A 115343-nucleotide genomic window follows, 5' to 3' on the forward strand; every position below is an offset into this window, starting at 1 on the left:
TGATGAACTCCACCAAGGACCAGCGCCCGTCACCCGGTTCAAGGCCGGGGGACGGGCGCTGTCCCGTGTCCGGGGCCAAGGTCGCGGTGGTCACGGACAATGCGGCCGCCCTTCCTCCCGCGTGGCAGGACGAGTTCGAGGCCTCCGGGGCATTCGCCTGTGTGGAGCTGCCGGTGCTGATCGGTGGCCAGCTCTACACCGAGGACGAGGCGGACATGCTCTCGTCCCTGGTCATTGCGCTGGCCGAGGGTCGACCCGTGACCACCTCGCGGCCGGCCCCCGGACAACTGCGCAAGATCTACGCGGCGCTCCAAGCCGCGGGGTTCAAGGCGATCGTCTCGGTCCACCTGTCGGCGGAGCTGTCCGGCACCCTGGGCGCCGCACGCATTGCGCGCCAGGATATCGACATTCCCGTACGTCTCGTAGATACCCACAGCGCCGCGCTCGGGCAGGGCCTGGGGGTACGGGCCGCGGTCCGCGCCGCCTTGGCGTGTCAGGGCATCGACGACGTCGCCGCGGCCGCCTCCGCTGCCTCGGCCGAGGCGCAAGTGCTGATCCAGGTCAATTCCCTGGAGACACTGCGCCGGGGTGGCCGGATCAATCCGACCTCCGCGATGCTCGGGACCATGCTGCAGATCAAACCGCTGCTGTCACTGCACGAGGGAAAGATCGTGACCGTGGAGCGGCCGGTGTCCGCCATCAAGGCCCGTGGGCGGTTTACGACGCTCGTGGGGGACGCGCTGGCCAATTCCGAGCAGGACTCGCCCGTGCTGTGCATCCACCATGTCTCCGACCCCCATGGTGCACGGGAGCTGGGGGAGACGCTGGTGGATCGCTATCGGCCGGATGCCCAGTTGATCCTGAGCGAGTTGCCGGCGGTGTTGAGCGCTCACGTGGGGTTGGGGACCAAAGCGGCAATCGTTGAGGGCCCGACGAATCGACCCATTGCGCACGGCAATCGCGCTGCACCGGCGGAGTCCTGACACACTTTTTGCCACGTGATCCCCTGACCGTGTTCTGACGATTGGCTCGTCCCGTCCCGGGCGGTTGGCTGGTGCCCATGAGCGGGGTCAATTATCGGGGACGAGCACGGCTGCGGGATCAACAAGCCACGGAGCGGTTGTCCGCCCTCCTGGAAGGGGTCGCGGAGCGAGCAGAGGGCTCGGCGGAGCCGGATGGCGCCGACACGGCCACAGCTCCTCTCCCTGAGGAGACGGGACCGCAGCACCGTGAACCGGTAGCGGTGCGAACTTTCTTCACCCGCCCGGCCATCGTGGTACTCATTGCGGTGCTACTGGTGGTGTGTGGAATCTCCGCGCTCTCTCTGCTGCCGGGAGGGACAGAGCCCGATTCATCGGTGGTGGCCGCAGCCGAGACCACCGATTCCGCGGCTGCCTCTCGTGCGCCGGCCGCTGGATCTCCTGTGAGCGAAGCGGCCGGGGCAGAGCCGAGTTCTGGGGCTTCTTCGGGGGCTTCCGGATCTGCTGGTGCGGCTGGAGGTTCAACCTCACCCATGACCGTGCACGTGGTGGGGGAGGTGAAGAAACCCGCCGTGGTGCAGTTGTCCCCGGGAGCCCGTGTCGTTGACGCCGTTGAAGCCGCCGGAGGACTCACGAAAGATGCGGTCACCGAGCGCATCAACTTGGCCCAGCCGGTCACCGACGGACAACAGGTCTTGATCCCCAACGAAAAGACCGCGGCGGAGCTGCACGCCGCGGGTGGACAGGCCGGCCTTGCGCCCGGTGGACAGGCGGGGAACACCTCTGCTGGTGCCCCCACCGATGGAACGGCAGGGAGCGACTCCGAAGGACGCAGCACAACGGATGGCGCGGCCTCGGGCGGGCTGATCAACCTCAACACTGCCACCGCGGCGGATCTCGAAGAACTACCCCGGGTGGGGCCGGTCCTGGCCCAACGGATTGTCGATTTCAGAACCGAGCACGGGCCTTTCACCGCTACCGAGCAACTTGACGATGTGAGCGGCATCGGACCTGCCATGTTGGAAGCGCTGTTGCCTTTGGTTTCGGTATGAACCGTCGGTGGGACCTACGCCTGGTCCCGTCGGCCATGACCGCTTGGCTGTGTTCCATCGTCTTCCTCACGAGCGGACTCCCGCCAGCGGTCTGGACGGGACTTTCGTGCGTGGGTGTCACCGGAGCGGTGCTGCTCCTGCTGCGACGTCATCGACGCAGTCACGGCAGTAGCGTGCGTCACGGGGTGTACGGGCGGCCCACCGAGGTGCTCGGGGCGCTCGCCGTGGTGGCTCTCTGCGCCGCCGCGGCCGTGTTGACCGCGTGGAATACGACCCAACCCGCGCGATCCGCGCTCTCCGAGCATCCACCCGGGGCGACCGTGCGGGTCACGGCCACGGTGGCCGGCAAGCCCACCGCGTATTCGAGCCGGGCGTTCGAGGGGCGAGGCGAGGCGGGAGAAGGCACAGCAGTCACCTTGCACTCTGAGCAGCTCGGCACGAGAAGTGAACACACCGAGGTGACAGTGTTCGCTACTCACCCCGCGTGGCAAGAGCTCGACGACGCAGACACCCTCACCGCCACGCTGACCCTCTCCGATACGGCGAGCCCGGCGAAACTGACGGCGCGAGCGTCGTCGGCGCCCGTGGTGGAAACCACCGAGAAGGAAACGGAACCGGGGCTGCTCGAGCAAGCGCGCTCGGATCTCGCGCGGCTGAGTCTTTCCCACGGAGCCGCTGCAGCGGGCCTGGTGCCCGGCATGACGGTGGGGGACACTTCCCAGATCTCTTCGTCGCTGACCGAGGACATGCGCACCACCGGGCTGACCCACCTCACGGCGGTGTCCGGATCCAACTGCGCGTTGGCGATGACCCTGACCGGTTACGCGGCTCTGACCATGGGAGCTGGGCGAAGAGTCTGTCTGATGGCCGGGATGCTTGCGCTCGGGTGTTTCGTGCTGCTCGTCGGGCCCGACCCGTCCGTGCTGCGAGCCTCAGTGATGGGTGCGCTTGGTGCACTGAGTATGCTCAGCGGCCGTAACGGAGTGAGCCTCAACGCCTTGAGCGCCGCCGTGATCGGCCTGGTGCTGGTCTCACCGGGGCTGTCCATCGACTTCGGGTTCATCCTGTCGGTGCTCGCGACCGCGGGAATCGTGGTGAGCGGCCGCGCCGTCGCCCGCCTATTGGCGTTGAAGCTGCCGGTGCCCGTGGCGCTGTGCATCGCCATCCCGTTCGTCGCGCAGCTGTGGTGCGGTCCCGTGCTCCTGCTGCTCAACCCGGCACTACCCACGTATTCACTGCCGGCCAATATGGCGGCCACGCTCCTGGTGCCCGTCGCGACCGTGGCCGGGCTCATCGCCGTCTGTGTTCTGGTCGTGCCCAACGTGCTGATGCCCGCGCTCCTCCTGATTCCCGGGTTGGAAGCCGATCCCGTCATGGGCGCATGGGAGCGATCCGCGCAGGTTCCGATCACGGTTGCCGCTGTCCCCGCTCGCGGCGTTGCGTGGATCGCGGAATTCTTCGCCGGGCTGCCCGGATCGCTCATTCCCTGGCCGCCGGGGATCTGGGGAATTGTCCTGCTCGCCGTCATCAGCGTGTCGGCCGGGGGAGTGCTGCACTGGTTGGACGCGCGGTGCCAGCGGCCCACCGACACCCACGGGACCCTGGACGCGGCACCCGCGCCTGTTCCCGTCCCCGATCCCGTCTGGCGGCGAGTGGCGCAGAAACGACGCCGCCGACGCCGCGCGCTCGCGGTCCTCGCGGCCGTCACCACGGTGATTCTGATCGTCCAAGGGCTGATCTGGTGGTTACGTCCCGCACCGGCCTGGGATTCGGTGGTGTGCGACGTGGGCCAGGGGGATGCGGTACTGCACCGCACGGGCGCACGCAGTGCGGTGCTGGTGGATGCGGGGCCTGAACCACGGGCCCTGAAGTCATGTTTACGGCAGGCGGAGATCGAGCGGTTGGATGCCGTGATTCTCAGCCACGACCATGCCGATCACACGGCCGGGTTGGAAGCTCTCGCCGGTGACTTTCCGGTGGATCAGGTCTGGTACTCGACCGCGACCGGTGATCTGCCGGACTCGGCCCGAACCTTCGCGGACCGAGCGCACGTGCCCGCCCCCGGGGACACCCTCGATCTGGGCGCGACCACAGTCACCGTTCTGGGACCACAACCGCCATCCGCGGGATCTGGACAACGCCGAACCGCCCCGAGCTCTGAAGACGAAAACAACGCCTCTCTGGCACTGCGCATCACAGTGACGGGAGAAAACGGAACCACCACGTGGCTCTCCGCGGGTGATCTCGAGGAAGACGGCGCCAACCGTCTCATCCGCAGCCAACCGGATGCGGCCCGGTTGGAAGCCGACATCCTCAAGGTGTCCCACCACGGAGCCCGCAATGGCGGTACCCGACTCATAGACACTGTGGACCCCGCGCTCGCGGTCATTTCGGTGGGGGCTGACAACACCTATGGGCACCCGCACCCGAGCATCACCGAGGCTCTCCAGGACAGCGGATCCTCCGTGGCCCGAACGGATCAGCACGGTTCGCTATGGATCAGGAAGGATGGTTCCCGCATCTCCGTCTCCACCCGATGAATCAGCCTCGCGGGCGAATGAACCGAGGGTGGTGATGCGTAAAGAACGAGCTGGGTCCACAGGGTCATCGCTGGGCATCAACGTGTCGGCCCGCACGACTACCATGGGCAGCCAGACCACCACACAGCAATCACCATCGCGCGGGTTCATCCTGCGCTGAGGAGGGCCCATGGCAGCCGCGCGCCGATCCACGCCGTCGAACTCGGGTACCTCCTGGCGGAAAGCCGCACCCCAGCCGCTCGTGTTGGCTACTGGGTCGGACGAGTACCTGATCCAGCGAGTGCGTGAGTCCCTGCGCGACCAGATCCGTGAGGAACGGGGCACGTGCGAGGTCACGCTCATTTCCGCTGCTGACTACGCACCAGGCCAGCTCGCGGTGGTTACCAGCCCGTCCCTGTTCGACGAACCCAAGCTCGTGTGCGTCACCGAACTGTCGAGCATTAACGAGAACCTTCTCACCGACGCTCTCGCGTACGTAAAGTCTCCGGACCCGGAGGTCACGGTGCTCTGGGAACACGGCGGCGGTAACCGCGGGAAAAAGCTCTTGGATGCTCTCAAAGAGGCGGCGCTGGTGGTCAACTGCGCCCCCCTGAAGTCGGACCGGGACAAGTCCGCCTTCATCCTGGCCGAGTTCAAGCAGCACGGAAAACGCATCGAGCCCGACGCCGCTCGTGCGCTGGCTGCCGCGGTGGGTACCAGCACCGCCGAACTAGCAGCGGCGTGCGCCCAGTTGATTTCGGACGGACCCACCACCATCGATCACGACCTGGTGGAGAAGTACTACGGCGGCCGGGTCGAGGTCACCGCGTTCCGCGTGGCGGATGCCGCCGTGGCCGGCAACGCCGATCAAGCGCTCAAGCTCTGGCGGCAGGCAGTGGACGTTGGGGTGGACCCCGTGCCCATGGTGGCCGCACTAGGGGCCAAGCTGCGCCTCATTGCATTAGTTGCTGGCTCGCGTGGTAGCTCCGGAAGCGTGGCGCGCGATGTCGGTGCCGCACCGTGGCAGGTGGAACGGGCACAGAACGAGGCCCGTCGGTTCACACCGGGGCACGTGACCGAGGCTCTCAAGGCCATTGCCCACGCCGATGCACAGGTCAAGGGGGAGTCCCGCACCCCGTACTACGCGGTGGAGCGTGCCATTACCGTGATTGCCACCTCGGGGCGGCACTGAGCCCGGGGGTTGTGTCTCGCGGGTCCCACGCCGGCCCCATCCGAATAGTCCGAGCGCAGAAAACCGCCACCTCCCGTATCCCTTGAAAGCTGGGGATACAGCAAGAGCCCGGTACCTCGTGGGTACCGGGCTCTCACGCTGTCAGCTGAGGCTGAATCAGATCTTGGAGACCTTCTTGGCCAGGCCGGACTTCTTGTTGGCCGCGGTGTTCTTGTGCAGAACACCCTTGGACACGGCCTTGTCCAGCTTGCGGGACGCGATGCGCAGGTTCGACTCGGCGGCAGCCTTGTCGGAGGCGCCAATGGCGTCGTTGACCTTGCGGATCAGGGTCTTCAGCTCGGACTTGTAAGCATTGTTGCGCAGGCGAGCCTTCTCGTTGGTGAGGTTGCGCTTCTTCTGCGACTTGATGTTGGCCACGTATAACTCCTAAAACTGTTCACGGAATTTCGGTCAGTGAGGGCTCACGGATAGTCATCGACTGAGTGTGAGAGTGGGGATGCTCGGTGGCAACCATCCGCTGTGCCCGACGACCAGCGCGGACACACAGCGATAAAGCTTATCAGATCAACGTGTTCAGCGTCGGTTCCCGAGTTCCCGGGCCACGTCGTCAAAACGGTTGCGGTCAAGGACTGCGCCTTCACGGCGGATGTCCGCGGCCAGCACGGGGATCACACGGTTGAGTCGCGCCTCCGAAGGGCGCCCCTGACGATCCCAGCTCCCGGTTCCCACGTCCACGAAGTTCGGATCGTTGTAGGACGCGTTGTCGTGATCCTTGGACGTGAGCATGACGCACAGCAGGTAGTCGCCAGCGCGGTCCACAATCAGAACGGGTCGGTCCTTGCCCTGGTTGTGATCCTCCTGGAAGGGCACCCAGGTCCACACGACCTCGCCCGGATCAGGGCGACCGTCCGGGTGCGGGTCGTAGTGCGGGTTCACGGGGCCGGTCCAGTCACCGAGGTACGGCTTGGACAACCGGCCACCCGCCGAGGGTTGTGAGGTGGGCGCCTGGTACTGCCCGCGCGGCTCGTACTGGCCTTGGGGCTGGTACTGATCCTGCGGCGGCGTCGAACGCTGCTGCATATCGGGGCGGGAGTCTTGACGCCGGTTCTGCTGCATAGAACCGGAGACTCGTTTGTACATGCGGTAGGCGCGGAGGCCCTGGCGCGCGAGGCGCATGAAATCTGCCATACATCCGAGTCTAATGGCGGTGCGCAACCCGCGCGGCAGGTGTTCGGGACGTCCGGTTCGCCCATCCGCACGGAACGTGGGAAACTGGGGAGTCATCCTGAGAACGAAAGGACCGCCTGTGTCACCGTTGGCCGTCAATCCACCGGCACCCGCCTCGACCGACCCCTCGGTGCTCAGAAATTTCTGCATCATCGCCCACATCGACCACGGCAAGTCCACGCTGGCCGACCGCATGCTGCAGGCCACCGGCGTGGTGACCCCGCGACAGATGAAGGCCCAGTATCTGGACCGCATGGACATTGAGCGCGAACGCGGTATCACCATCAAGTCTCAGGCCGTGCGCATGCCGTGGAACGTGGACGGCACCGATTACGCACTGAACATGATCGACACCCCCGGCCACGTGGACTTCACTTACGAAGTGTCCCGTTCCTTGGCCGCGTGTGAAGCAACTCTCTTGCTGGTGGACGCCGCGCAGGGCATTGAAGCCCAGACGCTGGCGAATCTCTACTTGGCGCTCGAGAACGACCTCGCGATCATTCCCGTGCTCAACAAGATTGACCTCCCCGCAGCCCAGCCCGATAAGTACGCGGAAGAACTGGCGAACCTGATCGGTGTGGAGCCGGAAGAGGTACTGCGAGTCTCCGGTAAGACCGGCATGGGTGTGGAAGCGCTGTTGGACAAGATCGTGCAGGATGTTCCGCCCCCGGAGGGCGTTGCGGATGCTCCGTCCCGCGCCATGATTTTCGATTCCGTGTACGACACCTACCGCGGCGTGGTCACCTACGTGCGCGTGGTGGACGGCACCCTCAAGCCCCGTGAACGCATCCGCATGATGTCCACGGGTGCGGCCCACGAAATGCTGGAGATCGGAGTGATCTCGCCCGAGCCCATCCCCTCCAAGGGACTCAGCGTGGGCGAAGTGGGCTACTTGATCACCGGTGTGAAGGACGTCCGTCAGTCCCGCGTGGGCGATACGGTCACCTCGCACACCAAGCCCGCCGAGGAATCACTGGGCGGTTACGAGGATCCCAAGCCCATGGTCTTCTCGGGCCTGTTCCCGGTGGAGGGTTCCGATTACCCCGTCCTGCGCGACGCGCTCGAAAAGCTCCAACTCAACGACGCCGCTCTGGTCTACGAACCCGAGACCTCCACCGCGTTGGGCTTCGGCTTCCGCTGTGGCTTCCTGGGTCTGCTGCACTTGGAAATCTCCCGTGATCGCCTGGAGCGTGAGTTCGACCTCAACCTGATCTCCACCGCGCCGTCGGTTTCCTACAACGTGACGTTGGAGGACAACACGGAGATCGAGGTGACCAACCCGTCCGAGTTCCCTGAAGGCCGGATCAACGAGATCCGCGAACCCATGGTCTCTGCCACGGTGCTCGTGCCCTCGGAATTCATTGGCGCGGTCATGGAACTGTGTCAGTCCAAGCGCGGCGAGATGAAGGGCATGGATTATCTCTCCGAGGACCGCGTGGAACTGCGCTACCGGTTGCCTCTGGCGGAAATCGTGTTCGACTTCTTCGACCTGCTCAAGTCCAAGACCCGCGGTTATGCGTCCCTGGACTGGAAGGCGGACGGCGAACAGGCTGCCGACCTGGTCAAGGTGGACATCTTGCTGCAGGGCGAGCAGGTGGACGCGTTCAGCGCCATCACCCACAAGGACAAGGCCTACTCCTACGGCGTGGTCATGACCGGCAAGCTCAAGAACCTGATTCCGCGTCAGCAGTACGAGGTGCCCATTCAGGCGGCCATTGGCTCGCGCATCATCGCCCGAGAGAACATTCGCGCGATCCGCAAGGATGTGCTCTCCAAGTGCTACGGCGGCGATATCTCCCGTAAGCGCAAGCTGCTGGAGAAACAGAAGGAAGGCAAGAAGCGCATGAAGATGGTGGGCCGCGTGGAGGTTCCCCAGGAAGCCTTCGTGGCTGCGCTGTCCTCCGACGAAGAGTCGGGCAAGGACAAGAAGAAGTAATGCCCGCTCAGCCCGAAGGGGACCCGGCTCCGGCCGACGGTTCCCTGCCTTTGAGTGCCGTGGCCCGGGCGGGCGATCGCACGCTGAGTCTGTACGTGCACGTCCCGTTCTGCGCCGTGCGCTGCGGCTACTGCGACTTCAACACGTACACCATGTCCCAACTGGGGCCCGACGTATCCCGTGAGGATTACCATCACGACGCCGCCGCGGAAGTCCGCTTCGGCCGTTCCGTTCTCGACGCCGCTGGGGCACCGCCGCGCCCGCTGCACAGCGTCTTCTTCGGTGGTGGCACGCCCACTTTGCTTCCCGCGGAAAACCTGGCGGATGTCCTGACCCAGGCCAAGGAGAGTTTTGGGCTGGCTCCGGACGCGGAGATCACCGTTGAGGCGAACCCGGATTCGGTCACGGATCGCACGTTCGAGATCCTCGCGGCCGCCGGGGTGACGCGAGTTTCCTTCGGGATGCAGTCCGCCGTGCCTCACGTGCTCAAGGTTCTGGAGCGCACTCACACTCCGGCCAATGTTCCGCTCGCCGTGGCAGGAGCTCGCAAGGCGGGACTCTCGGCCAGCGTGGACCTGATTTATGGCACCCCGGGGGAGTCGGTGTCCGATTGGCAGCGTTCCGTGGAAACCGCCCTGGAGCTGGAACCCGACCACATTTCGGCGTATTCGCTCATCATCGAGGACGGCACCAAGCTCGCCGCACAGATCCGGCGCGGTGAGGTTCCCGAGGTCGATCCGGATGACCAGGCGGAAAAGTACATCGTGGCTGATCGTTTGCTGCGTGAAGCCGGATTCGAGTGGTACGAGGTCTCCAATTGGTCTCGTGCCAATGATGGCCGCAGTGCCGAGCAGAATCGCAGCGCCCACAATATTGCGTATTGGCGCAATCAGGATTGGTGGGGGATCGGCCCGGGGGCGCACTCTCACATGGACGGTGTGCGCTGGTGGAACATCAAGCATCCGTTGCCGTACACGAACAAGATTCGCGGGGGAGTCTCACCGGCCGTGGGCCGGGAAACCTTGGATCAGGACACGCAGTACCTCGAGCACGTCATGCTGGGTATTCGGATCCGGGAGGGCCTGGACGTCTCGAGCCTGCGCCCCGAGGGACGCAACGCCGTAGCCGGTCTTATCGCCGATGGATGGGTCGACGGAAAGGCCGCGATCGCTGGCCGGGTGATCCTGACCGGCCAGGGCCGTCTCATGGCCGACGCCGTCACGCGTCGGCTCCTCGACTGGTGACGTTCCATTAGCCAGAGCTGACTGGGCGAAAAATAGCCGCACGATAAAACCGCCGCGTCCGGAGTCACCGGACGCGGCGGCGTCGTTAATGCTTGTTCGCTCTGTGGACCGATCAGGCCTTGGCGGAGCGCTTGGTCTGCAATGTGTCGTACAAGTGCGTGTTGCCGCGGTACTGGTAGGGCTCACCCTGGTTGACCTTGATGCCCGCGATGACCGATTGAACGGTGAGCACCACCCAGGTCAGGGCAGCAATCAGGGCGAAAATCCACCCGACTGCCGGCAGCAGCGCCAGGGCAATGCTGCCCACAATGATCAGCGTGGGCAGCAATGAGAAGTTCAGGGCTTCACGGGATTCCTGCTTGGTGAACGGGCCGCGGTCGCCCATGACGCGCAGGACCAGGTAACTGGGCAGGGCACCGGCCACACCGCCCAGGTGTGCCAGCGTGGCCCACTGCTTGTCCTGGGTGATATCCAGGGGTTCTGCCTGCGCCGGAATGCTCTCGAAAGCGGGGCCGTCCATGGTGGCCGGCCGGGATCCGGGACGGGCCTGTACTTGATCAACCACTACTTGTCTCTTTCCGGGGCTATGCGCCCGTTGGGCAATGTGTCACTGCGCTGGAAGTATTCGGTCCAGTCTAGGGCGAATACACTGTGTTCGAGCTGAAACCGCGGTGTAATTCGCGACACCTCACCCTTGTGGTGCCGTGAGGAAATCAATGAGTTCCTCGACTCTTCCCAGCAATGACGGTTCCAGGTCAGCATAGGAATCCACGCGCGCCAGAATCGCTTGCCAAGCCCGGCCGATGTCCGCGGGTGTCTTATGGGGCAAACCCAAGGCCTTGGCCATGCCGGTCTTCCAGTCGGTTCCGCGTGGAATCACCGGCCACTCGCTCAACCCCAGCACAGAAGGTTTCACGGATTGCCAGATGTCCACGTAGGGGTGGCCCAGCACAAGCAGGTTGCCCCGGGCTCCGGGGACGCTGAGGGCATCAGCGGCGATTCGCGATTCCTTGGAGCCGGCCACCAGGTGATCGACGAGTACTCCCAATCGTCGTTCGGGCCCCGGGTTGAAGTCCCGGACCGCTGCGGGGAGATCATCGATGCCGTGAAGCGGTTCCACCACAATGCCCTCGACCGCTAAATCATGGCCCCACACCTTGGCGACCAGTTCGGCGTCGTGGAAACCCTCCACCCAGATGCGGGATTCCTTGGCCACGCTCGCCCGGAGACCTTCCACAGCCACTGACCCGGAACGAGTGCGGGCGGGTTTCTTGGGGCCGGTTTTCCGAACGGGTGGGCCAAGCTTGATGGGTTCACCGTCCAGCAGGAAGCCCGGGCCCAGCGGGAACGTCTTGATCTTTCCGTGGCGATCCTCCAGCCCGACCACACGCATGCCACCAATAGTTTCCAGGCTCACAGCAGCACCCACCCAACCGGTCTGGGCATCCTCGAGAACCATGCCCGGTTCCAGAGCAGTGTCGCGCGCGGCGGGAGCGGTGCGGGAGACCATGGGGCTACTCAGATCCTGGGGCCCCCAGTTCCAACCGGGTGCTGTCACGATGCGCTGTCCTCACGTGCGGGATGGGTGATCAGCGGTGAGCGTACCAAATGGCGTGACACCACTGCGCGGGTACACTGAAGGAAATTAGCACTGTCATCCGCTGAGTGCCAGAATGAGGCAGTAACCTGATCCGTGATCAGAGTCCAGCCCACGCCGGGGAGGTGAATCGAGTGAGCCAACCGCGCAGAGCCGAAATCCTGCGAGCGATTGTCGAGGACTACGTCCATTCACGCGAGCCGGTGGGGTCCAAGGCCTTGGTGGAGCGACACCAACTGGGCGTCTCTTCCGCCACCGTTCGCAACGACATGGCGGCCCTGGAGGAAGACGGCTTGATCGTCGCTCCGCACACCAGTTCGGGTCGTATCCCCACGGACAAGGGCTACCGGACCTTCGTGGATCAGATCGCGTCCGTGCGGCCGTTGTCCAGTCCGCAGAAGCGGGCCATACAGTCCTTCCTGGACGGAGCCGACGACCTGGACGACGCCATGGAGCGCACCGTCCGGTTGCTCGCTCAGCTCACCCACCAGGCGGCCGTGATCCAGTACCCGGCTGCCTCCGGAACCACGCTGCGCCACGTGGAACTCGTGGACGTGGGCGGCACCGCTCTGCTGGTGGTGTTCATTCCCACGTCCGGCAGAGTCCTGCAGCGCATCGTGGAAGTCAGCCGAGCCTTACCCGAGCATGAACTGATGGAACTGCGAGCGCGAGTTCTGGCAGCGGTCGTGGGACGGCCGCTACAGGACGTCCCGGCCGGTGCGACCAACCTGGTCCAACAACTGCCCCAGGAGCTGAGTGAGGCCGGAGCGGTAGTGGCCGAAGCACTTGCCTCGCTCGCGGCGTCGTCGGAGGACCACCGGCTGGTCATGGCAGGCACGGCCAACCTGGCGCGCTTCAGCGGTGACTTTGCTCTCAGTATCAGTCCCGTCCTCGAAGCACTTGAGGAACAAGTGGTCATGCTGCGATTGTTGTCAGAGATGCAACAGCATGCTCGTGGTGTGGCCGTGCGCATCGGATCGGACAGTACGGACGATCCGCTCGCGGAAACTTCCGTGGTGGCAACCGGTTACGGCCCAGAATCCGTGTCCAAACTGGGCGTGGTGGGTCCCACCCGTATGGATTACCCCTCCACCATGGCGGCCGTCCGAGCCGTGGCGCGCTATTTGTCCCACACGCTGGGGGAGTAGCTGCGCCCGTTGAGGCGCCGTTCCCCATCCGCGTTGAGAAAAACACACTGACGAAAGAAGAATCGATTCCATCGTGAGCGATCACTACGAAACCCTGGGCGTGACCCGGGATGCCAGCCCGGAAGAGATCAAGCGCGCCTACCGCAAGAAGGCCCGCAAACTCCACCCGGATGTGAATCCCTCCCCGGAGGCGGCCGAAGAATTCAAGCGTGTCTCCCACGCCAATGATGTTCTGGCCGACCCCGAGAAGCGCCGCGTCTATGACGCCACGGGTAACGAGAACGGAACCGACACCGGCTTCGGCGGGGGTTTCCCCGGCTCGGGCTTCGGCTTCGCGGACATTTTCGAAACGTTCTTCCAGGGCGCGGGTACCGCCGGCCAACGTGGCCCCCAGTCGCGTACCCGGCAGGGTCAGGACGCGCTCATCAACGTGCGGATCTCCCTCAAGGACGCCGTGTTCGGCGTGGAGAAGGACATCACCGTGGATACCGCGGTCGTGTGCCCCACCTGTCAGGGTTCGTGCTGCCAGCCCGGCACCAGCCCCACCACGTGTTCCATGTGCCGCGGCTCCGGTCACATGCAGTACCAGAAGCAGTCGATCCTCGGTGTGGTCACCACGCAAGCACCGTGTGCGTCATGTAATGGCTTTGGCACCGTGATCGAGAACCCGTGTCACGAGTGCTACGGCGAGGGCCGCGTGCGGGATCGTCGCCCCCTGACCATCAAGATCCCCGCTGGCATCCAGTCCGGTAACCGCATCCGCCTGTCGGGTCAGGGCGAGGCCGGCACCGCTGGCGGACCCAACGGTGACCTGTACGTGGAGCTGAAGGTCGATCCCGACCCCACCTTCCACCGCGAAGGCGACGATCTGCACGCGCGCATCCGCATTCCCATGACCTCGGCCGGCCTGGGCACCACGGTCCAGCTCGACACGTTCGACGGCGCTCGCGACGTGGACGTTGCTGCGGGCACCCAATCCGGTGCCACCGTGACGCTTGAGGACCTCGGTGTAACCCACCTGCGCGGCAAGGGCCGCGGTGACCTTCAGGTGCACATCGAGGTGGAAACCCCGCAGGATCTCAAGTCCGAGCAGCGTGAGTTGCTCGAGCAGTTGGCCGAACTGCGCGGTGAACGCCGTTCGGATGCGACCACCGTGAACACGCCGTCCTCCGGTGGCTTCTTCTCCCGACTCAAGGATCGGTTCAACGATCTGTGACGGATCCGGTCTTCTTCGCCGATCCCGGTGAGCTGAGCGCCGCAAGCGCCGGTGAGGAATTTATCCTCACCGGCGCTGAGGCGCGCCACGCCGTGACCGTACGCAGGCTGCGGACGGGGGAGACTCTAGATCTGGTGGACGGGGCCGGGACTCGGGCTTCGTGCGAATTCTTGCATGGTGACAAAGACACCATGACCGTGCGGGTGGCTTCCGTGACGCACGAACCCGCACCCGCTACCGAGTTCATTCTGGTTCAGGCGCTGGCAAAGGGAGACCGCGATTTACAGGCGGCCGAAAGCGCGACCGAGCTGGGCGTGGACCGTGTGGTCCCGTGGCAGGCCGAGCGCAGTATTGTGCGGCTCAAGCCCGATCGTGCCGCCAAGACCCTGGCCAAATGGCAGTCCACGATGACGGCAGCGGCCAAACAGTCCCGCCGTGCCCGCTGGCCGGAACTGGGGGAGCACGTCAACTCCAACGGTCTGGCCTCATTGATCCAACGGTCGTCTTCAAGTCGGTGGTTCGTTCTGCACGAGTCCTCAGACTTCTCCTGGGGCGGACTGCCCTCCGGCGAACTGAGCGATTCCGGGTCGATCGGATTGATCGTTGGCCCCGAGGGCGGGATCAGCGAACAGGAACTCGAACGATTCATCGCGGCGGGGGCGCGTCCCCTCAAGCTCGGCCACGAAGTCATGCGTGCCTCCACAGCCGGGCCGGCCGCATTGGCGGCACTCTGTGCTGTAACGGGGCGTTGGGCCTAGCCCCTCGGTCGATCGTTCGATCCGATCCCGCCGGTTCTCAGGGTGCGGTCCACACGGTTGCGCCCCGGGGCGGACGCTGGGCGGTTCAGTCCTCGACCACCGTGACGGGATGATCGTCCTCGATTTTTTGACCATCCTCGTTCGTTCCGGCAACACGGACGGTGTAATCGCCTGCGGGAACGTCCACGGGAATCCTGAACTCCGTGCCCGCCGTAGAGGTCGGAGACCCTGTTTCTTCGGTGACGTCTCCGGATTCCAGAGGATCGTCCTCGCCCCGGGGGATGACTTCCCATCGTGCGGACGCGAAATCCGGTAGCACCCGGCCGAACACCGTCAGGGGTGTGCCGGACTTCGTTCCCGTCTGCGGATCGATCAACCACACCGGTGACGCCAATGACGCATCACGGGCAATGGGTTCGTTAATGTCCACGGAACCGAAAGCTTTGTACTCGGATTGCCCGTCCACCAGGACGCGCACTTCCTTGGCCGTTGCCGCGTCCAGGAGGCCCGCGGTCACGGCGGCAGCGGAGACCGTGTAGACGAGCTGTTGAAGGGCCAACTCAGCGTTCTCGGCAGAAAGCCTGCTCGCGAATGCGGTGGCGGGCAGGTCCACGGTGATAGTGCCGTCGGGAGACACGGACGTACCGACGGACTCGACGCCCGTCCACAGTGACCGATAGTCCTGGTCGAGTGGTTCGAGCGTGGTCATCATGACCACGGCCTCGGCCACGGGGTCAGCGGTGTCGGTAGCACCAGGAGTGCGGAATTCACGGAACAGGTACTCAGACTGGTCACCGGTTCCGGCCCAGTAGACGGGCGTCTGCTCGGTGGCGACCCCCTCGTAGGCGTTGTCCGTGCCCATGGGGGCGGAAGCGATCCTCGGGGCGGTACTCGAGGCGTTGGTGGCACGGTCCGATGCCGAGCCACACGCCGTGAGACCCATGGCCACGACCAGTCCTACCGAGAGTGCCGTGAGCGGCCTCCGGGCACAGTGATGCCTTGTGTTCATGAGTTCACCACCCCGGTATGAGCTGTCGTTGGTGTCTGCACCGATTGTTGATGGGCATGCAGAACGTGTGTGTTTGGTACCGGTGAAACAAGATACCCACAGTTCAGGTTCACCATGAACCCCGATCTGGGCCACAGGCGAAACCGTTATCAACCTGCAACACAACGAGCGGTAGGCTGGTCCCTAATGACTGATCATGTATCCGGGGTCGAATCACACCCCCAAGACCACGAAGGCCACACCCGAGTTGTGGTGCACCTGCCCGACCGGGACACGGCACTGCGAGCGCTCGGCCAGGCGGACACCACCTTGCGTCTGCTGGAACAGAACTACCCGACCGTGCGGATCACCGTTCGCGACGTTGACGTGGCGTTCGAAGGACCCGTTGACGCTGCCCGTTCCGCCGCGGCGTTGCTTGAAGAACTCGTGGTGCTGGCACAGCGCGGCACCGAGATCACGGAACGAACCGTGATGCGTGTGACCCGCATGCTGCGCGAAGCGGAGGGAATGCGCCCCGCCAGTGCCTTGGCCACGGGCATCCTGTCGACGCGGGGTAAGACCATCCGCCCCAAGACCGTCAACCAGAAGCACTATGTGGATGCCATTGATGAGCACACCGTGGTGTTCGGCGTGGGACCGGCAGGTACCGGTAAGACGTACCTGGCCATGGCCAAGGCGGTTCGGGCCCTGCAGTCCAAAGAGGTCAGCCGCATCATTCTCACGCGACCCGCCGTCGAGGCCGGGGAACGACTGGGGTTCTTGCCGGGTTCGCTCAACGACAAGATCGACCCCTACTTGCGCCCGTTGTACGACGCTTTGCACGACATGATGGACCCGGAGTCCATTCCGCGCCTGATGGAAGCGGGCACCATTGAGGTGGCGCCCCTGGCCTACATGCGTGGCCGCACCCTCAACGACGCGTTCGTCATTTTGGACGAGGCCCAGAACACCACCCCGGAACAGATGAAGATGTTCCTCACGCGCCTGGGCTTCGGGTCACGCATCGTGGTCACGGGCGACGTCACGCAGGTGGATCTCCCGGGCAGTACGTCTTCGGGTCTCCGTCAGGTGCAACACGTGTTGCAGCACATTGACGACATCGCCTTCTGCGAGCTCACCGCCCAGGACGTGGTGCGCCACGAACTGGTGGGGGAGATCGTCGCGGCCTACGACCAGTTCGATACGACCAACCGGCATCGCAACGAACGGCGCCGCCGTAAGGACGAACGCCGGGCCGCGGCCTCTGCCCCGGCCGAACAGCGCGATGAGCAGTCATGAGCGTATCGATCGACACGCCGTGGGGGTCCCCGGAAGAACAAGCCACGTACCCCGAGGCCTACCGCGCGGTGGATCCCGGCCAGCTGACCGCGTTGGCCGACCTCGCCTTCAAGCGTTGGCACATTCACCCGGATACGGAACTTTCCATTTCAGTGGTGGACGAGGATCAAATGGCCGAACTGCACGTGCAGTGGTTGGATCTGCCGGGGCCCACCGATGTGATGTCCTTTCCCATGGATGAACTCCGCGCTGGAACCGAGGAGGAGTTGAGCCTCGGAATCCTGGGCGACATTGTGTTGTGTCCTCCCGTGGCCCAGCGGCAAGCGGACGCGGCCGGTCACAGCACTCAGGACGAGTTGTGTCTGCTCACCGCCCACGGGATGCTCCATCTGCTCGGACACGATCATGTGGAGGAGTCCGAGCGGGAAGCCATGTTCACCCTGCAGCGGGGTCTGCTCGAAGAGTTCTTGGGGCGCGGCGCTCCCGTCGAAACCATGAAGTGACCCCGCCGAAATCTTTCTGAAAGGACATGGACATGTCTGAAAATCATCAGGACACCCCCGGGCAGCAGTTTCGCGCGGGCTTCGCCGTGTTCGTGGGCCGACCCAACGTGGGCAAGTCCACCCTGACCAATGCGCTGGTGGGGCGCAAGGTGGCCATCACCTCCAACCGGCCCCAGACCACACGCCACACCATCCGGGGTATCGTCCACCGCAAGGACGGCCAACTGATCCTGGTGGACACGCCGGGCCTGCACCGGCCCCGCACCCTACTGGGCCAGCGCCTCAATGACGTGGTGGCAGAGACCCTGGGCGAGGTGGACGTGATCGGTTTCTGCGTCCCCGCCGACCAGAAGGTTGGCCCGGGCGACCGCTACATCGCGCAGCAGGTAGCCGCGGCTGCCGGCCGTAATCCCGTGGTCGCCATTGTGACCAAGGCGGATTCTGTGCCGCGCGACAGGCTGGCCGAGCAACTGATTGCCGTCACAGAACTCGGTCGCGAGGTCATGTCCGAGGAACAAGCCCAGCGGGAGCAACGACGCCGCCGTCGCGCGGCGTCGTCGTCGAATGTCGCCTCCGTGAACGAGAACGCGCGTTCCGCGCAATCCGAGGCCGGTTGGAGCGACGTCATTCCTGTGAGCGCCAAAGACGGCTTCCAGGTGGAGGAACTCGCGGCGCTGCTCGTACGTCTCATGCCGGAATCCCCGGCGCTGTATCCGGACGGTGAGCTGACGGACGAACCGGAAATCACCATGATGGCCGAGCTCATCCGCGAGGCCGCGCTCGAGGGCGTCCGGGATGAGCTGCCCCACTCGTTGGCCGTGGTGGTGGATGAGGCCAGCGAACGCGAAGGTCGCTCGGCGAATAACCCCATGTTGGACGTTCACGCGAGCCTGTTCGTTGAACGCCCGTCCCAGAAAGCCATCGTGATCGGTAAGGGCGGCTCGCGCCTGCGGGAGATCGGGACCAAGGCCCGCACCCAGATCGAAGCTCTTCTGGGGACCAAGGTGTACCTGGATCTGCACGTGAAGGTCGCCAAGGAATGGCAACGTGACCCCAAGCAACTGTCCCGGTTGGGATTCTGACATCCCCGCCCATTTTCAGGTGGGATTAGGAAACGCTCCCTACCCTGTCCAGGGCCTCATCAGCATCACGTACCGACTCAGGAGAATCACCCGGTGGAATCACGCAGCGCACACGGACGTGGCAACCGCGCGTCCCGTGAACCTGCGCCCTGGGACACCCCCGCAACCAGACGACAGTCGCTGCACGAGGACCGTGACGACGAGTTCATCAAGCTGAAACAGACGGGCCGGCACCACCGTTCACGGGATCACAGGCCCTCGGCACGCAAAATTGCGGTGATCCTCACGGTCTTCGGGCTGATTGCGGTGCTGGGGATCGGCGGAGTGGCCGCGCTGCGGCTCAGTAGCAACCTGGACAGTAGTCCTCTCAATCTCTCGGACGGTTCCTCGAGCGTGGGGGAAGGCCCCCTGGACATCCTGGTGATGGGTTCGGACACCCGGACGGGCTCCGGTAATTCCGAGTACGGGGACGAGGACGACGCGTCCGGGCGCACGGACGTCATGATGCTCGTCCACGTCACCGAAAACCGGGACGCCGTGACCGTCGTGTCATTCCCGCGTGATCTGGTCGTGGACATCCCCAAGTGCACCGACCCCGAGTCAGGGGAAGTGTTCCCCGCCCACCGGGACATGATCAATTCCGCCGTGGAGAACGGCGGTCCAGGGTGCACCGTGGCCACCGTCAATGAAATGGCCGGTGTGGACATCGACCACTTCATGCTCGCGGACTTCAATGCCGTGAAGGAGCTGTCCTCCACGGTGGGTGGCGTACAGGTGTGCGTGAACCGGCCCGTGGACGATCCCAAGTCCGGGCTGAAACTTCCCGCCGGTATTTCCTCGGTCGAGGGCGATCAGGCCTTGGCCTTCTTGCGTTCCCGCGCCGCCTTCGGGGACGGCGGTGACGAATCCCGCATTCGGTCACAGCAATCGTTCCTGGCGTCACTGACCCGCAAAATCCAGAGTGACGGCACACTGAACAACCTGCCGCAGCTCTACAAGATCGCGGAAGTCATGACCCAGAATCTGCACGTGGACGAGGGCCTGACGTCGCTACCCACACTTGTGGGGATCGCCGGTACCTTTGCCGGAATCGATCTGGGGCGGATTGCGTTCGTCACGGTTCCTAATGTCCAGAATCCGGAGGACCCCAACCGCCTGGTTCTGGACGAAGAACCTGCGGAACGGTTGTTCGACACGCTCCAGCAGGATCGCGCCGTGACCGACGCCGCGCCGTCATCCACCGGCTCTGCGCCGGCCTCCGAGGAGGGTCAGGAAACCGAGGCGGCCCAGGATGACGACGCCGCCGCGGCACCCACTGAGGCCGCTGCCACCGCCGATGCCGCGCCGGTAGAAACCTCGGCGCCGGCCGCGCCGAGCACTGCGCCCGAATCGGCAGCCACCGAGGACGCTTCGCAGGAATGGGCACCCCAGGTGCAGCCGTCTCTAGTGCCGATCACAGTGGCCAACCGCTCGGGGGAACCGGACCGTGGTGAAGAGATTCGCGACCTTCTGGCCGAGTCCGGTTATACCCAGGCCGAGACCGCCCGCACCGGAACCGCTCTGGCGGGTACGCAGATCTTCTACAACCCCACGTGGGCCACAGCAGCTGATGACTTGGCCGCGTTGTTGGGAGTCCCGGACAGTCAGCTCGTGGCCGACTACGAGTTGGAGGGCCTGCGCGTCTCCATCGGCCAGGACTTCACCTCCGGCGAGAAACTGGACCTCTCCGGAGCTCTGCCGGACGAATTGCAAGGGCAAACAGCTGAACAGTTCACCTGTCAGGACTGACGGGGATAGTGGGACCCATCCGGAGGGGAATTCCACGGGACTGCAACTACTGGGTCCTGGCGTCCGCCCGACATGATGGCGCGCATTTTCCGGGCAGCGCCCGTCCAAGTGGTACGTTGGATCACATGCGGCCAGGGAACGTGCGACTCCTGCTTATGTGCCGCAGCGGGGCCTCACCCATCTGACGGACGGCCGACCGACCCGCTGCGGAGTTTCGTGGTGCCGGCCCTATCTCGTATTTATTGAAAGGCCCGCTTTTCGTGAAGAATTTGCAGCGTCCCTCCGGTATGCCCGTGCACAAGTACACGCCGTACCAGCAGAATTTCCCGTTCGACATGTCGGACCGCACCTGGCCCGACAAGGTCATCACCAAGGCGCCTCGGTGGTGTGCGGTGGACCTGCGTGACGGCAATCAGGCTCTGATCGAGCCCATGGATCCCACCCGCAAGCTCAAGATGTTCGAGCTGCTGGTCAGCATGGGATTCAAGGAGATCGAGGTGGGTTTCCCCTCGGCTTCACAGATCGATTTAGATTTCGTCCGCAAGCTGGTCGAAGAGGATCGGATCCCGGAGGATGTCTCCATCCAGGTCCTCACGCAGTCCCGCGAACACCTGATCGAGCGCACCTATCAGGCGATTGAGGGCGCGCCCAACGCCATCGTGCACCTGTACAACTCCACGTCGCGCTTGCAGCGCCGTGTCGTGTTCAAGCAGGATATGGACGGCATCGTGGACATCGCCCTGACCGGCGCCCGGTTGTGCATGAAGTACGAGGAGCAGCTCAAGGACACCAACGTGACCTACGAGTACTCTCCCGAGTCCTACACCGGCACCGAACTGGAGTTCGCGGCCCGCATTTGCAATGAAGTGGCCGAGACCTTCGAAATCGGTGACGGACGGCAGATGATCATCAACCTGCCCGCGACCGTTGAGGAAGCCACCCCCAACGTGTATGCGGATTCCATCGAGTGGATGAGTCGTCACCTGTACCAGCGCGACGACATCATCATCTCGCTGCACCCGCACAACGACCGCGGCACCGGCGTGGCCGCTGCCGAGCTGGGGTACCTGGCCGGAGCGGACCGGATCGAAGGTTGCCTGTTCGGCAACGGTGAGCGCACCGGCAACGTGGACCTGGTCACGCTGGGGCTGAACATGTTGACCCAGGGTGTGGACCCGCAGATCGACTTCTCCGATATCGACGAGATCCGCCGCACCGTGGAGTTCTGCAATCAGCTGCCCGTTCCGGAACGCAGCCCCTACGGCGGCGACCTGGTCTTCACCGCGTTCTCCGGTTCCCACCAGGATGCGATCAAGAAGGGCTTCGAGTCCATGGATAAGGACGCGTCCGACCAGGGCGTCACCGTGGACGAGCTCGAGTGGGCCGTTCCGTACCTGCCCATCGACCCCAAGGACGTGGGCCGCAGCTACGAGGCCGTGATCCGCGTGAACTCGCAGTCCGGCAAGGGTGGCGTGGCCTACCTGCTCAAGAGCGAGTACGGAGTGGACCTGCCCCGTCGTGCTCAGATCGAGTTCTCCGGTGTGGTGCAGAAATACACGGAGACCTCCGGTTCCGAGGTCAGCGGTGCGCAGCTGTGGAACATCTTCACAAATGAATACCTGCCCGCACGTGAGAGCGGCGATCACCGCTGGGGTCGCTACCGCATCTCCAGCATGTCCACTCACGCGGAGGACGAGGGTAATACCGTTCTGGAGATCGGCCTGGACGTGGACGGCCAGCGTCACGACCGCACGTCGCAGGGCAATGGCCCCATTGACGCACTGATCTCGCTGTTCAACGCCGAGGGCGTGGATGTCCGTCTGCTCGATTACTCGGAGCACACGATGTCCGCCTCAGCCAACGCGCAGGCTGCGAGCTTCGTGGAGTTGGCCGTGGGTGACCGCGTGCTGTGGGGCGTGGGTATGGACAACAACACCACTCGTTCCTCCCTCAAGGCCGTGATTTCCGCCATCAACCGCGCCGTTCGTGACGCTCAGTTGGCAGAACAGGCCTAATCCCCGTTGTATCGATTCAACCGCCGACGCCGCTCGGTGACCTTCCGTAGAGAGGGCCACTCAGCGGCGTCGGCGTGTTCGTCTGCGCGCACGGGCGGCCAGGTAGGCGTGGGAGACTAGGGGAGTGGCCGGTTCAACTTTCGCTTCTCGCTCGTACCGCGATGAAGCCGTGGTGCTGCGCACCTATAAATTGGCCGAGGCGGACCGCATCGTGATCCTCCTGACCAGGGAGCACGGGCAAGTGCGAGCGGTGGCCAAGGGCGTGCGCAGGACCACCTCGCGCTTTGGGGCTCGCTTGGAACCGTTCAATGTGGCCACGCTGCAGTTAGTACAGGGCCGCACGCTGGACATCGTCTCGCAAGCGCTGGGTAAGCGCTCCTACGGCGAACAGATAGGTTCCGACTACTCCAAGTACACGGCCGCGGCCGCCATGGTGGAGACCGCCGAGAAACTGACCGCGGACGACTATGACACCGCCCAGCAGCATTACCAGCTCTTGACCGGCGCCCTGTCTGCGGTGGCGCGTGGTCTCCACGAACCCGGACGCACGCTTGATTCCTATTTACTCCGGGCGGTGTCCATTGCCGGGTGGGCCCCGAGCTTCGTGGACTGCGCCCGCTGCGGAGCGCCCGGTCCCCATCGTTCCTTCTCCGCCGCGATCGGTGGTGCCGTGTGTCCGCAGTGCCGGCCACCGGGATCCGCCGCCCCCAGCGAAGCGACGTTCGTCCTGCTCCAGGGACTGCTGCAGGGAGATTGGGAAACCATCGACGCCGCAGACTCCAAGTCGGCACGCGCCGCAGCGGGATTGGTGGCCAGCTACATTCAATGGCACATGGAACGGTCGGTGCGTTCCTTGAGCTTGGTCGAACGCACCGAATGATTCAGTAAAGGACGCAGAGCGTGAGCAGATTCTCCCCGCCACCGGCGCACCCCAGCGGTGCCAAGCCCCCGGCGATTCCGGAACAATTCGTGCCTAAACATGTGGCCCTGGTCATGGATGGTAACGGACGCTGGGCCAATGAGCGCGGCTTGCCCCGTAACGAGGGGCACCGAGCGGGGGAGCGAGCCCTCCTTGACGTGGTGGCCGGCGCCATCGAAATGGGGATACCCAACGTCTCCGCGTACGCGTTCTCCACGGAGAACTGGAAACGATCACCGTCCGAGGTGGCGTTCCTCATGAACTTCACCGGGGACGTGATGAAGCGTCAGCTGCCCACGTTCCAGGAATGGGGTATTCGTGTGCGCTGGGCCGGTCGTAGACCCAAACTGTGGAAGTCCGTGATCAACCGCCTCGAGCACGCCGAGGAAGAAACCAAGGACAACGACGTGGTCACACTGACCATGTGCGTGAACTACGGAGGACGGGCGGAAATTGCGGATGCCGCCGCGGCCATGGGGCGTGACATTCAGGCCGGTGTACTGGATCCCCGATCCATTTCCGAGACAACGGTGCAGCAGTACCTGGACGAACCCGACCTGCCGGACGTGGATCTCTTCCTGCGTTCCTCCGGTGAGCAACGCATTTCGAACTTCATGCTGTGGCAATCGGCCTATGCGGAGCTCGTGTTTCTCGACGTGCTCTGGCCCGACGTCGATCGTACGGTGCTGTGGCGCGCGGTCGAAGAATACGCGAGCCGTGACCGGCGATACGGGGGAGCTGTGGATAAAGTTGCAGGGGGAAGTTGAGGGTTATTCTTAAAGTTTCAATATTGACTTCAATTATTTCTGACACGTTGAACACCGGAGTCCGGGCGCTTGGGCCATATGCAAAACTGAGACCATGCGCTTGTACCCCACATTCTTCAAAGTCGCGTTCTCCTGGATGGATGCGGAACTCGCCCACACCCTTGGTTTCGCCGGTATCAAGGCCATGCATCGTAGTGGTCTCGGATCGGTACTGAGTAAATTCACCCGCCCGGATCCCGGCAGCGCAGTAGAGGTGATGGGGCTTCGCTTCCCATCGGCTTTCGGTCTGGCCGCTGGATTCGACAAAGGGGCCACCGGTACCCACGCACTCACGGACCTCGGTTTCGGCCACGTGGAGATCGGCACCGTGACGGGTCAGGCGCAGCCCGGTAACCCCAAGCCGCGACTCTTCCGCCTCATCAAGGATCGCGCGGTCATCAACCGCATGGGATTCAATAACGACGGCGCTGCTGCCGTCGCTCCCCGCGTTGCCGCTGCACTGCAGTCACTGAGTGAACAGGCCCTCAAAACCGGTCTGGAACGACCCATCGTGGGCGTGAACATCGGCAAGACCAAAGTGGTCGAGCTGGAGGATGCCGTGGGGGATTACGTCACGAGCACCCGGGCCCTGGCCCCGTACGCCGACTACCTCGTGGTCAATGTGTCCTCACCCAACACCCCTGGTCTGCGGCAGCTGCAGGAACTCGATTCGCTGCGACCGTTGCTCACTGCAGTACGCGAAGAATCCTCGGCCGTATCGGGGCGCCACGTACCCCTGCTCGTGAAGATTGCCCCGGACCTGGCGGACGCCGATGTCCAGGCGGTGGCCGAATTGGCTCTGGACCTCGGGTTGGACGGCATCGTGGCCACCAACACGACTATTGCTCGTGATGGCTTGGGCCTGCGTAGCAGCGAGGACGAGGTCACCGCGTGTGGTGCCGGCGGGCTGTCCGGGCGGCCAGTGCGGGGTCGTTCCCTGGAGGTCTTGAAAATGCTGCGCCAGCACGCGGGAGACCGGCTGACTCTGATCTCGGTGGGAGGCGTGACAACCTCCGAGGACGTGATCGAGCGCCTGGACGCGGGTGCTGACCTGGTGCAGGGGTACACGGCATTCTTGTACGAGGGGCCGTTCTGGGCAGCCAGAATCAACCGCGGTCTCAAGAAAGCAGCGCGCCGCGTCCGTGGTTGAGGCCTGAGAGCCGCGACTTCTCGTACCGCGCCCCGGCGCAATGCAACGGGCCCGCACCAATTCGGTGCGGGTCCCGTGTGCTGTCGCAGATGAGAACGTCTGAGCCTAAGCGGGGCGTTCCCCGCGACGAACCTGTGGCTTGGGCAGGCGAAGGCGACGAATGGTGAAGGTGCGCATCGCGGCGTACCAGCGGGTGCCTCGCTGGACCTCGCCGAACTTACGTTGCATGACGGACTTCATGCGCGCCGTAGTGATGAAGGCGTCGATCACGCACAGGGCGATGTAGCCGTACATGATCCAAATGAAGGTCAAGCCGATCGCCTGGTTGGGCAGGAACAGAATGAACAACATGAGGATCAGGAAAATCAGAACGAACTCACCGATGTTGAAGCGGGAGTCGATCCAGTCGCGGGCGAAGCGGCGCTGCGGGCCGCGGTCGCGGGGGCCGAGATAACGCTCATCGCCGGCGGCCATGCCGGCCTGGGCCACAGCGCGACGTTCACGCTCGGCCTGGCGGGATTCGGCCTTGGCGATCTTGCGGTCGGCCGGGACCAGGGGGCGCTTGCGCGCGGCTTCCTGTTCCTTACGGCTGGGAGTAGGGCGGCCCTTACGGCCATCGGCGGGGGCGGTCTCAACCGGCTCGCTCGTGGCGCCTACGGCCGTGGACCCCGTGGATTCATCTGCTTTCTTGCGTCCAAACACCGATCCAGGATAGCCGAGTCAGCGCGAGACGCGGCATCGCGGTGCAATCGGCGCGTAACCGGACCGCGGCGATAGTGTGGGAGCCATGAGTACCGAGTTCACTCCACCGAGCCAGGACACCATCGATACGTTGCGGGAGACCGTCAGCGGATCCCGCGAGCGACTTCTGGGGGAGCTCTCCGAGCTCGTTGCCATCCCGGGTATCGCGTGGGAGTCCTTTGACCCCGCCGACCTCGAACGCAGCGCGGAAGCGGTCAAGGGCCTACTCTCCGAGTTGCCGTTCGACAGTGTGGATATCCTGCGCGTCCAACAGGGCGAGCGTCCCGGGAATCCGGCGGTGGTGGCACGTAAGGCAGCTGCGCCGGGTTATCCCACCATTCTCCTGTACGCCCACCACGACGTGCAGCCCCCGGGGAAACGTGAACTCTGGAACACCGAGCCGTTCCAGGCCGTCGAGAAGGACGGCCGTTTATGGGGCCGCGGTGCCGCCGATGACAAGGCCGGCGTGATGGCGCACGTTGGTGCCCTCCGCGCCTTCTTCGAGCACGCAGGCGACGAACCGTCCCTTGGTGTGGCCGTGTTCATCGAGGGTGAGGAAGAGGCTGGTTCACCGGGATTCGAGGATTTCCTCCGGGAATACCGCGATCGACTCGCTGCAGACGTGATCGTTATTGCCGACTCCTCCAACTGGGAGGTCGGAGTTCCCGCCCTGACCACCAGCCTGCGAGGCGTGGTCGGAGGTGTTGTGGAGCTCTCCGTGCTGGATCACTCCGTACACTCCGGTATTTACGGCGGCCCCGTACTCGACGCACCGACCTTGTTGGCGCGCCTGATCGCCACGCTTCACGACGACGACGGCGCCGTGGCAGTAGCCGGTTTGCTCTCCGAAGACGACGTGGACGTCGATTACGAGGAAGAACGTTTCCGCGCCGACGCCGGCGTGTTGGATGGCGTGCAGTTGGCGGGCACTGGATCAATCGCCTCCCGCCTGTGGACCAAGCCTGCACTGTCCGTGACCGGTATCGACGTCACGGACGTCGATACGGCGTCCAACACCATTGCCTCGACCGTTCGAGCTAAATTGAGCCTGCGTATCGCCCCGGGGCAGAATCCCCAGGATGCGGGGGAGGCATTGCGTAAGCACGTCGAGGAGAACGCACCCTTCGGTGCGCATGTGAGTTTCTCCGTCGAAGAAGCCGGGCCGTCCTTCCGCGCTGACACCCAAGCGGTCAGTTCACAGATCGCGTTGTGGGCCTTCGAGCAGGCCTGGGGTCGGCCCGCCGTGAAATCCGGTATGGGTGGCTCCATCCCGTTTACGGCGACCCTCACCGAGGCGTACCCTGATGCCCAGATCCTGATAACAGGTATCGAGGATCCGGACACCCGAGCACACAGTGCCAATGAATCCCTCCATATCGGGGATTTCTTGCACGCGGTAACAGCTGAGGCTCTGGTCCTGACGGCCCTTGCCGAACAAGGCCGTCGTGACTCGGAATGATTCTCGTACCAGAGGCGTTTGAAGATTAAAGAGCGGTTCGTCTTCGCGAACCGCCCACGGTAGGACAGAAAGCGAGCACCATGAGCGTCACCACCGACAATGAGACCACCCAAGAACTGCCGACCCACGAGGTCCAGTTGACCGACGAGGCCGCCCAGAAGGTTCGTGATCTCCTGAACCAGGAGGGTCGCACCGACCTTCGTCTGCGAGTGGCCGTTCAGCCCGGCGGCTGCTCGGGCCTGATCTACCAGCTGTACTTCGACGAACGCGTCCTGGACGGCGACCACACCCGCGACTTCGACGGCGTGGAAGTCATCGTGGACAAGATGAGCGTCCCGTACCTCAACGGCTCCACCGTGGACTTCGAGGACAGCATCTCCAAGCAGGGCTTCTCCATCGACAACCCCAACGCCGGTGGCTCCTGTGCGTGCGGTGATTCCTTCCACTAAGGACTCCCAAGCCCTCCTGAACGGGGTGAATCCAACGTCTCCACGCGTTGGATTCACCCCGTTCCTGCATGAGATGCGGAGGTCGTCCCGTGAGGGGTGAACCCAGACGGAAAAAGGCGACACGGCACGGTGACACAGTGTCAGCAGAAGCGCTGGTGGAGGGGTAAGCTCTCAAGGGAGAATTATTAACGGGCCACGTATGCCCTGTGCCCAGTGCCAGCGCATACACAGCTCACACAAAGAAGAGGAAGGGCCGTCTGTGAGTTCGCAAACTCGATCCGGCAGCCGCCGAAGCCGGATGCTCAAGGCCTCGGCAGTGGCAGTCCTGGCTGCGACCACGCTCACCGCTTGCTCCGAACAAGCGAAGATGGGCTTCTTGCCCACCGAACGTGGCACCACTGACAACGCGGACCACATCATTGATCTGTGGATCGGTTCGTGGGTAGCAGCGTTGGCAGTGGGTCTGGTGACCTGGGGCCTCATGCTGTGGTGCATGATCGCTTATCGCCGTCGCAAGAACGAGACCGGCTACCCCCGCCAGTTGGCCTACCACGCTCCGCTTGAGGTCTTCTACACGATTGTCCCGATCGCCATGGTTGTATCCCTGTTCTTCTTCTCGGAGCGGGCGCAGACGGCCATTACGGCGCGGCACGACAACCCGGACGTTACCGTCCAGGTGTACGGCAAACAGTGGGCCTGGGACTTCAACTACCTCGACGACGATGTCTACTACCAGGGCGTTCAGGCGCACCTGACCGGTGAGGAGGGCGTGGAAGAAACCCTTCCCACCCTGTACCTCCCCGTGGACAGCAAGGTTGAGCTCGAGATCAAGTCTCGCGACGTGATCCACTCGTTCTGGGTTCCGGCCTTCCTTGAGAAGATCGATATGTTCCCGGAGCGCACCAACTACATGAGCTTCACCACCGGCCGCGAAGGCGTTTTCGCCGGCAAGTGCGCCGAGCTCTGCGGTGAGTACCACTCCGAAATGCTCTTCAACGTTGCCGTTGTGAGCCAGGAAGAGTACGACGCTCAGATGGAACAGTTGCGCGATCAGGGCAACACCGGTTCCGTCGGCGACGAGTACAACCGCAACCCGAACCAGAACGAAACGTCCAACAACTAGGGGATAGGCAATGTCTACGCTCGAATACTCGCGGGACGAAGCGACCACGGTCGCTCCCCGTGTTGTGCCTAGGTCAAAGGGCAAGGTGATTGTCAATTGGCTCACCTCGACTGACCACAAGACCATCGGGTACATGTACCTGATTTCTTCCTTCATCTTCTTCTGCATCGGCGGCGTCATGGCGCTGCTGATCCGCGCGGAGCTCTTCGATCCGGGCATGCAGATCTTGGAGACCAAGGAGCAGTACAACCAGCTGTTCACCATGCACGGCACCATCATGTTGCTGATGTTCGGTACTCCGCTGTTCGTCGGCTTCGCCAACGTGTTGGTCCCGCTTCAGCTGGGTTCCCCTGACGTTGCGTTCCCGCGCTTGAACGCGTTGGCGTTCTGGTTCTTCCTCTTCGGTTCCTTGATCGCCATGGCAGGATTCGTCACCCCGCAGGGTGCCGCTTCCTTCGGCTGGTTTGCGTACGCGCCACTGAACAGCACAACGTTCAGTCCAGGGGTTGGTGGTGACCTATGGGTCTTCGGCCTTGGCCTTCAGGGCTTCGGCACCATCATGGGTGGCGTCAACTTCATCACCACCATCCTGTGCATGCGCGCTCCGGGTATGACCATGTGGCGCATGCCCATCTTCACGTGGACCACGCTGATCACCGCTTTGCTGATCATCATGGTGTTCCCGCCGCTGGCCTCCGCATTATTCGCCTTGGGCATGGACCGCCGACTGGGCGGGCACGTGTTCGACCCGGAGAACGGCGGCGCCATCCTGTGGCAGCATCTGTTCTGGTTCTTCGGCCACCCCGAGGTATACGTGATCGCTCTGCCGTTCTTCGGCATCGTGTCCGAAATCATCCCTGTGTTCTCGCGTAAGCCGATCTTCGGGTACAAGGGCCTGGTCTTCGCAACCATCGCCATTGCCGCCCTGTCCGTCACCGTGTGGGCACACCACATGTACGTGACCGGTGCCGTGGCTCTCGGGTTCTTCTCGTTCATGACCATGATGATCGCGGTGCCAACCGGCGTGAAGTTCTTCAACTGGATCGGCACCATGTGGCAAGGATCATTGACCTTTGAAACGCCCATCCTGTGGGTTCTGGGCTTCCTCTTCACCTTCCTGTTCGGTGGGCTCACCGGCATTATCCTGGCCACCCCGCCGCTGGACTTCCACGTCTCCGACACCTACTTCGTGGTGGCCCACTTCCACTACGTGATCTTCGGTACCGTGGTGTTCTGCATGTTCGCCGGGTTCTACTTCTGGTGGCCCAAATTCACCGGCAAGATGCTCAACGAACGGTTGGGCAAAATCCACTTCTGGATGTTGTTCATCGGGTTCCACATGACGTTCCTCATTCAGCACTGGCTGGGCGTGGACGGCATGCCCCGCCGGTACGCGGACTACATGCCGGAGGACGGCTTCACGTGGATGAATCAGCTGTCCACCGGTGGCGCCATGCTCCTCGGGCTGTCCATGATCCCGTTCTTCTGGAACGTGTACACCACGGCTCGTAACGGCAAAAAGGTGGAAGTTGACGACCCGTGGGGCTTCGGTGGCTCCCTCGAGTGGGCTACGTCCTGCCCGCCCCCGCGCCACAACTTCATCTCTCTGCCCCGCATCCGTTCCGAGCGTCCCGCTCTGGACCTGCACCACCCCGAGCTGGCAGCGTTCTCTAGCCAGCAATTCGAGGCAGAACAGCCGCTCGTCGGCGGATCTGGAAGGACCGGTCGATGAAAACCTCTGTCAAAACTTTCGTCCTCCTGGGCATCTTTTTCCTGCTCGCAGGAGCGGCATACGGGTACCTCACCGGATTCCAGGAACTGGCCGGTTTTCCCGCCCTGCTGGCCGTGGCGGCCATGAGCCTCATGCTCGCGGTATACCTCTGGCTCGTGGACCGCTCCACCGGCGCCATGCTCCCGGAGGACCGCGAGGACGGCGAGATCGTGGAAATGTCCGGTGACTACGGGGCATTCTCCCCGTGGAGCTGGTGGCCGCTGCTGCTCGGCATCGGTTGCGCGATCTTCATCCTGGCACTGGCCATCGACTGGTGGATCATTGGTCTGGCCGCACCGGTCCTCGTGTTGGGTCTGTTCGGACTCATCTTCGAGCACTCTCGCGGAGATCACGCCCACTGATGTAGGCGCTCTATCCGAAAGTAGCCCTCCTCGTTTTTCAACGAGGAGGGCTTCTTTTCGTGCCACACCTTAATTGCCGTAACGGACAAGGAGCGCCCGTGGGACCAAGCCCCATGCTTAGGGGCTATGCGGTCATTGAAGGGCCTCCACGCTTTGGCTCGACCCCCGAGAGCGCCGCCAGGAGCGGGTTCGCGCCACACCCGGCATCCTAGGGGCTGCACGAACGGTCTATTCGCACAGAGCGGCTCGGCGGGGGACTGTCGCAGGGGGATGGCTAACCGTGTCACTCAGAAGCGTTTGAACCGGCAGGAGAGCCGTAGCGCATGGAGTTTGCGGCTCCGGTTCTTGGTGCGGGAGAACTTCACTAACCAAGGAATCAGGATCTTATGGCGCCGCCCTTTGGATGACGAAACGGGAGGTGACTAGCCGGGCCCACCACCGCGTGATGGGCCCAGAACCAGTCCACGCTGCGACCATCGCGTGTTGCGTTGGCCCGGGCTTTAGTCCCGCCACGAGAACCTAATCGGGTGGCTCAAAGCCCGGCATGTCTCCGGGAACCGGTAACCGGCGGGTGAAGTTTGACCAGACAACCTCTCCGTGACAAAGCAGGCCGGACAAGGACATTAAGGAGCTGTTGCGAGACTACTGCGGGGATGGCCGACAAGCACACCCGACAGGCCGTGTGCTGGTTGCTGAGTTCTGAGAAATGATTCAGTGCGTTGGACAACCCCCGCCCGGCCCAACTGGACCAGTTCATGGATCGGCTTCTGGACGTGGGGGCTCAAGTTGGCCAGGGAGGCACTGGCCGCTCGTTCAGAGACGTCCCAGCCTGTTGCTGGCGTATCCCTGTGCCCCTTGGGGAGCCGACCGGGGTGATTCACCACCAGATCATGCTCAATGGCGACTACCAACGGCTGATGCGTGCACATCGTCTACGCCGGCGCCCACGTGGTGGGCTGGCAATGGTGTGACCACGAGAAAAAGCCGCCTGGTTAGCGCCGTTGAAACGAATCGCGGCCCGGTCGTGACCAGCGTCGACGGGGGCACAGGTTTGCACGCTGCCCTGCGCCAGCAATGGTCCCACGCCGCGGTCTGGATGGGTGCCTACGCCTCGAGGGAAGCGAAATAGGAGACGTTGTTGAAACAACGCTCCCGGCCGGGCAAAGGAATAGTGCGATCTACCGGGGTCAAAGACGACCGGGCCTGGTGATCCACCCATCAACGCGTACGCCGATCCCGTCCGTGCTACCGGACCCTGATCCGCCACCACGACCTTTTCACCTGGCTCGAGTCCAGCCTGGCACCGGTAACTAGTAACCAGGGGTGAGGATGGACCGTACAACATCTCGGTGAGCAGGCGGCGAACAGGGCCATCAAAGGGCTGTTACTAGACCGCCGTGGGATGTCCGACAGCCATTGCATGGAGTTGGTCAAGTAAGCGCAGGGGAGTGGGAGCATGAAGATGCCCCCGAGGTTTACCTCGGGGGCATCTTCATGAACAGATCTAGCTGGCCGTCATATTACTTATCGAGCTGGGCCTTGTGGGATCCAGCGCCAACGGCCTCGTGGTCGTCGTGGTGACCGTGTGCTGCCTCGAGCTCCTGGGGAGTCACGGGAGCCACGCGGTCCTCGAAGTACCAGCGGCTCAGGCGTCCACGGAGCTTCTCAGTTCCGGTGACCTTGCCCTTGGCGTTCGCACGTGCCGGCTCTACCTGGTAGTCCTCGAAGCTCACCAAACGGTAGCGCTTGTACTCGTCCAGCGGCTCGTGAACCTCCACGAACTCACCGTGCGGCAGGGACTGAATCCGACCGGACTCACGACCGTGCAGGACGATCTCGCGATCCTTGCGCTGCAGTGCCAAGCACATACGGCGGGTGATGATGAACGCGAGGATCGGGCCGAGGAAGTACGCGGCGCGCAGCCAGTAGGTGACATCGTTCAGACCAACGTGGAAGTGCGTTGCGATGAGGTCGGAGGAAGCCGCCATCATCTGCACTGCGTAGAAGGTTACGGCAGCTGCACCAATGGCCGTGCGGAACGGGGCGTTACGCGGACGATCCAGCACGTTGTGCACGCGGTTGTCCTTGGTGACCCAACGTTCGATCCAGGGGTAGGCGAACATCGCGACGAACAGCAGAGCGATGGGGATTAGCGGGAGAAGAATGGCCATCGGGAGAACCCAGCCGAAAATGGTGAACTCCCAGGAGAAGGGCCAGGAACCCGGCATGAGTCGCAGAGCGCCGTCCGGGAAGCCCATGTAGAAGTCAGGCTGCGAACCTGCCTGAACCGGGGAGGGGTCGTAAGGACCGTAGTTCCAGATGGCGTTGATGGTGGTGGTACCAGCCAAGAGCGCCAAAATACCAAACACGATGAAGAAGAAGCCACCGGCTTTCGCGGCGTAGACAGGACCGACCGGGAAGCCGACCACGTTGTCCTCGGTGCGGCCCGGGCCGGGGTACTGGGTGTGCTTGTGAACGACGACCATGAACAAGTGCACGACGATCATGACCAGGATCAACGCGGGGATGATCAGGACGTGGGCAATGTACAGACGACCGATGATGGCCAGTCCGGGGAACTCGCCGCCGAACATGAACATCGACATGTAGGTACCGACCACGGGGATGGCCTTCAACATGGCGTCAGCAATGCGCAAACCGTTACCGGACAGAACGTCATCCGGGAGGGAGTAGCCGGAGAAACCGGCCACGATCGCCAGCAGGAACAGCAAGCAACCGACCACCCAGTTAAGTTCGCGGGGGCGTCGGAACGCTCCGGTGAAGAACACGCGGAGCATGTGCACGGACAGTGCCATTACGAACATGAGCGCCGACCAGTGGTGGAGCTGACGCAGGAACAAGCCACCGCGGATGTCGAACGAGATGTTCAAGGACGACGCGTACGCACCGGACATTTCCACGCCCTGCATGGGGACGTAGCTGCCGTGATACTCCATGGAGGTCATGGTGGGGTCGAACCAGAAGGCGAGGAACGTGCCCGACAGCAGCAGGATGACGAAGCTGTAGAGCGCGACCTCACCGAACATGAAGGTCCAGTGGTCAGGGAAGATCTTGCGACCGAATTCCTTGACCATGGGGGAGACACCCGCGCGGGTGTCCACGAAGTTAGCGATCCGCCCGGTGCTTGTGCGGGGCTTGTACTCGTAATCAGTAGTAGATGACATCAGTTTGCCTCACCCTGCATTTCTCGGACGTGGAATTCCCGCTGCGAGTAGGTGGGTCCCACGGGCACATGGAAATCGCTACGCGCAACGAGGTAACCCTCGGAATCGACGGTAATGGGCAGCTGGGGCAGCGGGCGAGAGGCCGGGCCGAAGATCACTTCGCACTCGTTGGTGAGGTCGAAGGTCGACTGGTGGCAGGGACACAGCAGATGGTGAGTGTGCTGCTCGTACAGTGCGATGGGGCAGCCGACGTGGGTGCAGACCTTGGAGTAGGCGAAGATACCGTCCACGTTCCAGTCTTCGCGATCAGGCGAGACGTTCACCTTGTCCGGGTCGAGGCGCATGAGCAGCACCACAGCCTTCGCTTTCTCGTCCAGATAGCCGTCGTGGTGACCCAGTTCGGAGAGGTTCTCGGGGACTACGTGGAACGCGGAACCCAGGGTGACGTCCGAGGCCTTGATCGGGGTACCGGAGGGGTCCCGCACCAAACGCACTCCCTCGTCCCAGATTGTGTGTTTGAGCACATCCAAATTCGTGGGGCCCAGGTCGCGGAGCAACCCGACGAAGGGCAGCGGAGCCAAGACAGCCGCGCCGATCAGGGTGTTCCGCAGCAGCGGGCGGCGCTTGATTCCGGACTCGTCGTAAATGGTGGTCAGGATTTCCTGAGCTTCCGCGCGCTGTTCCTCGGTGCGTACGTCGTGACGCTCCTCGACCAGCTCGTGGTCGGGCATGAGGGTACGCGCCCACTGGACGATACCGATGCCGATACCGAACATGCCGAGCGCAATACCGAGGCCCAACAGTAGGTTCTGCAAGCGCAGCTGGTTGGTGGGTTCTGTATTCACCACGTCGTAGATCGGCCCGTCCACTCGGATACCGAAGTACGCGATGAAGAACAGAATCGATCCGAGGATCGAGATGATGAACAGCAGTACTACCTGCCGCTCGGCACGCTTAGCAGCCTTGGGGTCAACGTCTGTCACTCGAGGACGGTGCGGCGGAAGTCCCGGGTCGGGGAACTGATTCTTAGCTGCTCCGTCCGAGGTGACAACCGCCCCGCTGTGCTGGGGAGTGCCGTCACGATGGTCGCCCATGTGGTCCCTCATTCTTCTCTTGATGCTTTGAATAATACTGTGTCGGGTCGCCGGCCGTACCGGCTGTTGCTCTCAGGCGGAGCGCGAAGTGAGCCAAACGGTGAAACCAATGACGACGGCCAGACCGAGGCTCCAAATAAGAAGGCCTTCAGAGACCGGGCCGAGCGATCCGAGACCGAAACCGCCCGGGTTGGTGTTGTTGTCCAATGCCTTGAGGTAGGTGATCACGTCACGCTTTTCCTCGGGGGTGATGTTGGCGTCATTGAACACCGGCATATTCTGGGGGCCGGTCTGCATGGCCTCGTAAATGTGGGCCTCGTCGACGCCCATCAGGGAGGGAGCGTACTTGCCGCGTGTCAATGCGCCACCGGCGCCGGCGGCGTTGTGGCACATGGCGCAGTTGGCCAGGAAGACCTTGGCGCCGTTGGCGGAATCGCCCTTGGTGACGTCCAGGTACTCGTCCTCGGGGATGGCGGGGCCGGCACCCAGCGATGCTACGTAGCCTGCGAGCTGCTTGGTCTGTTCTTCATTGAACTGTTCCGGCTTGACCTGTGCCTGGGGGCCCTGCATCTGCATGGGCATGCGGCCGGTGCCGACCTGGAAGTCAACGGACGCGGCGCCCACACCGATGAGGCTGGGGCCGGCCTCGGTGCCTTCTGCGTTCAGGCCGTGGCAGGTGGAGCAGTTGGCCAGGAACAACTTCTGGCCTTCCTCAATATCCTGTGCCGAGTAGGTCGTGGTCTCGGCCTTGGCTTCGTTGGTGGTTGTGGCAACTGCATAGAGTCCACCGGTGAGAAGCAAAGCCATGACGAGCAGTGCGAGGACTGCCAGAGGATGGCGGCGCTTTTGTGAGAGTGCCTTCACGTCAAACGTTCCTTTTACTCGGTACTTGGAGACTGGGATGGGGTGAATCGTTCCTGCTGGTTACTGAATGAAGTAGACCAGGATGAACAGGACGATCCAGACGACGTCCACGAAGTGCCAATAGTAGGAGACCACGATGGCCGAGGTGGCCTCGAAGTGTCCGAACCGCTTGGCAACGTAGGCGCGGCCCATGATGAATAGGAATGCGATCAGACCGCCGGTCACGTGGATCGCGTGGAAGCCGGTGGTGATGTAGAAGGCAGAACCATATGCGTTGGCCGCAATGGTGACGCCTTCGGAAACCAGCACAGCGTACTCGTACACCTGGACGGAGACGAAGACGGCACCCATCAGGAAGGTGAGCGCGAACCATTCGGTCATGCCCCACTTGGTGAACTGGAAGATGCCGCCGGTACGGCGGGGCTGGAGACGCTCAGCAGCGAACACGCCGAACTGGCAGGTCACAGAGCTGAGCACCAGGATGATGGTGTTGATCAATGCCAACGGAACGTTGAGCATCGAGGTCTGTTCCTCCCACAACTCCGGAGACGTTGCGCGGAGGGTGAAGTACATGGCGAAAAGACCGGCGAAGAACATCACTTCGGAGGAGAGCCACACGATGGTGCCCACGGAAGTGAGGTTGGGGCGATTGATGTTCGCGCCTACCGGTTTGGCTGGGGTATGGGTTGCAGTTGTCACAGAGACATTATGTCGCCAAAACTCTCCGTGAACCAACCACCGGGCCCTTCTGAGGGTTCCGTGTCGCGAACCAACTGCTTCTCTTGCAGGTTATTTCGTGGCGCCCCTTATATAGGGAGCTGAAATCCCTGTGCCCGGGCGGCTTCGTGCAGAGCGGGAATCTGGCGGTACAGTCAGATTGTGACTACCTCAACTGGATCCCGATCGAACATGCACTGGCCGAATCTTCTTGCCACCCTCTCGCGTGGCGAGGATCTCACTTGGGATGAGTCCTATTGGGCCATGGACACCATCATGAACGGGGAGGTGTCTGATGCTGTGATTGCTGGTTTCCTCATGGCCCTGCGTACCAAGGGGGAAACCGTGGACGAGCTCAACGGTTTGGCAGATGCCATGGTGGAGCATGCCCGTCCGGTGGATGTGCCTGCACCTGCGTTGGACATCGTGGGCACCGGGGGAGACCGGTTGTCGAGCGTCAATATTTCCACCATGTCCGCCCTGGTGTGTGCCGGCGCCGGTGTGCGCGTGGTCAAGCACGGAAACCGGGCGTCGTCGTCGAAATCAGGCTCCGCAGATGTGCTCGAAGCTCTGGGCGTCCAGCTGGACATGCCCGTTGACAAGGTGGAGCAAGCGGCGTCGGACGTGGGGATTACGTTCCTGTTCGCTCAGACGTTCCACCCGTCCATGCGTTTCGCGGCCGTCGCCCGCAAGGCGTTGGCCGTGGCCACAGCGTTCAATTTCCTGGGGCCCATCACTAATCCGGCCAAGGTCAAGGCTTCTGCGATCGGCGTTGCAGATGCTGCTTTGGCCCCCTTGATGGCCGGCGTGTTCCAGAATCGAGGTGACCGCGCTCTGGTCTTCCGCGGTGGAGATGGGCTGGACGAGCTCACTGTGACTGCGCCGTCGGACGTGTGGGAAGTTCGTGACGGGCAAATCAAGGAATATTCACTCGAGCCGCTCGATTTCGACATGCCTCGCGCAACCATCGAGGATCTTCGAGGCCAGGACGCCCAGTACAACGCGGGCGTGGTTCGCGATGTTCTCGGCGGCGCCCGCGGTCACATCCGCAATGCGGTGCTCTTGAATTCCGCGGCAGGCCTGATGGCCGTGGACGAAACCGCCGAGGGAGATTTCCACGAGCGCTTCGGGAAGGCCATCGCCCGCGCGGCTGAGTCAATTGATTCCGGCGCGGCCCAAGGCGTGTTGGATCGCTGGGTCCAGTTCGCACGCACCGTCTAGTTACCGACTTTTCTTCACCAACGACGACGCCGCTCGCCCGGGTAAATCCCGAGGGAGCGGCGTCGTTCGTGTCTGGGGCCTGGGGTGACTGCCGGTTAGTCGATACCCAGGGAGAAAGCTGCATCCAGATCGTGCTCACTGTAGGCGCGGAAGGCGATGTTGGTGCTCGTGGACACCACCCCGTTGACCTTGGAGAGCTGATCGGCAATTACGTCCGCAAGTTTCTCGTGCTCACGCACGCGCACGATGGCAATGAGGTCCCAATCGCCGGTCACCGAGTAGACCTCGGTGATCCCCTTGATGTTGGAAATCTCCTGAGCCACCTCAGGGATGCGGTTGGCGGTGGTCTTGATCAACACGATTGCGGTGAGCATGTGAGTCCTTTCTCGACGTTTACCTTCAGCCTAGCGACTGCGTCGCGACCGACCGACCAGGTGCACGACTAACCGGTATCCCAAGAGAAACAGCCCCAGGACACCGAGACTGACCAGGACGAAGGCCAACGCCGTTCCCTGCCCGGTGGCCATGCGCAGCAACATGCCGACGATCTCTGCGGACAGCCACACGACCACGCCGGTGGGGAACAAGGCGGCTGGACGCCGATGCGCACGGATAAGCACCCAACCGACCAGTGCGCCAACAAGGAAAGGCCAAGCGGTCTCCAGCGCGCCCCAGGCACTCTGGTCATGAGCGTTGCGACCCAGCGCCGCGAAGACCGTCACCAGGACCAAATCGGCGATCAGGAACCACGGCCAGTGGCTGGTTGTCGAGGGCGGGGGAGAGGTGTCCTTGGTGCTGGATGAAGATGGGGATACGGATGGCGATGTAGATCGGGACATGCTCCCATTCTAGGGTGGGGATTGACGTCAACATTGAAGTGAAAGTTCTTGTGCATCCTTGAACTATCTGTTGAAAGTGGAGTCTCTAGTCACGGCCTGGCACCATCACAAAGCGATTAAGATGTCCAGATTCGCTTGTGCAAATCGGATGACCGCTCCAGTCTGGAATAACCGGATAAAGACAGAAGTCCGGAGGGCTGACAACCCGGCGAACGTCGCCGGGGCCCACGACCTCAGGAGGTCGTCATGCAACGCATCAGCAAGTTGACCGGAACAGCAGCAATCGTCGGATTGGGGCTATCGCTGTCAGCGGTCGCACCCGCGCAAGCCGCCCCCGCTGTGGGGCCGTGCAAGGATGTCAGTATCGAAGTGGAGTCGGAACCGGGTAGCCCGGGTATGGGCCACTATTCGCAGTGGATCCTCGTCACGAATAAAGGTAGTGATGCGTGTAATTTGAACGGGCACCCCGGTGTTCAACGGTCCGTGCTCACAAGTAGCGGGTTTGAACAGTATGGAGCACCCGCGGCTTGGACGAACGAGGGTGTCGTGCCCGTTCAGCTCAAGCCAGGGGAGACTGGCCGTGCGATCCTCAGGGTGACCCAGCCGCACCTGTACGACGCCGCAGACTGCGGCGGAGTGGTGGACACAGACGCTCTGACGATTTATCTCCCGGGTGGCACGAGTCAGTACAACGTTGCGGCTCACGGTGACGCGTGCTCTTCGGAGTCTCTCGTGACCTCGACCGTGGGTGTGTTCAAGTGACACGTGCGCGATAAACTGCCGTGCGCCGTCGTAACCTGGACGGCATTTCTTCAACCTCTGGAGACACGGTGAGCACAACCGATGCGGCCCGCGAGCACGCGGCCGACACCCACGATGTGATTCGAGTACGGGGCGCCCGTGAAAACAACCTTCGGGACGTGAGTCTGGATATTCCCAAGCGCCGACTCACGGTTTTCACGGGCGTTTCCGGCTCGGGCAAAAGCTCCTTGGTGTTCGGCACGGTGGCCGCGGAATCGCAGCGGTTGATCAACGAAACTTACAGTGCCTTCTTGCAAGGCATGATGCCCACGGTCGGCAGACCCGAGGTCGACATGTTGGAGGGCATCACCACCGCAATCATGGTGGACCAGGAGCCCATGGGATCGAATCCGCGGTCCACGGTGGGCACTGCCACGGACGTCAACGCGATGCTCCGCATTGTGTTCTCGCGTCTAGCCAAGCCACACATTGGAGGGCCCAAGGCATTCGCGTTCAACATTCCTTCGGTCAGCGGTGCTGGCGCGATCACCGTGGAACGTGGCAATAAGAAGAAGGAGAAGAAGACCTTCTCCATTACAGGCGGCATGTGCCCGCGCTGTGAAGGCATGGGGAAAGTCTCGGACCTGGATCTGGCGGAACTCTACGATGAGACTCTGTCCATCAAGGATGGCGCCATCACGGTTCCCGGATACAACAAGGGGGGCTGGAACGTCCGCCTCTATGGCGGGCTCGAGTTCTTCCCCGGAGACAAACCCATTAAGGACTTTACGGAGAAACAGCTCCAAGAATTCCTCTACATGGAGCCGGTCAAGGTCAAGGTCGAGGGCATCAACATGACCTTCGAAGGGCTGATCCCACGGATCCAGAAATCCATGCTGAACAAGGACCGCGAGGCCATGCAGACCCATGTGCGTGAGTTCGTGGATCGCGCCGTGACATTCAAAGCCTGCCCGGAATGCGACGGCACGCGATTGGCCGAGGGCGCGCGCAACGCCAAGATCGACGGCGTCAGCATCGCCGATGCGTGCGCCATGCAGATCACTGATCTCGCTCAGTGGGTTCGGAGCCTGGATCACCCGGCCATGCAGCCCCTGCTGGACGGTCTGACTGCCACGCTGGATTCGTTCGTGCGGATCGGCCTGGGGTATCTCTCCCTGGACCGCCCCACGAGCACGCTGTCCGGAGGTGAGTCCCAACGTGCCAAGATGATTCGTCACCTGGGCTCCCCGTTGACCGACGTCACCTACGTGTTCGATGAGCCCACCATTGGTCTGCACCCGCATGACATTCGCCAGATGAACGAGCTGCTGCTCGAACTGCGCGACAAGGGCAACACGGTGCTCGTGGTGGAGCACAAGCCGGAGACCATTGCGATCGCCGATCACGTGGTCGACCTCGGGCCTGGAGCAGGAACGGATGGTGGCACCATTTGTTTCGAAGGCACCGTGGAAGAACTGCGGGGGAGTGACACCAATACGGGCCGTCACTTGGACGATCAGGTCGCCCTCAAAGAGTCTTTCCGCAAATCCGCTGGCCAGCTGGAGATCCGCGGCGCCACCTCCCACAACCTGGACAACGTTGACGTGGACATTCCTCTCGGTGTTCTGACCGTGATTACGGGCGTGGCCGGTTCGGGCAAGAGTTCCCTGGTTCACGGATCGATGCCGGCCGATCAGGACATCGTCTCGATCGATCAGAGCGCCATCCGCGGCTCCCGACGCAGCAATCCCGCCACATACACAGGCCTGCTCGACTCCATCCGCAAAACGTTCGCCAAGGTCAACGGGGAAAAGCCCGCCCTGTTCAGCCCCAACTCTGAGGGCGCGTGCCCCACCTGCAGGGGCGCCGGCGTGATCTACACGGACCTGGGCATGATGGAGGGTGTCACCTCCACATGTGACGACTGCGAAGGCAAGCGATTCCAGCCCGCCGTCCTCGAATTCGAGGTTGACGGGAAGAACATCAGTGATGTGTTCTCCATGTCCGTGTCCGAAGCGCACGAGTATTTCGCAGACGGCGACGCTCGCACGCCCGCCGCGCGCAAGATCCTCGAGCGACTCGTTGATGTGGGCCTCGGATACGTGAAGGTCGGTCAGCCTCTCACCACGCTGTCCGGTGGCGAACGTCAGCGCCTCAAGTTGGCTACGCGCATGGGGGAGAAGGGCGGAATCTACATTCTTGACGAACCCACTACCGGCCTTCACCTGGCCGACGTCGAACGCCTCCTCGGCATGCTGGACCGCCTGGTCGAGTCCGGCAAGTCCGTGATCGTGGTCGAGCATCACCAGGCCGTCATGGCGCACGCGGACTGGATCATCGATTTGGGCCCAGGTGCCGGTCACGACGGCGGGCGGATCGTTTTCGAGGGCACGCCAGCAGACCTCGTGGCTCAGAAATCCACACTCACGGGCCAGCACCTCGCGGAGTACGTGGGAGCCTGACCTACCCTCCAGGGACGATGACGTTTGCCCTAGTCAGCGCACAAATAGTCGCCTGACTAGGGCAAACGCATTCATTGGGTGATTTAGCGGGGGATTAGCCCGCCTGTAGTGGACGGACTTCTACCTTCTGACCGCAGGCAGCAGAAGCTCGAGTTGCGAGGTCGAGTGCGACGGATTCATCGAGGGCTTCGACAATCCAGAAGCCGCCGATGGACGCAGCAGATACGGAGAACGGTCCTGCATAAACAAAAGGAGTCGCGGCGGTGGCGTCCACGGCGTAACTCGACTCGGGCGGCATCAACCCGCAGGCGTAGACGAATTGTCCCGCTGCCTGAAGTCCGGAGTTGAACTCGGCGACGGCCGCGAAGGCGGCCTGTAGAGCGGCGTCGTCCTGATAGGCAGTGCCGGCATCTTGAACCCCAGGTTCGTGGAAAACGGAAATCATGTACTGGGCCACGGGTGAACCTTTCGCGGGTGCGATGCTCGCGTACTGAGTGCCACAACGAGTGCTGTCACCAGAGATTCAACCACCGTGAGTGACGCACGTATATAGAGGTGGTGGAGGCCGAATCCGCACGGCGCCCTGATTGTCCGATAATGTACATTATGTAAAGTTCTCTTTGAGGAGGGCTCCCCTCAACTGGACCCCGGTCGCATTGCGTACCGATAGCTTGCGATGACCGGGTGAACTCGCGAACGCAGGGTGATGCTCTCCAAAATCGGTGTACCAGTGCACAGGTTTCCTCTGTGTGGCCCGCTGCGGTGGTTCTTTTCCTCCACTGGTACACGAAATTCCGAGAGGTACTGTCCCCCGCATCCTGTGCGCTCATGCACGGCTGGCCTTTCGCCCTACCCAACATCCCTCAGCACGCTTAGAGTAAGGTCACGGCCGATTTAGCGACCCAGGCACCGTGCCCCTCCGGCGACTCGGCCCTGCGGTGCAGAGTAGAGACTGCCCAGGAGGCACCCGGTGAACAAGGCATTTCAGCAGGTCACAACTCGGATCGAGGAAGCCCATTCATTGGACTCCGTGATCGATTTCCTGAAGACGAACGTTGGACCGATCACGGAACAACCGCTCGTCAAGAAGGCACTGAGCGGGGATTTCCTGGGTCATCCGTTGCATCCGATGCTCACCGACATTCCTATCGGCGCGTGGAGCATGTCAGGGCTTCTCGATGTTCTGGGTGGCGAAGAACTGGAGGACGCTTCGACCATCCTGGTGGGTGCCGGGGTGCTCAGCGCGCTTCCCACGGCAGCGACCGGTCTACATGACTGGCAGAGCACCAAGGGCGCCGCGTCTCGCGTCGGATTCATCCACGCGGCGGCCATGGACGTGACCGTGCTGACCTACTCGGGATCCCTCATTGCTCGACTGACCGGACACCACACCGTTGGCAAAGTGCTCGGGTTGGCCGGCTTGGGCGTGATGACGGTGGGCGGGTTCCTGGGAGGGCACCTCACGTACTCCCAGGGGGTCAACGTTGAGGAAGAGACTCCGAACCTGCGGGCCGTGAAATAACCGCATTTCGAACAACATTCGAGGCAATCCATCGCCTCCACTCATTCACTCCATGACCGGTCATATTTCGGGCAATTTGGCGCGCGCGACACTCCCGCGTTAGTTTTGAGCGACCATCCCGAGCGGCCGAGAGACCTGGATCTGTGACGCCGCAGCAACCGGCTTTATGCAAGGTGCTACCGCCAGGACCGATGGAGTGATTACACCATGTCTCTTGATGCCAGCACGTCCGTTCGCGCGGAAGAAGCGGATGAAGCCGCCTCTGATTCGATCACGGAGCCGCGGAACCACCGCACGCAAAACAACACCTCACAAGCGCTGTCCGTGCGCTTCGACAACGTCTGCCGGGCTTTCCCGGGTAAGAACAGCAACGAGCCCCATGTTGTGTTGAAAGACATCACCCTGGACGTCGTTCCCGGTGAAGTTCTGGCCATCCTCGGCCCCAGTGGCTCCGGCAAGTCCACGCTGCTGCGCGCCGCGTCGGGCCTGGACGCGCCCACCCGGGGCACCGTGTTGATCGACGGAACGCCCGTGAACGGAATCGACGACCGGTGCGCCGTCGCCTTCCAAGAACCGCGTCTACTCCCCTGGCAGAACATCCACAAGAACGTGGAGCTCGGCTTGCCGCAGGGCACCCCCAAAGCTGAGGCCCAGGAGCGCGTTCGGAGACTCCTCGAGTTGGTGGAGCTCGATGACTACGCACATCTGCGCCCGCGCGAGGTTTCCGGCGGCATGGCCCAGCGCACTTCTTTGGCTCGGGCGCTAGCCCGCCGCCCAGGTGTACTGCTGCTGGATGAGCCTTTCGGCGCCCTTGATGCCTTGACCCGCTTGAAGATGCAGGACCTTCTGCTGCAGGTCCACGAAGCCCACCCCACCACGGTGTTGCTCGTGACCCACGACGTGGACGAAGCTCTTCAACTGGCCGACCGCATCGTCGTGCTGGGCCGCAAGCCGCGCGAGACCGCGGCGTCGGTCGCGCACGTCTTCACCGTGCCCGGCGACCGCCCGCGTAACCGCAGCGACGAACAACTCGGCCGAATGCGTCTGACACTGCTCTCCGGCCTGGGCGTAGACACCCACCGTCACTAACGCCCCACCACGTCCATTCCGGGCTACCACTCACCCATTTTCGGGCCATGAGTCTCTCACACGGCCCATTCGCACTACCCACGATCCCCTGGAGGTCCCAGCATGAATCCGTCCAAAAACTCCCCGTCACGGCGTTCCGTCCTACGAGCCGGTGCTCTGGGTCTGGGGGCCGTGACACTCTCAGGTTTCCTGAGCGCGTGCGCCGGTGAAGGCTCTGGCGGCGAAAACGTCCCGAGCCAGGGCGGCGGCGACGGTGAGGCATTCACCCTCAACATCGACTTTGCGACGTACAACCCGTTGAGCCTGGTCATCAAGGAGAAGGGCTGGCTCGAGGAGACGTTGAAGGACCAGAACGTCACCGTGAACTGGATCCAGTCGGCCGGTTCCAACAAGGCCAACGAGAACCTGCGTGCGGAAGCGATCCACGTGGGCTCGACCGCCGGTTCCGCGGCCCTGCTGGCGCGCGCCAATAACTCCCCGATCAAGGTGGTCTCGCTCTACAGCCGCCCGGAGTGGGCCGCGCTGGTGGTTCCCGCGGATTCAGATATCACCGAGGTAGCAGACCTCAAGGGCAAGTCCGTGGCCGCAACCAAGGGCACCGACCCGTACTTCTTCCTACTTCAGGCCTTGCAGGACGCGGGCGTGGACCCCAGCGAAGTCACCGTCCAGAACTTGCAGCACGCAGATGGCCGCTCCGCTATGGAGAACGGTTCCGTGGATGCGTGGAGCGGTTTGGATCCGATCATGGCCGGCGCCGAAGAGAAGGGCGCCAAGCTCTTCTTCCGCAACCTCGAGTTCAACACCTACGGCTTCCTCAATGCCACGGAATCGTTCCTTCAAGAGCAGCCGGAGATCGCCCAGACCGTGGTCGATGCCTACGAATACGCGCGCGAATGGGCCCAGGAGAACGTGGATGAAACCGTGAAGATTCTCGCCGAGGTCGCCGGCCTGGACGAGTCGGTGGCCCGCAAGGTCATCGCGGAGCGTTCCAACCTTGACGTCGATCCCGTGCCGGGTGATGCCCAGCTCGAGGTTCTGCGCCGCGTGGGTCCGTACCTGGTTGAATCAGGCGATGTCTCCGACCAGTCCCAGGTGGACGACGCCCTGGACACCATCATCGACGCCTCCTTCATCGAGAAGGCCGATCCCTCGACCATCAAGGCTGACGCATGAGCACCTCAGTAGACACTCCCGCACCCAAGAATTCGGCCGATACAGATTCCACGAACGACGACGCCGCTCTCCAGCCTCGCGTCGCCGGTCCCCTGCGTCGCGGCGTCGGGGCTAAACGCGCCGCACTCGGGGCCGTTGTCCCTCTGGTACTGCTGCTGCTGTGGTGGTTGTCCACCAGCGTGTTGGGAATCTTCTCCCCCGTTCAGCTCCCGTCGCCGGGTTCGGTGGTCGAGGCCGGAATCGATCTCGCCCAACGCGGTGAGCTCTGGACCCACGTGGGTATCTCCGTGCAGCGCGTGCTGTTGGGCTTCGCGATCGGTGCCGTTCTGGGTCTGACTTTCGGCTCGCTCGTGGGCTTGTCCAAGTGGGCCGATGCGCTGCTCACTCCCACCATCGGTGCATTCCGCGCGGTCCCCAGCCTGGCCTGGGTTCCGCTGTTGATCCTCTGGATGAAGATCGGTGAGGACTCCAAGGTCACCCTGATCGCCATCGGAGCGTTCTTCCCCATCTTCACCACCGTGTACATGGCGCTGCGTCACGTGGACAAGAACCTGGTGGAGGCCGGCCGTGCTTTCGGTCTCTCCGGGTTGAAGTTGCTGACGACCATTCAGCTGCCCGCGGTGGTCCCGTCCGTGTTCTCGGGTCTCCGATTGGCGCTCGCGCAGGCATGGCTGTTCCTGGTTGCCGCGGAGCTCATCGCCAGCTCCATGGGCTTGGGCTTCCTGCTGACCGATTCGCAGAACAACGGTCGAACGGACCGGCTGCTTCTGGCCATCATCCTGCTGGCCGTGATCGGCAAGATTACGGACGCCATCCTCGGGGTGGTCGAACGCAAAGCCGTGAACCGCTGGGCCTAGTCTTCCCCGCAAGTTAAACGACGACGCCGGGTGGTCACCTTTGAAAGGTGACCACCCGGCGTCGTTATGTCTACGCGTGGAAATGGAAGCTTAGCGGCCGAGCACGCTCATGGCTTCGTTGGCGCGGGACGCCTGAACCTGAACCAGGTAGGTGTCGGCGGCCATGGTCTTGAGGGACTTGAAGTCGCGCTTACCGCCGGTGGCCAGGTGAGCGACGAAACCGAAGATCGCACCCCAGATGGCGCCGATGACCACGGACCACAGGATGATCGACAGCAGGCCGAAACCGGGTGCGAACAGGCCGAAGAGGATGCCGATGAACAGGCCGAACCATGCGCCGGAGCCCAAGCCGGCCAGGGCTGCACGCCCCTTGGTCATGCGGCCGGTGACGAACTCCTCGGAACGCAGGCCTTCGCCGACGATCTTGACGGTGGAGACGTCGAATTCTTTGTCGGAGAGCTGGTCGACGAGTGCCTGTGCCTCGACGTAGTCGGGGAAGCGGGCAATCGTCTCGTACTTCACGTCGGTGCTGATTTGCGGGGCCTGAACGGGCTCAGACATGCTTCCTCCTGAAATTGTTGGATTGCTCAAATCGCTATAGTTTGACTGTACCAATTACTTTCCGCAGCAACAAGCAGGGTGATCATATGAGGGCTGAGAGAAACGACACAGTCACGGTCATGGCTCAGATGATGTCCGCGCTGGGCAGACTCACCTCGCGCTCGAGAATGAGGCGCGAACTGGCCGGGCAGAACGTGAAGCTCTCCCCCACGGACATGTGGCTCGTGGACCGGGTGAGTGAATTCGGTCCAGCTCGCATGTCGGAGCTGGCCACCTGGCAGTCCGTGGACCGATCGACCATGACCACTCAAGTGAGCCGGCTCGAGAAACTGGGCCTGGTCCAGCGAGCGCCGGCCCCGGAGGATCGGCGGGCCATCGTCGTGTCCGTGACGGAGGCTGGGCGGACGTTGCATGAAGAAAGCCGCGCAGCTGCGTGCACGGCTTTCGACAGTATGTTGGCCGACTGGACGGATCAGGAACGCCAGCAGTTGACCGAGTCACTCTCTCGCTTGGTGGACAGTCTGGAGAAGCACTTGTCCACCAAGTCGGAGGATCACAGCACGGAGCGGTAGACCTCCAGTGTCCGCTCGGCAATGGTTTCCCACGCGAAATGGTCCTGGGCACGCTGGCGCCCGGCGATGCCCATTTGGCGGGCGCGTTCCGGGTCGCTGACAACGTCGATCAAAGCGGCGGCAAAGTCGTCCACGAACTTCTGGGGATCCAGCGGGGTGCCGGTGCCGTCGGTGACTTGTTCGATGGGAACCAATCGACCGGTCTCACCGTCCACGACGACCTCGGGGATGCCGCCGGTCGCGGAGGCCACCACGGCGGAACCGCAGGCCATGGCCTCGAGATTCACAATGCCCAGGGGCTCGTACACGGACGGGCACGCGAACGCGGTGGCGTGGGACAGAATCTGGATGATCTCGCGGCGGGGCAGCATCTTCTCGATCAGCACCACGCCGGTGCGCTTGGCCTTGAGCTCGTCAATGAGACCGTTGACCTCGGCGGCGAGCGCGGGAGTGTCAGCGGCGCCGGCGCACAGGACCACCTGGACCTCGGGCGGCAGCTGCAGGGCGGCGCGCAGCAGGTAAGGCACACCCTTTTGTCGGGTCACACGGCCGACGAACACCACGGAGGGGCGTTCCGGGTCGATCCCGTATTCAGACAGGACGTCGGTGTTGGGGTCGTGATCCCACTGGGACACGTCAATGCCGTTGTGTACGGTGCGCACGCGTGCCGGGTCCACGTTGGGGTAGGAGCGCAGGATGTCTTCGCGCATGCCGTCGGAGACGGCGATGATGGCCGCGGCAGCTTCGTACGCGGTCTTCTCCGCGAAGGAGGACACGCGGTAACCGCCGCCGAGCTGCTCAGCCTTCCACGGGCGCAGTGGCTCCAAGGAGTGGGCTGAGAGCACGTGGGGAATGTCGTACATGAGGGAAGACAAGTGCCCGCCCATGTTGGCGTACCAAGTGTGCGAGTGAACGACGTCCGCTCCCTCGATGTCACCCACCATGGCCAGGTCCACGCCCAGTGTCTGGATCGCGGCGTTTGCGGAGGACAGCTCCCCCGGCACCGGGTAGGCCTTGACGTTGGCTCCGTGGAAGTCGGCATCGCGCGGGTCGCCGAAGCACCGCACGTTCAGGTCCACCAGTGGCGCGAGGACTCGGGAGAGCTCGGCCACGTGCACCCCCGCTCCCCCGTAGATGTTGGGCGGGAACTCTTTGCTCAAAATGTCTACTCGCACACTGCGAGCCTAGACCACATGCACCGGCCCGCCCCAGGGTTACGGCGAGCGCCACGGAAAGGCGACCTGGAGCGGCGCGGCACTCAAGCCGTACTCGTAAGGAAACTTACGCAATGTTTCGTGCGACACGATGGCGGAGGCAAGGAATTGGGACACAATAGCGGTGAAGGCCAGTCGTTGGGGATTGCGTGTTTCTGTCCTCCGGCTATGACTCGAACGGGAAGTGAGAGCTACATATGTCACGCAAGAAGAAGGTTTTGGCCATTGTGCTGGCCGGCGGTGAGGGCAAGCGTTTGATGCCGCTCACGGAGGACCGGGCCAAGCCCGCGGTTCCCTTCGGTGGCGGTTACCGTTTGATCGACTTCGCACTGTCCAACCTGGTCAACTCCGGGTACCTGCAGATTGTGGTGCTCACGCAGTACAAGTCGCATTCCCTGGACCGTCACCTTTCCGAGACGTGGCGCTTGTCCACGCAACTGGGCAACTATGTGGCATCGGTGCCCGCCCAGCAGCGCCGCGGTAAGGACTGGTTCCTGGGTTCGGCCAACGCGATCTACCAGTCCATGAACCTCATTGATGACGCCGATCCGGACATCGTGGTCGTGGTGGGCGCGGACCATGTGTATCGCATGGACTTCTCGGACATGGTGGACTTCCACATCAACTCCGGCGCCAAGGCCACGGTGGCCGGTGTGCGTCAGAACATGGACATGGTGACCTCGTTCGGTGTGATCGAGACCGATCCCAACGATGTCACCAAGATCAGCCGGTTCGTGGAGAAGCCCCAGTCCACTGCTCCCCTGCCCGATGATCCCAATTCGTTCCTGGCGTCCATGGGCAACTACGTGTTCGACCGTGACGCGCTGGTGGAAGCCCTGCGCTTCGACGAGCAGCAGGATGGCACCAAGCACGATATGGGCGGTGACATCATGCCGTACTTCTCCGATCGCGGAGAGGCAGCGGTCTACGACTTCACCAACAACAACGTGCCGGGCTCCACGGACCGCGACCGCCAGTACTGGCGTGACGTGGGTACCTTGGATTCCTACTACGACTCCCACATGGACCTGATCCGGCCGCTGCCGGTGTTCAACCTGTACAACTACTCGTGGCCGCTCTACACCCACCAGATCATGGCCCCGCCGGCCAAGACGGTGCGCGGCCCCAACGGACAGCCGGGTGTGGCCCTGGATTCCATCGTCTCCCCGGGTGTACTCATCACCGGTGGCCGCGTGGAATCCTCGGTGCTCTCCCCCAAGGTGGTTGTCGAACACGACGCCCGTGTGTCCGAGTCCGTGATCATGCAGAACGTGCGCGTGGGTGCCGGCGCTCAGGTGCACCGGGCCATCATTGACAAGAACATGGTGGTCCCCCCGGGAGCCACCATTGGCATCAACAAGGAACAGGACCTGGCCCGCGGCTTCACGGTCACGGATTCCGGCTTGACCGTGGCGCCCAAGAACTTCAAGTTCGAAGCCTGAAACCAGGCAACACATCAGCCAGTGCCCGGGTCGGAAACGGCCCGGGCACGTCGCTTTCCCGTGGTGACCAGCGTAACCAGGGCACCCACGACCACACGGGTCAGTGAAAGAACTGGTCATTGCCCAGGTAGTGCTGCCTAGAATGATGAATATGGTGCAAAGTTCCCTGACCCGAGCCGAAGCAACAACCCGTGCGGAACAGATCAGGGTGGCCTCCTATGACGTCACGGTGGATCTGTCCGGCGCGTTGGATTCGGAGCAGACGACGTTCGGATCCCAGGTGACCGTCCGCTTCACCGCGGAGGACGGCGCGGAGACGTTCATCGACTTCATTCACGATTCCATTTCGATGGTTGAGCTCAACGGCGATGAGCTGGACGTTGATGATGTGGTGGAAGGTTCCCGCATCCGCCTGCCCGAACTTGAGGGCGCCAATGAACTCACCGTGGTCGGCCGGGCCCTCTACTCCCGTTCCGGCGAGGGCCTGCACCGCTACGTGGACCCCCAGGACGGCAGCGTCTATACCTACACCCAGTACGAACCGGCCGATTGCCGGCGTGTTTTCCCGGTGTTCGAACAACCCGATCTGAAGGCATCCTTCATTTTCACGGTCATCACTCCCCCGGAATGGATTGCCGGTTCCAACGGGGAGCTCCTCTCTTCTGAACCCGCCGGCACCAGCGATGTCCCCGGTGCGATCGCTCACGAGTTCGCGCCCACCGAGCACATCTCCACCTACATCACCACCATCCTGGCGGGCCCCTACACCAAGGTCACGGACGAGTGGCAGGGCGCGGACGTCCAGGGCGAAACCCAGACCGTTCCCCTGGCCCTCTACTGCCGACGAGCGCTCGCCGAGCACTTGGACTCGGACGAACTGTTCGCTGTGACCAAGCAGGGGCTGGAGTTCTTCACGGAGCTGTTCGCCTTCGACTACCCGTTCGGCAAGTACGAGCAGGCGTTCGTCCCCGAGTACAACCTGGGGGCCATGGAGAACCCGGGTCTGGTCACACTCACGGAGGACTACCTGTTCCCGTCCGGTGCCACGCGCACGCAATGGGCCGGCCGCGCCAACACCATGTTGCACGAGATGTGCCACATGTGGTTCGGGGACCTGGTCACTATGAAGTGGTGGGACGATCTGTGGCTCAAGGAGTCCTTTGCGGAGTTCATGGGCGCGTACGCGTCCGTCCGGGCCACGCAGTACCGGGACGCCTGGGTGGCCTTCGCGCTCGGTCGCAAGGAATGGGCCTACCGCCAGGACCAGCTGCCCACCACCCACCCGATCGTGGCGGACATCGTGGACCTGGAGGCCGCCCGGCAGAACTTTGACGGCATCACCTACGCCAAGGGTGCCTCGGTGCTCAAACAGCTCGTGGCCTTCGTGGGTGAGGAAGCGTTCATCGACGCATGCCGCGCCTACTTCCGTCGTTTCGCGTACGGCAACACAACCCTCGATGATTTTCTGACCGTCCTGGACGAGGCCTGCGAGGCCGACGTTCGCGAATGGGCCGACGCGTGGTTGCTCACCACCGGGGTTCCCGGCCTAGCCGCCACTATCGAGCGGGACGACGCCGGCGCTATCGCGGCGGCCACGCTGTCCCAGGCTTCGGACTCACCCCGCCCGCACGTGGTGGCGGTGGGAACCTACGCGCCCGATAACGGTGGCCAGCTGCGCCTCCAGCGCAGCACCGAGGTGCGCGTGGACCCCGAAGAACCCTCCACCGACCTGCCAGAACTCTTGGGCGACACCTCCCCGGTGGTCCTGGTCAACGACCGTGACCTCACCTATTGCCTGGCCTCCCCCGGCGCGGAGGGCCTCACGGCGCTCGCCGACGGCGTTCACCGCCTGAGTGACCCCCTCGCCCGGGCGCTGGCCCACTCGCAATTGTGGGCTGCGGTCCGCGACGGCAGCATGGACCCCCGCGACTACGTGCACCTGGTTGCCCGGAAGGGTGTCGCCGAGCAGCACAGCAGTATCCTCACCACGGTTCTGGACCGGGCAATGGAGGCACTCGAGAGTTTCACCCCGCCCCGCTTGCGCACTCCCCTGCGCACCGAGCTTCTGGATGCCCTGCACACCGGCATGTTCAATGCCGAATCCGGAACGGACGCGCAACTGATTCTCACCCGAGCCTTCGCGCGTCTGGCCACCAGGGACGGCGCCCACGCCCAGACCATCAAGGAACTGCTCAGCGGCAACAAGAAACTACCCGGCCGTAACCTCGGCTCCCAGCTCACCTGGGCCCTGTGGACCGCTCAGACCGCCACCGCCCACGCCACGCGCTCGCAGCTCGACAAAGCCCACAAGGCCGACACATCCCGCGAGGGGCGTCTGGGCTACGTGCGCGCCGTGGCCGCGATGCCCGCCGAGGAAGCCAAGGCGCAGGCCTGGAAGTCCATCACCCTGGGTCGTCTCTCCAACGATGAGCTCTCGGCCACGATCTCCGGTTTCCAGCTCGGCGCGCCCGCGCAACTGACCGCCTACGAGGACACCTACTTCGCCAGTATCACCGCGTGGTGGGAGGAACACTCCATGGAGATCGCCACCCGGATGATCCGGGGACTGTACCCGCGCGCGGTGGATGCGCAAGCGGCGTCGTCGGCGGAGGAGAACCCCACGCTCGTGGCAACGCAGAACTGGCTGAACGAGAACAACCAGGCTCCGGGGGCGCTGCGACGTATCATGACGGAACTACTGGATGACGCGCGCCGCGCACTGAAACTGCAGGCCGCAGTGCTGGACCGGCAGAAACGATAGGGATCCACCGGGGCGCAAGTGTTGCCGGTGAATCGAAAGCAATTCGTGAGAAGCTGGGAGCGATAGGCGCTGCCGCTACAGCGAGGGAGACCATGACCGATTACGCGCTCAACGACCGAGGGTCCTTGGACGTTGTCACCGAGAACTTTTACGACACCGAGATCATGCGAGTGTTCGGAGGGTTGTCGGTCGGTCGTTCCCAGACGTGGGCGGGACTGGCCGCGCTGGTGCCGGAGCCAGACCACCCCTTTGACCCGCGCACCATCTCCGTGCGCATCGGTGAGAACAAGGTGGCCCACCTGCCCACGCAGGACGCCCACCGCTACTGGGATCCCATCGCGCGTGTCGTGGCCTCCGGTTACACGTCGGTGGTGCCGCTCAAACTGGACGCGCGGCTGGAACGCAATGACGGTCTGGCGGAAGTGGACGCGACCGCGGTCATCTCCATTGCTCCCCCGGATCTGCTGTTTCCCATCAACCCCGCGCCCATCCAGGCCGCCGTGTTGCCCCAGGGCTCCTCGATCAAGGTGCTGGACGAGCAGGATTTCGCCGAGTACCTGCACTCGATCGTGCCCGCCAGCGGCGAGGGTCGCGTGATCGTCACGTTGGAGGCCAATAAGGTCCGCAACTCCCACGGCGTCACCGTGGACACCGTGGACGTGCTCTACGAACGCAAGCAGGTGGGCCGGCTGTCCACGCAGATGTCGCAGCAGTTCATCCCCATCATCAATCACGCGTTCGATCACAATCTGCTCACGGCCGCGTGGGGCACCATTCGCGGCTCCTCGTTCGAGGTCTCCATGACACTGCAGGCCGCCCGCGCCTCCGAGGTTCCGGATGCCTGGTACGAGGAACTGCCCAACGACGTCCCCGAGCTCGTCGCGGAGGCCGAAAGCTACGACCTGCCCCCGGCCTACATCCCGGTCGAGACCGACCGCGGCCGCAATTCCAAGAAGTGGCGCAAAGGTTACAGCGCGGCCCACCCCAATGGTCCCGCCGACGCCGCTGCTTCGCGTCCTTCCGGTGGCAGCTCGCGTGCCGCTGATGACCCGTTGGCCATCGGCGATCGACCCGCCGGCGAACGCCGCGGTTCGTCCCCCAAGGTCGCCAAGGCAACCGTGTTGATCCTGGCAGTGCTGACCGCACTTCTGATTGTGGCAGCGGTGGTCCTGATCGGCATCGAGCCGCTGGCCACTATGCTGGTCGCGATTGTGGCCGTGGCCACCGGTTTCATGGCCTTTTATCTTCAACGCACGTTGTAAGGCAGACTTAGACCCCTATGATTTCTCGCCGCGATCGCTTCATCCAGATCATCGAGGTCCTCTCCAGACACGGTTTCGGTTTTGCAGTGGGCGGCATCAAGCCCGAATGGCGGGCGCCGTTGGCGCGCGCACGACTGCTCAAGACGCAGACCTTCCACACCCAACCGGAGCACCTGCGCATGGCGCTCGAAGAGCTGGGGCCCACGTTCATCAAGCTGGGTCAGTTGGTCTCCACTCGTCCCGATCTCCTGCCGCCCGGTTACGCGGATGAACTGCATAAGCTCCAGGACAACACGCCGCCCGTACCCGTGGACCAGATCGCCGCGTTGATCGAGGCCGAACCCGATTCGCAGGCCGAGGAGATTCTGGCGCACATCGACCCCACCCCCGTGGCCACCGGATCCATCGGGCAGGCGCACATCGCCACCTACAAGGGGCGCGACGTGATCGTGAAGGTCCGCCGCCCCGGCGTGATGGACGAGGTCAACCGAGACCTGGAGATCATGAGCGACCTGGCCAAATTGGCTTCGCGCTATTGGCCGGCCGCTCGCGACTACGACCTGGAAGGCTTGGTCAACGAGTTCAACGACTCCCTGCGCGGTGAACTGGACTACCTGCAGGAAGCCCGCAACGCCCAACGGATGGCCGAGAACTTCACGGGCCACCCCCGCATCCACATCCCGGAGATCTTCTGGGAGGCCACCTCCTCCCGCGTGTTGACCATGGAGCGGATGTTCGGAGTCAAGATCAACAACTACCCGGCCTTGGAGGACGCGGGAGTCGATCGCCACCTGCTGGCGCGAGAGGCCACGGACGCCATTTGCAAGATGGTCTTCGAGGACGGCTTCTTCCACGCGGATCCGCACCCGGGCAACTTGTTCGTGGAACCGGACGGGCGCATTGCCATCATTGACTTCGGCATGGTGGGCGAACTCAGCGAGGAGTTTCGCGATCACCTGATCACCTTGATGCTGGGCGTGGTGCAGAGCAATGCCCGCCGTGCCACCACCGGCCTATTGGGACTGACCGCCACCGGTGAGCACGATGTTTCCAAGCGGGACCTCGAGCGGGACGTGGCCGTGATGATGCGCCGCTACGCCAACAAGCCCCTCGAAGAGGTGCGCGTGGGTGAGCTCATGGGCGACCTGGTGCACGTGCTGCGCTATCACAAGCTGCAACTGCCCCGGCAGTCCGCGCTGCTGCTGCGCATGCTGGTCACCGCTGAATCCATGGGTACCGGCCTGGACCCGCACTTCGACCTCGTGTCCGTGCTGCAGCCCTATGCGGAGCGCTTCATCCTGCACCGATTGTCACCGGACGCATTGATGGCGCGGTTGCGCAGCTCGGTGGAGGACGCCATGCAGATGAGCGTGGACATCCCCGAGTATGTTCGCCGGCTCATCGTGGTGCTCGAACGCGGTGGCTTTGACGTTCACCTGCGCACCGAAGAACTGGAGCCGGTGATGAAGAGTGGCGCCAAGATCGGTCACCAGGTGGTGGCCGGCGGCATCATTGCCGCATCGATCAACGGCACCGCTCACATTGTCGCGTCGGATCCGGAGCGATGGAAGAAATATCACACACCCATTATCGTGGGAGGAATGTCCACGGTGGGTGTGCTGAGCGGGTACTTGGCGGTCTCCTCCAACGTTGACCGTGCCCGCAAACTGGTGCGCACCTTACGGGGTAAACGCCGCAGGGGTCTCTCGTAGCACCGGGCGACTAGTTGCGGTCCCGGTCCCACTGTTGCTGGGCTGGGCTGGGGATCACCTGGGTGGGTTCAAAGGACTTGGGTTTGAGCTGAGCCCCGTGAACGAACGCCCGTAGGTGTTCATTGCTTTCCATCACCTGATTGGCCAGGCCCTTCACGCCCTGAAGTTCGCCACGGATGGTCACGTAGGAGAATTCCGGGTCCAGCAGCGGGACCAGTGTCATTCGCAGGGCCTCTTGGATCGACGAGGCCCGCACGGTCTCGAGCATCGGCGCCGGAAGAATCAAGCGCGGTAGCTGGTTCACCAGGATCTCGACATTCGCTCCGTGCGAGGTCTCCACAAACCGCAGTTCGCACCCGGGGTGAGCGGCCAGCAACATGCCAGCTTCCCCCACGGCCCCGAACAACGTGGTAGCGCGGTCCAACACCGCGCGTGTGGCACTCTTTGTACGTGGCGGCACCAGCACGCTGAGAAATCCTGAGTTGGCTACCTTGATGTTGGTCTGTAGGTCGAAGGCTGACGGCCCTACCCTCATCAGGGTGACTTCCATGGCATCCGGGTCCAGGCGCTCGGAGTTGAGCCTCACGATTTCATGGGTCAGTTTTTGTAATCCCGTGAACGCTTCACCAAGGGCGGCGTTGGGAATGCTCAACTGTTGTGCCTGAGAGTTGTAACACGTGATCAGCGTTGACGATCTGGTGATGGTTCGGGTGGCGACACCGGCATTCCGGCGGGTCGCGTGTGGTGCTGCGTTGTCTTCATCCGATGAGCTGCGCGCAGCTGCCATGGACACTCCCCTGCTCAATTCTCTCGCTGATGTCGGCGACTCCTACTGGGGACGAACCCGGCCGAGGGGGCGGTTCATCGTGCTCCTTAATCGCACCGACGTACACATCCTAGGCCACAAAATGGATTTCTAGGCACGGTTACCTTCCAGTATCGTCCCAGGTTATGGGGGATAAAGCCGTTTAGCTACGGGTATCCGTGGGCAATGTGTCCTAGACTGACAGCGAATGTCGCGTCCCTTACAGCGGTGCAGCTGTGGCCCACCCCCTAGGGCCATTCCCCCAGCGCATCGCCGTGATCGCGTTTGCACCTGGAAGAGGTATATTCATGCACACGATCATGCCGATCTACGGCACTCGTCCGGAGGCCATCAAGATGGCTCCCATTGTGAAAGCACTGCAGGAAAGCCCCCTGTTCGACTGCGTGGTCACCGTGACCGGTCAACACCGCGAAATGCTTGACCAAGTGAACGAGATTTTCGAGATCACCCCCGATCACGATCTCAACATCATCCAGCCCCGTCAGACCCTCAATGGCGTGCTGACCCGCACCGTGGACGGCCTGGACAAGATCTTTGCCGAGAACGCCCCGGATGCCGTGGTGGTCCAGGGTGACACCACTACCTCCACCGCCGGTGCCATTGCCGCCTTCTACCGCGGCATTCCCGTGATCCACGCGGAGGCCGGCCTGCGTTCCTTCGATCTGTTCTCTCCTTTCCCGGAGGAAGCCAACCGCAAGCTCACCTCCCAGATCGCGTCCCTGCACCTGGCACCCACCTCCACGTCTCGGGACAACCTGCTGCGCGAGGCCATCACTCCCGAAGACATCGTGGTTTCCGGTAACACGGTGATCGATGCCCTGCTGCACACCGTGGAGAAGCAGTTGCCCTTCTCCGATCCGCAGCTCGAGGAGATCGCTCAGTCCGGCAAGCGTGTGCTGTTGGTGACCACCCACCGCCGTGAGAATCAGGGTGAGGCCATGCGCGGCGTCGGACGCGCCCTAGCTCGTATTGCGGCTGCTGAGCCGGACCTGACCATCGTGTTGCCCGTCCACCGCAATCCGGCCGTGCGTGAAGCCGTGCTGCCCGCCATCGAGAACTTGCCCAACGTGGTGGTCACCGAGCCGCTGGCCTACGGCGAGTTCACCCGCATGCTGTCCGTGGCACACCTGGTGCTCACCGATTCCGGTGGAGTCCAGGAGGAAGCCCCCTCTTTGGGCAAGCCCGTGCTGGTGATGCGCGAGAACACCGAGCGCCCGGAAGCTGTGACGGCCGGCACCGTCAAGCTGATCGGTACCGACGAAGAGCGCATCGTGGAGGAAGTGGACAGCCTGCTCAACAACCAGGCCATCTACGACGCCATGGCCAACGCCGTGAACCCCTACGGTGACGGCAAGGCCGGCGCCCGTACGGTCGCAGCCATCTCTCAGATGTTCGGTGTTGGCGAGCGTATTCCGGATTTCGATTCGCAGGTCTAATTAGTCCATCCGTAACCCTGGGGGAAGAGGACACACATGAAACTGACGGTCATTGGTACGGGCTACCTGGGTGCAACCCACGCTGTCTCCATGGCGGAGCTGGGCCACGAGGTAATCGGCCTGGACGTGGATCAGGCCAAGATCGATGCCCTGGCATCCGGTGAAGTTCCGTTTCATGAGCCCGGCCTCCCGGAGTTGCTGACCAAGCACATTGGCACGGGCAAACTGCGGTTCACCACGTCCTATGAGGAGGCCGTCCCGTTCGGTGACGTTCACTTCATTGGCGTGGGCACCCCGCAGAAGGCCGAGAGCCACGCGGCGGATATGCGTTATGTGGACGCTGCGGTCAAGGCGATCGCCAGCGCGGCAGATCGCGACTGCATCATCGTGGGCAAGTCCACCGTTCCGGTCGGTTCGGCCGCTCGCCTGCAGGAGCTCGCACGAGAAAAAGCCGCCGACGGCGTTCGGGTCACCCTGGTCTGGAACCCCGAGTTCCTGCGCGAGGGCCACGCCGTGGATGACACGCTGACCCCGGACCGCATGGTGCTCGGTCTGGAAACCGATGCCAACGGGCAGTACACGGAGGAAGCGCTCGCGGCGGAGAAGATCCTGCGTGAGGTCTACGCGTCGCAGCTGGCCGCCGATATTCCGCTGATCATCACCGACTACCAGACCGCTGAGCTGGTCAAGGTGGCTGCGAACAGCTTCTTGGCGACCAAGATCTCGTTCATCAATGCGCTGTCCGAGATCACCGAGACCGTGGGCGGTGACATTCGCACACTGGCGGACGCGATCGGCCTGGACGAGCGCATCGGGCGTAAGTTCCTCAACGCCGGCGTTGGTTTCGGCGGAGGTTGCCTCCCCAAGGACATCCGCGCACTCCGTGCCCGCGCGGCCGAGTTGGGTGTGGACCAGTCGGTCCGGTTCCTGGCCGAGGTGGACGACATCAACCTACGACGCCGCGAGCACACCGTTCAGTTGGCCGTTCAGCAGCTGGGTGGTTCCGTTCACGGCCGCGACATTGCCGTGCTCGGTACCGCGTTCAAGCCCGAATCCGACGACGTCCGTGACTCCCCCGCCCTGGACATCGCCGCTCGCCTGCATTCCATGGGCGCCGAGGTGCACGTCTACGACCCCAAGGCCAACGACAACGCGGCCAAGCGCTACCCTCGCTTGGACTACGTGGACCGGATCGAACAGGCCGTGGCCCGCGCTGAGATCGTGCTGTTGCTGACCGAGTGGAAGGAGTTCCGCGAGCTGACCCCCGAACAGCTGGAGCCTTTCGTCCGGGAACGCACCATTGTGGACGGCCGTAACGTGCTGGATCCGGAACAGTGGATCAACGCCGGCTGGAAGTACATGGCGTCTGGACGATCGATCAAGAAGTAACTAGCTAACAGCCAGGTTCCCTCATCCCCCGACTGGGGGAACCTGGACCCTCCGAACGGAAGGCATTCCGTGGTCGCACTACACCCCTACCCCCGGGGGTTTGTGATCTTCCGCAGGGATTCATCCCCCACTCTGCCGGAAGGTTGGTCCACCGTGTCTCTTGGAGACTCCGAGTGGCTCTTCGCGCATGACCATCTGGAGACCCCTGAAGTAGTTGCCGTTGGTGATGGTGATCGGTGGGTTCTGGTCCATGGACTGTGCCTTTATGCGGGCGACGATGAACGGGACATGACTCCGGCCCAACGGCTTGCGGAAGCTGCTGCCAGTGATGAATCCTCATTCCTGGAGCTGTTAGACGAACTGGGCGGTCGGCATATCGTTTTGTTGGGGCATTCTCATAGTTTCTCGCTGTACCAGGACGCATCGGGTATGCGATCTGTGTACTTTTCGTCAGAAACTGATCTGGTTACGTCCCACGTACACCTTCTGAACGGACTCCAGCCCCATAGGGAGCGCACGCCGGACCAAGGACTCCACGGTTTCATGAGGGCCTGGGCCCGCACACCATTTCTCGGAATCGACGCAATGCTCCCCAATCACTCGTTGACTATTCCGGGATACCACATAACACGCTTTTTCCCCCGGAGAATCAATAGATTTTCAAGCTGGACGGTCCAGGACAGGATCGTCGAATTCCGAAACTTATGGGAACGGCATAACACCAATTTTTACAACCACTCAGATGTAGAGCGGTTGTCACTGACACTAAAGTTGTCGGTAGATGCGGGGTGTACTCCGTATACATGGACTGACTGGCAAGAATTTATGGCAGTAAAAGAATTACTTGCCGGGTATCATTCATTTCCAATCTAACTTTCTCCACTAAATACCTGGAGCATACTTATGTTGACACCGGACCAATCTAAGCAATTCGAACTGATCCCATACAGATTTCGTAAGTCGAACGAATACATCGCTGCTGAAGCTGACGCCATTGGCTTCTTACGAAATGTCTTACCCAAAATTCGTTACTTTCCTCCAGCTGGAGGCTGGGGCCTCGACTACCAGGCGATCGCTGTTTTGGTGGATTTTGTACGAAACTCATTGGAACCACCAACTATATTGGAGCTGGGCAGCGGTATTTCCACGTTATGGATTCGTGCTGCGCTCAAGGAGTACAACCCCCATGGACGAATTATTAGCATGGAGGAAGATGAGAAGTTTTTGTCAGAAATGGAGGCTAAAATTGAATACTACTCGCTAACAAATTTTGGTTCTCTTTTGCATTCCCCATTAGCAGACATGACCATATCGAATACAAATTACAATTGGTACGATTCATCGGTACTTCCGCATGAACTCTCGATAAATGCACTATTGATTGACGGACCGATTACGGGGGGAACTTCTAGGGATAGGTACCCGGCAGTCCCTCGGCTATTTTCGCGCCTTGAACCAGAATCTATCGTGATTTTCGATGACACGAATAGGGCTATCGAGAAAGAAATCTCCAATGAATGGCTCCGGGATTTTGAAGGCTTGTCACTCTTATTTTCCCTGCATGGATCAACTGTTTACATAAAGCGTGGATAGAGCCCACGTTGTCGAGCGCGTTCCCAACTGGTAAAATCGTCGAGTTGAGGATCCCCCCTTCCCGCCCTCATTTGAAAGGCTTCAAGTTTAGTGACTGCCCAACTATTATCAGTCCAATCGAAACCGAGCCTCGTTGACGTCAGCGTCATCGTACCGTTTCGGAATCGCGGCCTTCTTCGGCTTAAGCGCGCAATCGAATGTCTTCATGCTGCGGCTGGCAAATTGAGTCTCGAAGTCATCGTCTCGGACTATGGAAGTGATGATGAGGGGCCAGTCCGCAGAGTCTGTCAAGAAATGGATGCAGTGTGGTTGCGTACCGAAGCCAAAAATTGGAACAAGTCTGTGTGCTTGAACAGGGCTATCGGTATGGCCAGGGGTCGTTACGTGCAGACTGATGATGTCGATATGCTATGGGTGCCAGGAAGCCTCGAGAAACATGTTGCACGACTAGAGACCTCTCCTGGGGGCTTCATCAACTCCCAGGTCTGGGACCTGCCGGAGGAAGTGAGCGAGTACGCTCTCAATACCCAAGAGATGGACTGGGACTTTCTACGCGCCAATGCGAGGTCGCACTCAAGATGGGGCCATGGATTGGTATTGGCACCGAAGTTTGCATACCTGGAGGTTGGAGGTCTCGATGAGCGAATGCATACTTATGGGCTTGAGGACGTGGATCTGACAAAGAGACTTAGGCACGCTGGTTGGCGTCAGGAATGGGCGGGGAATGACGCTGATGAGCTTTTTCATGTTTGGCATCCTCGTATCCCGGATAGTCTGCGTTCTGATCCAAAGGGACAGGCGGCTGTTGATTATAATCGAACCATTTTTCGTAACGACGATTCAATTGTACGTAATGCGACTTTGAACGCGCCTTCAGAATCCCCCCTCATCTCCATCGTCATCGCTACGAGAAATAGGAAACAACAATTGCTAGACGCAATTTATTCTTGCCTCTATCAAAGCGTTCAAAACATAGAAGTAGTAATTGTAGACGACGGTTCTAATGATGGTACCGATGTTGCGGTAAAGAGCGTGCAGGACAGTCGGATTCGTTACATTCGTCAGTCACCGCTTGGAATCTCTGCTGCACGCAATCACGGTACGAACGCTGCAATCGGTTACTATATTGCGGTCCTTGATGACGATGATCTAATGCTACCCGATCGTTTAGAAGTGCAGCTTCAGTGTATGACCGCGGGCGTTCGTGGTTGTGTGGGTAATCTTCTCAATTTCGAGGATGAGACCGGCGAATTGATATTCCATTCCGACGCCGAACCGACTTTACTGGGTGCTCTCCCCACTGGGGGGTTTGCAGGACACCCAAGTTGGCTAGTTGAAAAAAGTCTTCTCCGTGAGATCCCCTATGATGAAACACTCACATCCGCGATTGATAACAATTTGGCATTGCGGGCTCTTAGATCGGGAATACGTTTTGTACATTGTGAACGATTCGTGACCCTACGTAGGCGGCACACAGAGCAGGTCACTAAGAAGGACACTGGGAATCAGAAAACCGGAGCTAGGCTAACTCACATGTGGTATAGAAGCACCGTAGATCCTCTGGTGAGAGATGACTCCGAATCTGTCTATTGGAAGACAGCGAAACGGGCTAAAAATTCTAGCTCTGAAACAAGTCAGCTTATGATCTGGCTACCAGATCACCTTACAGATCGACAGGTAGAAATCAATCCAGCATTCTCGTCTGAGGTATTGGAGATGGGACTTGATATCGAGAATGCCGAGTCTCCGGCTGTTTCCGTGATTGATGAAGACGGGAATGAAATTGGATCCCCTCTGCTAATCCGTAACGTTTCTTGGCCTCAGTTGGTCGACTTGCGCTGTCGAGCAATTCCTCACCGTGTTTCTACACCCAAATTGAAAGCGAACGTGCTTGGGACAGATCTAAGGCCTCACATCCATGAAAGGTTATCGGAACCGTCGGCTAGTCCAGGACAAGTATTCCAATCCAAGATTGCAGAGTTGATTCATGAAGTACGCGTAAATCTGGACAATCGTCAGTATTTGGTTACCTGGCTAGAGTCAGTTGATGAGGAAAAGCTCCAGCTCACGGATTTCTTGTCGGTAACGCCGGAGAGTTTCTCATGGTTTGATGTGCGGGCTCAAGATAATTGCGCGAGACTATATCTCGTAGTTGTTGACTCTCTTGAAGATGCTGTGAGCGTGCTGTCTTCCCGTCGTGATCTCACCAGGATTTATACTAAGTCTGCTCTTCTTTCACTGTCTTTCCTTCAGCGAAAGTTGACGAATGCGCGGAAGTCAGAAGGGAATAAACCGTGAATTTAACCCACTCTAAAGATGTTTTCGGCAGGTTCTGTATAGATGCGGAACCAACGGATTATGATGGCACCCCGGCTGGATCCCCTCTGATTATTGAGTTTCCTATTTACGAAGTACCTGAATCGAGATTGGCACTTGCAGAGGCACTAACGTTCTGGACGTCTGCCAGTGGTGGTCTCCATACTGATGTGCCTTTGCATCCCGCCACGCTAGAGATCTTATTGAGTTTGAACGATCAACCTGTAGTTTTTCCCGACAACGTGAGATGGAAACATTCGGATGTGCCACTCGGCGGTCTTGAGATGTGGGTTGATTCTCGGTCTCCAGGTGAAGTGCCTCAGTCGGAGCTTTCTTCGCCATCATCGTTGTACCGGCTTCATCTGCTACGCACCGCCAGTGCTGCGGGTAATTTGGCCACCTTGCGGGAACGTTGGATCCCAGTAAATGTGGAGCAGGTTGGCAGCTCTTTAACCGCTTCCATTGATCTTTGGCACAGGCGATTGGCGGTTTTAGCAGTGCTAGGCACTGAGCTAGAGGTTGGGACTTACGTGGTCCCGGCGTCCTGGTTAAACACCATCTCAGATTTTGCCAAGTATCAGAAACTCTTTAAATCTGTTGGCCTGACCTTGAGGACCTCAGATTTTGCGAAAGGACTAGTCGCATCATGACTCTTACTCCTGCTGAAGCGAGTTTTACTCGTCGCAATGGCGAATTGCGTATTTCAATTCATCCTGTTGAACCAACTAACAAAATAGTTCTGCAGTTTATTGCGAATGGTTCCTCCCCGTTCAAGGTGTTCTTGGAGCAACCTGTTCTGGAACACAAACAATGCAATTGGGATATCGATGGAGAGACAGGTAGTCCCAGTCAGAGCCTCGGTCCCGTCAACGAGTTAGGTATCCGTTCAGTCTCGGTACTTGCAACGCTAGCGCCAGTTTCGTCATATACGTTGAAGGTTGTGCCCGGAGATACAAGTGCCACGTTCGATGATCTTCATTTTCTCAGTGCAGAAGTTCGGTCCGTTAACGGTAATCGTAGATCCATAGGTATCATGCCGCTTCATAATTCTTAGGGCGTTTTCACGGGTTTTGTCATGTATGAGCATGGAACACCATGATAGGAATACTCGGGTATTATTGCGGCGGATTCGAGGGGTAAGTGCGACATCTTTAGTCGCAGGAGATAATATGCCGTATGTGATGGGTCTTGCCTCGCGTGATCAGATATTAGAAACTATTTTGGTTGGTATTTCGCCCGATGGTGTAGCCCGCAGTTTAGGTGTTCATCCACATTCGGTGTGGCGATCGTTGGCGCGGATGGGAGTAAGAGTGAAAACCATGCAGAGTCGCACTCGGGGGTTCTCTGTTGCGTTTCCGCGCCGGCTGGGAGTCGTTCCACGGGGCCGAAACCGGTCACGGGAGGCGGTTGAGCCTCGCCGATCGTCTGTTGATCCGGCTGAGTCGTGAGCAAGGACTAACCAGTCCCAGATCGCGGAAACCATCGTTTGTTACCGCTCGGACTGCGGTCCGGGAGCTGCGTGCTCACGAGGTCAGGCATCAGGGGCGTCCTCACCCGCGCCCTCGCCAATACACGGCCAGAATCTCTCAATACCGGGCTAACTAGGTGTAAGAGGTCATGACGTTGTTGACTCGTGCCGGGACCAACGAGGCCGGCGGGGCGTCCCCGCAGGAGGTATGAGGCCGATGGTAGTTGTAGTGGTTCACCCACACCGCCAGGGCCTCACGTCGGGCCTGTTCTGAGCCGTAAGGGCGGGCGTAGAGGACCTCATCGATCATCAGCCGGTTGTACCTCTCCACCTTCCCGTTATGGGGCCCTTCCCAAATGAGTGTGGGTAAGGGCCCAAGCGGGGTGCGTGTCACGGGGGTCGGGTAGGGGTCGAGGCCTCCAGGATGGGGGTGCTGAATCCAACCGTCCTCGAAGGCCTCGACGTGTCCCATGCTATGTGCGCGCCGGCGTGCGCGCTCTTCGACCTGCCCGATGTCCACGTGCTCACGATCGAGCGGCGCCGCTCCTCGTTCACCCTGGTGGTCGAGACCGTGCCGTCACTGATGGGCTGTCCGGCTTGCGGGGTGCTCGCCGTCGGCCATGGCCGGGTGGCGGTGCTGCTGCACGACCTGCCTTGCGCCGGGGTGCCCGTGCGGGTGGTCTGGCGCAAACGCCGCTACCGCTGCCATGAGACGGCGTGCGAGGTGACGACCTTCAGCGAGGTCCACGAGCTGGCGGCACCGCGGGCCAAGCTCACCACCCGCGCGATTGCTTGGGCGGTGACGCAGCTGCGCTGCCACGACATCGCGGTCTCGGCCCTGGCCGAGATGCTCGGGGTCGCCTGGAACACCGTCTGGGACGCCATCACTCCGGTCATCGAGGCCCAGCTGGCCGCCGAGGACCGGCTGGCCGGGGTGAACGCCCTGGGCGTGGACGAGCACGTCTGGCGCCACGTGGGTCCGCCGGGGACCGGGCTGGTCACCGGGATCGTGGACCACTCCCGCGGCGAGGACGGCCGGCCCCGGGCACGACTGCTGGATCTGGTGCCCGGGCGCACGGGGGCGGCCTACGGCGACTGGCTCATCGAGCAGGGGCCGGCGTTCACGAGCGGGATCCGCACGGCGACGCTGGATCCGTTCCACGGCTACGCCAATGCCATCCGCGACGAGCTCCCGGAGGCGATCACCGTTCTCGACGCTTTCCATGTGGTCAAGCTCGGCGGGCAGGTCGTCGATGAGGTCCGCCGCCGCGTGCAGCAGGACACTCTGGGCCACCGCGGGAGAGCCGGGGACCCGTTGTACGGGATCCGCCGCACCCTGCAGATCGGCGCCGAGCACCTGACCGAGAGGCAGGTCCGCCGACTCAACGCGAAGCTCGAGGCCGGGGACCCGCATCACGAGGTCACCCTTGCCTGGCATTGCTACCAGAAGCTGCGCGCGGTCTACCACGCCCGCCCCGAGCAGGGGCGCCGGCTCGTCGCCGAGATTCTCGGTGCCTTCCCGTCCTGTCCCATTCCGGAGATCGCCCGGCTCGGACGGACCTTACGCCGGTGGAAGGCCGCGATCCTGGCCTACTTCGATACCGCAGGAGCCTCGAACGGGCCCACGGAAGCGGTCAATGGCGTCATCGAGACCATGCGTCGCGTCGCCCGCGGCTTCCGCAACTTCGACAACTACCGGTTACGGGCTCTGCTCGCCGCAGGCGGTCATCGCCCCTGGCGGAGAACCGCTACCCACACTCAGCTGTGAAGGCCCCGTTATGGCGCGGGGTGTAGGGCCGGATCCTGTGATGCCGGCCCCCAAGCGAGACGACCTTCATGGTGAACTCCGCGGCCCGATAATTGGCCCCGTTGTCCGTGACCACCCGGTCCACGGTGATGCCGTGCGCGGCGAAGAACGCCCTCGCCCGGCAGAAGAAGCTCACGGTCGTAGCTGCCCGCTCATCGGGCAAGGCTTCGGTGTACGCCAGGCGGGTGAACCCGTCCACCGCCGAATGCAGGTAGGTGTAGCCGACCCGTCGGCCAGACCCGCGCTTGGCCGCTCGCGTGTTCTCGCAGTCCCTTCCGTGAGCACGCCAGCCTCCCCCGTCAGGGATGCGCCCGATCTTCTTCACGTCCAGGTGCACCATGTGCCCCGGGCCGCGGGCGGTGATCTTCTGCGGTCGTTGGCGCAGGTCCTCACCCGTGGGCGCGAGGTCTGGCAACCGGGAGATGCCCAGCCGGTGCAGCCACCTCCCCACCGTTCGGAGGCACACCTGATGGCCTTCAGAGACCAGGTGGTGATGGATGCGGCGGGCTGACCACTTGCACTCCCGGCGCAGGGTGAGGATCTGGGTGACCAGGGCCGGGTCGAGCTGGGCGGGAGAGCGTCGTGGCCGGCAGGAGCGGTCTTGCAGTCCTGCCTCGCCTTCGGCACGGTAGCGGGCCACCCAGGTGGCCACCGTGGGGCGGCTGACGCGGAACTCGGCGGCGACATGGGCTTGCGGGATGCCCTCGTTCAGGTGGCGGTGGACCATGCGCAGACGGCCGGTGGGGGTCAGGGGTGCGTTAGCGTGGGTCATGAGCGGGCTCTTTCCAGCGGATGGGTTGTTGAGGAACTTCCATCCTGCCGGGCGGGGCCCGCTCGTCTCATCTCAGCCCGGGCCTCGTGCCAAGAACCTCATGACCCACAACAACTAGGCCCGTGGCCGGCCTAAGCCCAGGACCCTGGATCTAACCTCGGTTGAAAGCCGCGATGATCGAGCGGTTGAACAAGGGCCACTCCCCGCCCCAGATCGCGGTGCGGCTACCCCTGGATTTCCCGGATGACGAGAGCACGCGTATCGCCGGTGAAAGCATCTATCAAGCCCTCTTCGTTCAAGGCCGAGGGGCACTGAGGCAGGAGCTGAGTGTGGACAAAGCCCTGCAGTCGGAGCGTATCAGCCGCAAGCCGACCTCGAAACTACCGGTTCGTTCGAACCGGCCGTGGTTGGAGGGCTGTCGGTTAGCCGACCGGTCTCAGAAGCTTGTCGATGAACACTCCGGGCGGGCGCTGGCCGGTCAATGGGAAGGAGACATGCTGGCCGGCCCGCACGACTCCGGGTTGATCACCCTGGTCGAACGAACCAGCCGATACATGTTCATCGGCCGGTTACCCGGGCTTAGGGACTCCGCCGCTGTCACTGACCGGCTCACCGAGATGATCAGCGGATTACCGCAGGCCTTACAACAGTCGCTGGCCTGGGATCAAGGCCAAGAAATGGCTCAACACCCACGCTTTAGCGTGGCCACCGACTGCCCGGTGTATTTCTGCAATCCGCACTCGCCCTGGCAATGGCCCAACAACGAAAGCCAGAACGGGCACCTACGCTGGGACTTCCCCAAAGGCACGAACTTCAACCCGATCACCGATCAGTAGCTAGACCAGGTCCAGGACAAACTCAACACCCGGCCCAAGTGATCCTCAAGGGCCATACCCCGGCCGAAATTTTTGAGACAGTAATCAAGGACCAACAAACCGCTGTCGCACTCACCACCTGAACTTGCCTACTGCTCGGAAGCATGCATCTCTCTCTCCGTACAGTATTTTTTCGATTGTGTGTTACGGGTTAGCAGTCAGTTCAACACTCAACGGCCGGGTCTTTGGTACATTCTATGCTGCGGAAATTTAGTTCGAAGACCCCGGCATGTCGTGAAATCGCATCCCGTTTCTATGGTTCACTATATCAACCCAAGTTCAATTGTTTACAATCTCTAGAAGTGCAGCTGTTTGTCCGTCCTCCGACCTGGAAAGCGGCAATTGATACATTTCGCAGATAGTATTTAGTAGGCGGAAACACTCATCTTTGTCCTCAGGACGAACCGCGTTGTTGAACTTTGGCAGGAACCAAACCGAAACGTAGCGCTGCATCCGTCTCGATACATAGTCATCGAATAGACCATCGCGTTTCAACCATTCACTTCGTGCGTCCTCCAGCGGCAAATACTTTTGGAAGAAAATCGGTGAGACGGTATTCACCACTGATCCGGCCACTTCCCCGTAATATGTATGAATGGGCTTGTCCAGGAGAGCAATTCTCTTGGCTCCTTGAAGCATTTGCTGAAAGAACAATGAGTCCTGGCCCAGCGCGCCTAATGGCTGTACTAGGTTCAAAGACTTAAGCCATTCTGTTTTCGCTACCAGCGCCTGAATACTCATGGGTTGGAACGAGATTCTTTTCAGTGCATCTTCCGGGACTTCCCCCACTCCCGATTCGTCAGTGTGGATGACTGATTTCAGAATGCCCACGTTTCGAGTCAGTGTACGTGTCTTTGCGTAACGAAGCATGTCGCCGATTGCAAAATCCAACTCAGTTTTCCGACACAAGTCTAGAAGTTCGGCATACCCGTCACCTACAGCCTCATTATCTGGATCAAGATACGTGACCCATGGAGTTCGCACCATTGTAAGTCCATGATTTCTCGGACGTGATGCACTACCGGAACCCCCAGGTGGGAAGAGGTGTGTGCGGACGTTTGGCCACAAGTAACCGGTTTCCTGCACGATACGACGAGTCTCTTCTCTGGTCGATCCATCGTCGACCAAGATGATCTCCATACATTCAAACGCAGACGAACGACGCAGGGACTCGAGGCATTTACGAAGCAGGTAGGGTCCGTTGTTGTAGACAGGGACGATGACTGACAGGTCTGCTTGACTTGATCTCAGGTCTGCGGAACCACTCCCAATTGTCGAAAGAGCGGAACCGTCCATAAGAAAGGCACTGTCATGCTCTGCTACTCCCCCACCGACCCATCGGGCAACTACGGTTTCCTCATCGGCATCGGACGTCTCCGTTAGTTCAAATACTGATGAGCTCGGCGCGTTGCGAGTCAACAAGACCCTGTCTACGGAAGCCATCCTGAACCCATTAACAGCATCCTGGATGAGATGGTGCCTGACTCGCATATTGACCGGAGCGTCGATGATTATCTCCGTATCTTCAGGAACAGACTCCGATGATTTGATCCGTTGTGCCTCGACTCCTTCAGGCACAGTCTGACTCCGCCACGCCCCCAAATCACTGTCATCATCGTGACCGAGCCATACAACGTGAATCTTGGACTCTTGCCCCTCTAATCCGACCAATCTCAAGACCTGTCGCATGAGTCGATCGGATGTTCTCGTATTGAAAGACCGGCGGATCCCCTCCAACTGTAGACCTCGTAGATGGTCGTCATCGGATCTCAGTAGGCGAATCTGCAGTTGGGTATCATCAGGTCCATCCGGCAGCAGCACATGTGGGTATTCATTGTTCAGTCCCACAGAGTACGTGGACATGGCCGCAGCTCCCGAGGCGAGAACCTCAAGTGTCTCCTGTGGGTGCGCAAATGACGATGCCGGATGAAGATGGGCTATGACGTGTAGATCCATCAAACGTAGAACCCTGGACCTGAGTTCTGGCTTGGGATCCCTTGTAAGAACGTTTGCAAACTCTGAGGGAAAAAGGCCGGTCCTCTTTTCATCAAGACCGGCCACGACCCCGCCCTGCGAGGCTACAAGCATCTCATCCTCGCGCCGCAAGCCAGTCAATAAACCACGAAGAGCCTGGAAACGCTGACGCTGTCCAGTTCCCGGCAGTTTGCCGCCGAGCATAGCGCCCTGGACACGGTGACGACCACGTCCAACAGGTGAGACGTATAGTGGGTTGAAACAAGCTTGAAAATGTTCGATCCGAACGTCCATTGCAAGCTTCTGACCGTACATTTCGGCCCCGTCTGGGTTCGTGGTCAGTAGAACATCCGCGTCTTCCGCCAAAGTGATCGTTGCATTCGTACGCATGGGATCTGACATAGTTACAACGACAATGGGCAGACCAAGTTCTCTGATCTTGGGAAACAGCTTAAACTTGATCTGTTCTAATTCAGCCTTGGACCAGGCTTCCTCTCGATCGACTACCGGCATTCCAACAAGTAGCAGATCGATTTCACTGAGAGACTCATCAGGAGACCAAGGAGAGACTTGGTGAAAATTGGCAGTCCCCTCAAGTAGCCCCGCAATAGTGGCGCCGGAGATGATTCCGACATGCGTGTCGGATCGTTTGAGAAGCCTACTTCCGAAAGTCAACGGTAAATCTGAGGCCTGAGCTTCCAGCTGATCCATTACGTCCAGCTCAGCAACAGCCGCGAGGCGATCGAGGTAATCAGGACGATTTGGATCAACGTAGGGAATCACCTTGCCCTGTTTAACGCCTAAAACGAAACCCTCAGTAGCATAATGCTCGTCTTTGCGTTTGGTCTGCTCAAGCCGCATGCTTGCGTCTATTTGATCAGACCGAACCCTAGGTTGCTCTCGGGCTACAGAGATCTTGTTGATCGCCTTCATACCGTCTCCCCTGAATTCGCCCGAATCCTTTGAATAGTCTCTATGTATTCTTGTATCAGTCGGTCTCTATCCGCGAGAGCTTCCAAGTACTTTTGGTTAGTCTCTCTGGCCACTTGCAGATCTTGGGCAAGAGTTTTAGAGTTATGTGCTTCTTTGCGCAAAAGTCGAATGAGTTCAACTGTGGTGGGGGGCAGTGCCACATCCAATGCGGGGTTTGGTGCGTACGAGCTCATCATTACGTCCCTCGTTCTAGACCGTCACATGTGCAAATGGTTCTCCGAAAGTTTCCACGCGCCCCGTTGCCAGGAAAGCTTGGTCATGAACGGCCCAGGTGTGATCATCCCGTCCACGCATCTGACAGAAATTGAACCGGTCGGCCGCATATACCTTGCCACCTGATGCACAGACATCTTTAACGAATTGTGAGTCTTCTCCCCGAGTCCTGTCCCCGAAAGGATGTGCTAGGAATGTCTCTCTCCGTGCCGTCAAAGTTGGACCAACGACACCATCAACAAACTTATGCTCGAGGTCTGGCTGACGTAGCAGAACTGTGTCTGGACCAGCAAGGTGCATGTAGTGGGCTGCTTTCCCAACAACCTCCGCGCGGCTATGGAATAGCGCGCGAAGAAGATCGCGAAGATACTGCGGGGCATAGAAGTCGTCGTCATCCATCTTGCTCAATACAGTCCCATCGGAGAGTTCCACACCTCGATTCAACATGGTTCCAAGTGACCAATGGCGGCTAATGGATTCGTGGACAATGTTTAGACCCGATGTTTCTCTCAGATGCTGCAGCTCGAACTGTTCGGGGTCGAATCCATGGGTTAGGAGCACCAGTTGAGCGTCGACGTCTTCTTGCCTGGCCACATTGCTGACAATGTGTTTCAGTTGTTGGGGACGAATGGTTGGGGCCAGCACACTTACCGACGGGACCTCTACCTTGCGATGTTTCAGTGGCGCCACTCTCGCCAGAATAGATTCTGCCCGATGGGTGTACGTGTGTTCGTCCCAGATTCTTCGCTGAGCTCTATGGACCATACGGTCACGCAACTGGGGTGATTGCAAGAGCGATCGAAGGTGGTTCTCGGCCCGCTTCTGCGAATCCGCCACCAAAATCTCGTCCTCTGCGAAGTACCTTCGAACGGAAGCTGAAGGCGTAGTTACGACTGATGTTCCGCACGCAGTAATTTCAAACAACCGTCTCGCGCACATAGTGGGAGAATCTGTCACGGTATTAACATTAAGGAACACTTTGTAGGCCCGATAGGCACGGAGCATGCTGTCGTAAGACAGAGAACCCACGACCCGTTCTCCGAGCTCTCCCGGGAATTGGTACCTCTCCATTTGCCCTAGGTAGCGGGAGAAGATTTCCAACCTGGTACCCGTGCGCTTCTCAGCGTCGATGGCGCCGCCCAGCAGGAGATCCATTTGCTCGCGCCGGCTCTTGAACTTATGGGCGAAGTACATTCCTCCGAACGCGACATCACGCACATCCCGTTCCAAGCCATTCCGAGCCGGCGTGTGAATCTCCGTCTGCGCAGCGAACGGCATGACCATGACGGAATCGTGCCCGAGATCTTTCTTATACGCCGGAATACGTTCAGAGTCCGTCGTCAGTACCAGATCGAATAGACCTGCGGAACCGATGAAGTCTAGATAATGGGGTGGATCTTCTTTGTTCCAGAAAACAGTGGGAATCCCTGCGGCTCGACACCACACGACAACGTCCCGCAATTGGTCAGAGACATTCTTCCGTTTGCCGATCAACGTGGCCCAGTCGTCACCGTTACCGTGCCATGCTGACTCGACAAAAAGCAGATCAATCTTTTTTCCTTTAATCTGTGAAACCCAGTCCTTTTTCCTCAGTCGGATAATGTTCCACTCGTGAGAGAAGGCCCCGGCAGAAAAGTCATCCAGAATTACTGCAGCGGTGATATCAGGGCGACGAGGACCTAAATCCCTCGGTTTGTAAGGATCGAAATCTATTGTGTGCAACAACGGTTGCTTCTTGGGCTCTTGATGTTCCACGGTTTTTCCAACCGTAGGGGTGTCACTCGAATTCTTGGAAGGGGGCTCAATAGCAGCTTGGACGGTTCGCGTCGGTTCTGGAACAGGTTGGGATCGGCGTTGCTGCCATTTCACCAAAGCTTGAAGGCCGCCATGACGGAAATGCCAGATTCCCGTTCGAGCTGTAGTCAGATGTCCTTCACGCCGTTCCCACTCAATCAGCGCCGAAAGACCACCTTTTCGGAGATGCCATAGCCCGGTACGTGCAGTTCTAACGAGTGAGGGATTGGTCATGAGGACTGGCCGTCCTTTCCTAGTTCTACTTCGAGTGCCTCGCCTGTCGGTTCCGTTCCCATGATCAGCACATCTGTCAAAAAGACGTGTGCGTCAGTACCTTTAACCCATTGGCAGAAACGAACGCCGACAATGGATACATCCGGCGGGGGCGTAAAAGTCTTCATGAAACGACTATGGCCGTCCCATAAGGGAAGATAAACAAAGTGCCCAATAAGCGGATGGCTAGACCAAACTGTGTCTTGCATTGGCCCTCGGTACTCTTCACCGTTTTTCCGGAGCTCCATTGATAGGAGATGAGTATGAAAAATAGGCCGACCCTTCGCACGAAGACCCGCGCTGACTGTTACTGCTTTACCTGGCTTTGGGTCACGAACGGAGAATCGAACTCCATCATTCCGAATGTCGATCTCTGCATTAAGAGATTCCGACTCGAGCTTGTAAGGCAGGAACGTAGACCTAACTTCTCCTAGACTTGCGTTAGGAATCATTTGTCCGAGAGATCCCCCATGGGTAACCGGGCCTTGTCCGTCCGCAGAATCAATCACCCTCTTCAAGAACGACTCCAGTAGTTGCCGAGGTGCGGGGGCGTGGTTCGGCCCCCACGTACTACCAGCGACTACCGATATGGCACGACCGCCCGCGTTTTCTTCCATCCAGGGAAGAGCGTGACTGCCCACATGTAGCTTGTCATTAATGTTGAGCAACAAATAGGTATGTCTTGGCCTATACGGCCCCGGGTTCTTACGAAGATCCGTCCGAACAGTTATCCTCGAAGGTGATGGGAAAGGATCTCCGCTCGGAATCCAGCCACCAATTTCCAGCCACGCTCGATACAAATTCGGCTCATATCGCTCAAGCACAGTTTGCGGATTGGCCGCCACGACGATTGTGTCAGGCAGTGCCTCGCCCTGAGTTAATGCTGCGAAGCCACCAGCCGAACTACCAAAAATGACAACAGGTCCTCGGCGTAACTGTTGCAGTACTTTTTCTAAGATTCGCGTCAATTGTGCGGATAGGTTTACTTCTGGTGTGCCGAGATACCAACCGATTCGGAGATCTTCATGATGTGCGAGCAGCCCATCATGAACGTGTACGCGATTGATGGGCCCGACTTGGTCCTCCAGCGACGACAACATTCCCGTGGCTTGAAAGTAAGGACGAGCTGCTCTAGGCGCGGCCGCACCGTTAAAGGTGATGACGGTCGTGGTCGCCTGCCTGTCAAGAACTAGTAGGTCCGTGGTCACCTCATGACCGTGCTCGATGGCATGTCGGCCGTCGAGGATCCTTTCAACAGTCAGGAAAGAGTCCAAAGAGTCGTACGAGTGCACCGGGAGTGCGGACTCGGACGTATTGCTACTAGTGGGGGGTACTTGTCGCATTTGTGAAAGACTCTCACTCACGTCTAAGTCGGATCTATCGCCAAAGGCCCTTCGTATCCACCACTGTCTTGCCCTTGAGCGAGGTGGCGGGAATTGTTTTGAACTCGTCATGATCAACCAGCAGAAGAACAACATCCGCGCGCTTGATCGCATCCGCATATTCCGCGAATTCGACATTGGACATACCCTGCAGTGCCTTGGGCAACTCGCCCACGTTGGGCTCGACCGCCAACACAGTGGCGTGGTCAACGTGTTCGGCCAAATCCTTGGTGATGTTGAGTGCCGGCGACTCGCGAAGGTCATCGATGTTGGGCTTGAATGCCAGACCCAGAGCAGCGATCACCGGAGAATCGATGTTCTTAACAGCCTCATCAACCTTGTTGATGACCCACTTGGGCTTGCCGTCGTTGACCTCACGAGCCGTACGAATGATGTTGGAGTTCTCGCGGTCAGAAGACACGATGAACCAGGGGTCCACGGCGATGCAGTGACCACCCACGCCGGGGCCCGGCTGCAGGATGCTCACACGGGGGTGATGGTTGGCCAGCTCGATCAGCTCCCACACGTCGATTCCCAGGTTGTCGGAAATCAACGAAAGCTCATTGGCAAATGCGATGTTCACATCGCGGAAGGAGTTCTCGGTGAGCTTGGCCATCTCCGCAGTCACATCGTCCGTCGCGAGCAATTCGCCCTCACAGAAAGAGGCGTACACCTCGGTTGCGCGCCGAGCGGCCTCGGGGGTGCGACCGCCGATAATGCGGTCATTGCTTATGAGCTCTTCCATCGCCTTACCAGGAAGGATGCGCTCGGGGCAGTAAGCGAAGTGGATAACGGGCTTGCCGTCTGCACCGTCGACGGAGAGGTCCGGGCGCAGTTCCAGGATCTTGTCCGCAAGCTTCTGTGTTGTCTTGGGCGGGGAGGTCGATTCGAGGATGACCACCTCATCGCCTCGCAGCTGAGGAGCAATCGACTCTGCTGCGGACATGATGTACGACAGGTCGCCTTCGTAGTTGTCCTTGAAGGGGGTGGGAACCGCAATGACGAACGCGTTGCCCTGCTGCATCTCGGTGGAGGCGGTGAGCTGACCACTATCGACAGCCTTCTTGAGCTGTTCTTCCAACCCGGGTTCAACGATGGTGACTTCACCGCGCTGGATGCGCTCTACGGCGGAGGCATTGACGTCCACACCGTGGACCCGTACTCCGTGATTGGCCATGACCACGGCTGTCGGAAGACCGATGTACCCGAGTCCGACAAAGACAACTTCCAAAGGATTGCTCATTACCTCACCTTACTGAGACGACTGCTACTGACCTCACGAAAATATAAGCCCGGTCAGGAGTGCTATATGTCATGCGCGTTATAACCCACTGGAATCATACCGTCACATGGATTGAGTTGTCCCCGAACATGACGACACTGCCGGTGGCCAGGACGTTAGCATCCGACACTTGCCACGTATGGCCATCCGTCCCGCGACGTTGGACGAAATTGAATCGATCGGCCGAATAGATCGTGAAGCCCGCTTCAAGGGCCGCTGCCAGGAAGGACGAATCTTCACCGGTGTTTCTTCGTTGAAACGGAATTTGATCAAATACTCTCCGGTAACCGGTGATAGTAGGCCCCATGACAAAGTCCGTGTATCGGTGTTCCCGATGTGCAAATCGGTGCAACGTCACATCCTGGGACTCCACGTACATGTAGTGGGCCTGTTTCCCGACGATATCCGCGCCGGAGTACACCAGGGCGTCGAGCAGATCTGCGAGATACCGGGGAGCGTAAAAATCGTCGTCGTCCATCTTGGCTAGAACTTCACCCATGGACGCCTCAACCGCAAGATTTAGACATTCTCCAAGTGTCAACTCGGAGTCAGCCGCGATGGTCGTGACTTGGTCGATGCCACTGGTGGCAATCGCTTCCTGTATCTCGTCGGCACTCGGATCGAATCCATGAGCAACCATCACAACGTCCAGGTCGACATTCTCCTGTGTCGCGAACCCTTGGAGAGCAGAGGCGACCCTATGTGGGCGGTTGGTACACAATAAGATAGAAACCGTCGGTCGTGTTCGTGGACGAATCTTCTCGGGCAGAACTCGTTGGAGAATTTGCTCCACGCGATGGCCGTACGTGTGCTTGTTCCACACTTCTCGCTGCGCGCGGTGGACCATACGATCGGCAAGTTCAGGACTACGCACGAGCGCACGGATGACGTCCGCAGCGTGCTCTCTATCCTCGACAACTGCCAACTGATTCTCGGTGAAGTACTCACGAATGGCCCGAGACGGAGTGCTGACAACTGGCGTGCCACTCGCGGTGATTTCGAAAATACGTCGCGCACACATGGACGGTGAGTCCACTACAGAGTTCACATTCAAAAAGACGCGGTATGCCTTGTACGCAGTCAGCATCTGGTCGTAGGTCAGGGAACCGACCACCCGCTGGTCCAACGGTTCAGGGAACTGGTAACGCTCATCCTCTCCCAGATAGCGGGAGAAGATTTCGAGACCGGTCTGAAGCTTGGGGCTAACGTCATCTGCGCCGCCCAACAACAGATCCATCTGTTCGCGACGTTCGGGGAACTTGTGCGCGAAGTACATGCCGCCAAAGGCGACGTCACGCTCGTGAAAGCCGTTCCGGGGACGCGAGGGGTTGTGAACTGCGGGTTGAGCGGCGAACGGCAAAACAGAGACATGGTCGTGCCCGAGGTCCCGGTGGTATTCGGGGATCTTGTTCACATCGGTCGTGAAGACGTGGTCGAAAAGTCTCGCGCACTCCAAGAAGTCGTCGTAGTGGGGCGGGTCTTCCTTATTCCAGAAGACGGTGGGAATGCCTTGTTCACGGCAGTACGCGACGAGCTCTTTCATGGACTCTTTGACCCCGCTCGTCCCGGTGAGCTGGTACTGCCAGTCATCACCGTTACCGTGCCAGGCAGACTCTACAAACAAGAGATCCACGGGTTGCGCCGCCAGTTCAGACTTCCACCCGTCACGCGACAACGCGATCTGGTTCCATTCATACTGGAAGGCCCGCGCGGAAAAGTCGTCAAGTATCACAGCGACCGTGAGGTCGGAACGAACTGGGGCTCGATCGGGCCATTCCTGGGGCGTGAAACTGATGGTCTTGCGAAGGCCTTCAACGGCTCCTGCGGACGGCCCGGCTGGTAGCGACGCCCGCCTGCGATACTTGCGCCACTGCGACACTCCCCCGTTCCGGAAGTGCCAGATTTCGGTCCTGAGGTTTCGTTGCGATCGTCTGGGGGTCACCATTGCACCTCGCGGAGTTCGGTTCTGACGAAGTCGGATTGAAGCTGCTCTTTGCGGGCCCGCGCGGCGAAATTGTTACCCGCCGCGAGGTCCTTCATGAACGCCTCGTACTCTGCGGTCACGGTCTTCGGGTCACCGTCCATCAAGAGGTCACCTTGATCCAGCCAGACGACCCTGGTGCACATGTCCCTGATTTCGGACATGGAGTGAGACACGAACATGACGCAGCCGGCCTGCTCCCGAATTTCGGCCATGCGCTTCTGTCCCCGTTCGCGGAACTGAGCATCACCGGTCGACAACGCCTCATCGAGGATCAAGATGTGGGGATCAGTTGCCGTCGCCACGGCAAAACGAAGACGGGCAGCCATACCGGACGAGTAAGCCTTCATTGGCCAGTGGATCGCGTTCCCCAGGGCTGCCACTTCAACAAGGTCGGGCAAAATCTCATCCACCCGGTCCGGGTGCATTCCCTGTGCCAAACATCCCAGGCGTATGTTCTTTTCACCGGACAGCGCCGGCACCAGAGACACGTTGACCCCAAGCTTCACCGGCGTGTCCACGGAATACACACGCCCAATTGTGGGATTCATTTGTCCGGCCACGATGTTCATCAGGGTCGACTTGCCCGAACCGTTACGACCAATGAAGCCCACGAACTCACCCTGGTGAATTGCGAGAGTGATATCCGTGAGGGCCTGATTCTTGACAACGGGCGGACGACCCAGCGCTTTGCGGGCCCATCGAACAGGAGCTGCGACCGGCACTTCTTCGCCCCCGCCGGTGGAGGTCACGTTGTAGACCATGGTCACGTTGTCGATGACCACGGCCGGATTGCGTGGCGCTCGTCCATGCCGACCCGCGGCTGCCTCGGACTGCGCATGACGGTTAACGCTCATCGGCATAGCTCTCTTCGTTGAGCCAGAACACGAGAATGCCAGCGATCGCCAGAACCAAGCTTGCGCTTATGAGGACAGCCCATGAGGCCCAGCCAGGCACGGTTCCATCCATGATGAGTTCTCGAGAGATCGATAGCACCTGGTACAGCGGGTTGAAGTGGAAAATGGCCAGGATCCGCGGGTCTTCGATGAAGCGTGAGGGGTCATAGAAAATCCCAGACGAGTACATCCACAAGCGCATGAAGAACGACAGCAGATTGGCGACGTCGGGCACCTTGTTCACGGCAGGCGCCAGCAACATGCCCAATCCCCAGTTGAACAGGGTTTGCAGAAGGAACACGGGAATGACTAAGAGCCAGGTCCAAGTCGGAGTTTCGTGGGGCGGAATGACCATCACCATCACGATCATCGCGAGTAACGCGTAGACCTGGGTCATCGCGTCTTTCATCACGATGGACAACGTGAGCGCCGCACGCGGGAACATGAATCCGCGGACCAGCGCTTTCCCCGAATACATCGATCTTGAGACTGCCACCACGGAGCGGCTGCTGTATTGGAACATGATCAGGCCGATCAACAGGAAGGCCAGAAAATTGTCGATTCCTCGACCAGTTCTCAGGAGCAGACCAAAGACCACAAAGAAGGTTAGTCCCAGCAAAATGGGATTGAGAACGATCCAGACCTTGCCCAAGAACGTGTGATCCTGGCTGACGGCCAAGCGGACCTTGGCGTCGTACATGATGAAGTGCCGCGAGCCCCACAGATCACGCAAGTACTCGCCCAACGGCGGTCGGGCACCAACTGCCTGAAGCCGCTCGGGGTTAAACGGCTCAACTTTGGCGCTCACGCGTCTCCTCGGGGGTCAGGATGCGGTCGTTCTGGGGCGCGGGGGTCCGCCCAGTCATTTCACCGTACCGCGTCACGGTCTCTTTCGCGGTCACCGCCCACGTGCGATTTTTCAACGCCCACTCCCGGCCTGCCCTGGCAAGCTGTTCGCGGATCTCCGGGTCACGTGCCAACTCGAGCAACGCCGCGGCCAACGATTCCGGATCATCCGGCGGGGTCAGCAATCCGGTCACACCGTGGTCGATCACTTCACGCAAAGCGGGCAGGTCGCTAGCTACCACCGCTGTCCGGGAGGCCAGTGCCTCCACCGGTTTCAGCGGTGTCACTGCGCGGGTCACAGTGCGATCCTTACGCGGCACCACGAACACGTCGAGTGACCTGAAGTACTCAACCGCTTCGGATCGATCAACTCGTCCACAAAATTTCACATGGTCTTGAATTCCCAGGTCGGAGACCAGTTGTTGCAGTCCCGGGCGGGCCACACCGTCCCCCACGATTACCGCGAGAATGGACGGCACGCTCTTGCGGGCAATGTCCACCGCACGCACTAGATCGTCCAGGCCTTCGTAGTCGACCACCGAGGTCACGGTCCCCATCAGGAACCTCTCGAGCGGCAGCCCGGTACGACGCCGCGCGCTCACCTTCTCCCCCGGCTCGTCCGTGAACTGCCCGCCCACGCCATTGGGAGCCAAGTGCACGGACAATGACGAGTCTCCGGCGATCTCTCGGACCCGATCGGCCATGTGCGTTCCGAGCGTGACAACATGGTGAGCAGATTGAAGCGCCTGCGCCTCGCGCGCTTGGAACCGGTCATAGCGAGTGGACTGCAGCGCCTCCGGTGACCTGGTGGACGCCCACGTATCCGCAAGCAGCCCGCGCACTTCATAGGTCCACGGAATACACAGGGCCTCCGCCACAGCCCGCACAGCCAGCGCGTTCACGTAGTGCGTGGTGGTGTGGAGAACGGAGGGACGCACCTCGAGAGCCAACCGGAGTAAAGCATCAGCGTGCTGTTGCACGCGCCCGGTCGCAGTGGGCGCCAGGTTGAGCGGCAGGATCCGGTGGTACGGGATCCCGTCCACCACATCTGTGCCGCGAGCCAGGACTTTACCGACTTGCACCGGGTAACCGGGGCGCGTCACCGCGTGAACGTCCCAGCCCTCGTCCTTGATGGCGCTCAGCAGCGAGTGCGTGCGCTGGGCGTAGCCGCTGGCTGTGTGCGGTAGGGAATTGGTCACCGCGTATAGCACCGTGTTCGGCCGCGGTGCGTACGTTCCGACCGCGGGAAGTTCGGGTTCAAATGAGCCCAGCAGGTCACGTTCTGCGGACAATCGCTTCACAAGCGACCGTTCACCGCGGGTAGCAGTCCCGGCCGAGCGGGCGGTCTCGAGAACGCCCACGGCCCCATCCACATCGCCATGGTGCCAGTTCACTCGTGCTCGGGTCGCGGAAGCACCCCGGGTTGACGCGGGTAACTCGGAGAGCAATGACTCCGTCAGGGGCAACTCCCCCATGGTCAGGGACACTTCCGCGCAGCGACGACGAACGGCAACACCCGCGGACCCCGCAGCCGAGCGCAAGGTGGCGGCAGCGGCGTCGTCGTTGCCCAAGATGTGAAGACCCGTGCCGCGTGCGGCAGGAAACCTGCTGGCCGGCAAGCGGGACAGGCCCTGGGCAACCGGCCGAACCACCCGGGATGGCAGTCGACGCGATACTTGCAGGCAGAACACCACGGGGTCATCGGTTATGTGGTGAGCCACCGTGGACGCCGTGATCCACGCGTTGGTCGCGAGCTCGCGCACGCGTTGCCCGGAGGGTCCCCGCATCAGGCGGTTCTCCGGAACTGCCGCGATTGCCGGGCCACCTTCACGGCGGCACGGCCCATGCGCGCGATGCGCTGCGTCACCGACTGTTGGGGCTGGGCTTGGTGTTCGCGGATGGTCTGTCGCAACAGGTCACCGTAGCGGCAGGACAGATCCGAGTAGTTGGCGTGGGACTTGACCCATTCGCGCCCAGTTCCCGCAGGCTGCAATCGGGATCGATCCGCGGCCAGCTCCCGCCAGAGTTGGGCGATTTCCTGAGGCTTGCATTCCACGATGTCGCCTTCGCCGGCCTCCGTCAGCACGTTGGCGGCTTCACCGCGCACGATGCCCGTGATGTGCCGACCCACTGCCAGAACCTCGTACGTCTTGGACGGGATGGTGTCCTCGAAAGACTTCCAATCATCGCGCAGGGAAATCACCAGAGAATCGGCCTCCTGGTACCGGGCAAAGACCGCCTCACGGTATTCAGGAGGCAGGAAACGAACTGTGGCGCCGAGTTCCATGGCCAGTCGGCGAAGCGCCGGCTTCTGACTACCGTGGCCCACGAGCGTGAGTCGCATGTCGTCACCGACCAGGGCGGCTGCGCGAATGAGCACGTCCAAGGCCTGAGATTCCCCGTGGTTACCCAGATAGAGCACCTCGAGCCGCTCACGCTGCACCGGAGGTGCCTCGAGGCGGGGTGTGCGATCCATTTGAATGCCGTTGCGTACCGTGACCACATCGGCGACGCCGCGTTCTCGCAAAGTGCGTTCAAAGCCCTCGGTCACCGTGACCACCAGGTCCGCGCGATTCTGCACGTACTCCACTGCGCTGTTGATCACTGATTTGGAACCGCCGCGCACCAGTGAGGCGTCCTCGGCCAGATTGGGCCACGCGTCCCGCATTTCGACAACGAGCGGCAGGCCCTTGAAACGGGCCACCAACAAGGCCGACCCCAGCAAAGGCAACGACGGCGCCGTGACCACCACGGCATCCTGGCGGCCCGTGGCGACACCCCGCAGCACCGATCCGGCAGCCCCAACCAGCTGATTGGCCAGTTTGAAGACCCTGTTGTCCCCCAAGAGCAAATGCGGCACCCGGTAAATCTTCTCGCCCAGGAAGCCCGGTTGCGCCCGCCAGGCACGTCCCTTGGTGTCCGAGGAGTAGTCCGGGCCCGGCCCGTAATGAGCCACCGGAGCCACCACGGACACCGCCCAGCCCTGATCGCGCATGTTGCGGATCAGTGACATCCAGCGGCGCTGGGGTGGGGAATGCTCCGGCCAGTAGGAACTGGTCAGCAGTAGCAGACGTACGTCGGTTTCAGGGGGCTGCATGGGCCTCTCGCGGGGTCAAGAGGAAGGGGGACGGGGGTCAGCGGTTCCGCTCGGCGGCGGAACTACGGGGGTTCGGGGGCATGAACGTTACTGATCACCTGCCGGCAGGTTGGACACGTACTCGCCCAGGGTGCCTTCGGAGATGGCGTCACCGATCTCCTGCATGGCCTGGGTATCGGCAACCACGATCGACTGGCCGTCAGCCGAGGTTCCGGTGCCCTGAGTGGGGACCGTGAACATGTGGATGTCGCTGTTGCTCAACCCCACCAGTTTAGGGGCCTGACGGACGATCCAGTTGGCTGTTAAGCCGTCGCTCACGGTCAGGTAGGGGGAAATCTGTTTGACCACGTCATTGATTTTGAGCGGATTGGTCAGGGTTTCGGAGCTGACCAACTTGTTGATCATGGCCTGCAGGTAGGCCCGCTGATTACGCACACGTTGGTAGTCACCGTCCTGGAAGGCATAGCGCTCGCGGACGAACGTCAGCGCAGTCTCACCGTCCATCTCCTGCGGTCCGGCTGCAAAGTGCTGACCCTCGCGGGTGGTGAACGCCTGCGGCACGTTGACGGTGACACCGCCCAGGGCGTTCGTCAGGCCCTCGAAGCCGGCGAAGTCCACCTGGGCCACCTCGTCGATGCGTGTGCCAAAGTGCTCCTCGACCGTTTGCACCATCAGCGGCATCCCCCCGTGATCCAGTGCGGCGTTGATCTTGGCCTCGCCCACACCGGGGATGTCCACCCAGGTGTCACGCATGATGGACATGATGTACATTTCGCCGCCGTCATCGGGGATGTGGAGCAGCATGATGGAATCCGCGCGAGAACCGGTGACGGTGGGGTCCTCACCCTCCGGGCGCTTGTCCGAGCCCAGGAGCATGACCGTGGTGCCGGCGTCCTGCGCGGAGTCCTTCTCGGGACGATCCGATTCAGCGGGGAACGCGGACTCAATGGGGCTGGAGCCGCGGTCAAAGTTGCGGCCCAGGTTCCACACGAACAAGCCCGCCACGACAGCGACCGTCAGAACCAGTGCCAGGAACACGAGAAGAACATTGCGGCCCGTGTGGTTCTTGCGTGGCCGGCGCTCTTCTTCTTCGTAGTCGAAGTCATTCAGGGACATGTAGGCGCTCCGAGGTGTGGGGGTCATTCGGTTGTGCTGCTCCGCCCCGATCAGGGCGGTTACTTTCGCACATCTTACGGTACGCGGTTGATCCACTCCGGCGTAGCGAATTTGGTGCGCACCAGTTCGCGCGCTGTTGCCAGTTCGTCGGCGGTAATTTCACCGGCCGCCGCGTCATATCGGTCGGTGAATGATGTGCTGAGGGTGGCAATCACGTCCGCGCGGCTCATGCCGGTTTGCCGGCGCAACGGGTCCACGCGTTTCTTGGCCGAGCGGTTGCCTTTGTCGGAGAGCTTTTCTTTGCCGATTCTCAGCACGTCGGTCATCTTGTCCGCGTCGATGTCGTAGCTCATGGTCACGTGGTGCACCATGCCGCCGTTGGAAAACCGCTTCTGCGCCGCTCCCCCGATCTTGCCGTGCTGCGTGGCGATGTCATTGAGCGGCACGTAGTGCGCATCCAACCCCATGGATTGGAACGACTGCATGATCCACGCGTCCAGGAACGGATAGGAATCAGCGAAACTCAATCCGTCCACCAGCGACTGCGGAACGTACAACGAGTACGTGATGCAGTTACCGGCCTCCATAAACATGGCACCGCCGCCGGATACGCGGCGCACCACCTCGATCCCGTGACGCTTGGCGCCTTCCGGGTCCACCTCGTTGCGCACCGATTGGAACGACCCGATCACCACGGCGGGGTCTTCCCAGTCCCACAGCCGCAGGGTGGGGTTGCGCCGACCGGCGCCCACCTCGCGAGCGAGCACCTCATCCAGGGCTAGGTTCTCGAGCGTGGGCCTCACCTGCGGGGCAATCACCTCCCACTCGTGGTCGCCCCAGCCGGTGGCCTTGGCCAGCGCGCGCCGCACCGCGATCGCGACCGCGCGGGCGTCGAAACCGAACAGCACGGCGTCGGCGGGAAGGGCCGCCTCGATGGCCGCGACCATCTCATCCGGGGCGGCAGACTCGGCCAGCCCGTTCAGCGCGGAGTTGATGTCATCGAGAGCCTCGTCCGGCTCCAGGAAGAAGTCGCCGTTGATCGACACGTCCGCCAGGTGTCCGTCAACAACCGACAGGTCAGCGACCACCAATTTGCCGCCCATCACCTTGTATTCGCCGTGTCTGCGGGTGCTGGTCATTGGCTCTCCTTGGGGCTCGGGGACGGCTGCGTCTTCTTCAGGGTAAGCACAGTGGTGGAGCCGGCCGGTAATGTCACGTCGACCGTTTTGCTGCCGGCTTTCACCCCGCCCACGCGCGGGCGCTCACCCACGGGCGTGATCGGCAGGCCGTAGCCGTCCACGCTCACGCTCTGGCTCCCCGCGGGTTGCAGGGCGCGTTCCACGCTCAAGGCCACGTCCGGATCGGCCGGGTAGTCGGGCGCCGACGACGCCGCCTCGCCACTTGCACTCGGACCTCCCGTTGCACCTGAACTGGGGCTGGGGCTGTTGCTTGCGTTCGAGTGGTCCTCGAAGAGGCTCGCCACCGGGTATTCGGAGGTCCACGATGGGCCGCGCAGCTGTGACTGTGTTGCGTAGTCCACCGCGAACGGAAGGTTGACGGTCGTGGTGCGGTCCTTGCCGCTGGCCGGGTTGCGGTAGTCGGTGAGCACCACGGATACGGTGTCGTTGCCGTGTTCCACGGCGAAGCTCGTGAGGTTGTCCGTGGAGGTCGCCGTCTCCACCATGTTGCCCTGCGGGATGCTTGCGATCAGCGCCAAGGCCAGTCCATTGGCGCGTACGGAAAAGGATTCCTCCGGATTGGCCAGGGTCCCGTCCGAGCACAGCACAGACATGGGGGCACCACCCTTGCAGGGCGCCAAAGACGAATGGGCGGCCACCCGCTCCACGCCGAGGTCCTGGACCCGCATGGAGTACTCGGCTTGGTGCACCGCGGCGACCAGTGTTTCCGTGATCTCGTTGGAACCGGAGCAGGCCGACAGGGACGTTTCCGTAATCCACAACGGCAACTCGTGCTCGTCCGCATCCTCCGCCGCCTGGCTGACCAGCCGGTCCACGTTCTCCCTGGTTTCCGGGTCCACCGCGTTCTCCACGGTGGGGATCTGATGCTCCCACTGACTACCGCACTCGGAGAGCGGATACTGGTGAACCGCCATGGCCATGGATCCGGTACCCGGTGCCTCCGCGGCCGCATTCCACCAGTCAGCCGAATATGCGCCGGGGGCCACGATGCGAAAATTCGGCACGCGCTCATGAATGGCCTTGGAGTAGGCCGTCAGTTGCTTGGCGTAGGTCTCCTGATCCCAGTCCTCGCTCTTGATCGTGAGGTCGTTGTCCCTACCCTGGTAGAAACCATTGGGCTCGTTGCCCACCATGATGCCCACCAACCGGTCCCCAAAGGCGTCCTTGGCGTGACGGGCCAGCTCCCCCGCACGATCAGGGTGGTAGCGAGCCAGGTTGGCGCTGATGATCACCGACGTCTCGGTGCGTTCGGTCAGCTTGGCCACTCGTTTCAGATCATCCGGGGTGACCTTGGTGATCTCCTCCCCCTCGTTGAGGGGCCAATCCTTCGGAATCGGTTCATCGGACGCGGTGAAGAAGAAGCGGCGATCAGTGGAGTTACCGCCAAAGCGCAGCATGGGTTCGTGCAGCGAATCGAGGATGCTCACCAGATCCGCGTTGTCCGCGTTCAAACGCTCGTCGGCCAGATCCGTGGACTCCAACGAGAGACCCACCGAACCGTGCCGGTAGTCCTCCCCCGGGTCGCCGTCACGCACGGTGACGGTTGCGTTTGCACCTGCCGCGCTCGCTGAGCTCCCCGGGTAGGTTTCCGGCAGCTCGCGGGCCTGCGCCACCTTGGCGGGATCGACTGAATGAAGCGGCGCATTACGAGCCACTCCAGAAATAGGCCCTGTGGGCTCAGGCTCCGGTGTTGGCGCCGGTTCGGACTGATCCGAACAGGCCGTGAGCAACAACAAAGCGGTGCCCAGAAAGGCGACCGAGCGGCGTCGTCGGCTGGAAGATGAGGCGGGGGCGAGGGAATCAGCGGGGGATGCAACCACGCGCCCATCCTAGCCAGGGAAAGTCGACCCGGCTCGGACCCCGGGTGTACACTGGTCGATTGGTGCTTTGTGCGTTCGCGCCCAAAAACACCGACTATCCGAGCAACGCCGTGCCTGGCAAAATCCAGGCACCTACAGAAGGTTGACACCATGAAGGCTGAAATTCACCCGGATTACCACCCGGTGCTGTTCCGTGACCTCGCTTCCGGCAAGGTCATCCTGACTCGTTCCACCGCTACCTCCTCCAAGACGGAGACCTGGGAAGACGGCAACGAGTACCCCATCATTGAGGTTGAAATCTCCTCCGAGTCCCACCCGTTCTACACGGGCAAGCAGCGCATCATGGACTCCGCCGGTCGCGTGGAGCGCTTCAACCAGCGTTTCAAGAACTTCGGCAAGTCCTCCAGCTAATTCTGGGACTTCCACCAACACCCGGTTCGGACCTTTCCGAACCGGGTGTTGTGCTGTCCGGGACATTTCGAGTTGCTCGTTCCCACGTCAGGGTGGGGTCAAATACCAGCCAATCCTGAATATTTGCTTTGGAATACTTATGATGGACGCATCCCCTCCATTTCCCGGGTGCGTCACTGACTGAGTTCCCCCACTCACGCCCGGGCCGCCGAAAGGTCCCCCCGCCCTATGACGGTACGTTCATCGCGCCTGCGCCACGCTGTTCTGCCCCTGGCAGTAACCGCGGCGCTGGCGTTCTCCGCTCAGCCCGCGCTCGCAGCGCCCGCAGCTCCCTCGGGTGGCCCGGATTCCCCGGCCACCACCTCGACCAATGAGCCGCCCAAGGAAACCGATCGCGTGATCGTGAAGTTCCGCGAACCGGCCGCCGATCAGACCACCAAGGACGAGGTGGTTGAATCCGCAGCGGATGAGGCCCTCGCCGCCGAGCCGGGCACCACCCCGGAGGTCACCGAGCACGTCAAGACCACCGTGGCCGACGCGGACGTGGTGCGCCTGGACCGCGAGCTCGATGAATCTGAGCAGGACAAGGTGGTGGACGAGCTCCGCGCCAACCCCGCCGTTGAGTACGCCGAACCGGACCGCTTGGCAGCAGCCAGCTGGATGCCCAATGACGTGTACATGCCGTACCAGTGGGCCAACAACAAGGCCACCGGCCTGGATTTCCCTGCGGCTTGGGATCTCGCGCGTGGAAACGGTCAGACCATCGGCATTCTGGACACCGGCATCACCTCGCACCCCGATCTGAACTCCAAGGTGGTGTCGGGACGCGATTTCATCACCTCCACCGCCCTGTCCGTGGACGGTAACGGCCGCGACGCGAATCCTCGCGACGAGGGCGACTGGTCCACCGCCGGACAGTGTGGCAAGGGAACCCCCGCCCGCAATTCGTCCTGGCACGGCACGCACGTGGCCGGCCTCGCTGCAGCGGCCACCAACAACAACCGCACGGGCATCGCCGGCGCCGCCCCCGGTGCCAAGATCCAGCCCGTCCGCGTGCTCGGTAACTGCACCTTCGGGTGGGTTTCGGACATCGCCGACGCCGTGACCTGGGCTTCCGGAGCCACCGTTGCCGGTCAACCCCGCAACCCCAATCCCTCCACCGTGATCAACATGTCCCTCAACTACCCGGGACAGTGCGGTAACACTCTGCAGGCGGCCATCAACACCGCTGTGAGCCGCAAGGTCCCCGTGGTGGTGGCCGCGGGTAATAGTGGAGTGAACGCCGTCAACACCGCGCCCGCCAACTGCGGCAACACCATTGTGGTGGGTGCCGCCGGCCCCAAGGGTGTCCCGGCCTCGTACTCGAACATCGGTGCTGTGGTTGACGTCCTGGCCCCGGGTGGAACCGCGCGGGACCCGCTGCTGTCGACGATGAACACCGGTGCCCGCGGTCAGGCTGTGGCCAGCTACGGCAATCAGTACGGCACTTCCATGGCCGCACCGCTGGTCGCCGGCACCGTGGCCCTGATGAAGCAGGCCAACCCCGGTCTGACTCCCGCGCGTATCGAGCAGGTACTCAAGTCCACCTCAACGGGTCGGCTGGGCTCCTTGCAAATCAATCCGGCCGCAGCAGTTCGCTCCGTTTCCCAGACCGGCCAGGTGGCCACCACGTACACCACCAAGGGCGCTATTGGGTCCAAGTGGCGCGCCACCGGTGGCGCCGGCAAGTGGGGCAACCCGATCATGAACGAAGCCAACGCGGCCAACGGTGGCCGTTACCAGGAGTTCGTGAAGTCCGGCCGCAAGACCACTATCTACTGGCACACCCGCACCGGCGCACGCATCGTGGAGAACCCCACTGCAATCGGGCGCGCGTTCCTCTCCCACGGTCGTGAACGCGGCTACGGCTTCCCCTCTACCGATGAGCGACGCGCCACCGGCGGCGCCTACCAGGTATTCGTGAACGGCAACAAGATCAACAAGGTGCTCTGGACCTCCCGCACCGGCGCCCACGCCGTTCAGGAAAACGGCGGCATCGGTCAGGCGTGGATGCGCGCGGACTACGAACGCGGTTGGGGCTGGCCCACCACAGGCGAATACCGCTCCGGCAACGAGGTCCGCCAGAAGTACTCCAAGGGCGTCACCGCCCACTGGACCTCATCGCGCGGAGTGTGGATCACTCGGTAACGCTTCATCTGGTGTGAGCATCGCCATTCCGGCGACGTGATCACCACCCACGCGCAGGGCCGTTCCCACCCGGGAACGGCCCTGTGCCGTGTGGGTACTTATGGGATCATCGGTTCGATGCGTTGAAAGGTGACTCATCTTTAGGATTCCCCCGGGCGATTCCTCACAAGCCCCTCCTCGTCCTGACATCTGAGGCAGAGCTTCGCAACGGTGAACATTTAGGGAAGAAGTACGTCGAGATTCGGCTGGTTTAGCTGCCTACCTCTGCCACAAATGTTCCCGGCGAACCAGAATTGCGTACCTCTGCCCGAAATGTTCGCGAGGCGCTGGAACTGCGTACCTCTACCGTAGATGTCAGCGTGTGCGCGAAAGGAGGGTCTCCCGGGGCACGATTTACTGATTTACTCCGGTACTAGGACGATGGCGCAACGTACTCGTGGTGCAGGTCGCTGACCTTGGCAATGTGATCGAAATCGTGGTCGGCCGCGAGTACAGTCGCGCCGTTCACAATCGCATACCCCGCGATCAGGATGTCGAGCGAGCCGGCCGCACGCACAAGCCCCGAGTTCCAAAGGGCACCTTGGATATCCAGGACGAGCGACTCATCAGGAGCATGTTCGAGCGGAAACCCTAAGGAAATCTGCTGTCGATAAAGCGTGTACTGTTCCGGCGATCGAGCACTATGGCAAAACTCCAGAACCTGGGGCGCACAGGTCACGAAGAGATCCGACGGTGCCTGTTCGATGTGACGGAGTCGAGCCGCGATTCGCTGATCACCGGACGCCAATCTCGCCCATACCGAATTATCAACCAAGTAATCGGTCACGAACTGGGCAATTCTGAGCTTGGTACCTCGTCTGTTGGAGCGCCAAGTCCAGACTCAAGGTCCGTCAATTCGGCGATTCCATCAATCATCGCGCCCTTCTGCTTGGAAGCGATCAGCCTGCGGAGAGCTAGATCGAGGACAGCGCGGTTTGAACGCTCACCAGTGAGAATTCGAGCTCTTTCTATGAGCCCAGGGTCAAGGTCAACACTCGTCATTGCCATGGTCCACCCCTTCCATTATATGGTTCATTATATGCTCCGTGGGTATCAGTTGTACATGGCAGGACGGTGCGGCCTGTTACCTTGGCCGGGTTTCCCAGAACGCTACGGCGCTCGCCGCAGCGACGTTGAGGGAATCCACTCCGTGGCTCATGGGGATGATCACGTGGCGATCAGCGTGGTAAAGGGTCGCGTCGCCGAGTCCCTGACCCTCCGTGCCAAGAATCAGAGCGAGCTTCTCGGGCTTCTCGGCAGCGAGCTCGTCAACGGTCACCGCATCCTCCGACAGCGCGAGTGCCGCCGTCAGGAACCCCGCGTCCTTCACGGCCTGCAGGTCCGCGGTCCAGTGTTCGAGTCGCACCCACGGAACCTGGAACACGGTGCCCATCGACACCCGGACGGCCCGGCGATACAAAGGGTCGGCGCAGCGTGGGGTGACCAGAACGGCGTCGACGTCCAAGGCCGCTGCGGAACGGAAGATCGCGCCCACGTTGGTGTGGTCCACGATGTCTTCCAGGATCGCCACGCGGCGGGCGGAGGCCAGCACGTCGGTCAAGGAAAGCGGCGCCGGGCGGTGCATGGCCGCGATTGCCCCGCGGTGCAAGTGGAAGCCGGTGATGTGCCCGAGCACGTCGTCAGAGCCGACGAACACCGGAACGTCGTAGGCGTTGAGGATGTCGGGCATGTCGTCGAGCCATTTCTCGGCCATGAAGAACGAGCGAGGCTGGTGGCCGGCGTCTAGGGCGCGGCGCAGGACCTTGGAGGACTCGGCGAGGTAAAGCCCGCGCTCAGGCTCGATCTTGCGGCGCAGGGCCACGTCCGTGAGGCTCGTGTAATCGGCCACGCGCGGATCTTTGGGGTCGGTGAGACGGACAATGCGGTCTTCAAAAGACGAAACAGTCATAGCGGATCTCCTAGAACAGCTGGGAGACCATGTTGATGAGGGCCACGACACCCAGGATCACGATCACGGTGCGCAGCACGATGGGCGACATGCGCTTGCCGATCTTGGCGCCCAACCAGGAACCGAGTGTGGAACTCAGCGCGATGAACAGCACCACCCACCAGTTGATGCGGTCGAACGCCAAGAGGATGTAGGACAGCGCGGCCACAATGTTCACCGCGGCCACGAGCACGTTCTTCACAGCGTTGGCCGCCTGCATGGAGGCGAGCAGGAACACGCCCAGGACCCCCATGAGCAACACGCCCTGCGCCGCCACGAAGTAGCCACCGTAAATGCCGGCGAAGAACACCAGGAAGTACAGCGGGAGCGGCTGCTTGGAGCGGTCCGGGTCCACGTCCCCGCCGCTGGTCTCCATGTCGGTATCCGCGGCGGCGGCCGTCTCTTGCTGTGCCTTCCGACGCCGCACCAAAGCTTGCAGGCGTGGCTGGAAGATCACGAACAGCAGCGCCACCACAATGAGAATGGGTGCTGCCACCCCGAAGACTTCCTCGGGCAGGGTCAGCAGCAACGCGGCACCGATCACGCCACCCAACAGTGAGCAGGGAATCAGCTTCTTGAGAGTGTGCTTCACTCCCCCGAGTTCACTGCGATAACTCCACGCGCCCGTCAAGTTGCCGGCAATCAGACCCATCGCGTTGGACATGGACGCCGTCACGGGTGGCACTCCCATGGTCACCAGAACCGGGAAGGTCACCAGCGTTCCGGAGCCCACAATCGTGTTGATCAGACCGGCCCACAGTCCGGCCACCAGAATCAGGGCGACTTGCCACCACTCGAACGGAATGGTTCCGGATTCGCCGAACAGCTGCATGGGCGCAGCCGCGGACAGGGGAAGGTTCAACAACGTGAGTCTCGATTACCGGGCGAACGCGGCGTAACGGTTGCCGACCTTCACGAGCTTCAGCGGAAGGTTGAACGTCTCGGAGAGGTTCTTCTGGGTCATGACCTGACCGACCGGACCGGCCGCCACGATCTTGCCCTCGCGCAACAGCATGGCGTGGGTGAAGGCGTCCGGGACCTCTTCGAGGTGGTGGGTGACCATCACGATGGCCGGCGAGGACGGATCCTTCGCGAGCTCGTCCAGGCGTGCGACCAGCTTCTCGCGGCCGCCCACGTCCAGACCGGCGGCCGGCTCATCGAGGAGCAACAGTTCGGGGTCGGTCATGAGCGCGCGGGCGATCAACACTCTCTTGCGCTCGCCCTCGGACAGGGTTCCGAAGCGTCGCTCGGCGAGGTCGCCGAGGCCCCAGGCGTCGAGCAATTCGACGGCGCGAGCGTCGTCGGACTCGTCGTACTCTTCGCGCCAGCGACCGGTCACGCCGTACGCGGCGGTCACGATTACGTCGCGAACGGTCTCCGCGTGCGGGATCTGAGTGGCCAGGGTCGCGGAGCTGACGCCGATACGGGGGCGCAACTCGAACACGTCCACCGCGCCCAGGATTTCTTCAAGAATGTCGACCATGCCGGTGGTCGGGTGCAGGCGCGCAGCGGCAATCGACAACAACGTGGATTTACCGGCACCGTTGGGACCCAGAATGACCCAACGCTCCCCGTCCTGAACGGTCCAGTTCACCGAATCCAACAGGGTTTTCTCGCCGCGGACAACACTGACGTCCACCAATTCCAGCACAGCACTCATGATCGCAACTCTAACGTGAGCGGGCGGTCACGGGCATGCGGGCACACCGGTGACACGAGCACAACCGGTTACAGATCCACGAAGAAGCGCAGGGCATCCAGGTTGGGGATGCTCAGTTGCGTATCGGCGACGTCGCGCAGGGCCGGTTTCGCGCGGTAGGCCACCGAGAGACCAGCGGCCCGGCACATGTCGATGTCGTTGGCGCCGTCGCCCACGGCAATGACGTCCTCCGGGGCAACGTCGAGTTCCTCCGCCCACTGGCTCAGCAGACGAGCCTTGGCTTCGCGGTCGACGACGCCGCCGGTCACGCGACCGGTCAGCTTACCGTCCTCGATGTCCAGGGTGTTGGCCGCGGCTCGCGTCAGGTCCAACTTCTCGGCGAGGGGGTCCAGAATCTGGTTGAACCCGCCGGATACCGCAGCCACCGCGTGGCCGGAGCCGAGCAGGGTCTTGACCAGGACCGTGGCACCGGGAGACAACCGCACGGACGACGAAACCTCATCGATAACCGACGCCGGCAGACCCTTGAGAACCGCCACACGCTCACGCAGTGACTGCTCGAAGTCGATCTCACCGCGCATCGCACGCTCGGTAACCGCTGCAACCTCAGCCTCAAGGCCCACGTGCGCGGCCAGCATCTCAATGACTTCCTGGCGGATCAGCGTGGAATCCACATCCGTGACCAGAAGCTTGCGGCGCGAGTTGTCGAACCAGCGCGCATCGATCACGTTGAGATCCACACCCGGCAGCAGCTGTTCCCGCCGGTTTGGTTGAAGCGCATTTCGCAGGTGGTCGACGGATGGAGCGTCGGCATGGACGGTGAGGGCGTTGTAACCTTCCACGTCCGTGGCTTGACCGTCCGAAGCGGACTCGGTGACGCGCACCCAGTTGTGCGAATCCACCTCACCGCCGGAACGTTGGATCAGGTCCAGCACCGCTTCGGTGGCCCCCTCCTCGGGAGACACGGCATACGCAACTACTACGAGCTTCTGGGGCATGAAGTGAAGTCTAGTCATCGTGGCGTAGGGGCAGAAAATTACCCGGCCGTAGAAGATTCGACTTTACGATGCTTGCCGGGCGATCCGGCACCGGAGGGCCACCAGGACTTGGGACCAATGTCCAAGGCCAGAGCGGGAACCAACAGCGAACGCACGATGATCGTGTCCATCAAAACGCCGATCGCCACAATGATGGCCAATTGCACCAGGAACAGGATGGGAAGCACGGCCAACGCGGCGAACGTTGCCGCGAGCACCACACCCGCGGCGGTAATCACGCCGCCGGTGGTCACCAATCCCACCAGCACACCCTTACGGTGACCGATCTGCACCACTTCTTCTCGTACTCGGCTCATCAAGAAGATGTTGTAGTCGATACCCAGGGCCACCAGGAACACGAAGCTGAACAGCGGGACCGTGGGATCTGCCTGGTTGATGTCGAAGATCTCGAACACGGCCCAGGCAACACCTAGCGCGGACAGGAACGACAGCACGGTGGTCACCACCAGCAGCACGGGCATCAGGACGCTACGCAGCAATACGATCAGGATGATCAGGATGACCACCAGGATGATGGGGATGATCACGGCCCGGTCGCGTTCGGCTGCGGAAATGGTGTCCAGCTGGACCGCCGTGGTGCCGCCGATCAGCACGTCCGAATCGATCTCAACCAGCTCACCACGCAACCGTTCCACGGCGTCCTGGGCCTCACCGGAGTCGGTGTTGTAGGTCAGGGTGGCCTGAATCAGCACCTGGCCGTTGTCCACGGTCGGCTCGGCGTTGGCCAGCGGGCCGGCCGGGGGCGCGGGGTAAGGCAATGTGCCGCTCGGGGTGTCCTTGGCGTTGAACGCGACGGAGGCGACGTCGTCGTCCCCGTCGAGCTTCTCCGCGATGGCCTCGCCGTGCTCCTCAGAGGCGAGCACGTACGTGGGGTCGCCGGAACCGCCCGGGAAGTGGCGATCAATGATGGCCAAGCCATCGCGAGCCTCGGACTCGCCTAACACGAATTCGGACTCGGGGACGCCGCCGGCGTCCAGCTGCGACGCACCGACCGCGGCGATGCCCAAGCCGATGGCGCAGATGATCCACACGGTGCGGGACTTGCGATCTACCAAGCGGGCGACGGCGGGCCACAGGCCCTTCTTGTGCTCGAGGTCATCGGCCTGTTGGTGCGCCTCGGGGACGGTTTCTACCTTGGGGATGCGGGGCCACATGGCCACGCGGCCGAAGATCGCCAGCAGGGCGGGCAAGAGGGTCAGGCCCGCGAGAATGGCAAAAACGACACCAATGGCGGTGACCGGACCGAGCGACCGGTTGGACTCAAGAGCGGACAGCAGAAGGCACAGCAGACCCGCGATCACCGTGGTACCGGAGGCCATGACCGCAGGGAACGTGCCCTTCCACGCCACACGCGTGGCGTGCCAACGGGACTCGGTCTGGTGGAGTGCTTCGCGGAACCGTGCGGTGTAGAGCAGGCCGTAGTCGGTGGCCGCACCGATCACAATGATGGACAGGATGCCCTGCGTCTGACCGCTCAGAGTGATGATTTCTTCCTTGGCCAGCCAGTACACGGTGAGGATCGCACCGCACAGCGCCGCCATGGAGGTGATCAAAACGAGGAAGGGAAGGATCGGCGAACGGTAGACGAGAACCAGGATGACCAGCACCGCTACCAGGGCCACGATCAGGAGCAGACCGTCGATGCCGGCGAACGCGCCACTGAGGTCAGCGACCAGACCAGCGGGACCCGAGACGGCAATGTTGAGGCCATCTTCGCTGTCAGTGCCGAGCTCGGAACGAATCTCTTCCACCACGGTGGCCGTGTCCGATTCCGCGTCCACCAGGGCAATGATTTCTACGGCTTGGCCGTCCTCCGACGGGATAGGAGGCGAAACCTGGGTGACCTGCTCAATGTCGGTCAATCCCTGGGTCGTCTCCCCCAGATCCCGAATCTGGGCCCGGGAAATCTCGTCCTCTGATTCCGCCACGATGATGGCGGGGATGCCCTCGGAGTCACTGAAATCCCCAATGCGGTCCTGGACCTCGGTGGCCTGTGCATCCACCGGTAGGAAGTCCGCCTGGGAGTTGGTCACCACATCCGAAATCTTGCCGAAAGTGGGGCCACCCACACCCATGACACCCAGCCACGCCAGGACCAACACGATGGGAATGATCCATCGAACGGCACCGGGCTTTGAACCGCTGCGTTTCTTGGCGTGTGAGGACCGGGTATCAGTGGAGGGCATTATTCACCTGTCATCTGATGCCACGGGGCACCCCGGCTCAGGGGAGATCGGGCGCCCGGCACCGTGAGCGTACGCGCCACGTATGCGGCGTCCGCCTTGCAGTCTAATTGCTCACCAGGCTGATCACCCGTGTTGCACGGCCGAAATCAACCTTTCGGTTGATCGGTTCAGCCAGGCTTGTATATGTACCCTGCGGGTCTAGCTGGTCGAGGGCGTGGACAGGGATACGAACCGCTCGTTACTGTTCGATCATCACGAGCAAAGGTGGGTCTTCATGAGGGACGGTGCCAAGCTGAACCGCAAACCGGTCTGGCGCTGGATACTGATCTTCGGGACCTACTTTTTCGTCTCGGTTTTCCTGGATGACTGGATCGCCGACCAGTTCAAAGCATCCATGCAGGCTCTCGTGGCAATCGGTGGATACTGGTTGTCCAACCTGGCGGTGGGGCTGCTGACCGGCACGGTCTGCTACGTCATCTACTCGGTCCACAGCCGGAAACTCGCTGATCAGTTGGTGAACGGGGATCCTGAGCCTCTGCCGGACCATCTCGATTATGTGACCCAGGCTCAGCCCGGTCTCTGGTTCAGCTGGTTCACAGGCCTGCTCTTTTGGGCGGTCGGGCTGGTCATGTTGTTCCACTGGTACCCGGCCGCGTGGATCTTCGCGCCGATTGTCGGGACCACGATCATCGCCTCGGGGCTGAAAAGCATGAACAACGCCCGCATGATGGACGCTCAGCGGGGAGGGAACCCCGGCAGTGCTAAGGGCCTGCCGGGTTCCTAATCAAAGTCCCGCCGTAATTGGCCCCTCCCTATTAGAGAGCGGACCGGATGTCGCAGAACCGCCGTTGGCGGATTCCGCCTGTCTGCTCCTTCAGTGGGACCAGTCGAATTCAATCCTGGTTCTCCTCGCGCTCGGCCATTTTCCGGCGCGTATATTCGCGACGGGTGTAGGTGGCTTCGCGGATGTCGCTTTCTTTGTCGAAATTGGACCCCATGGCTCCGCCCATCATGCCCAGTGCGGAGGCGAGCCAGGCTATATCCAGATAGTCCAAGAGGTTCACCGGGTGGCCGATGTCGCCTGCCAAGTACTCCGCATCGACCACTGCCAAGGTCACGGCAAACAGGATGGCCCACAAAACCAGGTACATGGAGGCAACGCCGATTCCCACGGTGAGGACTGTTGCCGCGTTGTCCAAGCCGCTGCGTATTCGGCCACCCGCCGACTCTGAAGAGACCCATAGCCCGTTGTGAACGATGAGCCAGGTGGCGAAGGCGGCCACCACGAACACGCTGATCGCTGCCATTCGAGGGGTGGTGAGCGCATCCGACATGTTCCAGATGGACGCGTAGAAAATGCCGAAGCCACCGGTGGCCACGGCGGTCGCGACCGAACTGGACAGGGCCGGCAGCAATCGCATGGGCCGATTACTTCGAACCATGCCCGCCAGAAGACGAGGACGGCTGAAAGCGCCTCGGAGGATGATTTCGTAGTTCTCCTCATCCCCTTCTCGCTGAACCTTCTGCCAGTTCCGACGGCTGAATCCGCGGGGATAGCCCGTGGTGTATTTGCCCGGCGACTCCTCCGCCATGGCAATGACCAGTTCAGTGAGCACCCTGCGCGCCCTGGATTTCACGTGCACCGCTCCCAGGGCAGGGAGGGAAAGCAACGTGGCATTGCCGGTGACATCGACCTCACACACTAGTGAGTTGTTGTCCAAGGAACGCGGAAGGTCGGTCAGATAGACCATGTAGTCCCAACCGTGGGCATCTCTGAGACCTGGCGCCCGATCGAGCAAGTGGATTTCGTTCTGCTCGGTCAACGGCAGGGTATCCCGGCTGACTTCCACCGACCACTCAACGGAATCCGCCTGCGTCAGCTGGTTCAGATCCCGATTCACCAGTGAGACAACTGACCGAGCAACTGCTTCAGGGAGGCCTGGGTCGGCCATGAGACCAACCGTCAATGTTTTCTGAGGCACTCGTTAAGTATGGGACACGCAGAAGCGTGAGGGCGACCACCGCAAGTCAAAGGACGCTGAGATGCTCAGCGACCTGGCTATTCAGACTCGGCTGTAACTTAATACCCGGGACACCGGCGCTCCCAGAGCAAGAAAAATCCCCGTTCGACCCAGTCGAACGGGGATTTTCATCCTGTGCGCGAGGGGGGACTTGAACCCCCACCCTCTAATACGAGGACTAGCACCTCAAGCTAGCGCGTCTGCCTATTCCGCCACCCGCGCAAGTGTCACGACTACGAATCGAGGACTCGAAAGACCTCACGTGGCCGTTGGCAACGAGAAGTAACTTACCACAGATGAGAGCCAGACTCGAAAACATCGCAGGCCCCCGGAAAGCAGTGTGCCGCCCGCCCGTTTTCACGGACAGGCGGCACAGCTGCAGCACAGGTAATTTACTTGCCGGCCTGGGCCAGGAAATCCTCGGCGCCACCCACGAGTTCCACGTGGCCGGTCTCGACGTCTGCGGAGACCATCTTGGCGATCTCCTGAGCAAACTCGTTGACCGAGTAGAGCTTGCCGGCGGATTCACGGCGCTGCTCGAGCGCGCCCGGGCGGGCACGGTTGAGCAGCGTGGCGGTCACGGTGCCTTCGATCATGTCCGCGGAGACGACCACGAAGCTCACACCCTGCTCGGCCATTTCGGGCACTCGAGCGGTCAGTGTGTCCTCGCCGGCGCGCTTGGACTTGGCCACGGCCTCGTACTCGGGCATGGTTTCCACGTCGTTGATGAAGTGCGCCTGGTGGCTGGTCACGAACACCACGCGGCCGCCCTCGGGCAGAACTTTGAGTCCCTCGGTCAGGGCATCGTTTTGAGCGTCCCGGTTCAGGCGCAGCGCGTAATCCTCGCCCATGTCGGATTCCATGCCGCCGGAGGCGTTGAGGATCAGGATGTCCACGCCGCCGAACTCGTCCACACCGGCCTGCAACAGGCCACGCAGCGACTCCACATCGGTCATATCGGCCTGGACCGCAATGGCTTTGCCGCCGGCCTCGGTGATTTCCTTGACCACCTTGTTGGCGCGGGGGGCCTTCTGGCGATAGTTGACGACGACGTTCGCGCCCTCCCCTGCCAGAATCTTGGCGGTGTCTGCGCCCACCCCTCGCGAGGAACCCGTAATAACTACGGTTTTGCCTGCCACTGAGCTCATGCGGTTCTCCTTTGTCACGCTGCGCTGTTGAAGACTGTCTTGGGAGTCAGTGTCCCATGACCAAGCCGCCGTCCACAGGGATGACAGCGCCGGAAATGTAGGCGGCGTCGTCGGAGGCAATCCAACGAACGGCCTTGGCGATCTCCTCGGGCTTACCGAAGCGGCTGGCCGGGATCATGGACAGATACTCGGCCTTGACCTCATCACTCAGGGCGTCGGTCATGGCGGTGTCGATGTAACCGGGGGCCACCACGTTGGCGGTCACCCCGCGGGCACCGAGCTCACGAGTGATGGCGCGAGCCATGCCCACCATTCCGGCCTTGGAGGATGCGTAGTTGACCTGGCCCGGCGCACCGGTGAAACCGACCACGGAAGAGATCAGGACAATGCGGCCCTTCTTCAGGCGCATGAAGCCCTTGGTGGCGCGCTGCACCACGCGGAACGCGCCGGTGAGGTTCGTGTCGATGACATCCTGGAAGTCTGCTTCCTTCATGCGCAGCAGCAGTGTGTCCTTGGTGACACCTGCATTGGCCACCAGCACCTCCACGGGGCCGTACTTCTCTTCGATCTGCTTGAACGCGGTGTCCACCGAGGCGGAATCGGTGACGTCCGCTTGGACGGTGAAAGCGCCGTCGGGCCCATCATCGCCGGAACGGGAGGTGACCACCACGTTGTCGCCCGCGGCCACGAACGCCTCGGCAATGGCGCGACCGATACCTCGGTTACCTCCCGTGACCAGAACGGTGCGGGCGCCTTCGGTGTTGGGCTGATCAGCCATGGTGAACCTTTCATCGACAGGACGGCGCGGCATGGGCAACGCCGGATAACAATCTAATAACGAACTGACAAGCCATCCTAGCCGGACACCCACAGATCTCGGCCCAGCCACTTGGGGAGTTAGTACAACGGTGAGACAATTAACGGAAGCGCCCAGCGCGCTCCCCGGAACCCGTGGCACCATGTTGCGTCTGGGATTTCCGGCCACTGACTTCCAAGGATCTGTTCACATGTCACGCACGCACACGCATACGCGAGACACCACCGGAGTTCACTCGATTACTTCGGCGGCGGGCCCCCACACGCAGGACATGTCCCACCGCATGAAGGTGTATGCCCTGCAACAGGGTTTGCGCATCGTGTGCATTATTGGCGTGGTGGTGATCGACATCCTGTGGGTGCGCATCCTGCTGTGCATCGGTGCGGCTGTGCTCCCTTGGATCGCCGTGATGATGGCCAACCGCGGTGCAGACCGGTCCGAACGCACCAGCACGTACTACCGCCCGCCCCAGCGCACCGAACTACCGACCACCGCCGAGACCCAGGCGAAGCCCGAGAACCCGGAGACCGTGGTGGTGGACGGCGAATACCGCACCCATGAACCGCCCAAGGCCATCACGTATAAACGAATGGGCACATCACGCAATTAAGCCCCGGCCACCGTCCGAGCACCGAACGTCAGTCACACCAAGGAGTAATGGCACCGTGGAATTTGATCTGCTGGGTTCCCTGAGTCCCAACGGGGGCTCCCCGAAACCGGCCAAGGACTCCACGGAACATCCCGAAGTTCCCCAGTGCTCCCGCCGCGGCTGTGGCCGCGACGCCCAATGGCAACTGCTCTGGAACAACCCCAAGGTGCACACGCCCGACCGCCGTAAAGTGTGGCTCGCATGCGATGACCACCGCGAATACCTGAGCGATTTTTTGACCCAGCGTGATTTCCTCAAGGCCACCGAGCCGTTCAAAGCCTCGGAGGACCAGGTCTGATGCGCAAGTACTCGTTCCTCTTCTCCGGCGCCTGGATCGGCTGGTTCCTCATGTGCGTGGTCGCGGCCATCGTGTGCGCGTTCCTCGCTCAGTGGCAGATGTCCCGCAACGATTACTTGGTCGTGGAAAACGACAAGATCGAGAACAACTACGACGCTCCCCCGCTCAGCCCCGCCGAGGGTCTCCCCTTGTTCGAGGACTATGACGAGACCCAGACCTGGCAGCCGGTGACCTTGGAAGGGCAATATCTGCCTCAGGACACCACGCTCGTCCGCAACCGCCCGCAGGACGGTCGCGTGGGGTACGAAGTGCTCGTTCCCTTCCGCGCCGATGACGGCCGCACGGTGGTCATCAACCGCGGTTGGGTGCCCACCGGCGACGGCGCCAACGGCATGCCGGGTCTGATCCCCCAGCCTCCTTCAGGTGACGTGACGGCCACGGTCCGCTTGCGTCCGGGTGAAGTGTCCGTGGACCGCGGTGCACCGGAAGGCCAAATCGCGTCCATCGACCTTGGACTGCTCGAGGAGCAACTGGATTACCCGATAGCCACGGGCGGTTACGGATTGCTGGCCTCGGAAGACCCGCCCGCCGCTGAACGACCGGCGGCCCCGGCCAAGCCCGAAATCAATTACGGACCGCACCTTTCCTACTCCCTGCAGTGGTATGCGTTCGCGTTCCTGGTCTTCGTGGCCTTCGGTTACGCAGCCCGCCAGCACGTGCGCAACGAGGAATGGGACCGCGCCTACTCGGCAGAGGTCGAACGCAAGCTGGCGCAGTACTACGACGCCGAGGGCAACTACACCGGCGACGTGGACGAGGAACTGATCATCCGCGAGCTTCAGATGGCCGACGACATGCCCGCCCACCTCAAGTCTCTGTACCGGCCCAAGAAGAACCGCCGAAACAACGCCGTGACCAACGAAGACGAAGAGGACGCCCTGTTGGACGCCCTCGAGTCCCAGCGACGGAGCTGAGCTAGGCCGCGGTCGAACCCTGGCCACTTTCGACCCCTCGGTGATCAAAATGCCCTGGTCAGCGGGCCATCTCGCCGCTATCCCCAGAACCGGTCCCCCGCTTCCAACGCAGCCCTAGGCCAGCGAGATCAGGTCCTGGTACTCCTGGCTCCACAGGTCTTCAATGCCGTCCGGCAGCATGACCACGCGCTCCGGCTCGAGTGCTTCCACGGCACCCTCATCGTGGGACACCAGAACCACGGCACCCTCGTAGTTGTGCAGCGCGTTGAGGATCTCGCGGCGCGAGGCCGGGTCGAGGTTGTTAGTGGGCTCGTCGAGCAGCAGCACGTTCGCCGACGACGCCACCAGAGTTGCCAACGCCAGTCGCGTCTTCTCGCCACCGGAGAGCACCCCGGCGGGCTTGTCCACGTCGTCGCCCTGGAACAGGAACGAACCCAGAATGGTGCGCACCTGGGTGTCCTGGAGCTCCGGAGCCGCGGTCTTCATGTTTTCCAACACGGTGCGGCTGGTGTCCAGTGTGTCGTGCTCCTGGGCGAAGTAACCCAGCTTGAGGCCGTGGCCGGCAATGACCTCGCCGGTGTCCGGTTCGGCCTGGCCGGCCAGCATGCGCAGCAGCGTGGTCTTACCGGCACCGTTGAGACCGAGGACCACCACGCGGGAACCGCGGTCGATGGCCAGATCCACGTCCGTGAAGATTTCCAGCGAACCGTAGGACTTGGACAGCCCCTCCGCGGTGAGCGGGGTCTTGCCGCAGTCGGCGGGCTTGGGGAACCGGATTGCAGCCACCTTGTCCTGTTGGCGCTCGCCTTCGAGCCCGGACATGAGGCGCTCGGCGCGGCGAATCATCTGCTGAGCCGCCACGGCCTTGGTGGCCTTGGCGCGCATCTTATTTGCCTGGTCCATGAGGGCCCCGGCCTTCTTCTCCGCGTTCTGGCGCTCACGCTTACGACGGGCCTCATCCTGCTCGCGCTGCTGCAGGTAATTCTTCCACGACATGTTGTACACGTCGATCACGCAGCGGTTGGCGTCCAGGTACAGCACCTTGTTGACCACCATGTTCATGAGCTCCACGTCGTGGGAAATCATGAGCACGCCGCCCTGATAGTTCTTGAGGAAGTCGCGCAGCCACACGATGGAGTCGTGATCCAAGTGGTTGGTGGGCTCGTCCAGGAGCATAATGTCCGCGTCCGAGAACAGGATGCGCGCCAGCTCCACACGACGGCGCTGACCACCGGACAGCGTGTGCAGCGGTTGTCCGAGCACTCGCTCGGGAAGGTTCAAGTTGCTCGTGATGGTGGCCGCCTCAGACTCGGCAGCGTAACCGCCACCGGCGAGGAACTCGGCCTCGAGCCGATCGTAACGGCGCATGGCCTTGGAGCGCACGGCGTCGTCCTCGGAGGCCATGTCCTGCTCGGTCTGACGCAATTTGGACACCACGCCGGCCAGGTTTCGAGCGGAAAAAATACGATCACGGGCCAGCTGGTCCATGTCATCGACCTTGGGGTCCTGGGGCAGGTAGCCGATGGTGCCCGAACGGCTCACATCACCGGCGGCCGGTAGGGCCTGGCCCGCGAGGACCTTGGTCATGGTGGTCTTGCCCGCTCCGTTACGGCCCACCAGGCCGACCTTGTCCCCGCGATCCACCCGGAAATTCACTTCGTCCATGAGCAAGCGAGCCCCGGCGCGCAATTCGAGGTTTGTAACGGTGATCAAGAGGGAGTGGCCTTTCCAAAGACAAGAGGGGGCAAACGAGATGCCCCGAACCTGCGGGGCACCGACCCAGTCTAGCGGCGGTAGCCCGCAGGCTGAACTAGACTCCGTGAACATGAGCAAAACCACAGGTACCCCCCGGAAAATCAACTCCTTCGACCTGGCTAACATCGCAGTTTTCGCCGCGCTGACCAGTGTTCTGGCGTTGGCCCCGGCCATCCCCGTGGGCGCTCTCGGGGTACCCATCACGTTGCAGACCCTCGCCGTGTTCCTGACCGGCATGATCCTGGGTGGCTGGCGCGCTTTCCTGGCCATCGTGCTGTACGTGGTGGTTGGTCTGCTGGGCGTTCCAATCTTCGCCGGTTTCGTGGGCGGGCCCGGTGTGCTGGCCGGCCCGTCGGTCGGGTACCTGCTCTCCTTCCCCTTCGCCGCTGCCCTGGTCGGGTTCTTGGCCCACCGTTCCGTGCGGGAGGAACGCGTACGACGCCGCTCCGGCTCCACCTCCGCCACGCCCGACAAACGCCGTGGGCTGGGCATCAAATTGTTCCTGGCTGGCGTGGCAGGCCTGATCTTGTCCCACGTGCTGGGTGTCATCGGCATGATGCTGGTGGGCGGACTGAGCCTCAACGCTGCGGTGATTACGGATCTGGCGTTCATCCCCGGTGATCTGATCAAGGCCGCGGCTGCTGCGCTGATCGCCGTGGCCGTGCACCGTGCCTTCCCGCGCATGGCCGGAGCTGTTCTCTAATACATGGCTCGTCAGTCCGGATCTTCTCGCTACGACCCTTTGGTGCCCGAAGCGTCCCCGGGGTCGCTCTACTGCGCCAACGTGACCCTTACCGTGGACTCCCCCACGGGCCCCTTCACGGTGCTGGACCGTGTCAGTTGTGAGTTCAGGGAGCCGCGCACCGCGGTGATCGGGCTCAACGGCTCCGGTAAGTCCACGCTGCTGCGGTTGTTCAACGCACTGGTGGTGCCGCAATCCGGGGTGGTTCGGGTCAACAGCATCGACCCGGTGGCGTTCCCCCGGGAAGCTCGCGCGGCAGTGGGTTTCGTATTCACGGACCCCGCATCGCAGATCCTCATGCCCACCCCGATCGAGGACATCGAACTGTCCCTGCGCCGCCGAGTGCCCGATCGGCGGGAACGCACCGAGAAGGCGCGTGAATGGTTAGTCCGGATGGGGCTGGAGCACCGTGCCCACCACAGCGTGTTCGATCTCTCCGGTGGTGAACGGCAACTCGTGGCACTGTCCGCAGTGCTGGCCGCCGAGCCACAAGTGCTCATCCTGGACGAGCCCACCACCCTTTTGGATCTGCGCAATCAGCTCAAACTCATCGACCTGCTCGACAACCTGGGCCAACAGCAGTTGATCAGCACCCATGATCTGGACCTGGCCGCCACCGCCCAGCACGTGGCCGTCGTGCACGAGAGCCAGATCATTGCCCAGGGTCCGCCCGCCGAAATGATTCCCCAGTACAAGAATTGGTGTGCCAACGGCTTTCCGGATTGGCAGTCCCTATGAGCCGCAAGGTACGCCGCGACGATCTCCTGGGGACCTTCGTCCCCGGGCGATCCCTGTTGCACCGCTGTCCCCTGGCTCTGAAGGCCGTCCTGATCCTGGGACTCTGCATTACCGTGATGCTCATTCGCGACTGGCAGTTCTCGCTGACGGTTCTGGCGCTCGCGGCTTTGGCCTCCGTGGTAAGCGGGCTGGGACTGCACCGCTGGGCGGCGTCGTTGCGGCCGCTGCTGTTCCTGGTGATTCTGCTGGGCGGCTACCACCTGATCTTCAACGGACCGGCACGAGCCGCTTCGATCGTGTTGTCCCTGCTCGCGGTCGTCAGTCTCTCGCGATTGCTCATCAGCACCACGCCGCTCCCCCGGCTTATCGACGGCCTGGTGTGGCTGTGCACCCCGCTGTCGTGGTTCGGCGTCAACACCGAGCGCATTGGCCTGGCCGTCTCGCTTATGATTCGCTCGGTCCCCTGGTTGTTCGGTTGCCTGGGCGAACTGCGCGATGCCGCCACCGCCCGCACCATCCGGGCCAACCCCGTCCGACTAGTCACCCCCGCGACCATCGCCACGGTGAACTATGCACACCAGACCGGTGAGGCGCTCGCGGCCCGCGGGTTGGACTGAGCGAGACGCCGTAGGGCGGCCCCGTCAGCGCTAGGCATTTGATATCGCCACGATTGCTCTCTGGCCAGACAGAAGCTCGACCGACGAGTAGCGCCACGAGGCCCGACTTTCTGCTGCGTGTCGTTCGGTACCCGCCGTAACAAGGATCGCCAGCGACGTCGTAAATTCTCAACACGCGACACGACCCGAAACGAACGACTGCGACTTATGCTTCCCTCATGAGTTTCAATGACAACTCGCGACTCGATACGTCGCAGGTAGGGTCCGGCGGCGGACGCGGAGGTCGCGGTGTGGCGGTCGGTGGTGGCCTGGGCGGCATCATTTTGCTGGTCGTCGCGGGTTTGCTGTTCGGGCAGGACGGCATCGACATGGTGACCGGTGGTGGCCAGCAGCAACAGCAGCAGGGATCGATCACCAGCGTGGAGGAACAGGACCGTGAGCTGGCCGAACGCTGCCAGACCGGTGCCGACGCCGATCGCTACGACGACTGCCGTCAGATCGCCACCGTCAACTCCCTCAACGAATTCTGGGGCTCCTACTACCCCGAGGCCACGGGTGAACGATATGCACGCCCCGGCGTGATGCTCTACGAAGGCGTGGAGCAGTCCGGTTGCGGCCAGGCCTCTGCCGCGGTGGGCCCGTTTTATTGCCCGGCCGACACCTCCGTGTATCTGGACGTGGGATTCTTCGACCAGATGCGTGAGAGTTTCGGTGCCAGCGCCAACGCCCTGGCGCAGGAATACGTGATGGCGCACGAGGTTGGCCACCATATCCAGAACTTGCAGGGCAACTTGGGTATCGCTCAGCAGGACCCGCAGGGTGCCGACTCCGGTGCCGTGCGCGTAGAACTGCAGGCCGACTGCTACGCCGGCATGTGGGCCCACCATGCGTCCCAGCCCGGTGGCAGCGTGAGCCTGGAACCGATCACTCAGGAACAGCTCGCCGACGCCCTCAATGCGGCAGAGGCCATCGGCGACGACCGGATCCAGGAAACCACTCAGGGCCGCGCCAACCCCGAGTCCTTCACCCACGGATCCTCCGCGCAACGCCAGGCCTGGTTCCTGACGGGCTATCAGACCGGTGACATCAAGCAGTGCGATACCTTCCGCGCTCGCAATCTGGACCGCCCGGCGGGGCTGCAGAGCTAGCGCGCTCCCTCCGTAGGTCATTCGACCCCATCTCAGCCAGCTGGGCCGCGCTCATACCGTCTCATGTGAGGGAAATGCAGTGGAGCAGTCTCAGGGGAGGCAAATGTGAGATCAGCGCCGATTCTGTGCAGGTTCCTCACCTCACGCTTCGTAGCTGCGTTTGCCTCCCCTGAGACTTCGCCCCTCGAAGGCCCCCTCTCACGCCTCACTACGCCACCACGGGTGCTTCAGAGTGGAGCTTCTGAAGCCGGCAGCGTCTGCCGCGCCGATCAGTCGAGGTCAGTCCAAGAGGGCACGTTCGTCCGGAGAGTTATTCAGCCACGGCGCCCGCATGCAGTGGGGTCCGAGGTCCGCGATGGACCCGGCACCCATGAGCAGCATGTTGGTGCGGATCTGCTTCTCCAGCAACTCGATCACACGGGACACACCCTGCTGCCCACCGGCCATCAGGCCGTAGAGGTAGGCCCGGCCGATCAACACGAAGTCCGCACCGGCGCACAAAGCCGCCACCACGTCAGTGCCGGACATGATGCCCGAATCCAGGATCAGCGGCACCCCCGGACCCACTTCGGCGCGGATCTCCGGCAGACTCGTCAGGGTTACGGGTGCCCGGTCCAGCTGGCGGCCGCCGTGATTGGAGACGATCAGCCCGTCGGCTCCCACGCTCATGGCGCGGCGGGCGTCCTCCGCGGTGAGAATTCCCTTGACGAACAGCTCGCCCTCCCACTCCTCGCGGATCCACGCGAGGTCCTCCAGCGATAGGCTGGGATCGAACATCTTGCCGATCAGCTCCGCCACCATGTGGGACGTGTCCGCCAGGGACGCGAACTTCAGAGAGTCCGTGGTCAGGAAGTTGAACCACCATTCGGGCCGGTAGGACGCATCCAGCACGGTCTTGGGCGTCAGTTTGGGTGGGATGCTCATGCCGTTGCGGTCATCGCGCAGGCGATTGCCGGGTACGGGAGTGTCCACGGTGACGATCAGGTTGGTGTACCCGGCGGCCTTCGCCCGAACAATGAGTTCGCGGGAGGCCTCGTGGTCGCGCCACAGGTACAGCTGGAACCAGCGAGCGGCATCCGGAGCGGCGTCACGGACCTCTTCGATCGAGCGGGTGCCCATGGTCGAGAGTGAGAACGGAATGCCCGCCTCGGCCGCTGCCCTCACTCCCCCGATCTCCCCCTCGCTATGCATGAATCGGGTGAACCCGGTCGGTGCGATTCCGAACGGCAAAGTGCTGCGGTATCCGGCGATTTCGGTCGACAAATCCGCTTCCGCGGTGCCGTGCAGAATCTTGGGCAGCAGCTCCATGGATTCAAAGGCCTCGCGGCTGCGCTTGTAGGTCAGTTCCAGACCGGCCGCACCGTCCACGTAGTCGAACGCGGGCTTGGGGGTACGACGCCGCGCAATCGCCCTGAGTGCCTCGATATCGGCTGCCTTCGCGAGCCGGGCGGCCCTGCGGTCCGGATTGAACTTACCGAACTGCATGAGCGGCTTGAGTTCGGACAATTGGGGTAGGTGCCGTTCCACGGACACGTCCTCTCCTAGATCACGTCTTTGAATCCGAACCTAACACCGGCGGGGTCGAGAGGCAGGAAAGGAAGCGTGCGGCGTCGTCGTTGAAAGAACCAAAAGCCCGGGCACGCGAAAGGGCGCGAGGTCAATGACCCCGCGCCCTTGCGCTGCTGAGAACCGGACTAGATGTTGAAGCCCAAAGCGCGCATCTGATCGCGCCCGTCCTCGGTGATCCGCTCGGGACCCCACGGCGGCATCCAGACCCAGTTCACGTGCCACTCGTCGATGATGGTTCCCAGGTTCTGAGAAACCTGTTCCTCAATCACGTCCTGCAGCGGGCACGCTGCCGTGGTCAGGGTCATGTCCAGGCGCAACGAATTGTCGTCCTGGTAGACCAGGCCGTACAACAGGCCCAGGTCAACAATGTTGACGCCCAATTCGGGGTCAATCACGTTCTCCAACGCGGTCTTGACCTCGGTCAAAGACGGCTGCCCGTTGGGGCCCGGCGCCTCGGCGGACAATGTTTCTTCGGTGGTTTCGCTCATCTGGAACCCTCCTCAAGCGAAGTGGTGAAAGGCAGGTTACTTGGCCACGCTCATGTAGCGGTCGTAACCTTCTTCTTCAAGACGATCAGCCAACTCGGGGCCACCCTCGTCCACAATGCGGCCATCCGCGAAGACGTGCACGAACTGCGGCTTGATGTAGCGCAGGATGCGGGTGTAGTGGGTGATCAGCATGATGCCGGTGTTCTGCTCTTCCAGCGCACGGTTCACGCCTTCCGACACGACCTTGAGCGCGTCCACGTCAAGACCGGAGTCGGTCTCGTCCAGCAGAGCGATCTTGGGGCGCAGCAGTTCCAGCTGAAGGATCTCGTGGCGCTTCTTCTCGCCACCGGAGAAGCCCTCGTTGACGTTGCGCTGGATCATGGCCGGATCAATCTTGAGCTTCTCCATGGAAGCCTTCATGTCCTTGGTCCAGGTGCGCAGCGAGGGAGCCTCGCCGTCGATCGCGGTCTTGGCGGAACGCAGGAAGTTCGAGGTGGTCACACCGGGGATCTCGACCGGGTACTGCATGGCCAGGAACAGGCCGGCGCGGGCGCGCTCGTCCACGGACATTTCCAGAACGTCCTGACCATCCAAGGTCACCGAGCCGGAATCGACCTGGAACTTGGGGTGGCCGGCAATGGTGGAAGCCAGAGTGGACTTACCGGAACCGTTGGGGCCCATGATCGCGTGCACTTCACCGGAATTGATGGTGAGATTCACGCCCTTGAGGATGGGCTTGGTGGTCTCGTCGTCCAGGATGACGGACGCGTGGAGGTCCTTGATCTCCAGTACAGACATGTGGTGATTCTCCTTGGGTAAAAGTGTGTAAGGGCGGTCTACGAGTTAGTTCTCGTGACGCGCGAGCTCTTCTTCAACGCTGTTGCGCAGCTGTTCCTCGATGGACTCCACACCGATCTGCTGGATGATCTCGAACAGGAAGCCACGAACCACCAGGCGGCGGGCGTCTTCCTCCGGGATACCGCGAGACATCAGGTAGTAGAGGTGCTCATCGTCCAGCTGACCCGTGGTGGATGCGTGACCGGCACCGGCGATCAGGCCGGTTTCGATCTCCAGGTTGGGAACGGAGTCCATGCGGGGTCCGTCGTTCAGGATCAGGTTGCGGTTGAGCTCGTAGGTGTCGGTGCCCTCGGCCTCGGCGCGGATCAGGACATCGCCCACCCACACGCCGTGCGCGTTCTCGCCCTGCAGAGCGGACTTGTAGGTCACGCGGGAGCGGCAACGCGGCTGCGAGTGATCGACGAACAAACGCGACTCGAGGTGCTGGCCCTCGTCCACGAAGGTCAAGCCGTACATCTCCACGTTGCCACCCTGGGCGGCAAAGCGGGTCGACGGCGTGACGCGCACCAGATCGCCACCCAGGGAGATCAGCACGTGCTTGAACGAACCATCGCGCTGGATGGTGGCCAGCTGAGCGGAAGCGTGCACCGAGTTGTCGTCCCATTCCTGGATCGACACCACGGTCAGCTTGGAGCCCTCGCCCACCTGGAACTCAACGTTCTGGGACAGCACGGCCTGGCCGCGGTGTCGCAACACCACCAGGGCGCTGGAGTTGGCTCCGGTCTCGATCACGATGTGCTGAGCTGCCGGGTCCATGGATGAACCGTTGATGTCGACCAGCAGGGGCTGATCGGCCTCGACGTTGGCCGGAACGGAAATGACGGTGGCTTCCTTGAAAGCGCTCCACGCGTTGGCGGAGACACGATCCTCGGGGATGCCCGCCTTACCGATGCGAGCGTCGTCGCGCCCCACGGTGGTCACGGTGACCTGACCCTCGCCCGAGACAACCTCGACGGCGGGTGCGGCACCGTTCAGCTCAGCCTCGTCCAAGCCCTTGAGGCGCTTGAGCGGGGTGAACCGCCAGTCCTCGAACTTGGGGGTGAGCTTGGGGAACTCTTCCACCTTGTAGGAAGTGAAACGGCCCGCACGCGAGGAATCGGGAACACCGGAGATGTCACCGTGCTGGGTGTGCCGGATCTCCGGCTCACCGGCCTGGTTACGGCCCTCCTGGAGAACCTCACCTTCCTGGCTCATGCCCGGAATGGCAACGCGATCCTCACCCGTGGGGACACCGTCCACCTTGTCGGCGGTTTCTTTACCGTGTCGTACGGTCTGGTCGGTTGTGGACATATCAGCCAACGGATCCTTCCATCTGCAATTCGATCAGGCGGTTGAGTTCAAGGGCGTACTCCATGGGGAGCTCGCGGGCGATCGGCTCCACGAATCCACGGACGATCATCGCCATGGCCTCTTCTTCGGCCATACCGCGCTGCATGAGGTAGAACAACTGCTCCTCGGACACACGGGACACCGTGGCCTCGTGGCCCATGGTCACGTCGTCCTCGCGGATGTCCACGTACGGGTACGTGTCCGAACGGGAGATGGTGTCCACCAGCAAGGCGTCACACACCACGTTGGACTTGGAGTGTTTGGCACCCTCACGCACCTGGACCAGACCGCGATACGCGGAACGGCCACCGTTACGGGCCACCGACTTGGAGACGATGGAGGAGGAGGTGTTCGGAGCAATGTGCACCATCTTGGAACCGGTGTCCTGGTGCTGGCCCTCTCCGGCGAACGCGATGGACAGGGTCTCACCGCGAGCGTGCTCACCAGTCATGTAGACGGCCGGGTACTTCTGGGTGACCTTGGAGCCGATGTTGCCATCGACCCATTCCATGGTGGCGCCTTCGTGTGCAATGGCGCGCTTGGTCACCAGGTTGTACACGTTGTTGGACCAGTTCTGGATGGTCGTGTAACGAACGCGAGCGTTCTTCTTGCAGATGATCTCCACCACGGCGGAGTGCAGCGAGTCGGTCTTGTAGATCGGCGCGGTGCAACCCTCGATGTAGTGAACGTAGGAGTCCTCATCGGCAACGATCAGGGTGCGCTCGAACTGGCCCATGTTCTCCGTGTTGATACGGAAGTAGGCCTGCAGCGGGATATCTACGTGGACGCCCTTGGGCACGTACACGAAGGAACCGCCGGACCACACGGCCGTGTTCAAAGCGGCGAACTTGTTGTCGCCCACCGGGATCACGGTGCCGAAGTACTCCTCGAAGAACTCCGGGTGCTCCTTCAGAGCGGTGTCGGTGTCCATGAAGATGACACCCTGACGCTCAAGATCCTCGCGGATCTGGTGGTAGACCACCTCGGACTCGTACTGAGCTGCCACACCGGCGACCAAGCGGTTGCGCTCGGCCTCGGGGATACCCAGCTTCTCGTAGGTGTTCCGGATGTCCTCGGGCAGCTCTTCCCACGAACCGGCCTGCTGCTCGGTGGAACGCACGAAGTACTTGATGTTGTCGAAGTCGATGCCGGACAGGTCCGCGCCCCAGGTGGGCATGGGCTTGCGGTCGAAGAACCTCAAGCCCTTCTGACGCAGATTGAGCATCCACTCGGGTTCGTTCTTCTTATCCGAGATGTCGCGAACAACATCGGCGTTGACGCCGCGGCGTGCCGAGGCACCGGCGTCGTTCTTGTCCGCCCAGCCGTACTGGTATTGGCCGATCCCCTCGAGCTCCGGGTTCATTTCCAGGATCTCGGAGATCACGGTGTCTTCTGGCTTGTTGCCCGCGGTGTCCGCGGGAACGGTGCGCTCAGTCATGACAACCCTCCTTGTCGTGCGGTTGTTGGTTGGTTGGGGTGATCGGTGCCGTTGAGCGGCGCTGCAACGGTACGTGTGTGGTGCAAACGTGGGCGCCTGCGGCCATGGTCGACAGCCTGCGCACGTCCACGCCCAATAATTGGGCGATCATGGACGTTTCCAGTTCACAAAAATCGGGGTATTCAGCGGCAATCTCTCGCACCGGGCAGTGGCCCTGGCACAGCTGCGCGGACCGCATGCTCACACCCTTGGGACCGCGCGGGGTGACCACGGTATGAGAGGCAGCGAATCCGTCGCGGCTCATCTCCGCGGTCAAGGCATTGAGGCGGTCCTCGACGTCGGGCCCGGCCGCGTTGATCACGGGACGGTACCTTTCCGACATCTCCTGGATGCGTTCGGCCACGAAATCGTGGACCAGTTCGTTACCGCCGGTCTCTTCGAGGGCCTGCAAAGCCTTGCGAGCGATCGTGAGGTAGTCGTTGCCCAGCTGATCGTGTCCTTCTGCGGCCACCACGTAGCGCCGTGCGGGCCGGCCGGCACCGCCCGGGGTGCTGCGCACCAGAGACACTTCAATGATCTGCTCGGCCTCGAGCGCGTCCAGGTGGCGGCGAACGGCGGCGGGGGTCAGTTCGAGATCCTTGGCGATCTGCGCGGCAGAGACGGGCCCGTGAGCAAGCACGAGAGACAGCACCCGCGAACGAGTGGTCTCGTCGTGGTCGGCGCGCACCGGAGTGGCGTGTTCCGTTGCCTGGGAACTCATGCTGTGTGGGTCATCCTCAAGATTGCTGATTGCTTGCGGGATGGGCGTTCGGATAATCGGCCCATGGTGGCGATCCACACTACGGCGGATCTGCAATACACAACAAGGTTATGCCCTAATCCATTCCCAATCCACTAAGGGTGACCTTCCGTGAGTGGGACCCGCCTCACACGAGAGGTTCAGGTACCACCGCATAGACTGTCGTGGTGCTGAACCACGCTGCTCCCACCCAACCGGCACCGGATGCCGATCCCGGTGCCGAGACTCCGGCTCTCCACATCACCGACCTGTCCGAGACATTCGAACGCAAAGGTCGACAGGTGCACGCGGTCAATGGGCTCAGCATGGCAGCCCGGCGCGGCCAGGTCACAGCGCTATTGGGCGCCAACGGTGCTGGCAAAACCACCACGTTGCAGTGCGCACAAGGCTTGCTACGCCCTACTTCCGGCACGGTCCGGCTCCTCGATGAAGACCCTTGGCAGGCCTCTCCTGATGTTCGAGCGCGCGTGGGCGTGATGCTGCAGGACGGCGGACTTCCGCAGGCC

The 115343-nt window shown here is 61.9% G+C and carries 99 protein-coding genes, 1 tRNA gene, 2 pseudogenes and 1 riboswitch (2 of these 103 cut by a window edge); of the genes and pseudogenes, 54 read left to right on the forward strand and 48 right to left on the reverse strand.

Annotation, left to right across the window (positions count from 1 at the left end; translation table 11 throughout):
• From leuS to holA, 5 genes are all read left to right on the forward strand, one after another.
• A protein-coding gene (leuS, locus tag ABD283_RS07360) for a leucine--tRNA ligase (RefSeq protein WP_344224333.1) crosses the window boundary here: on the forward strand, positions 1-3 show its end. Its footprint begins 2541 nt before the window's first position; 3 of the gene's 2544 nt are visible here — the last part of the coding sequence; its start codon lies beyond the left edge, outside the window; the stop codon is at positions 1-3.
• Entirely contained in the window at positions 3-983 is a 981-nt protein-coding gene (locus ABD283_RS07365; protein ID WP_344224334.1) for a DegV family protein, read from the forward strand. Before leuS ends, ABD283_RS07365 begins: the two co-directional genes overlap by 1 nt.
• Before the next feature lie 41 nt (positions 984-1024).
• A complete protein-coding gene (locus ABD283_RS07370; protein WP_344224335.1) occupies positions 1025-2032 on the forward strand; it encodes a ComEA family DNA-binding protein in 1008 nt (335 codons plus the stop codon).
• Positions 2029-4572: a ComEC/Rec2 family competence protein gene (locus ABD283_RS07375; protein WP_344224336.1), complete on the forward strand. Its 2544-nt coding sequence runs from the start codon at positions 2029-2031 to the stop codon at positions 4570-4572. Before ABD283_RS07370 ends, ABD283_RS07375 begins: the two co-directional genes overlap by 4 nt.
• A gap of 169 nt (positions 4573-4741) precedes the next feature.
• The gene (gene holA / locus ABD283_RS07380) at positions 4742-5743 is read left to right on the forward strand and encodes a DNA polymerase III subunit delta (RefSeq protein WP_344224337.1); all 1002 of its coding nucleotides are present in this window, start codon (positions 4742-4744) and stop codon (positions 5741-5743) included.
• 156 nt (positions 5744-5899) lie between these two features.
• On the opposite strand, the gene rpsT is transcribed toward holA, so the two are convergent.
• Both rpsT and ABD283_RS07390 read right to left on the reverse strand, forming a co-directional pair.
• Positions 5900-6160: a 30S ribosomal protein S20 gene (gene rpsT / locus ABD283_RS07385; protein ID WP_344224338.1), complete on the reverse strand. Its 261-nt coding sequence runs from the start codon at positions 6158-6160 to the stop codon at positions 5900-5902.
• A 156-nt stretch (positions 6161-6316) separates the two neighbouring features.
• Positions 6317-6931 (reverse strand): type II toxin-antitoxin system PemK/MazF family toxin, encoded by a 615-nt coding sequence (locus tag ABD283_RS07390; protein ID WP_344224339.1) that lies wholly within the window; start codon positions 6929-6931, stop codon positions 6317-6319.
• Between the two features lie 118 nt (positions 6932-7049).
• Between ABD283_RS07390 and lepA the strand changes: the two genes are divergently transcribed.
• Both lepA and hemW read left to right on the forward strand, forming a co-directional pair.
• Positions 7050-8906: a translation elongation factor 4 gene (gene lepA, locus ABD283_RS07395; RefSeq protein ID WP_344224340.1), complete on the forward strand. Its 1857-nt coding sequence runs from the start codon at positions 7050-7052 to the stop codon at positions 8904-8906.
• On the forward strand, positions 8906-10150 hold the full coding sequence (gene hemW, locus ABD283_RS07400; RefSeq protein ID WP_344224341.1) for a radical SAM family heme chaperone HemW: 1245 nt from the start codon (positions 8906-8908) through the stop codon (positions 10148-10150). The genes lepA and hemW overlap by 1 nt, the downstream gene beginning before the upstream one ends.
• Positions 10151-10262: 112 nt before the next feature.
• Here the strand turns inward: hemW and ABD283_RS07405 are convergent, their stop codons facing one another.
• Positions 10263-10715, reverse strand: a complete 453-nt coding sequence (locus ABD283_RS07405) for a DUF4870 domain-containing protein (RefSeq protein WP_344224342.1) — start codon at positions 10713-10715, stop codon at positions 10263-10265.
• Between the two features lie 123 nt (positions 10716-10838).
• Positions 10839-11708 (reverse strand): DUF3097 domain-containing protein, encoded by an 870-nt coding sequence (locus ABD283_RS07410; RefSeq protein WP_425552811.1) that lies wholly within the window; start codon positions 11706-11708, stop codon positions 10839-10841.
• Positions 11709-11881: 173 nt separating this feature from the next.
• Here ABD283_RS07410 and hrcA point away from each other — a divergent pair, with 173 nt between their 5' ends.
• The 3 genes from hrcA to ABD283_RS07425 all read left to right on the forward strand — a co-directional run bounded on the left by hrcA (position 11882) and on the right by ABD283_RS07425 (position 14869).
• Positions 11882-12895 (forward strand): heat-inducible transcriptional repressor HrcA, encoded by a 1014-nt coding sequence (hrcA, locus tag ABD283_RS07415; protein ID WP_344224343.1) that lies wholly within the window; start codon positions 11882-11884, stop codon positions 12893-12895.
• A gap of 73 nt (positions 12896-12968) precedes the next feature.
• Positions 12969-14111, forward strand: a complete 1143-nt coding sequence (gene dnaJ, locus ABD283_RS07420) for a molecular chaperone DnaJ (protein ID WP_344224344.1) — start codon at positions 12969-12971, stop codon at positions 14109-14111.
• Positions 14108-14869: a 16S rRNA (uracil(1498)-N(3))-methyltransferase gene (locus ABD283_RS07425; RefSeq protein WP_344224345.1), complete on the forward strand. Its 762-nt coding sequence runs from the start codon at positions 14108-14110 to the stop codon at positions 14867-14869. Before dnaJ ends, ABD283_RS07425 begins: the two co-directional genes overlap by 4 nt.
• 85 nt (positions 14870-14954) lie before the next feature.
• Here ABD283_RS07425 and ABD283_RS07430 read toward each other — a convergent pair whose 3' ends face one another.
• Positions 14955-15878 (reverse strand): GerMN domain-containing protein, encoded by a 924-nt coding sequence (locus ABD283_RS07430; protein ID WP_344224346.1) that lies wholly within the window; start codon positions 15876-15878, stop codon positions 14955-14957.
• Positions 15879-16064: 186 nt separating this feature from the next.
• Here ABD283_RS07430 and ABD283_RS07435 point away from each other — a divergent pair, with 186 nt between their 5' ends.
• From ABD283_RS07435 to ABD283_RS07470, 8 genes are all read left to right on the forward strand, one after another.
• Positions 16065-17156 (forward strand): PhoH family protein, encoded by a 1092-nt coding sequence (locus tag ABD283_RS07435; protein ID WP_344224347.1) that lies wholly within the window; start codon positions 16065-16067, stop codon positions 17154-17156.
• Complete coding sequence (gene ybeY / locus ABD283_RS07440; RefSeq protein ID WP_344224348.1) at positions 17153-17659, forward strand: rRNA maturation RNase YbeY; 507 nt, start codon at positions 17153-17155, stop codon at positions 17657-17659. The genes ABD283_RS07435 and ybeY overlap by 4 nt, the downstream gene beginning before the upstream one ends.
• A 32-nt stretch (positions 17660-17691) precedes the next feature.
• The gene (locus tag ABD283_RS07445) at positions 17692-18741 is read left to right on the forward strand and encodes a GTPase Era (RefSeq protein ID WP_344224349.1); all 1050 of its coding nucleotides are present in this window, start codon (positions 17692-17694) and stop codon (positions 18739-18741) included.
• Positions 18742-18834: 93 nt separating this feature from the next.
• Positions 18835-20529: an LCP family protein gene (locus tag ABD283_RS07450; RefSeq protein ID WP_344224350.1), complete on the forward strand. Its 1695-nt coding sequence runs from the start codon at positions 18835-18837 to the stop codon at positions 20527-20529.
• A gap of 260 nt (positions 20530-20789) precedes the next feature.
• Entirely contained in the window at positions 20790-22544 is a 1755-nt protein-coding gene (leuA, locus tag ABD283_RS07455; RefSeq protein ID WP_344224351.1) for a 2-isopropylmalate synthase, read from the forward strand.
• A gap of 124 nt (positions 22545-22668) precedes the next feature.
• Positions 22669-23424, forward strand: a complete 756-nt coding sequence (gene recO, locus ABD283_RS07460) for a DNA repair protein RecO (protein ID WP_344224352.1) — start codon at positions 22669-22671, stop codon at positions 23422-23424.
• Positions 23425-23444: 20 nt separating this feature from the next.
• The gene (locus tag ABD283_RS07465) at positions 23445-24230 is read left to right on the forward strand and encodes an isoprenyl transferase (protein WP_344224353.1); all 786 of its coding nucleotides are present in this window, start codon (positions 23445-23447) and stop codon (positions 24228-24230) included.
• A 94-nt stretch (positions 24231-24324) separates the two neighbouring features.
• Complete coding sequence (locus ABD283_RS07470; RefSeq protein WP_344224354.1) at positions 24325-25419, forward strand: quinone-dependent dihydroorotate dehydrogenase; 1095 nt, start codon at positions 24325-24327, stop codon at positions 25417-25419.
• A gap of 105 nt (positions 25420-25524) precedes the next feature.
• Here ABD283_RS07470 and ABD283_RS07475 read toward each other — a convergent pair whose 3' ends face one another.
• Positions 25525-26121 (reverse strand): DUF3043 domain-containing protein, encoded by a 597-nt coding sequence (locus ABD283_RS07475; RefSeq protein ID WP_344224355.1) that lies wholly within the window; start codon positions 26119-26121, stop codon positions 25525-25527.
• Positions 26122-26206: 85 nt separating this feature from the next.
• Between ABD283_RS07475 and ABD283_RS07480 the strand changes: the two genes are divergently transcribed.
• From ABD283_RS07480 to ABD283_RS07500, 5 genes are all read left to right on the forward strand, one after another.
• The gene (locus ABD283_RS07480) at positions 26207-27619 is read left to right on the forward strand and encodes a dipeptidase (RefSeq protein WP_344224356.1); all 1413 of its coding nucleotides are present in this window, start codon (positions 26207-26209) and stop codon (positions 27617-27619) included.
• An 80-nt stretch (positions 27620-27699) separates the two neighbouring features.
• A complete protein-coding gene (locus tag ABD283_RS07485; RefSeq protein WP_344224357.1) occupies positions 27700-28068 on the forward strand; it encodes a HesB/IscA family protein in 369 nt (122 codons plus the stop codon).
• Between the two features lie 259 nt (positions 28069-28327).
• Positions 28328-29191, forward strand: a complete 864-nt coding sequence (gene ctaC, locus ABD283_RS07490) for an aa3-type cytochrome oxidase subunit II (RefSeq protein ID WP_344224358.1) — start codon at positions 28328-28330, stop codon at positions 29189-29191.
• A gap of 10 nt (positions 29192-29201) precedes the next feature.
• Positions 29202-30923 (forward strand): aa3-type cytochrome oxidase subunit I, encoded by a 1722-nt coding sequence (gene ctaD, locus ABD283_RS07495; RefSeq protein ID WP_344224359.1) that lies wholly within the window; start codon positions 29202-29204, stop codon positions 30921-30923.
• Positions 30920-31324, forward strand: a complete 405-nt coding sequence (locus ABD283_RS07500; protein WP_344224360.1) for a cytochrome c oxidase subunit 4 — start codon at positions 30920-30922, stop codon at positions 31322-31324. Before ctaD ends, ABD283_RS07500 begins: the two co-directional genes overlap by 4 nt.
• 1520 nt (positions 31325-32844) lie before the next feature.
• Here ABD283_RS07500 and qcrB read toward each other — a convergent pair.
• From qcrB to ctaE, 4 genes are all read right to left on the reverse strand, one after another.
• On the reverse strand, positions 32845-34509 hold the full coding sequence (gene qcrB / locus ABD283_RS07505) for a cytochrome bc1 complex cytochrome b subunit (RefSeq protein ID WP_344224361.1): 1665 nt from the start codon (positions 34507-34509) through the stop codon (positions 32845-32847).
• A complete protein-coding gene (gene qcrA / locus ABD283_RS07510) occupies positions 34509-35603 on the reverse strand; it encodes a cytochrome bc1 complex Rieske iron-sulfur subunit (RefSeq protein WP_344224362.1) in 1095 nt (364 codons plus the stop codon). The genes qcrB and qcrA overlap by 1 nt, the downstream gene beginning before the upstream one ends.
• A gap of 72 nt (positions 35604-35675) precedes the next feature.
• Positions 35676-36467, reverse strand: coding sequence for a cytochrome bc1 complex diheme cytochrome c subunit (gene qcrC / locus ABD283_RS07515; protein WP_344224363.1), 792 nt, complete (start codon positions 36465-36467; stop codon positions 35676-35678).
• Between the two features lie 60 nt (positions 36468-36527).
• On the reverse strand, positions 36528-37166 hold the full coding sequence (ctaE, locus tag ABD283_RS07520) for an aa3-type cytochrome oxidase subunit III (RefSeq protein ID WP_344224364.1): 639 nt from the start codon (positions 37164-37166) through the stop codon (positions 36528-36530).
• A gap of 210 nt (positions 37167-37376) precedes the next feature.
• Here ctaE and trpD point away from each other — a divergent pair, with 210 nt between their 5' ends.
• A complete protein-coding gene (gene trpD, locus ABD283_RS07525) occupies positions 37377-38405 on the forward strand; it encodes an anthranilate phosphoribosyltransferase (protein WP_344224523.1) in 1029 nt (342 codons plus the stop codon).
• Positions 38406-38500: 95 nt separating this feature from the next.
• Here the strand turns inward: trpD and ABD283_RS07530 are convergent, their stop codons facing one another.
• Positions 38501-38779 (reverse strand): Lrp/AsnC family transcriptional regulator, encoded by a 279-nt coding sequence (locus ABD283_RS07530; protein WP_344224365.1) that lies wholly within the window; start codon positions 38777-38779, stop codon positions 38501-38503.
• Positions 38780-38809: 30 nt separating this feature from the next.
• Positions 38810-39244 (reverse strand): DUF3054 domain-containing protein, encoded by a 435-nt coding sequence (locus ABD283_RS07535; RefSeq protein ID WP_344224366.1) that lies wholly within the window; start codon positions 39242-39244, stop codon positions 38810-38812.
• A gap of 246 nt (positions 39245-39490) precedes the next feature.
• Between ABD283_RS07535 and ABD283_RS07540 the strand changes: the two genes are divergently transcribed.
• Positions 39491-40006 carry a DUF4232 domain-containing protein gene (locus ABD283_RS07540; RefSeq protein WP_344224367.1) on the forward strand — a complete coding sequence of 172 codons (516 nt, stop codon included), beginning with the start codon at positions 39491-39493 and terminating at the stop codon, positions 40004-40006.
• A 68-nt stretch (positions 40007-40074) separates the two neighbouring features.
• Positions 40075-42447 carry an ATP-binding cassette domain-containing protein gene (locus tag ABD283_RS07545; protein ID WP_425552813.1) on the forward strand — a complete coding sequence of 791 codons (2373 nt, stop codon included), beginning with the start codon at positions 40075-40077 and terminating at the stop codon, positions 42445-42447.
• 94 nt (positions 42448-42541) lie between these two features.
• Here the strand turns inward: ABD283_RS07545 and ABD283_RS07550 are convergent, their stop codons facing one another.
• Positions 42542-42904 (reverse strand): YciI family protein, encoded by a 363-nt coding sequence (locus ABD283_RS07550; protein ID WP_344224368.1) that lies wholly within the window; start codon positions 42902-42904, stop codon positions 42542-42544.
• 513 nt (positions 42905-43417) lie between these two features.
• On the opposite strand from ABD283_RS07550, the gene ABD283_RS07555 reads away from it, so the two are divergent.
• The 4 genes from ABD283_RS07555 (at position 43418) to ABD283_RS07570 (ending at position 47088) form a co-directional block, all read left to right on the forward strand.
• Positions 43418-43969, forward strand: a complete 552-nt coding sequence (locus tag ABD283_RS07555; protein WP_344224369.1) for a DUF2231 domain-containing protein — start codon at positions 43418-43420, stop codon at positions 43967-43969.
• 110 nt (positions 43970-44079) lie between these two features.
• Positions 44080-44167: riboswitch (SAM riboswitch) on the forward strand.
• A gap of 9 nt (positions 44168-44176) precedes the next feature.
• The gene (locus ABD283_RS07560; protein WP_344224370.1) at positions 44177-45058 is read left to right on the forward strand and encodes an ABC transporter ATP-binding protein; all 882 of its coding nucleotides are present in this window, start codon (positions 44177-44179) and stop codon (positions 45056-45058) included.
• 102 nt (positions 45059-45160) lie between these two features.
• Positions 45161-46231 carry an aliphatic sulfonate ABC transporter substrate-binding protein gene (locus tag ABD283_RS07565; RefSeq protein WP_344224371.1) on the forward strand — a complete coding sequence of 357 codons (1071 nt, stop codon included), beginning with the start codon at positions 45161-45163 and terminating at the stop codon, positions 46229-46231.
• Entirely contained in the window at positions 46228-47088 is an 861-nt protein-coding gene (locus ABD283_RS07570; protein ID WP_344224372.1) for an ABC transporter permease, read from the forward strand. The genes ABD283_RS07565 and ABD283_RS07570 overlap by 4 nt, the downstream gene beginning before the upstream one ends.
• Positions 47089-47178: 90 nt before the next feature.
• Here ABD283_RS07570 and ABD283_RS07575 read toward each other — a convergent pair whose 3' ends face one another.
• Complete coding sequence (locus ABD283_RS07575; RefSeq protein WP_016996592.1) at positions 47179-47649, reverse strand: YflT domain-containing protein; 471 nt, start codon at positions 47647-47649, stop codon at positions 47179-47181.
• A gap of 119 nt (positions 47650-47768) precedes the next feature.
• On the opposite strand from ABD283_RS07575, the gene ABD283_RS07580 reads away from it, so the two are divergent.
• Positions 47769-48221 carry a MarR family winged helix-turn-helix transcriptional regulator gene (locus ABD283_RS07580; RefSeq protein ID WP_344224373.1) on the forward strand — a complete coding sequence of 151 codons (453 nt, stop codon included), beginning with the start codon at positions 47769-47771 and terminating at the stop codon, positions 48219-48221.
• Here the strand turns inward: ABD283_RS07580 and glgA are convergent.
• Entirely contained in the window at positions 48203-49396 is a 1194-nt protein-coding gene (gene glgA / locus ABD283_RS07585; protein ID WP_344224374.1) for a glycogen synthase, read from the reverse strand. The two genes, ABD283_RS07580 and glgA, sit on opposite strands and share 19 nt — an antisense overlap.
• Before the next feature lie 236 nt (positions 49397-49632).
• Between glgA and glgC the strand changes: the two genes are divergently transcribed.
• The 4 genes from glgC (at position 49633) to ABD283_RS07605 (ending at position 56612) form a co-directional block, all read left to right on the forward strand.
• Positions 49633-50877, forward strand: a complete 1245-nt coding sequence (glgC, locus tag ABD283_RS07590; RefSeq protein ID WP_344224375.1) for a glucose-1-phosphate adenylyltransferase — start codon at positions 49633-49635, stop codon at positions 50875-50877.
• 151 nt (positions 50878-51028) lie between these two features.
• Positions 51029-53638 carry an aminopeptidase N gene (gene pepN, locus ABD283_RS07595; protein WP_344224376.1) on the forward strand — a complete coding sequence of 870 codons (2610 nt, stop codon included), beginning with the start codon at positions 51029-51031 and terminating at the stop codon, positions 53636-53638.
• A 92-nt stretch (positions 53639-53730) separates the two neighbouring features.
• Positions 53731-54900 (forward strand): hypothetical protein, encoded by a 1170-nt coding sequence (locus ABD283_RS07600; RefSeq protein WP_344224377.1) that lies wholly within the window; start codon positions 53731-53733, stop codon positions 54898-54900.
• A 17-nt stretch (positions 54901-54917) separates the two neighbouring features.
• A complete protein-coding gene (locus tag ABD283_RS07605; protein ID WP_344224378.1) occupies positions 54918-56612 on the forward strand; it encodes an ABC1 kinase family protein in 1695 nt (564 codons plus the stop codon).
• A 10-nt stretch (positions 56613-56622) separates the two neighbouring features.
• Here the strand turns inward: ABD283_RS07605 and ABD283_RS07610 are convergent, their stop codons facing one another.
• On the reverse strand, positions 56623-57399 hold the full coding sequence (locus ABD283_RS07610) for a hypothetical protein (RefSeq protein ID WP_344224379.1): 777 nt from the start codon (positions 57397-57399) through the stop codon (positions 56623-56625).
• 326 nt (positions 57400-57725) lie between these two features.
• Between ABD283_RS07610 and wecB the strand changes: the two genes are divergently transcribed.
• From wecB to ABD283_RS07640, 6 genes are all read left to right on the forward strand, one after another.
• Positions 57726-58874: a non-hydrolyzing UDP-N-acetylglucosamine 2-epimerase gene (gene wecB / locus ABD283_RS07615; RefSeq protein WP_344224380.1), complete on the forward strand. Its 1149-nt coding sequence runs from the start codon at positions 57726-57728 to the stop codon at positions 58872-58874.
• 36 nt (positions 58875-58910) lie between these two features.
• A complete protein-coding gene (locus tag ABD283_RS07620) occupies positions 58911-60263 on the forward strand; it encodes a UDP-glucose dehydrogenase family protein (RefSeq protein WP_344224381.1) in 1353 nt (450 codons plus the stop codon).
• Positions 60264-61166: 903 nt separating this feature from the next.
• A complete protein-coding gene (locus ABD283_RS07625; protein ID WP_344224382.1) occupies positions 61167-61856 on the forward strand; it encodes a class I SAM-dependent methyltransferase in 690 nt (229 codons plus the stop codon).
• 90 nt (positions 61857-61946) lie between these two features.
• Entirely contained in the window at positions 61947-64154 is a 2208-nt protein-coding gene (locus tag ABD283_RS07630) for a glycosyltransferase (RefSeq protein WP_344224383.1), read from the forward strand.
• On the forward strand, positions 64151-64822 hold the full coding sequence (locus ABD283_RS07635; RefSeq protein ID WP_344224384.1) for a hypothetical protein: 672 nt from the start codon (positions 64151-64153) through the stop codon (positions 64820-64822). The genes ABD283_RS07630 and ABD283_RS07635 overlap by 4 nt, the downstream gene beginning before the upstream one ends.
• Complete coding sequence (locus ABD283_RS07640; protein ID WP_344224385.1) at positions 64819-65226, forward strand: hypothetical protein; 408 nt, start codon at positions 64819-64821, stop codon at positions 65224-65226. The genes ABD283_RS07635 and ABD283_RS07640 overlap by 4 nt, the downstream gene beginning before the upstream one ends.
• Positions 65227-65773: 547 nt before the next feature.
• Here the strand turns inward: ABD283_RS07640 and ABD283_RS07645 are convergent.
• Positions 65774-65983 (reverse strand): annotated as a pseudogene (locus ABD283_RS07645) (integrase core domain-containing protein); the annotation flags it as partial.
• Between the two features lie 87 nt (positions 65984-66070).
• Here ABD283_RS07645 and ABD283_RS07650 point away from each other — a divergent pair.
• A complete protein-coding gene (locus ABD283_RS07650) occupies positions 66071-67408 on the forward strand; it encodes an ISL3 family transposase (RefSeq protein ID WP_425552814.1) in 1338 nt (445 codons plus the stop codon).
• A 4-nt stretch (positions 67409-67412) separates the two neighbouring features.
• Here the strand turns inward: ABD283_RS07650 and ABD283_RS07655 are convergent.
• Positions 67413-68219, reverse strand: a pseudogene (locus ABD283_RS07655) (IS481 family transposase); the annotation flags it as partial.
• A 173-nt stretch (positions 68220-68392) separates the two neighbouring features.
• Here ABD283_RS07655 and ABD283_RS07660 point away from each other — a divergent pair.
• Positions 68393-69055: an IS30 family transposase gene (locus ABD283_RS07660; protein WP_344224386.1), complete on the forward strand. Its 663-nt coding sequence runs from the start codon at positions 68393-68395 to the stop codon at positions 69053-69055.
• A 318-nt stretch (positions 69056-69373) separates the two neighbouring features.
• Here the strand turns inward: ABD283_RS07660 and ABD283_RS07665 are convergent, their stop codons facing one another.
• The 12 genes from ABD283_RS07665 to ABD283_RS07720 all read right to left on the reverse strand — a co-directional run bounded on the left by ABD283_RS07665 (position 69374) and on the right by ABD283_RS07720 (position 87960).
• Positions 69374-72001: a glycosyltransferase gene (locus ABD283_RS07665; protein WP_344224387.1), complete on the reverse strand. Its 2628-nt coding sequence runs from the start codon at positions 71999-72001 to the stop codon at positions 69374-69376.
• A 249-nt stretch (positions 72002-72250) separates the two neighbouring features.
• Entirely contained in the window at positions 72251-74302 is a 2052-nt protein-coding gene (locus ABD283_RS07670) for a glycosyltransferase family protein (RefSeq protein WP_344224388.1), read from the reverse strand.
• Positions 74299-75441 carry a hypothetical protein gene (locus tag ABD283_RS07675; RefSeq protein WP_344224389.1) on the reverse strand — a complete coding sequence of 381 codons (1143 nt, stop codon included), beginning with the start codon at positions 75439-75441 and terminating at the stop codon, positions 74299-74301. Before ABD283_RS07675 ends, ABD283_RS07670 begins: the two co-directional genes overlap by 4 nt.
• A 277-nt stretch (positions 75442-75718) precedes the next feature.
• Positions 75719-76966 carry a UDP-N-acetyl-D-mannosamine dehydrogenase gene (gene wecC / locus ABD283_RS07680; protein ID WP_344224390.1) on the reverse strand — a complete coding sequence of 416 codons (1248 nt, stop codon included), beginning with the start codon at positions 76964-76966 and terminating at the stop codon, positions 75719-75721.
• Positions 76967-77060: 94 nt separating this feature from the next.
• A complete protein-coding gene (locus tag ABD283_RS07685) occupies positions 77061-78884 on the reverse strand; it encodes a glycosyltransferase family protein (RefSeq protein ID WP_344224391.1) in 1824 nt (607 codons plus the stop codon).
• Positions 78885-78943: 59 nt separating this feature from the next.
• Positions 78944-79738, reverse strand: a complete 795-nt coding sequence (locus ABD283_RS07690; protein ID WP_344224392.1) for an ABC transporter ATP-binding protein — start codon at positions 79736-79738, stop codon at positions 78944-78946.
• 94 nt (positions 79739-79832) lie between these two features.
• Positions 79833-80690, reverse strand: coding sequence for an ABC transporter permease (locus tag ABD283_RS07695; protein ID WP_344224393.1), 858 nt, complete (start codon positions 80688-80690; stop codon positions 79833-79835).
• Positions 80674-82515 carry a glycosyltransferase family 4 protein gene (locus ABD283_RS07700; protein ID WP_344224394.1) on the reverse strand — a complete coding sequence of 614 codons (1842 nt, stop codon included), beginning with the start codon at positions 82513-82515 and terminating at the stop codon, positions 80674-80676. Before ABD283_RS07700 ends, ABD283_RS07695 begins: the two co-directional genes overlap by 17 nt.
• Positions 82515-83825, reverse strand: coding sequence for a glycosyltransferase family 4 protein (locus ABD283_RS07705; RefSeq protein WP_344224395.1), 1311 nt, complete (start codon positions 83823-83825; stop codon positions 82515-82517). Before ABD283_RS07705 ends, ABD283_RS07700 begins: the two co-directional genes overlap by 1 nt.
• Before the next feature lie 87 nt (positions 83826-83912).
• The gene (locus tag ABD283_RS07710; RefSeq protein WP_344224396.1) at positions 83913-84968 is read right to left on the reverse strand and encodes an LCP family protein; all 1056 of its coding nucleotides are present in this window, start codon (positions 84966-84968) and stop codon (positions 83913-83915) included.
• 47 nt (positions 84969-85015) lie between these two features.
• Positions 85016-86080 (reverse strand): lipoate-protein ligase LplAB, encoded by a 1065-nt coding sequence (gene lplAB / locus ABD283_RS07715; RefSeq protein ID WP_344224397.1) that lies wholly within the window; start codon positions 86078-86080, stop codon positions 85016-85018.
• On the reverse strand, positions 86077-87960 hold the full coding sequence (locus tag ABD283_RS07720; protein WP_344224398.1) for a cellulase family glycosylhydrolase: 1884 nt from the start codon (positions 87958-87960) through the stop codon (positions 86077-86079). Before ABD283_RS07720 ends, lplAB begins: the two co-directional genes overlap by 4 nt.
• A gap of 150 nt (positions 87961-88110) precedes the next feature.
• Between ABD283_RS07720 and ABD283_RS07725 the strand changes: the two genes are divergently transcribed.
• The gene (locus tag ABD283_RS07725) at positions 88111-88371 is read left to right on the forward strand and encodes a type B 50S ribosomal protein L31 (RefSeq protein ID WP_016998141.1); all 261 of its coding nucleotides are present in this window, start codon (positions 88111-88113) and stop codon (positions 88369-88371) included.
• A gap of 228 nt (positions 88372-88599) precedes the next feature.
• The gene (locus ABD283_RS07730; RefSeq protein WP_344224399.1) at positions 88600-90558 is read left to right on the forward strand and encodes a S8 family serine peptidase; all 1959 of its coding nucleotides are present in this window, start codon (positions 88600-88602) and stop codon (positions 90556-90558) included.
• A 412-nt stretch (positions 90559-90970) separates the two neighbouring features.
• Here the strand turns inward: ABD283_RS07730 and ABD283_RS07735 are convergent, their stop codons facing one another.
• The 7 genes from ABD283_RS07735 to ABD283_RS07765 all read right to left on the reverse strand — a co-directional run bounded on the left by ABD283_RS07735 (position 90971) and on the right by ABD283_RS07765 (position 97449).
• Positions 90971-91384, reverse strand: a complete 414-nt coding sequence (locus tag ABD283_RS07735; RefSeq protein WP_016998114.1) for a PIN domain-containing protein — start codon at positions 91382-91384, stop codon at positions 90971-90973.
• Positions 91381-91605 carry a type II toxin-antitoxin system VapB family antitoxin gene (locus ABD283_RS07740; RefSeq protein WP_344224400.1) on the reverse strand — a complete coding sequence of 75 codons (225 nt, stop codon included), beginning with the start codon at positions 91603-91605 and terminating at the stop codon, positions 91381-91383. The genes ABD283_RS07735 and ABD283_RS07740 overlap by 4 nt, the downstream gene beginning before the upstream one ends.
• A 76-nt stretch (positions 91606-91681) precedes the next feature.
• Positions 91682-92506 (reverse strand): TrmH family RNA methyltransferase, encoded by an 825-nt coding sequence (locus ABD283_RS07745; protein ID WP_344224401.1) that lies wholly within the window; start codon positions 92504-92506, stop codon positions 91682-91684.
• Between the two features lie 10 nt (positions 92507-92516).
• Positions 92517-93377 carry a sulfite exporter TauE/SafE family protein gene (locus tag ABD283_RS07750; protein ID WP_344224526.1) on the reverse strand — a complete coding sequence of 287 codons (861 nt, stop codon included), beginning with the start codon at positions 93375-93377 and terminating at the stop codon, positions 92517-92519.
• A gap of 45 nt (positions 93378-93422) precedes the next feature.
• Positions 93423-94205, reverse strand: a complete 783-nt coding sequence (locus tag ABD283_RS07755) for an ABC transporter ATP-binding protein (RefSeq protein WP_344224402.1) — start codon at positions 94203-94205, stop codon at positions 93423-93425.
• Positions 94206-94273: 68 nt separating this feature from the next.
• Positions 94274-95203, reverse strand: a complete 930-nt coding sequence (gene serB, locus ABD283_RS07760) for a phosphoserine phosphatase SerB (protein ID WP_344224403.1) — start codon at positions 95201-95203, stop codon at positions 94274-94276.
• Positions 95204-95241: 38 nt separating this feature from the next.
• Positions 95242-97449, reverse strand: coding sequence for an MMPL family transporter (locus ABD283_RS07765; RefSeq protein WP_344224404.1), 2208 nt, complete (start codon positions 97447-97449; stop codon positions 95242-95244).
• 274 nt (positions 97450-97723) lie between these two features.
• Here ABD283_RS07765 and ABD283_RS07770 point away from each other — a divergent pair, with 274 nt between their 5' ends.
• Positions 97724-98233 carry a hypothetical protein gene (locus tag ABD283_RS07770; RefSeq protein ID WP_344224405.1) on the forward strand — a complete coding sequence of 170 codons (510 nt, stop codon included), beginning with the start codon at positions 97724-97726 and terminating at the stop codon, positions 98231-98233.
• A gap of 109 nt (positions 98234-98342) precedes the next feature.
• Here the strand turns inward: ABD283_RS07770 and ABD283_RS07775 are convergent, their stop codons facing one another.
• The 4 genes from ABD283_RS07775 to ABD283_RS07790 all read right to left on the reverse strand — a co-directional run bounded on the left by ABD283_RS07775 (position 98343) and on the right by ABD283_RS07790 (position 101396).
• On the reverse strand, positions 98343-99431 hold the full coding sequence (locus ABD283_RS07775; protein ID WP_344224406.1) for a hypothetical protein: 1089 nt from the start codon (positions 99429-99431) through the stop codon (positions 98343-98345).
• Positions 99432-99606: 175 nt separating this feature from the next.
• Positions 99607-99692: transfer RNA gene (locus ABD283_RS07780), tRNA-Leu, on the reverse strand.
• 170 nt (positions 99693-99862) lie between these two features.
• Positions 99863-100618, reverse strand: a complete 756-nt coding sequence (locus tag ABD283_RS07785) for an SDR family oxidoreductase (RefSeq protein WP_095797891.1) — start codon at positions 100616-100618, stop codon at positions 99863-99865.
• A gap of 46 nt (positions 100619-100664) precedes the next feature.
• Positions 100665-101396, reverse strand: a complete 732-nt coding sequence (locus ABD283_RS07790; protein ID WP_344224407.1) for a beta-ketoacyl-ACP reductase — start codon at positions 101394-101396, stop codon at positions 100665-100667.
• 229 nt (positions 101397-101625) lie between these two features.
• Here ABD283_RS07790 and ABD283_RS07795 point away from each other — a divergent pair, with 229 nt between their 5' ends.
• Genes ABD283_RS07795 through ABD283_RS07805 form a run of 3 tightly spaced genes read left to right on the forward strand, consistent with a single transcriptional unit; the run spans position 101626 to position 103356 of the window.
• Positions 101626-102045, forward strand: a complete 420-nt coding sequence (locus ABD283_RS07795; protein WP_016998127.1) for a DUF3099 domain-containing protein — start codon at positions 101626-101628, stop codon at positions 102043-102045.
• Positions 102046-102100: 55 nt separating this feature from the next.
• Positions 102101-102382 carry a hypothetical protein gene (locus tag ABD283_RS07800; protein ID WP_202976165.1) on the forward strand — a complete coding sequence of 94 codons (282 nt, stop codon included), beginning with the start codon at positions 102101-102103 and terminating at the stop codon, positions 102380-102382.
• Positions 102382-103356, forward strand: coding sequence for an SURF1 family cytochrome oxidase biogenesis protein (locus ABD283_RS07805; protein WP_344224409.1), 975 nt, complete (start codon positions 102382-102384; stop codon positions 103354-103356). Before ABD283_RS07800 ends, ABD283_RS07805 begins: the two co-directional genes overlap by 1 nt.
• 114 nt (positions 103357-103470) lie before the next feature.
• Here ABD283_RS07805 and ABD283_RS07810 read toward each other — a convergent pair whose 3' ends face one another.
• On the reverse strand, positions 103471-105069 hold the full coding sequence (locus ABD283_RS07810) for an ABC-F family ATP-binding cassette domain-containing protein (RefSeq protein ID WP_344224410.1): 1599 nt from the start codon (positions 105067-105069) through the stop codon (positions 103471-103473).
• 112 nt (positions 105070-105181) lie between these two features.
• On the opposite strand from ABD283_RS07810, the gene ABD283_RS07815 reads away from it, so the two are divergent.
• The 4 genes from ABD283_RS07815 to ypfJ all read left to right on the forward strand — a co-directional run bounded on the left by ABD283_RS07815 (position 105182) and on the right by ypfJ (position 108356).
• Positions 105182-105814, forward strand: a complete 633-nt coding sequence (locus ABD283_RS07815; protein ID WP_344224411.1) for a biotin transporter BioY — start codon at positions 105182-105184, stop codon at positions 105812-105814.
• Between the two features lie 3 nt (positions 105815-105817).
• Positions 105818-106591 carry an energy-coupling factor ABC transporter ATP-binding protein gene (locus tag ABD283_RS07820; protein ID WP_344224412.1) on the forward strand — a complete coding sequence of 258 codons (774 nt, stop codon included), beginning with the start codon at positions 105818-105820 and terminating at the stop codon, positions 106589-106591.
• Positions 106588-107208, forward strand: coding sequence for an energy-coupling factor transporter transmembrane component T family protein (locus ABD283_RS07825; RefSeq protein WP_344224414.1), 621 nt, complete (start codon positions 106588-106590; stop codon positions 107206-107208). The genes ABD283_RS07820 and ABD283_RS07825 overlap by 4 nt, the downstream gene beginning before the upstream one ends.
• Before the next feature lie 218 nt (positions 107209-107426).
• Positions 107427-108356 (forward strand): KPN_02809 family neutral zinc metallopeptidase, encoded by a 930-nt coding sequence (gene ypfJ / locus ABD283_RS07830; protein ID WP_344224415.1) that lies wholly within the window; start codon positions 107427-107429, stop codon positions 108354-108356.
• A gap of 279 nt (positions 108357-108635) precedes the next feature.
• On the opposite strand, the gene ABD283_RS07835 is transcribed toward ypfJ, so the two are convergent.
• The 6 genes from ABD283_RS07835 to ABD283_RS07860 form a co-directional block, all read right to left on the reverse strand.
• Complete coding sequence (locus tag ABD283_RS07835; RefSeq protein WP_344224527.1) at positions 108636-109883, reverse strand: alpha-hydroxy acid oxidase; 1248 nt, start codon at positions 109881-109883, stop codon at positions 108636-108638.
• A gap of 167 nt (positions 109884-110050) precedes the next feature.
• Positions 110051-110413: a metal-sulfur cluster assembly factor gene (locus tag ABD283_RS07840; RefSeq protein WP_344224416.1), complete on the reverse strand. Its 363-nt coding sequence runs from the start codon at positions 110411-110413 to the stop codon at positions 110051-110053.
• Between the two features lie 36 nt (positions 110414-110449).
• Complete coding sequence (gene sufC, locus ABD283_RS07845; RefSeq protein ID WP_344224417.1) at positions 110450-111211, reverse strand: Fe-S cluster assembly ATPase SufC; 762 nt, start codon at positions 111209-111211, stop codon at positions 110450-110452.
• Between the two features lie 45 nt (positions 111212-111256).
• Positions 111257-112561, reverse strand: a complete 1305-nt coding sequence (gene sufD, locus ABD283_RS07850) for a Fe-S cluster assembly protein SufD (RefSeq protein WP_344224418.1) — start codon at positions 112559-112561, stop codon at positions 111257-111259.
• Position 112562: 1 nt separating this feature from the next.
• Positions 112563-114038, reverse strand: coding sequence for a Fe-S cluster assembly protein SufB (gene sufB, locus ABD283_RS07855; RefSeq protein ID WP_344224419.1), 1476 nt, complete (start codon positions 114036-114038; stop codon positions 112563-112565).
• Positions 114031-114798, reverse strand: coding sequence for a helix-turn-helix transcriptional regulator (locus ABD283_RS07860; RefSeq protein ID WP_344224421.1), 768 nt, complete (start codon positions 114796-114798; stop codon positions 114031-114033). Before ABD283_RS07860 ends, sufB begins: the two co-directional genes overlap by 8 nt.
• Positions 114799-115004: 206 nt before the next feature.
• On the opposite strand from ABD283_RS07860, the gene ABD283_RS07865 reads away from it, so the two are divergent.
• Positions 115005-115343, forward strand: the 5' portion of a protein-coding gene (locus ABD283_RS07865; protein ID WP_344224422.1) for an ABC transporter ATP-binding protein. 663 nt of this gene lie beyond the right edge of the window; the window shows 339 of its 1002 coding nt (coding positions 1-339); the start codon lies at positions 115005-115007; its stop codon lies off the right edge, out of view.

Source organism: Kocuria atrinae (assembly GCF_039531425.1).
GTDB classification, from domain to species: Bacteria; Actinomycetota; Actinomycetes; order Actinomycetales; family Micrococcaceae; genus Kocuria; species Kocuria atrinae.

Excerpts from the sequence above, each read along its gene's own strand:
- ABD283_RS07365 (WP_344224334.1), top strand. The coding sequence starts at position 3 with ATGAACTCCACCAAGGACCAGCGCCCGTCACCCGGTTCAAGGCCGGGG.
- ABD283_RS07375 (WP_344224336.1), top strand. The coding sequence starts at position 2,029 with ATGAACCGTCGGTGGGACCTACGCCTGGTCCCGTCGGCCATGACCGCT.
- holA (WP_344224337.1), top strand. The coding sequence starts at position 4,742 with ATGGCAGCCGCGCGCCGATCCACGCCGTCGAACTCGGGTACCTCCTGG.
- ABD283_RS07390 (WP_344224339.1), bottom strand. The coding sequence starts at position 6,931 with ATGGCAGATTTCATGCGCCTCGCGCGCCAGGGCCTCCGCGCCTACCGC.
- hemW (WP_344224341.1), top strand. The coding sequence starts at position 8,906 with ATGCCCGCTCAGCCCGAAGGGGACCCGGCTCCGGCCGACGGTTCCCTG.
- ABD283_RS07430 (WP_344224346.1), bottom strand. The coding sequence starts at position 15,878 with ATGAACACAAGGCATCACTGTGCCCGGAGGCCGCTCACGGCACTCTCG.
- ABD283_RS07435 (WP_344224347.1), top strand. The coding sequence starts at position 16,065 with ATGACTGATCATGTATCCGGGGTCGAATCACACCCCCAAGACCACGAA.
- ybeY (WP_344224348.1), top strand. The coding sequence starts at position 17,153 with ATGAGCGTATCGATCGACACGCCGTGGGGGTCCCCGGAAGAACAAGCC.
- ABD283_RS07445 (WP_344224349.1), top strand. The coding sequence starts at position 17,692 with ATGTCTGAAAATCATCAGGACACCCCCGGGCAGCAGTTTCGCGCGGGC.
- ABD283_RS07470 (WP_344224354.1), top strand. The coding sequence starts at position 24,325 with ATGCGCTTGTACCCCACATTCTTCAAAGTCGCGTTCTCCTGGATGGAT.
- ABD283_RS07480 (WP_344224356.1), top strand. The coding sequence starts at position 26,207 with ATGAGTACCGAGTTCACTCCACCGAGCCAGGACACCATCGATACGTTG.
- ABD283_RS07485 (WP_344224357.1), top strand. The coding sequence starts at position 27,700 with ATGAGCGTCACCACCGACAATGAGACCACCCAAGAACTGCCGACCCAC.
- ctaD (WP_344224359.1), top strand. The coding sequence starts at position 29,202 with ATGTCTACGCTCGAATACTCGCGGGACGAAGCGACCACGGTCGCTCCC.
- ABD283_RS07500 (WP_344224360.1), top strand. The coding sequence starts at position 30,920 with ATGAAAACCTCTGTCAAAACTTTCGTCCTCCTGGGCATCTTTTTCCTG.
- qcrB (WP_344224361.1), bottom strand. The coding sequence starts at position 34,509 with ATGTCATCTACTACTGATTACGAGTACAAGCCCCGCACAAGCACCGGG.
- qcrA (WP_344224362.1), bottom strand. The coding sequence starts at position 35,603 with ATGGGCGACCATCGTGACGGCACTCCCCAGCACAGCGGGGCGGTTGTC.
- trpD (WP_344224523.1), top strand. The coding sequence starts at position 37,377 with ATGCACTGGCCGAATCTTCTTGCCACCCTCTCGCGTGGCGAGGATCTC.
- ABD283_RS07530 (WP_344224365.1), bottom strand. The coding sequence starts at position 38,779 with ATGCTCACCGCAATCGTGTTGATCAAGACCACCGCCAACCGCATCCCT.
- ABD283_RS07535 (WP_344224366.1), bottom strand. The coding sequence starts at position 39,244 with ATGTCCCGATCTACATCGCCATCCGTATCCCCATCTTCATCCAGCACC.
- ABD283_RS07540 (WP_344224367.1), top strand. The coding sequence starts at position 39,491 with ATGCAACGCATCAGCAAGTTGACCGGAACAGCAGCAATCGTCGGATTG.
- ABD283_RS07560 (WP_344224370.1), top strand. The coding sequence starts at position 44,177 with ATGTCTCTTGATGCCAGCACGTCCGTTCGCGCGGAAGAAGCGGATGAA.
- ABD283_RS07565 (WP_344224371.1), top strand. The coding sequence starts at position 45,161 with ATGAATCCGTCCAAAAACTCCCCGTCACGGCGTTCCGTCCTACGAGCC.
- ABD283_RS07570 (WP_344224372.1), top strand. The coding sequence starts at position 46,228 with ATGAGCACCTCAGTAGACACTCCCGCACCCAAGAATTCGGCCGATACA.
- ABD283_RS07575 (WP_016996592.1), bottom strand. The coding sequence starts at position 47,649 with ATGTCTGAGCCCGTTCAGGCCCCGCAAATCAGCACCGACGTGAAGTAC.
- ABD283_RS07580 (WP_344224373.1), top strand. The coding sequence starts at position 47,769 with ATGGCTCAGATGATGTCCGCGCTGGGCAGACTCACCTCGCGCTCGAGA.
- glgC (WP_344224375.1), top strand. The coding sequence starts at position 49,633 with ATGTCACGCAAGAAGAAGGTTTTGGCCATTGTGCTGGCCGGCGGTGAG.
- pepN (WP_344224376.1), top strand. The coding sequence starts at position 51,029 with ATGGTGCAAAGTTCCCTGACCCGAGCCGAAGCAACAACCCGTGCGGAA.
- ABD283_RS07600 (WP_344224377.1), top strand. The coding sequence starts at position 53,731 with ATGACCGATTACGCGCTCAACGACCGAGGGTCCTTGGACGTTGTCACC.
- ABD283_RS07605 (WP_344224378.1), top strand. The coding sequence starts at position 54,918 with ATGATTTCTCGCCGCGATCGCTTCATCCAGATCATCGAGGTCCTCTCC.
- ABD283_RS07610 (WP_344224379.1), bottom strand. The coding sequence starts at position 57,399 with ATGGCAGCTGCGCGCAGCTCATCGGATGAAGACAACGCAGCACCACAC.
- wecB (WP_344224380.1), top strand. The coding sequence starts at position 57,726 with ATGCACACGATCATGCCGATCTACGGCACTCGTCCGGAGGCCATCAAG.
- ABD283_RS07620 (WP_344224381.1), top strand. The coding sequence starts at position 58,911 with ATGAAACTGACGGTCATTGGTACGGGCTACCTGGGTGCAACCCACGCT.
- ABD283_RS07625 (WP_344224382.1), top strand. The coding sequence starts at position 61,167 with ATGTTGACACCGGACCAATCTAAGCAATTCGAACTGATCCCATACAGA.
- ABD283_RS07640 (WP_344224385.1), top strand. The coding sequence starts at position 64,819 with ATGACTCTTACTCCTGCTGAAGCGAGTTTTACTCGTCGCAATGGCGAA.
- ABD283_RS07660 (WP_344224386.1), top strand. The coding sequence starts at position 68,393 with ATGATCGAGCGGTTGAACAAGGGCCACTCCCCGCCCCAGATCGCGGTG.
- ABD283_RS07665 (WP_344224387.1), bottom strand. The coding sequence starts at position 72,001 with ATGAAGGCGATCAACAAGATCTCTGTAGCCCGAGAGCAACCTAGGGTT.
- ABD283_RS07670 (WP_344224388.1), bottom strand. The coding sequence starts at position 74,302 with ATGACCAATCCCTCACTCGTTAGAACTGCACGTACCGGGCTATGGCAT.
- ABD283_RS07675 (WP_344224389.1), bottom strand. The coding sequence starts at position 75,441 with ATGTTGTCGTCGCTGGAGGACCAAGTCGGGCCCATCAATCGCGTACAC.
- wecC (WP_344224390.1), bottom strand. The coding sequence starts at position 76,966 with ATGAGCAATCCTTTGGAAGTTGTCTTTGTCGGACTCGGGTACATCGGT.
- ABD283_RS07700 (WP_344224394.1), bottom strand. The coding sequence starts at position 82,515 with ATGCGGGGACCCTCCGGGCAACGCGTGCGCGAGCTCGCGACCAACGCG.
- ABD283_RS07705 (WP_344224395.1), bottom strand. The coding sequence starts at position 83,825 with ATGCAGCCCCCTGAAACCGACGTACGTCTGCTACTGCTGACCAGTTCC.
- ABD283_RS07710 (WP_344224396.1), bottom strand. The coding sequence starts at position 84,968 with ATGACCCCCACACCTCGGAGCGCCTACATGTCCCTGAATGACTTCGAC.
- lplAB (WP_344224397.1), bottom strand. The coding sequence starts at position 86,080 with ATGACCAGCACCCGCAGACACGGCGAATACAAGGTGATGGGCGGCAAA.
- ABD283_RS07725 (WP_016998141.1), top strand. The coding sequence starts at position 88,111 with ATGAAGGCTGAAATTCACCCGGATTACCACCCGGTGCTGTTCCGTGAC.
- ABD283_RS07730 (WP_344224399.1), top strand. The coding sequence starts at position 88,600 with ATGACGGTACGTTCATCGCGCCTGCGCCACGCTGTTCTGCCCCTGGCA.
- ABD283_RS07740 (WP_344224400.1), bottom strand. The coding sequence starts at position 91,605 with ATGGCAATGACGAGTGTTGACCTTGACCCTGGGCTCATAGAAAGAGCT.
- ABD283_RS07745 (WP_344224401.1), bottom strand. The coding sequence starts at position 92,506 with ATGACTGTTTCGTCTTTTGAAGACCGCATTGTCCGTCTCACCGACCCC.
- ABD283_RS07750 (WP_344224526.1), bottom strand. The coding sequence starts at position 93,377 with ATGCAGCTGTTCGGCGAATCCGGAACCATTCCGTTCGAGTGGTGGCAA.
- ABD283_RS07755 (WP_344224402.1), bottom strand. The coding sequence starts at position 94,205 with ATGAGTGCTGTGCTGGAATTGGTGGACGTCAGTGTTGTCCGCGGCGAG.
- serB (WP_344224403.1), bottom strand. The coding sequence starts at position 95,203 with ATGCCCCAGAAGCTCGTAGTAGTTGCGTATGCCGTGTCTCCCGAGGAG.
- ABD283_RS07765 (WP_344224404.1), bottom strand. The coding sequence starts at position 97,449 with ATGCCCTCCACTGATACCCGGTCCTCACACGCCAAGAAACGCAGCGGT.
- ABD283_RS07770 (WP_344224405.1), top strand. The coding sequence starts at position 97,724 with ATGAGGGACGGTGCCAAGCTGAACCGCAAACCGGTCTGGCGCTGGATA.
- ABD283_RS07785 (WP_095797891.1), bottom strand. The coding sequence starts at position 100,618 with ATGAGCTCAGTGGCAGGCAAAACCGTAGTTATTACGGGTTCCTCGCGA.
- ABD283_RS07790 (WP_344224407.1), bottom strand. The coding sequence starts at position 101,396 with ATGGCTGATCAGCCCAACACCGAAGGCGCCCGCACCGTTCTGGTCACG.
- ABD283_RS07795 (WP_016998127.1), top strand. The coding sequence starts at position 101,626 with ATGTCACGCACGCACACGCATACGCGAGACACCACCGGAGTTCACTCG.
- ABD283_RS07805 (WP_344224409.1), top strand. The coding sequence starts at position 102,382 with ATGCGCAAGTACTCGTTCCTCTTCTCCGGCGCCTGGATCGGCTGGTTC.
- ABD283_RS07815 (WP_344224411.1), top strand. The coding sequence starts at position 105,182 with ATGAGCAAAACCACAGGTACCCCCCGGAAAATCAACTCCTTCGACCTG.
- ABD283_RS07820 (WP_344224412.1), top strand. The coding sequence starts at position 105,818 with ATGGCTCGTCAGTCCGGATCTTCTCGCTACGACCCTTTGGTGCCCGAA.
- ABD283_RS07825 (WP_344224414.1), top strand. The coding sequence starts at position 106,588 with ATGAGCCGCAAGGTACGCCGCGACGATCTCCTGGGGACCTTCGTCCCC.
- ypfJ (WP_344224415.1), top strand. The coding sequence starts at position 107,427 with ATGAGTTTCAATGACAACTCGCGACTCGATACGTCGCAGGTAGGGTCC.
- ABD283_RS07840 (WP_344224416.1), bottom strand. The coding sequence starts at position 110,413 with ATGAGCGAAACCACCGAAGAAACATTGTCCGCCGAGGCGCCGGGCCCC.
- sufC (WP_344224417.1), bottom strand. The coding sequence starts at position 111,211 with ATGTCTGTACTGGAGATCAAGGACCTCCACGCGTCCGTCATCCTGGAC.
- sufD (WP_344224418.1), bottom strand. The coding sequence starts at position 112,561 with ATGTCCACAACCGACCAGACCGTACGACACGGTAAAGAAACCGCCGAC.
- sufB (WP_344224419.1), bottom strand. The coding sequence starts at position 114,038 with ATGACTGAGCGCACCGTTCCCGCGGACACCGCGGGCAACAAGCCAGAA.
- ABD283_RS07860 (WP_344224421.1), bottom strand. The coding sequence starts at position 114,798 with ATGAGTTCCCAGGCAACGGAACACGCCACTCCGGTGCGCGCCGACCAC.